This window comes from Capnocytophaga periodontitidis (assembly GCF_016126015.1).
Taxonomy (GTDB): domain Bacteria; phylum Bacteroidota; class Bacteroidia; order Flavobacteriales; family Flavobacteriaceae; genus Capnocytophaga; species Capnocytophaga periodontitidis.
Genome location: NZ_JAEFDB010000008.1, coordinates 1 through 115,343 on the forward strand (window position 1 = coordinate 1; position 115,343 = coordinate 115,343).

Genomic DNA, 115,343 nt, shown 5'->3' on the forward strand with positions numbered 1-115,343 from the left:
TTTTTATTCGTAATTTTGCAACAAAAAAGCGACTCATTTTCGAGTCGCTTTTTTTATTATTTGTATATTGGAATATTAGTAATTCAACTGATAAGTAGTAGTCATATCACTATTATAGCTAATTTCAACACGAATATTATCTACTACTTGCGCTCCATTTTCAGTTTTAAGTTTGAAAGTGTGGCGAGCTACTTTATTTACTGTTAAGTTGATAGTTTTACCATTCTTATCTTTCTCCACTTTTATAGGGATAATAATATCAAACACTTTTTCATCACTTTTATCACTTACCAATTGGTATTTTTTGTTTTTCTCAGTACCATTTTGAATGTTAGTGATAAGAGTTGTTAATTTTGTTAAATAATCAGCGTCAGTAAAATAACCAAGACCTGTATCACTACCAGCTCTTGCATTTCGGGTTTCGTTGATAGTCTTTACAAAACCATCAGTATCAAAAGTATAAGTATAGTTATAAGTATAATTTAAAACAGTGCCATCTTCTGTTAAAACCATTTTTTGTAACAAGTTCTTAGGAGCCACTCCTTGTATCCAACCTATTTGAAAATCGAAATATTGAGCATAACTAGTCACAGCATCCCCTTCAAAGTTGTACAACAAAAACTTATTTTTGTTCAAGTTGTTGTTATAAGAAAGCTGATTTGCAACCGTGGTAACTTTGCCCCTCCAATTTCTCTTTTCACTAATCTTAGTCAGATTGTCATTTGTCCACTCAAAATCACCTCTAGAACCTTTTGTCAATCGTTGGTTACTGTCGTAAGTTCCTAAACCTAACATATTACCAGCAGCGTTGAGTCCCACTTCTCGATTTTCTATACCTCCTGTATCTTCATTAGGAAAAGTTATTTTCACAGAACTATCTCCATAAATAAATGTTTTTACATTATCACTTTTGCCCTCTTCCTTTCTAGTAATCTTTTTGATTCTTCCTTTTTCATCGTATTCATAAGCAAAGTTCAAAGTCTTTGCTACAAATTTTTGACCGTTGAGAGTGGGCTCTAACGAACTTCCAAGAGAAGGGGCAGGAGCACCACCTGTATAGTCTATTTCCACTATGATAGATTTACAAGTAATTGTTTTTACTTTTTTAGTAGGCAAGTAGTCGCTTTGCGTAGTAGGGGTAGTAGTCCCATTACCACCTTTGCCATCACCGCCATTAGGAGTATCATCGTCTTTACTACCACAACCTACAAGCATTGCCATTGCTGCGATACTGAATAAAATTTTTTTCATTGGAATTGATTTTTATAAGAATATGGGGCAAATGTACGAATAATTTTGCTAATTCTCTAATTATTCACTACATTTGCACCAAAATAATGATTCATTATCAATTGTTAATTGTTAATGAGTCATTGTTAATTGTCAATTATTATGATTCGCATTACTAAAAAATTCGACTTCGAAGCAGGACACGCGCTCTTTGGCTATGACGGCAAGTGCAAAAACCTGCACGGGCACAGCTATAAACTCTACGTAACGGTGATAGGCGAACCTATCAACAATCCTAACAACGTGAAAAATGGTATGGTTATCGATTTTGGTGACCTCAAACGTATCGTGCAGGAGCAAATTATCGATGCTTTCGACCACGCAATGGTCTTCAACGAACTCTCTCCTCACAAAGCCTTAGCCGATGAACTGCGCGCCAAAGGGCATCGTATCATTACCGTGCCTTATCAACCTACCAGCGAAAATCTCGTAACCGACTTTGCTCAGCGTATTGCCTACCAACTGCCCGCTGGAGTAGCACTCTTTTCGGTACGCCTTTGCGAAACCGAAAGTTCCTATGCCGAATGGTTTGCATCAGATAATAAATAAAATAAATAAAGACTAAAGCTATGGGGTGGTTTGATTTCTTAAAAGAAATGTTTGTATCTCGTGATAGTGGAGATGAGGCAGCCGCTAAAGCTATCCTGCGCAAGCGTTTTAACAATAATAAGAGCTTAGAAGAAAGTCAATATATCTATGATCATTGGAAACGTTTGTGTATTGATGCTGAGAATTGTGATGTATTAAATGAAAGAGCCACTTTTGACTTACAAAAAATTAAAGATGAACATATAGGCTATCATTTACACGAACAGATGTTAGCCGATGAGAATGTAAATTTGGTAAAGTTGAGTTGTTACGACAAAAGTTTTTCGCCCGCAAAAGCCTACCGTGTAACACTTATTGATTATGATGCAGCTACTGTGAGAGCTAAACTCAACGTACAAGGTTATATAGATGTGTTTATAGACCCAGAAAAACGCGGAAATTACTATGTTGATACCTCTTTTTTGAGTTTAGATCTTTCCATCTTAATAAAAATCTCTGAAATTCGTCAATCAATTAGGAGTTAATATATCAAAACAGACATTAAACTATGGAAAATATTATCATTATTGCAATAGCTTTATTAGTACTCTTTTGGTTTATCAAAAAGAAGAATAAAAAGAGAAAATCAAAAAAAATCTCTATAGAAGAAATTCGCAAATATTGGCGCGAAAAACGCATTCCTGCCGATGACTGTGAGGTGAAAGAGGTACCTGCTTTTTATGATAGCAATGCGATGAACGACATTCCTTTCGATAGCAAATTCGGAAAAGCCATACTAATATATAGAGCAATGGCAACTCAAGCTATACTAGCTGAAGATGAAGCTAAAGAAAATATGATACTCACACGACTGCGTTGTTTCGACAGAAGTACTACCCCTATAGAAGTGTATGAGATTAATTTTGTCAATATAGATCTCGATATATTGCAAGCCAAACTCAACGTGCAAGGCTATGTCAACATCTATTTCAACCCCCAATCTTATCAACTTCATATTGATGCCGAGTTTTTAGAAAAAGACCTCTCCGAACTGATGAATCTAAGATAATGAAAACAGATTTTACATTACCCTTATTACCACCTCCACCAGAAATTGAAACCCGAGAAATTCTCAAACAGCTCACCCTCTCTCATAGGCATTTAGCTGAACTGAAAGGTGTAGTAAAAACAATTCCTAATGAGCAAATCCTCAACAATACTCTTTCCTTACAAGAGGCAAAAAGCAGTAGCGAGATTGAAAATATCGTTACCACTCACGACGACCTCTATAAGGAAAACATTATGATTGACACCAACCCAGCCAGTAAAGAGGTACTAAATTATGCCAAAGGCTTGAAAATGGGTTTTGAGATTGTGCGCAATGAACGATTGTTGCTCAACAAGCATATATTGCTCATTCAAGAACAACTCGAAGCAAATAAAGCAGGCTTCAGAACGCAAGCTGGCACTAAGCTCATCAATAGCCATAACGAGGTAGTGTACACACCACCACAAGATAAAGACGAGATACTCAACTTAATGGCAAATCTCGAAAAGTTTATCAACGACCCTGAGTTTTCAGAGCTTGACCCACTTACTAAAATGGCAATTATCCATTATCAGTTTGAGAGTATTCACCCTTTTTATGACGGCAATGGTCGTACAGGGCGTATCATCAATATTTTGTATTTGATATTACAAGGATTGCTCGACCTGCCCGTGCTTTACCTCAGTCGGTATATCATTCAACATAAAACTGATTATTACAAAGCTTTGCAAGGAGTGAGAACCCAAGGCGATTGGGAAAAGCTTATTTTGTATTTACTCAAAGGAGTAGAAATAACCGCTATTGAAACTATTGAGATGGTACAAAACATCAAAACGCTGATGCAACAAACCAAACAACGCTTGCGCAGTGAGCTACCCAAGATATACAGTCAGGATTTACTGAACAACCTTTTTAAAAACCCCTATACTAAGATAGAGTTTTTGCAAGAAGATTTGCATATAGTTAGGCGTACTGCTCAGCATTATTTAGATACGATTGCTGAAATAGGGCTACTTAGTAAGTTGAAAGTAGGGAAGTCAAACTATTATATCAACGAAAATTTGATAAAAGTACTCCAAAGAGAAAAAGTATAACGTGGCAAAAAAACGCCATTTTTTTCCACGTATGACACAACGTGGCAAAAAAACGCCATTTTTTGCCATATCATATTCTTCATTTATACGAAATAGACTTTTTGTATAAATGATAAATTAAAGAACCAATGTTATCTATAGAATTACCCAAAGATAAAAAGATATACTTCGCCTCCGATAATCACCTCGGAGCGCCCACCGCTGCCGAAAGCAAACCCCGCGAAGCTAAATTTGTGCAATGGCTTGACAACATCAAAGCTGATGCAGGTGCCATATTCCTCCTCGGCGACCTTTTCGACTTTTGGTTTGAGTACAAAACGGTTGTCCCCAAAGGCTTTGTACGTACTTTGGGAAAGCTGGCGGAACTGCGCGACAGTGGTATTCCTATCTATTTTTTCGTAGGCAATCACGATTTGTGGATGGACGATTATTTCCAAACCGAGTTGAACATTCCCGTATATCATCACCCGCTAGAAGTAGAATGTGCAGGCAAACGTTTTTTGATAGGGCACGGCGATGGCTTAGGACCTGGTGATAAAGGCTACAAGCGGATGAAAAAAGTCTTTACCAATCCCTTTTGCAAATGGCTTTTCCGCTGGCTACACCCCGATATAGGCGTGCGATTGGCGCAATACCTCTCGGTGAAAAACAAACTCATCTCAGGGGCTGAAGATGTACATTTCTTGGGAGAAGACAACGAATGGCTTGTACAATATTGCAAGCGCAAACTCGAAACCCAGCATTACGATTATTTTTTGTTTGGTCACCGGCATTTACCAATGACCATCAAAGTAGGGGAGGGGAGTACCTATATCAACACTGGTGACTGGATACACTACTTTACCTATGCCGTTTTTGATCCCCAATCCGGTGAATTGAAAATCAGAGAATTTACAAAAGAATAACACCTATGAAAAAAACCTTTCTCTTTATCCTGCTCTGTACTTTCAGCCTTATAGCTTGTAAAAAAGAGAATAACGAAGAAATAATTTGCGTATATCCTCAGCAAACAACCCCAAAAACCCTTACAGGTACTTTTGTGCAGCTCTTTGGCAAAGGCGATTGGAGTGAAACACAGTGGGATGAGTTCCTCACCGAAATCAAAGATTTAGGAATGAATACCCTTATTGTGCAATATACCGCATTCAAAAATCCTTACAACGATATCACTTGGTTCAATTCGGCAAATGCGTTCACTGCTACCAAAAGCAAACACACCCTTGAACGTGTGTTGGCTTCAGCTCAGCGAAAAGGAATAGAGATACATATAGGTTTGCATTTTGACGATACTTATTGGCATCATCAAACTGATGTAGCGTGGCTACAAACACAAGCCAATTATTGCATTGCCATAGCCGAAGAAATACAAGCACAGTTTGGCACACATTCTGCTTTCAAAGGCTGGTATATTCCGCACGAGCCTGAGCCCAATGTTTATAATACCGATGAGAAAGTACGCCTTTTTAGAGAACAATTTGTAGATCGCATTTCCAGCCGTTTGCACCAATTGAACAACAAACCTGTGTCTATCGCTGCCTTTTGGAATAGCTCACTTTCCACACCTGAGCAACTGCAACACTTTATGGCAGAATTAGCTAAAAGCAACCTGCAAATTATAATGTTGCAAGATGGCGTAGGCGCACAACACGTAACCCTTGAGCGCCTTGCAAGCTATTATGAGGCTGCACAACGCGGACTCTTTGAAGAAAACAAAAACTATAAAGGTGTATTTTGGAGTGATTTAGAAACCTTTGCTTCGCCCAATGGTGAGTATCCTTTTGAGCCTGCCACTTTCGATAGAGTAAAACAACAATTAGAGACAGCCCTTTCTATTAAAAAGGTCAGTAAAGTAGTATCTTTTCAGTATTTTGATGATATGAGCACTAACAGCCCGCACAAAACCAAAGCCGATGCCCTCCGAGAAGCTTACAAAAACTATATCAAACATAAAAACTCACTTTAACCGTAAGTATTAATTAACTTTATATGAAACATTATTTTATTTTTACAGTAATTGCATTAGCAATATCCTTTGCCACAGGGTGTAAGAAAGACGATAACACCCCCGAAACCACAAAAAAAGAGGCTATTCCGCACAAAGCGAATATCGCCTATTACAAAACCGATGTGAACGATGTAAGTGCCTATAAAGAGCTTATTGATCAAACCGTTGCCGAGTACAACACCTTGCTCGCTACTGTCGGAAAATTACCTCAATATCCTAAGGATAAATACAAATATGCTGGGCAAGATTACGCTTGGACAGAAGGAAAGAGAATCTCAAATGAACTCCTCCAAAATTATAACAATAAAAAGAACAATATCGATGTAGCTCTAGCTAAAAAAACTTATGAAGATTTATACCAATACGGAGTGGTATATGCTCACATAGAACTAATGGCGCGCCAAGCTGAGGTATATCGCAAGGAATACCCTACCAATACCGAAATAGAAAAGCTTATCGAGAAAACTTTCGATGGTTTATATACAACCCAAGAGGGAAATGAGCACTTTATAAAATCAACCAATGAAGAAATTGTAGCAAACTACAACAAAATCATCGACATAGTAAACAAATTAAAATCACAACAATAAAATAAAATGAAAATAGCCATAGGGAACGACCACGCAGGAGTCGATTACAAGAACGCTATCACAGCCTTTTTAAAAACCAAAAATATTGAAGTTCTCAACTTCGGAACCGATACTCCCGAAAGTGTTGACTACCCCGATTTTGGTCACGCTGTCGCACGAGCCTTGGAAGAAGGCAAAGCCGACCTCGGTATCGTGATTTGCGGCAGTGGCAACGGCATCGCAATGACTGCCAACAAGCACCCCCACGTGCGTTGCGCTGTATGTTGGACGAAAGAACTTTCAGCCCTTGCCCGTGCCCATAACGATGCCAATGTACTCAGCATCCCCGCCCGTTTCACCGCCATTGAGCAAGCAGTAGAAATTGCCAACACTTTCTTAATCACCCCATTTGAGGGCGGTCGACATGAACGCCGTGTAAAGAAAATTTAAAATCACATCAAATACTTTGGCAAAGTCCTTGGACTTTGCCAAAGTTGATTATTAGTTGATCTCTCAAATAATCAATCACTTTTAGATCACATTATGTAGGGGCGTTTTGCAAACGCCCTTATTTACAATGTCCTCCCACCTCCGAGATTCTCCGAGATTCTCCAAAATTCTCCAATATTCTCCCAAAACTCCTAAATTATCATTTGATTATCTAGACAATCAATCACTTTTAGATCACATTATGTAGGGGGCGTTTTGCAAACGCCTTTATATGCAAACGCCCCTATTTATAAACTCCACTCCCTCTAAAACCTTCTTGAAAAAAAAAATCTATAAATTATTTGGAAGTATAATAAATAAACTATACTTTTGCATCGAATTATTCTAAACAACGTGTTTTCGATGAAAAAGATAATGGCTATAGCATTGATTTCCAGCTTCCCTATGCTATTAAAATCACAAGAAGTTACCGACTATAATAGTATGAAGGAAACAATCAAGCAGGAAATTCTTCAGGAGTTAAAACAAAAAGATTCTCTTGATAAAGAAAAAGAGAAAAAATCACTCCTCAGTTGGGATAAATTTTCTTTTAGCGGCTATGGAGCTGTAAACTATTACAATTATGGTACTTACGACTCCGATTCGCAAATCCGCGACAAGATAGACCCCGAGCGTCTCAATCTGTATATAGGGTATCGCTTCAACGACTGGATAAGTATGCGCTCTGAAGTAGAGTTTGAACACGGTGGCACAGGCGCAACTATGGAATACGACGTCCAAGAAGAAGCCGGAGAATTTGAACAAGAAATTGAAGCTGGGGGTGAGGTAAAACTCGAACAAATGTACCTCGATTTCCATCTCCGCCCCTATCTCGGCGTGCGTGTAGGACGCGTAAAACTACACCTAAACCTCGCCCAAACCCTCGACCGACCCACTGCTTACTTCACCACCCATAAACCTAATATGGAAAACGAAATCCTCCCCTTAGGATGGTATGAAAACGGACTACAATTATACGGCACTTTCCTCAAAAACTTCAAATACGAACTCTCTTTTACTAACGGACTCGACTCTTCTGGCTTCAGCTCCCGTAACTTCGTAAAAGGCGGTCATCAACTCCGTTTTGAAATGGCTAATGCCGATGCTTGGGCTTACTCAGGTAAAATTGATTATCTCTTCGGAAAAAATAAACATACCTTTATAGGCGCTGGATTCTACTATGGTAACTCTAACCCCAATCGTTCCAAAAAAGATATTACTAAAAACGGCTATGTAACCCTCTTCACAGCTCACCTTTCTTACGACGAAGGCCCTTTGCGTTTTAATGCAGCCCTTATTTGGGGAACCGTACAAAACTCCGACCTTATCTCAGCGGCTAACCGTCGCTTGTCAAGCACTTTAGGCGTAAAACGTACCAATGTAGGCAAAGAGGCTATGGGTGTATCTTCCGAAATAGGCTATGATATACTCCACCTTTTCCCCACTCTAAACACTCAACAAAAACTATATCCTTTTGTACGTTATGAGTACTACGATACAATGCGAAAAACACAAGGAAACATCATTAGAAGTCCTAAATGGGAACGCAAAGCATTCACCGCTGGTCTCAACTGGTTTATCACCCCTCAAATAGTAGCTAAAGCTCATTACGAATGGCGTACCTTAGGTGCTGATTTCTACGATATGACCCAAATAACCCCCGTGTATATGGGTAGAAAAATGAAAGAAAACACTTTCTCTGCTGGTATCGCTTTCTCTTTCTAACTCCTAAACAAGTAACTAATATCTAAATAAATAAGCTATATGAAATCCAAAATCTTAACACTCAGTACAATTGCAGCCCTCTTCTTCATTGGCTGTAACAAAGACGATAACAACGACGACGAACAACAAAAACTTGCTGCTCAAGTAGCTGCTGAACAAGCCGTAATCAACGATGTTGTTAATAATGTAATTGTCCCTACTTATCACGAATTAGATGCCAAAACCAATGCAATGGTTACCGCACTTACCTCTTTAGAAAATAATGCTACCGATGCCAATCTCACAGCAGCACGTGAGGCTTGGAAAACAGCCCGTACCCCTTGGGAACAATCCGAAGGCTTCCTATATGGCCCCGTAAAACTCCCTGAAGACCTCGATGAAGCAATGGATACTTGGCCTGTGGACGTTAATGCTATGAACAATATCATCAACGGAACAGCATCTATCACCGCCGATGTAATTAAAAGTAACCCCGAAACACGTGGATTCCACCTTATAGAATATCTCATTTGGGGTGAAAATGGCAATGCAACAGCAGCTTCTCTCTCCGCTCGACAAAAAGAATATCTAAAAGCAGCTGCTGAAGATATGAAAAACAATACGGCTGCTGTACTCAATGGATGGACTAAAGGTCAAAAATATGCCGAAGACTTCTACAACGCATCTAAAGGTACCGGTAAATACAAAACAACTGCAAATGCTGTCTCCGAAATCGCATCAGGCTTATGGCATATAGCCAATGAAGTAGCAGCCGAAAAAATAGCCAACTGTTTCAACGAATCTGGTGACCCTCTATTTGATAAAGAAGAATCTCGTTTTAGCAACAATTCTAAAAAAGACTTCGCCGATAACATCCGCAGTATTCAAAATATCTATTTAGGCAAATACAACGGCAAACAAGGTAAAGGAATTTCCGACCTCATCAAAGCAAAAGACACTGCCCTCGATACCAAACTCAAAAACAAAATACAAGAAGCTATCGACAACCTCGAAGCCATCCCTGGCACTTTCACTCAGGCAATCACCAAAGGAAATGCAGCTGGTAATGCCGCTGTAAAAAAAGCCCAACAAACAGTATTTGAACTACGTGATATTATAGAAAAAGAAGTAAACAAATACTATGCAATCACTAAAGGTTAATCAAAACAACCGCTAATTTTTAAAACGGCAAAGAGAAACTTTTCTCATTGCCGTTTTCCTCATAGTTTAAAAAAACTAATATTCCAATGAAAAAAATAATAACCACACTTACCTTTAGTACACTACTATTGATGAGTTGCTCTAAAAGCGATAGCTCCGATTCCGATGAGTATGAAGGGCTCACCCTATTAGACCTCAACGAACGTATCTATGCAGGAGGAGCTACTACTATATTTAGTGAAAATAGCTTAGCCTATAGTGTAGCAGCCCCTAACCTTACTGAAGCTGAAGACGATAAACACACCATTGGCGACCGCGCTTTCGAAACTACTTTTGTAACCAACCCCGCTCCTGTCTATGGTGGTTTAGGACCTATTTTCAACAGTAACTCTTGCATCAGCTGCCACCCTGGCGATGGTAGAGCCGCATTTCCTACTGATTTAGAACGCTCACGTGGCTTCTTTATGCGCGTAAGTCTTCCCGGTACCGATGCTCACGGAGGCCCCTTACCCGTTCCTGGTTTCGGAACCCAAGTACAGAACCGAGCCCTCACTGGCTTCCAGCCCGAGGGTAAATATGCTGTAAGCTTTACCGATTCTATCGTCACCTTCCGCGACGGATCTAAAGTAACCCTTAAAGTACCTCACTACACCCTCAATGGCGTAAGTGCTACCGTACCTCCTAACATCCTCATCTCTCCGCGCACAAGTATGCCCATCTATGGCTTAGGACTCTTAGAAAATATCCCCGAAGCCGATCTCAAAGCCTTAGAAGATGTAAACGATGCAAACAACGACGGCATCTCCGGAAAAATAAACTACGTGTGGGACGGCGTTCACAAAAAAAGAATGGTAGGACGATTTGGATGGAAAGCCAATACCGCTACCCTTTTAGACGAAGCTGCCGGGTCTTTCTCAGGCGATTTAGGAGTAACAAACCCTTATTATCCCGTCGAAATAGGTAAAGGGCAAGCTCATTCCGATGACGGCAAAAACGACGACCCCGAAATGAGCAAGGAAATGGTTGATGCTACCGAGTTCTACCTCCAAACATTAGCTGTACCTGCTATGCGTAATGCCCATAAAAAATCAGTGCGTTATGGAGCATATATATTTGAGGGCATTGGTTGTGCCAAATGCCATACTGTAAAACAACGCACCCTCAATGCCCCCACTCCAGCCCTTGCTAACCAAACCTTTTACCCCTATACCGATATGCTACTCCACGATATGGGACCCGCTCTCGCCGACAACCGCCCCGACTTCTTAGCCAACGGACGTGAATGGCGCACCCGCCCTCTATGGGGAATAGGCTTACAGGAAATAGCCAGTGGGCACACCAATTTCCTCCACGACGGTCGTGCTAAAAACATCACCGAAGCTATTTTGTGGCATGGAGGTGAAAGTGAAAAATCCAAAAAAATATTCCTAAAACTCACCAAAAAAGAACGTGAAGACCTCTTAGAGTTCCTCAACAGCATTTAGAAAAACAGAATCAATAGAAGCTACCCCAAAACCCTAAAATTCACCTTTGTATCCCTACACTTTGGCAAAGTCCTTAGACTTTGCCAAAGTTGATTATCAGTTGATTCCTCAAATAATCAGTCACTTTTAAAGTATGTTATGTAGGGGCGTTTTGCAAACGCCCTTATTTGCAAACGCCCCCCAAAACTATTTACAAACACCCACAACGCCCCCCAAAAAAACATTTTACCCCCCTCCCCCCTCTGAGATTCTCCGAGATTCTCCAAGATTTTCCGAGATTCTCCAATATTCTCCCAAAACTCCTAAATCATTACAAACAATAATTTGCTTAATACAAAACTATTTAATAACTTTGCCAAAAAATATTTAATGATATGACCCATAAACTATTCCCCGCCGCACTACTACTATTAGTAGCCTGTAATCAAAACCCTAACAACCCTAACACCGAAAAAATGACCTACCCTCAAACTCGTACCGACAACACCGTCGATACCTATTTCGGCACTCAAATCGCCGACCCCTACCGTTGGCTCGAAGACGACCGATCTGCCGAAACCGCCCAGTGGGTAAAAACTCAAAACACCTTCACCTTCGCCTATCTCTCCAAAATCCCCTATAGGCAAACCATTAAACAAAAACTCGAAAAACTTTGGAACTACGAAAAAATAGGCGCACCCTTCACCGAAGGCGACTACACCTATTATTATAAGAACAACGGATTGCAAAACCAATCTGTGCTCTATCGTAAAGATAAAAACGGTAAAGAAGAAGTTTTCTTAGACCCCAATACCTTCTCAAACGATGGAACCACCTCTTTAGGCGAAGTAGCCTTCTCCGAAGATGGCTCTTTAGTAGCCTACCTCATCTCCGAAGGCGGCAGCGACTGGCGCAAAGGCATCGTCCTCAATGCTAAAACCAAAGAAGTAATAGGCGACACCTTAATAGATATCAAGTTCAGCTCTATTGCTTGGAAAGGCAACGAAGGCTTCTTCTACTCCAGTTATGATAAACCCAAAGGAAGTGAACTATCAGCTAAAACCGACCAACATAAACTCTACTACCACCAACTCGGTACACCCCAAAAAAATGATGCCCTCATCTTTGGAGGCACTCCTGCCGAAAAATATCGCTATGTATCAGGAGTAGTCTCTTTAGATGCCCATTACCTAATCATCTCAGCGGCAGTAAATACCTCAGGTAACAAACTCTTCTTAAAAGACCTCAAAAACCCTAAAGCCCCTTTAGTAACCATTACGAACGATTTCAATGCCGATACCCATTTCATTGATAACGACGGATCAACCCTATTCTTTGAAACCAATCTCAATGCCCCTAACGGACGATTAGTGAAAACCGAAGCCGCCAAACCACAACCCGAACATTGGCAAGATGTCGTCCCCGAAACCAAAAACGTATTGAGTATCACCGCAACAGGGCATTATTTCTTCGCACACTATATGGTCGATGCCCTCTCGCAGATAAAACAATATAACTATAAAGGTGAGTTAGTACGCGATGTGAAACTCCCCAGCATAGGTACAGCCGCTGGTTTCCACGCCAAAAAACAAGAAACTCACACCTATTTCTCTTTCACCAATTACGCCTATCCTACCCAAATATACAAAATGGACTTAGCTACAGGCGATACACAGCTCTATTGGAAACCCAATATCGCCTTCGACCCCAATAACTACGAATCCAAGCAAGTATTCTACACCTCTAAAGATGGCACCAAAATACCAATGATGATTACCTATAAAAAAGGAATCAAACACAACGGTAAAAACCCCACCTTATTATATGGTTACGGCGGATTCAACATCAGCCTAATGCCAACCTTCAGCGTCGCCAATGCCGTATGGATGGAACTCGGTGATGTGTATGCAGTACCCAATTTGCGTGGAGGAGGTGAATATGGTAAACAATGGCACAATGCAGGTACCAAAATGCAAAAACAAAACGTCTTCGACGATTTTATAGCCGCCGCCGAGTACCTCGTAAACGAAAAATATACCTCCCCACAATACCTCGCTATCAAAGGAGGATCTAACGGAGGGCTACTCGTTGGCGCTACAATGTTGCAACGCCCCGACTTATTTAAAGTTGCCCTGCCCGCCGTCGGAGTACTCGATATGTTGCGATATCACACCTTCACCGCTGGTGCTGGGTGGGCTTACGACTATGGTACTGCTAACGATAGCAAAGAAATGTTCCAATACCTAAAAGCCTATTCACCACTCCATAATGTAAAAAAAGGTGTCAGTTACCCCGCAACCCTCATCACTACTGGCGACCACGACGATAGAGTAGTTCCCGCACACAGCTTTAAGTTCGCCGCCGAACTCCAAGCTAAACAAACAGGCAACAACCCTATCTTGATAAGAATAGAAACTAATGCAGGGCACGGCGCCGGAACTCCCGTAAGCAAAACTATTGAACAAAACGCCGATTTGCAAGCTTTCACCTTGTGGAATATGGGAGTAAAAAAACTAAATTTAAAAGACTAAAATACACAAAAAAATGAACTTTTCTTTTAATCTTTTTTTACATTTGAAGCCCTTTAATCCTTTAAAATGTAAAGATATTGTTAAATTTTATAGTTTATAGAAATAAATAGTGAATTTTTTTTGCGTGTGTAAAAAATTATGCGTACGTTTGCGCCCTAATTAAATGTGAATTTAAACAATGTTTATGGCAAGAAGAATAATCGTAGTGCTACTTGTGCTTTTAACAATGTCTGCTTGTAAACGCGGAAGTGGCGATGGCAAGGGAGAGCTCGTAGGAGTAAGAGGTAAGAGCTGGAAGCAACCTACCCCTTACGGTATGGCGCTCATCCCGAGTGGTTCTTTCATTATGGGTAGTTCCGATGATGATAAAACTGCGAGTTTAAACGCAACAATCAAAACTGTGAGCGTTGGTTCTTTCTATATGGATGAAACCGAAATCACAAATAGCGAGTACCGCCAGTTTGTCAATTGGGTACGCGATTCTATCATCCGTACACAATTAGCCGATATGGCTGAACAAACAGGCCAAGGACCAGGAAGTGGCGGAATAGGTGAATACGCCTATCTCGACGCCAATACCGAAAAAATGAACGCTTGGCAACAGTACCTCCAAAACACTTACGGTGATGATAAAGCGCGAAAACTAAACAAAAAAGTAGCCCTCATTTGGGACGTAAACAAATTCCCAGACGAGTACTACTCCGAAGTAATGGACAAAATGTATTTGCCCGAAGAAGAAGCTTACAACGGCAAACGCATTATGGACGTCCAAAAATTCGAGTTCAAATACCAATGGCTCGATATGGATAAAGCCGCTCGTAAGAGAGGTAACCGTAAAGACTTCATCAAAGAAGAAATCGTGAAAGTATACCCCGATACAACCGTATGGATTCGCGACTTCAACTATTCTTATAATGAGCCTATGCACAACGACTACTTCTGGCACGAAGCTTATAGCGACTATCCCGTTGTAGGCGTAAGCTGGATCCAAGCTAAGGCTTTCTGCGAATGGCGTACCTTGAACAAAAACTCTTATCAAAAATCCAAAGGTGATTACACCGTTAACTCTTTCCGCCTTCCTATTGAATCCGAGTGGGAATACGCCGCTCGCGGTGGATTATCTGGAGCAACTTACCCTTGGGGAGGCCCCTATACTTACGACGATAAAGCTTGCTTCCTCGCGAACTTTAAACCTATGCGCGGCGACTACGCCTCCGATAACGCTCTCTACACCGTAGAAGCTAAATCTTACGAACCTAACGGATATAACCTATATAATATGGCTGGTAACGTATCCGAATGGACTAACACCTCTTACGACCCTAACTCTTATGAGTATATGTCTTCTATGAACCCTAACGTTCTCGACGATAGCAACCGTCGTAAAGTAATACGAGGCGGCTCTTGGAAAGACGTCGCTTTTATGCTACAAGTAAATACTCGTGATTACGAATATCAAGATTCAGCTCGTAGCTACATCGGTTTCCGTACCGTTCAAGACTTTATGGGTGTTAGCGAAAAACAACAAGCTAAATCCGCAAGAGGTTATAGATAATAATCAAAAAAGTAAAACAAATCAAACTAATTTAACAACATTTATTTAATAATTAAAGTATTATGGCAGGAAGTAAAGTAACAAAAACAATTTTTCAATACGCTTATGGTATTGGTGCCTCAATCGTAATCGTTGGTGCCTTAGCTAAAATTTTGCACGCAGATATCTTAGGTATGAGCGGTAGTTTCCTTTTAGCAGTAGGTATGGGAACTGAAGCTGTAATCTTCTTTATGTCAGCTTTTGAGCCTCAAGAAGAAGATTTAGATTGGTCTTTAGTTTACCCAGAACTTAAAGGTGGCGCTCCCTTGTCTCGTCAAGGAGTTATGGCACAACAAAGCCAAGACGACAAACTCATCAGAGAGTCTTTGTCTGAAAAGTTAGACAATATCTTAGCCGAAGCTAAGATCGATGCAAACTTAATGCGTTCCTTGGGTAGATCTATCGAAAATTTCGCCGAAGCAAGTAAAGAAATCGCTCCTGTAACCAATACTATGGTGGCTACTCACAAATACGGAGAAGAACTTTCTGAAGCTGCTTCTAACTTAGAATCTCTCAACAGCCTTTACAAATTACAATTAGAAAGAACCGAAAGACAAGTGTCTGCACAAGCAGGAATTGCCGAAAATCTTGATTCTTTGAATCAACAGATGCTTTCTTTCAAAGATAACCTAAGATCTTTGAACACAATCTATGGAGGAATGTTATCTGCAATGAGCGGTGCACGATAAGAGTAATTATTTATTAACTTATTAAAAAAATAGCTTATGGCAGGTGGAAAATTAAGCAATAGACAGAAGATGATTAACCTGATGTATCTTGTCTTCCTCGCAATGATCGCACTCAATATGGGAAAACAAGTACTAGATGCTTTCGGGTTAGTAAATCAAAAATTTGAAGTATCAAATAAACGCGATACTCAGGGAATTAGCTCAGCGATGGAACAACTAGCGCTCAAAGCAAGCGAAAGTCCCGCTCAGTTTGCCCAAATCAACGAGCAATCTAAGCAAATCAAATCCATTTCCGACGAATTGTTCAACTATGTACAAGGTCTTAAAGATGGTCTTGAAAAAGAAATCGGGCAAAGTGATAAAAAGGTAAACGAAAAAGATTACCAAGCAATGGATAAATCTGATTATACTGATCACTTATTCTTTGCCGAAGGCGCTACCGAAGGTAAAAAATTCGTAGAAAACATCAAAAACTATCGCGAAGCCCTATTAAAAGTGTTAGGTGATAACCCAGCTTATGCTGATATCGCAAAAAAAGTTAAAGATAACTTTAATACCGATGCAGTAAAAGATAGAGATGGTAACACCGTCAAATGGTTGAACTTCAACTTCGAAGGTTTCCCTTACATCGCTACTTTAGCAAAATTCTCTATGATGCAATCTGATATCTTATCAGTACAACAAGAGTTCGTTTCTAAAGCGTTGGAAGGTCAATTGAAAACTCAAGTATCAATGACTAACTATACTACTTTGCTCGAGCAAGGTAAAGGTGCTTTCTATCAAGGTGAAAAATTCGACGGTGCTATCGTTTTAGGTAGAAAAGATCCTACTACCCGCCCTAACTCCGTAGAACTTTCATTAGACGGTAGAAAATTAGGACCAAGTGATTATACTATCGAAGATGGTCGTGTGAAATTGAATGTAGGTGCAGGTAATGCCGGTGAACACAAAATTACTGGTAACCTCTACTTCGATGAAGATGGCAAACGTATCGCAGTGCCTGTAGCACAATCATTCTCTACCATCCCTAGACCTAACTCAGCAGTTATCTCTGCCGATAAGATGAACGTAGTATACCGCGGTGTTGATAACCCTATCACTATCTCTATGCCTGGTGTGCCTAACAACAAAATTTCTGCTTCAGCTCCTGGTCTTTCAAGATCTGGTAGTGCTTGGGTAATGCGTCCTGGTCAAGGTAAAGAAGTAACCATTTCTGTAAGTGGTGAAATCGACGGTCAACGCTTTAGCTCTTCTAAATTGTTCCGTATCAAAAATATCCCACGTGCCTCTGGTAGTATGGGCGGTATGATAGGAGACGCTAAATTGCCTAAACAAAACGTTGGTGTATTACCTGTAATGGCCGTACTTGAAGACTTCGATTTCGACTTGAAACTCCAAGTAAATGAGTTCAAAGTGTTTATTCCTGGTCAACCAAGTATCATCGTAAAAGGTGGTAAATTTAATGAACAAGCTCGCGCAGCCGTATCAAGAGCTAAACGCGGTGATAAGATACAAGTGTTTGACATCAAAGCTAGTATCGTTGGTAACTCAAGCTTGAAATTACCTCCAGTATCACCTATCATTATTGAAATAACAAACTAACAGAATTTTTATGTTACAATTGAAGAAGATTATAGTACTATTGATCATAGTATTTGCTTTTCAGATCTCCTCTGCTCAGGTAAATATACTTAATGCCAAAGTAGCTAGTGAAATAGGAGTAAAAACTGAAGCTCAAATACAAGCGGATAACGATAAGCCTCTCCCTTATGGGTATGTTGACGACCGCGACATCCTTTGGTCTGTAGAAGTTTGGGAAGTAATCGACCTCAACGAGCGCGCTAACTTTCCTCTCCTTTTCCCTACCGACACCTTGGAAGTAGATGCTTACCGTCGTTCCCTATACGATGTACTATTGAAAAATATCAAAAATGGTAAAATCAAGGATTTGTACGTAGATTCTTATTTTACTCAAACAAAAACCGCTGAGTCTATTCAGGCTTCTCTTTCTAAAATCGATACCTTAGACGAAGGTTACAACTTGCTCAACGCAGGTGAAGCCCTCCCCGATGAGTACATCACTCGTAGAAACTTAGAATCCGCCGATATCGCTCAGTATCATATCAGAGGTATCTGGTATTTCGACAAACGTCAAGGAGAACTCAAATATCGTTTGCTCGCCTTAGCTCCTGTAGCTCCCGATGTAAACTTTATCGATTCCGATGACTCTACAATGTCGGCTTTAGTACCTTTATTCTGGGTATTCTATCCTCAAGTGCGCGACATTTTGCACGAAGCTAAAACTTTCAACCGTAAGAACGACGCTCGCCCAATGTCTTTCGACCACTTGCTCAACGCTCGTATGTTTAGCTCGGTAATCTACCAAGAAGCTAACGTTTACGGCGATAGAAAAATCAAGGATTATATACCCGATAATGCTCTCTTACAACTCTTAGAAGCTGATAAAATCAAAGAAAAGATTCGCGACAGAGAGCAGGATATGTGGACGAACTAATTTTAAATTCACAGTTAGAGTATTTTTACAACAATTTTAGAAAAGCATTGCTCTCCCAAGAGCAGTGCTTTTCTAATTTGCATTCCAAAACAACAAAAAGATGAACATCAAAAATGCACAATTAGAAGTAGATAATTGGATTAAAGAACACGGAGTGAGATATTTCAACGAGCTTACCAATATGGCTCAACTCACTGAAGAAGTAGGTGAAGTAGCCCGTATCATTGCTCGTCGTTATGGAGAACAGTCCGAAAAAGAAAGCGATAAACAAAAAGATTTAGGTGAAGAACTCGCCGATGTAGTGTTTGTAGTACTTTGTTTGGCTAACCAAACCGGCATCGATTTGCAAGACGCTTTTGATAAAAAAATGCTCCGCAAAACCGAGCGTGATCACGATCGCCATCACAACAACGAAAAACTTAAATAAACAAAAACTCAGGGTGTTGAGCCCTGAGTTTTTTTATAGCTATTCGTCGTCTTCTTCTAAAAGTTCATCGTCGTCAAATACTTCTTCCTCTTCTTCAATATCTTCAGCTAAATCCTTTTTGCCTTTGGCAGCAGCGCCTTTTTTGCCCTTTTTAGGTTTAGCAAATGGGTCTCCACCAGCTTTCAACCACTCTCTTACTTTCTTTTCTATTTCCTCTACTAATTCAGGGTTGTCACGCAACAAGCTGAGGGTTGCATCACGACCTTGAGCGAGTTTGCTATCACCATAGCTAAACCAAGCACCGCTTTTGCCTATAATATCGGAAGCAACACCTATTTCTAATAGCTCACTTTCTTTTGAAATACCTTCCCCGAACATAATGTCAAAATAAGCCATTCTAAACGGAGGTGCAACTTTGTTTTTCACTACCTTCACTTTGGTTTTATTACCTATAATATTGCCATCGCCGTCTTTGATAGCAGCACTACCTTGTGCACCGCCATCTTTGCGTATTTCAAGACGTACTGATGAGTAGAATTTCAAAGCGTTACCCCCTGTAGTAGTTTCGGTAGGACCACCGTACATTCCTCCACCTAATTTATCGCGCAATTGGTTGATAAAAATTACTATACATTTAGCTTTGCTAATGCTACCCGTAATTTTCCGGAGTGCTTGCGACATTAGTCGTGCGTGAACCCCCATTTTAGAGTCGCCCATATCGCCATCAATTTCGGCTTTAGGGGTAAGTGCCGCTACCGAGTCGATGATTACAAGGTCTACAGCGTTAGAGCGGATAAGGGCATCGGCTACTTCAAGGGCTTGTTCACCGCTATCGGGTTGAGAAACGAGCAAATCTTCGGTATTTACCCCTACGTTTTTGGCGTATACAGGATCAAAAGCGTGTTCCGCATCGATGAATGCCGCTGTACCGCCAGCTTTTTGTACTTCGGCGATAGCGTGAAGGGTGAGCGTTGTTTTACCTGATGATTCAGGTCCGTAGATTTCTATCACGCGACCTTTAGGGTATCCGCCTACTCCCAAAGCAGCATCTAAGGCGATAGAGCCTGATGAGTAGACCTCTACATCTTCTATAGGGTTGTCGCCCAAAGCGCGCACAATACCCTTGCCATAAGTCTTGTCTAACTTAGCAAGTGTGAGCTTAAGGGCTTCTTTTTTCTGATCTTGAAGCGAAAGTTCTTTATCGTTTTTTGCCATTGATTGGATTTTTTATTGTTTAGATGTTTATAAGTGCAAATGTACAAATATTTTATGAATTAACAAAATTAGGAAGTTTCAGTGTTTTTTTATACATTTGTCCGAAAATGTGTAACATTCTATTTAACGAAATGAAAAAACGCGTATTATACATATTCCTATTGTTGAGTCTGATATGCGAGGCACAAGATTCCAATATGAAGTATTTTAATGAAGAACAGTTCAACGACTGGGAAAAAGCAGGAGATTTCTCTAAAGAAGAAAGACGTCTAAAAAAAGGAGATAAAAAAGTGTACATATTAAAATATAAAGACATTTTAAATATAAACATTTCTTCCATAAATAATGCCTTTACTGAAAGATATGCTTACTCTCCCAAAACTAAAGTTTGCATTACTTACATAAAAGAATTTAAAAGTACTATGTTAGTTTTAAAAAAATATGACGAACAAGGCAACTTAATTAAAGAAGAAAACTATGAGAAGATGTATAAAATATCTATCGAAAAACTTATTGAAATAGCTAAAGAAAAATTATCTATAGATATAAACCCACCACAGTATCGAATATTTGTAAGCAGATATGATTATGACGAAAATAGAATCCCCGTTTACATTATAACGATTCCTAGTTTCTATGCTTGGTTTAGTAGAACCATAAGTATAGATGCCAACACAGGAGAGATTCTATTTGATAAAGAAATAGGAGGTGGCAATGTATGTATAACAGAGGGTAACGATGAAGATCATTATATCAATGAGTATTACCCTCTAAAAAAGAAAAAGAGGAATTATAAACTAAAAAACACTAAAAAGAAATGAAAATCATATTTTTGTCATTCTTTATGTTTGTCGGTTTTTTGCAAGCACAAACTGTTGTAGAGAATTTTACGCAAAAAACGCCTTTAGTAGTTTTACCTGATATTTTAGTGAAAAGAGATACCATATTTTATTCTAATAACAATCTTAATAAAAATGAAAAGACTCTTTTTGAGCAGTTTTTTAGGGAATTCAAGGATAATATCAATATAAAATATTTTTATGATGAATTAAAAGAAGAAGTCTTATGTCGTTTTGTTTTACAAAAAGACAATACAACCTCCCGTATTTCATTTATTAAAGATTCTTCTGACAAAAGAATTCATTATGAGATTATTAGAATTATCTCAAGAATGAAATTGCATAACCTATATGATAAAAGAACTGAAATTTATTTGAGGATTGTTCTAAATTTGGAAGAAAAATCTAATGAACACACACCCTCTTTTAGAATAATTGAATAACGCTTGATTTTCAGTAAATTGTAAATCACTTTTATATCTAAAACGTATGAAAAAACTCCTATTCTTACTCTGTTTGTTTCCGCTCCTTATGCAAGCGCAAGAAAAGGAAGAGGCTATAATGGTCTTGCCTGATTTGCTCGTGAAAGGAGAAGTTATCAACGAACAACAAACAAACACCTTAATTATAAGCAACTATCTTAATGGCTCTTTACTTTCTAAAGGAAGTAAAACACCTGCTGTTTTTTGTAAAGACCTCAATGAGTATAAAAAAAGTTTTGAATGGATTTTATATGATATTACACACTTAAAGGGACACGTACAAGGTTGTTTTTTTGTAGAATTTGTCATTTCTAAAAAAGGGAAAATAACGATTAGTTATATAGAGGGATTTGATAAATATACAATAAAAGAAAGTATAGAATTTATTTTTGATACGCTGTTGGAAAATATTTCTCCTGCACGTAATGAAAAAGGAGAGCCCATAGAAACAAAAGGTTTTTTATTAATACGTTTTGATGTGCAAACTTACTTACCTGAAGATTTTGAAGAGATAGTAATCTTGCCTTAAATTTAATATTATAAACATTGTAGAACAAATATTATTATGAAAAAACTCCTATTTATACTCTGTTTGTTTCCGCTCCTTATGCAAGCACAAGATAAGGAAGAGGCTATAATGGTATTGCCCGATTTACTCGTGAAAGGAGAAGTTGTTAACGGACAACAAACAAACACCTTAATTGTAACGAACTATCTCAATGGCTCTTTACTTTCTAAAGGAAGCCCAACACCTGCTGTTTTCTGTAAAGATAGTGATGAGTACAAACACTATTTTAAAGACCTTTTATATTGTGTAGTTCATTTAAAAGGACACGTACAAGGTTGTTTTTTTGTAGATTTTGTAATCAAAAAAAGGAAAATAGCTATTAGTTATATACAAGGATTTGATGAAGATGTTATAAAAGAAGAAATAGCCTCTATTTTTAAAAAAATTAAAATCATTTCACCTGCGCGTAAAGAAAAAGGGAAGGCTATAAAAACAAAAGGATTTTTGTTAATACGTTACGATGTACAAACTTCATCACCTGAAGATTTATTCTATCAAAAAGGAATCTGAAAAATTGCACTTGATAGAGGAATGGGCGATAGAAGTTATGGAAAAGAATGTTTCAAGTTTACAGAGAATTTTTTACGAATGATATTTCCTGCTACCGCGCAGGATACCGCGCAAGTCAAAGAATTGATTGAAATACTATCCAAAGAGATGGATAGACAAGAAATACAAGATATGTTAGGACTTTCTCATAGGGAAAACTTTCGATTAAAATATTTAAAACCTGCATTGGAACAAGGATTTATAGAAATGACTATTCCCGAGAGACCTAGTAGTAAGTTACAAAAATACCGACTAACCATCTTGGGTAAACAATTAAAAGATAAACAATAAAATATGATTTGTAGTCATTCTAAAAGTAGGAGGGTTGATTTGATCCCTATTGGAGTAAATTTATGCTTTCAAATAGCGATAATTCTTACTTTTTTATTTATGGATAATTATTCTAATAGCCCTTTTTACAGATAATTTGCATTGGTTTGATTTTCTAAAATCTTTATTATGAATATGAATCAAGAGTTGAAAAACAATAATCCCTGATTAACAGAATTTTATCGCTTTTGCATCGCATTTCCCCCTTTGGAGGAAGTCCGCGAGGGCTCACAGCTCGCTTTGTGGGAGATTAAAAATATTTTACATTACTTACGTTGAACTCACATTAATTTATAATATAAAACGTGTTTAAACTTTTTTGAGGAACTTACAAGCTTCAGTAACAAAAATTGCATAAAACAATGAAAAAAAGAATATTGATTATTCTATTTCTATATATCTCATTCTCTTTAAAGGCACAAGACTCTATACATTTAATAGATGTATTGCTTAATTTTTGCTCAGAAGCAACCAAAGAAGAGCCTGAAGGAGAAAAAATACTTTATATTTTTCAAAGTATACCTTCTGAAAAGATAAATTTTCTTCCTATAGAAAAGAAGAATAACTTAGCAGGATTCGCCAAAGAAAAAATAGTTTATGCTAATTTAAAAGGGGATGAATATGATGGTGAAGCATCACTAACTTTTTATAAAAAAGGAGATAAAAAAGTATATACATTAGATTTATCTATCCATAGTAGGTATAGTGTAATAAAAGGGAAAGTCTGTTATGATAAGACTAAATACCTTATTTCCTTTCCTGAATTAACAGAAAAATTAGGAAATATTTTCTATGATTCTGTTTTTCAAGCTAAAGACACCAAAAAGAGTAACTATATTTATCAGAATCCGCAAACACATAAAAAAATGGTGTTTTCCATTCAATCTTATAATCCTCCCGAAGCAACGTACAATATTATATATCGTATTGAAATAAAAGACATTTCTTTCTTTGATGAAGTCTTTTTGAAAAAAGATAAGTTTTATCTCAAAAATTGATATTTAAAAATTGCACTTACTACTGGAACTTACAGTAATTGATAAGGAATGAGCGACACGCTCTTATTATAGTAGGCACGAGCTACAAGCTCGCGCCAGCAGGGGGTTTATCTTCCTCAGTAGCCATAGCTTTACCCTCAATAGTTACAAAATCTTGACTTGTAACATTGAGTTTACTTTTTGCAGTACCTTGATTGCAAATGAGTTCTGCGGTATTAGTGATGATTTGTGGCATAATGATTAAGTTTTAAATTAACTTAGAAATAACCTTTCCCACCAAGGGCGTGTTTTTACATATAGTTCCCACTCTTTTTTAGTGAAAGCCCTATCGTTATAAAGGCGGTAAGTGCCAGCAGGGTAATAGCCGCCTTGTTTATAAGGCACGCCTAACTCTTTAGGAGGGGTAGTTTCTTCTATGAAGAGGGAAGTTGAATTTTCTTGCTGTTCTTTGCTGTTTTTTAATGGAGGCAATTCAAATCCTCCAGCAGCATTATTATATCTTTCATACTCTTTCCGAACATATTTTCCACTTGTACAATCAAAAATATATTCATAATAAACATCAATAATATCATGTAAAACTTTCTTAACAACAGTTACTATCCATATATGTTTTATTTTATCAAATTCAAAATATAGCTTGTCAGCCTCTCTATTTTTTCCTGTCTCTAAATTAATAGAAGAGTCGTTGTTTAATATACCTAATATTTTTTCAAAACTCCATTTACCAAATTTTCTCTCTTCATCTATTTGTTCCAATTTTCCATTTTCATCATAATAACACCATGTTCCAATCATAGTATTTCCTCCCATCCCAGCATATTTTCCATACTTTCGTAGTTTCCCATTAGGGTAGTAATAATACATATACCTATAATAAGCTGGTTTTTTTGGGATTACTATGTAGTATATGTTTTCTCCTCCAAAGTTTACCCCTTTAAATAAATTACCATCTTTTGCTTTATAGAAATGAGGATTTCCGATTTCCTTATCATATCCCTCATAGTTTCTATTGTGTAATTCAAAATCAAAATATTCAAACATAACTCTATCTTTTAAACATTCAGCTTTATTGTTATTATTAATTGTTTTGCATTGTAAAATCTGAAGGTCTTGGTACTCTTCCTCACTTATTGATATGCTATTTTTTCTTTTACGTTTATTCTTTTTACTATTTTTCAAAGGAGGAAGTGTAGGCATTTCCTTAGCATTTTCATTATAACGTTCGTACTCTTTACGAGTGTACTTTCCTGTTTTGCAGTTAAATATATATTCGTAATAAGTATCTATCAATATATCTATTCTTTCTTTAAAAACGATAACAGCTACCTCTCTGTTATTATTTTTAAATTCAATATATAATTTATCCCAATCCCTATTTTTACCTGTGTAGAGATCAATAACGCCATCTTTATGCAATACCTCTAAAATAGCATTAAATGTCCATTTACCTAATTTTGCTTCTTCATTCACTTGAGTTTCTTTGCCATTCTCATCAAAGTAATGCCAAACACCTATTTTTACTACCTGCATACCTGCATATTTACCATAGGCTTTAAGATTACCATTTTCATAGTAATCATAAAAATAATGGTAATAGGCTGGTAGGGGAGGAATTACATCATAAAAGATATAGCCTTTTCCTCCATAAAAAGGGCGGAAAGAAGATCCATCTTTTAATTTGTAATAATCTCCATATTTAGGATCTTTCTCGAAATCTTTGTACCTTGTATTCCATAGGTTAAAATCAAATTTTTCGAACATAATTGTATCTTTTAAAGAATTTTTGTTTTCTTGTGCCATCATATGATTTATTGTTAATACTACAATGTATAATAATATTTTCCTCATAAGAGATTTATTTTAATAAATAATGTTTTCGTATAGTTTCCCACTGCCATTTCCATAGTTGAAAACGATTTATAGGACTTCGTGCGTTGCCTGATACAGGATCTTTTACTAAATGAGAATAGTCCATTATATTGAAGCTGTTTAAACTTATTTCTATAATAAAGTAAAAGTTCCCGAAAATTAGTAATTTTGTGTTTGAAAAAAAAAGAACACCAAAATTCAGGAACTTTGTGCAAAGATACAATAAATAATTGGATTATTCCCTTTTTAAGTGTAGGAAAAGGAGGATTTAAAAGTAATTTTGATTTGGCTACAATTGGATGGTAGTCATACACGTTGTCGGCAAAAAGGAGAGTCTGCAGGTTATCAAGCAAGAAAAAAAGCCATAACCACAAATAGCATTTTTTTTGTGATAATAAAGGGCAAATGATAGCAATGGGGAGTCCTAAAGCTGGAAATCACAATGACTTATATGAAATAGAAGAAGTACTAAAAGAAATCTTAGCTTTATTAGAAGAAGCAGGAATAGAATACAAAGGTTTGTTTCTCAATGCTGATGCAGGATTTGACAGCAAATCTGTGAGAGATTTTTTAGAAAGCAAAGAAATTATAGCAAACATTAAACCTAATCCTCGAAATGGAGAGCAACCAGATGTTTATTTTGATGAAGAATTGTACAAAAATAGGTTTAAAATTGAACAAGCAAATGGTTGGCTTGACGGATATAAAGGTTTGATAATGAAATACGAATATCTTGATGTAACTTGGATTGGAATGCTCCTATTAGGGTTTATCTCCAAGTTCCTCAAAAAAGTTTAAACACGTTTATAAAAAAGATACTATGAGTATTACCCTAAGTTTAGAAAAAAGGAAACAAATCCTCATTCAAAACCTACATTTTCAAAAAGGAGAATATACAATAAATTTGAAAGATTGTAATTTTCAGAGTGATTACTATATAAAAAAATTTCCTTGTGATTGTTTAAATTATAGAAGAGAAGAAGAATAAAAAGTATTGATTTTTTGCTTTTTAGTTCTATATTTGCAGAAAAACCTATTCTTATGAAAAGAACATTATTATTTTTACTCATAGCCATATTCCTAACCTCTTGTTCTATGTTCACACCCAAAGACGACAATATGAAATGGACTGCTCAATACAACTTTATGGATTTGTACAAACAAAAAGTATATGAAGGTTATTTTAATGCAGGGGCAGCTATTGAGATAAATGGCATTGCAGTAATCAACAGCCACACTATTTTATTGGGAGCAGAAAAAGATTTGCGAGCTTTTGATCCTGAAATTTTAGAAAAACAAGCGGTACTTTTTATCTCTACCGACAAAGGTAAAACCTATAAGGAAATCCCCTTAGAAGGAAGCTACTTTGATAGTTTTTACAAAACTGAGGACTACTGCATTATAAAGACTTCGGGAGAGCATCGTTTTATTTATCTATTTAACAATAAAACACTTAAAGTGGAAAAAATAGATGGGTATAATAGAAAATCAAATATATGGTATGGTATTTTTGACGGCAGATATATTATGTATGACAACAAAGAAAATAAATATGTAATGGATATATCAAACCGAAGCAAAATGTATGAAATACCCAAAGCAATTAAAAATATACCTACTTATCCTATCAATCAGAATGGAGATTTGATTTATATGAAAAACAATGATTTGTATATTTACAATGTCATCTCTCAACAAGAAAAGTTATATAAGAAACTCAAAAATAAATACGACTATTTCTCTTCTATGGTATTTGAAGAAGATGATACTCCACTAACATTACAGCAAGTAAAGAATGAAGATGATGAGGAAAAGTATGAGAAAAGGATTTATAATTTAGATGAAGAGTTGTTGTATGTTATCAATAAGGATAATAGGCGAAAACATTACAGATACAACAATTTTATTTGCGACTATTCAGCCTTAGGTACCTCTCCCGAAATTCGTTTTTCTTATGATTATGGCAAAACTTGGAAAATACATAATGTAAAAGGCTTTTCTATCTTACAAAGTACTTTTGGCTTTTATAAAGATGAATTTTTGGTGACCGAAGGCATATTCTTTCGAGGAAATTCACCAGAAAGTGGTGGGCGCATAATGGTAGGGGAATTTCAGAAATAAAAATAGTGCGAGCCGCACGGGCTTTTGCCCGTGCGGCTCGCACCTGTAGTAAATAATTACATTCTGTTTTTCTGGTCACCATCGGCTTGTTGACCCTTGTATTTGCTTTGAGTAGCATTGAAATTGTACTCTAACCCAATGCGAAATGAACGTGTATTGCTATCAAAATGCTTATTATTAGTAACATAAGGATTTTGAAATCTGTCATAAGTTCCCATTTGGTTAAAAATATCCATTACACCTCCATACACTTCCAATGATTTGTTGAGGAAAGAATGTGAAAACATCAAAATTACCATTCCTTGAGGTTTATAACCATAAGCAGTATCCTTACTTCCTTTACTGCGATATACCATCATTAAAAAGAGATTGGCATTGTCGCTTAGGCTAAATTGGTTCATCAACTCAGCTCCAAAGACGGGTTGGTTGTTCTCAAAAACGCCATTAGCAAACTGTTTGCCGTACATCAAATCGAGTTTTGGTACCCAACGCCCTATTTGGTAATAAGCCGAAAGTCCTAACTTCAATCTTTGGTAATCACCAAAATTGTGAATGTAGCGCTCTACTACATTAGGCAGGGTACGCGACAATTGGTAATCTTCAAAAAAGCCATTGTGTACCAATGAATAATCTACTGATAGAGAAACGATTTGATAAGTAAGCAAGAGTGAAAAATCATCACTTAGGCGTGGTTGCAAATCGGTATTACCGCGATTGTAGAGAAAAGGAGTTTCATACGTAAAACGGTCGGAAAGTTCATAAAAGGCAGGGCGAGTGATTTTTTTGGCATAGCTAAACGACCATTCGGTTTTATGCCAAGGGAATGCTACCGAAATATTAGGGAGCAAGTGCTTGTAACTACGGCTTTTAGTATCGTTCTTCACATCGTTTTCAAAATAACCAAAATCGGTATATTCATAGCGCGCCCCTATCTTCCATTTGGTTTTATGCCAAGGGAACGAATAACTCGCAAAAGCAGCCGATTGTGTTTCCTTGTTGTCAATATCGGTAGGAGTACTGATATTGTCTTTATAATTGTCGTAGCGCGATAGGGTGCTGGCTTCCACACCATAACCTAACAAGCCTTTACCTACTCGTTGCGTGAGATTGGTTTTCATCGTCCACAAGTGTGATTGCGCATCCGAATGGGTGTTGATATTGCGCTGAGAAGGTGTGGTGAGGTTGCGCTCTACAATATCAGAACGATAATTAGAGGAAGCACCCGCATAGAATACATCGGTTTGCAACTTGAGTTTATCGGAAAGTTTGCCATCGTAATACACATTGGCATTGAGGCGTGTATCCTTGTTGAGGCGGTCGAAAGTGTTCAATCCTTGTTGGGTAAGGGTTCCATTGCGGTAAGTAGCTGTGTTTTGCTCGGTAACATTACGCCCCGATAGCGGACTTGTAGTCATCCACACACTTGCCCCCAATGAATGTTTATCGTTGATTTCGTGAGAGAAACCTGTTTTAGCATAGAAACGACGAGTGTTATCTTTCACTATTTCATCGGTGTGCACTTGCCAATTGTTGGCTTGGGTATGCACATTCAACTCTTGATTGTTTTCGCGTTTGAAGTTGTGATAGACATCTGTGTGTGTTGAGAAGAAAACATCGGTATTGCCTGAACGGTAGTTTAGGTGAGCATCCACAAAGCCTTCTTGTCCTTTTTTAAACCGACTTTCCACGCTCACACCACCGCTGAGACCGTCGCCTTGTTTCTTTTTGAGAAAAATGTGAATCACCGCCCCCACACTGTTGTCGTATTCAGCACCTGGTTGCGTTTCCAAGCTAATGCGGTCTATTTCCTTGGGAGAAAGGCGGTACACATCGTTCATATCGCGCACCCGCTTGTTGTTGATATAGAACAAAGGTTTTCCTTTGCCAAATACTTCTACGCCATAAGAGGTATACGACATTGATACCCCAGGTAAGAAATAGAGCAAAAGGTCTACTTTAGGGATGTTTTTCAATGAAGAAGCCGCTACATCGGCAGTAATTACGGTACCTTGTTGTTTCATCACAGGGCGATGCGCCGAAACCACTACTTCACCGAGTTCATTTACTGATTTTTGTAAGGAAATGCTGCCTAAATCGTTAGACGAAGGGATAAAAACTTTTTCTTTGTACTCCAAATGGGTAATTTTGAGTACTGAAGGCTTACCTTGGGCGTTGTCGGGCAGTTCAAAATGACCTTTGTCATCGCTAATAGCTCCTTTTACCATTGTAGAATCGGGGAGGGTAAGTTGGATAACGTTAGCACCAAAAATAGGTTCTCCTTTTTCGTTTAGTAAAGTACCTTTATAGGTGTTTTGTGCGTGAGTAATAGCAAGAGGAAGAAGTGCCATTACTAAAAATAGTAATCGTTTCATACTTTGAGTTTGATAAATGATTGTTAATTACGCCGCAAATATAAATATAGTTTTTTATAAACACAAGAGAAATTAAAACTTTTTAAAATAAAAACCTTTTAATCATTTATTCTTCGTCCTTCGTAATTTGTCATTCATCATTCGTCACTCGTCATTTGTCATTATTATATATTTCGTCATTCGTACTTCGTAATTCGTAATTATTTTATATCTTTGCGACTTGATTCTGATTAACACATTACCCTTTTATGAATTTAACTCCTGCATTAGAGAAACAATACACTAAAGAACAGAGAACAGCCCTTGAGGCTCAGCGTTTGGCTCAAGAAATCGCTTTTGGACCTGTTGTTTTTCAAATCTCCCAACTAATGGTAAAATTTGGCGTTTTGGAAGCGTTATGCAACGCCCCTAACGGTCTTACAATGGCTGAAGTTGCCGCTCAAACAAAGCTCAGCGACTACGCAGTGAAAATACTTTTGGAGGCATCACTCTCTATAGGTACCGTAATTGTGAGTAACGACGACCGATTTTCTATCACCAAAGCAGGTTGGTTTTTGTTACGCGACAAAACAACACGCGTGAATATGGAGTTTATACAAGAGGTGTGCTACGAAGGCTTATTCCACCTCGAAGAGGCTCTTACCGAGGGCAAACCTTCAGGATTAAAAGTATTTGGCTCTTGGCCTACTATCTACGAGGGACTTTCACAACTGCCTCCTAAAGCCCAAGAAAAATGGTTCGCCTTCGATCATTATTATTCTGATTATTCGTTTGACGATGCTTTGAACATCGTTTTCAAGCAACCCGTGAAAACCTTGCTCGATGTGGGCGGCAATACCGGTAGATTTGCCTTGAGAACAGTGGAGTACAACCCCAATGTGCAGGTAACCATTATGGACTTGCCTCAACAATTAGGGTTGATGAAAGCCAATACCGCTGGCAAAGCAGGTGCTGAACGCATTGCCGGACACCCTGCAAACCTCTTAGACGCATCGGTGCCTTTCCCTAAAGGATTTGATGCAATATGGATGAGTCAGTTTTTAGATTGTTTTTCTGAAGATGAAGTAACGAGCATTCTCAGTCGTGCTGCAGCTGCAATGGATGAGCATACCTCGCTTTACATACTCGAAGCCTACTGGGATAGACAACAACACGAAACAGGGGCATATTGCCTCACCCAAATAAGTGTTTACTTTACCGCAATGGCAAATGGCAACAGCAAGATGTACTACTCAGGTGATATGATACGCTGTGTGGAACGCGCCGGATTGGAAGTAAGTGCTATCTATGATAACTTAGGCAGCGGCAATAGCCACACGCTTTTTCAAGTGAAGAAAAAAAGTGAATAGTGAATGAAGAGACTTTGTCAAAGTCCTTGGACTTTGATAAAGTGTTATAACTTGTAACCTATTTTACCTGAATTAAACGTTCTAACGCCATTCCGCGTGAGCCTTTGATAAGGAGTAGGCAATTGTTGAACGATAGGGTAGGGAAGACCTCTTTGAAAGCCTCGAAAGTTTCGTATTGCGGATAAGGGCTTTGGGTTTTAGCAAAGTTACTCCCTACCAAATATACGCCTTCCCACTCATAATTTTTAAGTTTATCTACTATACGCTGATGTTCTTCTGCAGCGTAGTTTCCTAATTCAAACATATCCCCTAAAATGAGTACTTTCTTCTTCTCGTCACTCATTGTAAGCAAATTGTCGATAGCAGCGGCCATACTGCTGGGGTTGGCATTGTAAGCATCGAGCAATACGGTATTGCTGCCCCATTGCACCAACTGACTGCGGTTATTCTGCGGGATATAGGCTTCAATACCTCTTTTTATAGCCTCGTTAGAGAGTTTGAAAAATTTGCCGAAAGCTACTGCAGCGGCTATATTGGTGAAATTGTAGCTGCCTACTAAATGTGAAGTTGCTATGGTAGGAGCATCGGTAAACCCTTCTATTACAACCTTTTCCCCTTCTTCGGTAGTTTGTGTGGAGGCATCTTCAAATTGTATGGTTACGGGTTGAGTGCCCAAACACTGTACGGCTACATTCACCCCTTTACCTACCCCGAAACTATACTCGTTGTGATAATCGGCTAAGAGGGCTTCGGTAATAGGATTATCGGCATTAGCGATGATAGTTTTTTGGTGAGCTTTGAGGTAGTCGTAGAGTTCGCCTTTGGTTTGTATAACGCCCTCGAAAGAGCCAAATCCCTCCAAATGCGCTTTGCCAATGCTAGTGATATAGCCATAATCGGGTTGGGCGATATTACAGAGGAAAGCGATTTCGCCAGGGTGATTGGCGCCCATTTCTACAATAGCGATATCGGTTTCGGGTTTGATAGAAAGCAGAGTGAGTGGCACCCCTATATTGTTGTTGAGGTTGCCTTGAGTGGCTACTACGTTCAGCTGCTGTGATAAAACAGATTTGATGAGTTCTTTGGTAGTGGTTTTGCCGTTGCTACCGGTGATGCCTATCACGAGAGTTTTGAGGGTGTTACGATGATAGGTAGCGAGTTCTTGTAGGGTAGTGAGTACATCGCTAACCAAGATCATTTTATCAGAAGTTTGATAAGCAACCTCATCGATTACGGCATATTGAGCTCCCTTTTCGAGGGCTTCGGCGGCAAAGGTATTTCCGTTGAAAGAAGCCCCTTTTAGTGCGAAATAAATACTACCTTCAGCAATATTGCGGGTATCGGTAGAAACGCCTGTAGAGGCGAGGAATTTTTGGTAAAGATTTTTCATCAATGAATAATTGACAATTAATAATTAACAGTTGTGATGCAAAAGTACAAAAGTTTTTTGTTAGTGTGAGCTGTGCAGGCAGAAAATTTTAGCAAAGTGTAGTAACACCAATATGACTTTGTAGATATTATAAAGAAAGGTATAATAGAAAAAGTGCTGCAAACATTACTATTTGCAGCACTTTTCTATATTAGTTTTAAAAATTTATCCTTTAGGAGTACGGTGATTAGTTTTAGATTTAGAACCTACACGACTCATAGCATTACGGAATCCGATGTAATCGGTAGCGATGTATTGAGGGAGGAATCGGCGTTGAGCTGGGTCGATCCAGTAAGCGCGGTCTCTCCAAGAACCTCCTTTGAATACGCGAACTTCGTCGTCGATGAGAGAAGTACGGTCGTTAGAGGTGTCGTAATCTTTACCATTGAGTTCACTTCCTGGTTTTTTAGGGCGAGGGGCGTTGTACATAGAGTTAGTATACTCAGCACCTGGAGCCATTAAGCCACCTTGGTTGCGGAAGTTACGAGTTGAAGATTTTTCACCGTCGTTGTAACTGCGGTTATCGGCGTGTGTGAAGTTGTAACGCAAGTAAGTTTCGTTAGAGTCGATTGGCACAGTAGCCAAGTTACCAGGGAGGTTACGAGCGATGATTTTTCTGTTAGGAAAGGTATCGTATTTTACTGATTCAGGAGTTACTACGATTTGTTTGCCATCTTCACCTATAGCGTGTTTCATATACACGTTACCACGGTAGTAGTTGAAGTCGGATTTTTCATCATCGACGATAGGACGATATACGTCGGCTACCCATTCGGCAACGTTACCAGCCATATCATACAAACCGAAGTCGTTAGGTGGGTAAGTTTTTACAGCTACGGTGATATCACCTTTATCGTCTGACCAACCAGCTAATCCGCCGTAGTCACCTTTACCTTGTTTGAAGTTAGCCAAGAGTTCACCACGAGTGCTACGTTTAGTAGAGCGGGTGTATTGGCTATCCCAAGGGTATTTTTTTCTACCTTGTAAAGAGTTGTACTCACGGATACCGTTGAGTGATTTAGCGGCGTACTCCCATTCTACTTCGGTAGGGAGGCGGTATTCGGGCAATAGCACACCACTGGTTTGTTTAGCGTAGCTTGGTTCACCATCTTTATTGGTGTTTTTACCGCCCATTTCGCCGGCTATTTTACCGCCATAAGTTTGAGTAGGGGCATTGAGATAGGTATCGGTACTGAAAGTACTTTGCGCATCAACTTGGTAACGAGCATCACGGGCGAGGTAACCATCGCGTTCGAGGATAGCCTCATTCACGCGGTCGGTACGCCAAGAGCTGAATTGTACTGCTTGAACCCAGTTTACACCTACTACGGGATACTCGGCATAAGCAGGGTGGCGCAAGTAGTTGTTTACCATAGCTTCGTTAGCGCTCAAGGGGCCTCTCCATACCAAAGTATCGGGGAGCGCACCTATATATATATTTCGGTATTGCTCTTGATCGGGAGGGAACACACGTTTGAGCCAATCGAGGTACTCCATATACATTTTGTTGGTTACCTCAGTTTCATCCATATAGAAGGATTGTACGTGTTGTTGAGTTGGAGTGTTATTCCAATCGTGCATCACGTTATCTTGCACTTGCCCCATAGTAAAAGTACCACCTTCGATAAGCACAAGCCCAGGACCGGTTTCTTGATCTTTGAAATCGGTGTTGTATTGGAATCCGCCTTCTTTAGCATTGATTCTCCATCCTGTTGCACTTGATACATTTCTATCAGACTTTTTGCCTCCACAGCTGGTGAGCAATAAGCCTGTAAGAGCTATGCAAATAGGGATTCTTAATAAACTTCTTTTCATAGTAAAAACACTTGTTAGCATAAAAATTCGGGCGCAAGATACTACTTTTTTTGAATATAGTATGCTTGTTTTAGTATTTTAACGCTATATTAATATTAAAATATTTTATACATTTTAGTATACTGTTGATTTATAATTAGTTGTATATCTTTTCCACTTTGGTAGATTTTACTCATTCACAAGGCATTTCGTCTGTTTTTTAACAATTCTTTAAGTATTTTATTAGAGCAAATTGGCTTTATCTGCTAAAAAAATCAACAGTAGAGAGAGTAAAAAGGATATAACAGGAGCAATCATCCACATTGTGAAAAATCGCTTTACTTGGGTTTTGCGAAATATATTTTTGTGTCCCATTTTGGCGACGCCTATACCTAAAATAGCTGCTACATTTACTTGTACTAAGGAGGTTGGTATACCTTTTACCACTGAGGCGAGCAGGAGTAGGCTACCTGAGATGAAGGCGATGATTACAGCTTCGAACTTGCCAAAGAGGATAATTTCCTTACCGGTATTTTTGAGTATTTTATGCCCAAATAGGGAAGCACCAATACCGAAACAGGGGGCTACTACTAAGGTGGCGAGCATTAGGATGACGATATGATCGCTTTCGCGGATGTGTAGCTCGTTGATGGTCATCGTATAGAGGGGGCCGGCGGCATTGGCAACGTTGTTAGAGCCTATGGCAAACGATACATAGAGAGCCATTATTACTAACACGATGTCCCATATATGGCGTTTGTTCTCATTTTGAGCGCGCTGAATGGTGAGTCCGCGACGGCGCATAGGTTGGTATATATATTTCCCAGCGAAGAAGCTGAGGAAATAGGATATGATGGGCAGTATAAACCAAGCGGGGATGATTTCGACAAAGAGGTTATGGGTGTCTAACCTACCGAAATACAAAGCAGGGGCGGCTAAAGCGAGCACGGCTGCTTGGCTGGTGGATTGGGGGATGCCTGATATATTAGAGATGAGCATTGTTACAGCTATGGAAAATAGGGCAATAGAGACGACGGTGAAGTCCATAAACTCTGAAGGTAGGATGCCGCTGCCCATAGTGCCAGCTGTTTTTTTACCTGCTATAAAAGCACCTACAAACACCATTATCCCAAAAAGCCCTGGAATGATAGACTTCCTAATCACATTAGCGCCATAGCTGGCTGAGAAAGCAGGAGCAGTGCCACTACCTCCCATAGTAATTGCTACAGCCATTGCAGTGAGGAAGGGGATGAGTAACTGGTTGTATATAGGGGTCATTTTGCTTTTATATTGTATATTCGAGGCAAAAGTACAAAATAATTATCAATTAACAATTAAGAATTATCAATTAACGGTTAATAAAAAGAAAAAAGCCCGATATTGCTATCGGACTTTTCCATTAACCAACCAAAACTTTAAATTATGAAAACTATTATTTGAAGTTTTACAATGAGCTACCACCCTCATTGCGTTGGCAAAGGTACGGCGTTTTTTTGAAATACCAAAATAATTTGATGGTTTAACAAAAGTTTAACAGTGGTAGTGATTGTTATGTATTGATAATTAATGAGTTGTGATTTTTTGAAAAAATCTTGAGGGGAGAGAAACTAGGAGTGTCTCGGAGAATCTCGGAGAAACTAGGAGTGTCTCGGAGGGGGATTGTTATAGAAAAAGCTGCCTAAGGTTTTAGATTTTTTAATTTTTCTATTTCGGTGAGTTCTTGTGGGGAGAGTTTGCGAAATACTGAAGAGATGATTATTTTACCGCCTGTTTTAGCTTCTCCTTCTACTTTGATAGTAAGTTTGTTGCCATTGATTGCAAACTCTGCTGAGTAATCTTGTTGGATAGCGGGGTTTGTAGCGGTAACGATATTACCACGTACTCTGTAGGGACGTTTTTCGATACTGGTGTCCTTGTTATAAACACAGTTACCATTGCTATCTTCTTTAAAAAATATCTCTTCGGTTTCGGTAGCTGAATAGATAATCACATTTTTTTCACATTCAGTGAGTTTTTGAAGTTCATTACCTTCAGTGATAGATTCTAATTTCCAACCGCCTATGAGTTGGTTAGGGGCATCGTTGTCGTCTTTGCTTTTGCAAGCGATAAGGCTTGTAATAGCTACTAAAGTTATTAAAAAATTTTTCATATTGAATGAGTGTTTATTTGATTTTGGGGCAAAGATACAAAATAATTTTCACCTGACGGTGATAAGGGAGGAGTGTCTCGGAGGGAGAGGAGAATCTCGGAGAAACTAGGAGAATCTCGGAGGGGGAGTGTTTCGGAGAAACTGGAAGAGGGATTGTTATAGAAAAAGCTGCCTAAGGGTTTAGACAGCTTTTTGTAATTATTACTTGTGTGGTTTAGTTTTAGAATTTGTAACCTACACCAATTTGGAATACGCGGTTTTTGAATTTCATAGGAACCCAATTTTTACCATCTTTTGAGTAATCTTTAGTAGATAACTCTGTGAGTCCTAAATTGAAGGTAGCATCGAAGAAGAGTCCTGAATCTAAGTTGTATTCAGCACCAAAGCCTAACCCTAAATCAAAGTTTTTATCAGGGGTAAGGGAGTAATTAAGTTTGCTAATAAAATTAGAGTTATTAGCAGGCTCTGCTTCAAATTCTACTTTTGATAGGAAGCCTAAGTTTACTCCTACTTTAGGGCGGAACCCATTGATATCGTATTTAAACCAAAGAGGGACATTAAGCTGCTGTATAGCCAATTTACTACTACTGTTTAAATCTACTTTTCCAGAAAGGGGACCAGCGCTAACTTCAAGTGATTTTAGATTGGCTCCTTGGAAAGCATAGTCTATACCAGCTTCTACCCATAGTTTTTCGTTGAAGCCATATTCAATAAAAGCTCCAAAGTGAAAACCAGGTCTGTAAGCAGTATTAAATTTAGCGGTTCCTGTACCAATTATTGAATATTCAGGTTCGGAAACGCTTGACAATAAGAAGCCTGCTTTAGCTCCTACTTTGAATTCTTGGGCGTTGGCGGTGGTGATTGCCGCTACAGCCATTGCTGCAATGATAAAAATTTTTTTCATTTGTTTTTATATTTATTTGGTTATTACTATTTGATCGTTAGTTGTATATTGTTTATTTTAATGTGAGTTCGGCGTAAGTAATTATTTAACAATCAGTAAAATATTTTTAATCTCCCACAAAGCCAGCGAGTTAGCGCAGCTGGGTATGTGAAACACGAATTTTCACGAAATAGGGAGTGCATAAAAGTCTTTATTTTTTATTATCTCACGAATTTTCACCTGACGGTGATGTTGTGATGAGGGGGGAGTGTCTCGGAAAAAATAGGAGAATCTCGGAGAAACTGGGAGGATCTCGGAGAAACTGGGGGAATCTCGGATAATCTCAGATAGAGGGATTGTTATAGAAAAAGCTGTCTAAATCCTTAGGCAGCTTTTTGTAATTATTACTTGTGTGGTTTAGTTTTAGAATTTGTAACCTACACCAATTTGGAATACGCGGTTTTTGAATTTATTACCTTCACTATATGTCCCGTCATCATTTTTTTCTTTAGTGGACAGTTTGGTAAGACCTAAATTGAAGGTAGCATCAAAGAAGAGTCCCATAGGCAAGTTGTACTCAGCACCAAATCCTAAACCAAAGTCGAATTTTTTATCAGGGGTTAAAGATTCATTAATTGTATTTTCAACGGCTGGAGCTCCTTCAATTTCCGAATTTGCTTTAACTTTTGAAAGGAATCCTAAGTTTACTCCTACTTTAGGACGGAAGCCACTGATATCATACTTCACCCAAAGAGGGATGTTAAACTGCTGGGTTTTAACCCATCCATTTTTAATATTATCTTTCTTGGAAGTAATAAGACTTCCGTCACTAACATTTATTACAGTACCCTCAATTGATTTTAGATTGGCTCCTTGGAAAGCATAGTCTACTCCAGCTTCTACCCATATTTTTTCGTTGAAGCCGTATTCAATAAAAGCTCCAAAGTGAAAACCAGGTCGGAAAGCGGTGTTTAGTTTGGAAGTAGATGTTTTTCCTGCTTCTGTAAATGAATAATCATCTACAGAAAAATTGGACAATAAGAAGCCTGCTTTAGCTCCTACTTTGAATTCTTGGGCGTTGGCGGTGGTGATTCCCGCTACAGCCATTGCTGCAATGATAAAAAGTTTTTTCATTTGTTTTTATATTTATTTGGTTATTACTATTTGATGGTTAGTTGTGCGTTGTTTATTTCGGGGGCAAGATTACGACAAATATTTGAGATATGCAAAAGTTTTTTGAGGTAAGAGATAAGAGGTAAGAGGTAAGAGGGTGGGGATTAGAGAATTAGCAAATTAGCAAATTAGAGAATTAGCAAATAGGGATTAGAGAATTGGGGAATTGAAAAAGCCGTTCAGACCCCTCTGAACGGCTTTTTCGTTTTTAGTTAGTGAAAGAAATAATAATAATTTTACTTGTCGATAGAGCCTACAACGCGCTTCATAAAGGTGTTGAGGGCTTCTTTTTGTGGAGTACCTTGTTTGATGAGTTCATCTACTTCGATAGCTCCGTAGAAATTGGAGAGCAATTCGCCAATTACGTCTAACTCCTCATCTTTGAGTTGTTCGCATTCTATGAGATTTTCGAGAGTTTCGATGGTCTCATTCACGTAATCTTGGTCGTTGTTCTCGATAAACTGAACGATATGTTTAATTACCGGTAATCTCATCTATAAATTCTTTTAGGAGTTCGGCTTTGTTAGTTTGCAATTGTTTTTCCAAATTACCGTTTTTGAAAGCGGCAAATGTAGGCAAGTTATCCACTTTGGCGAGTTTGCGTGACTCGGGGAAAGCTTCAGCATCTACATATACAAAAGTAGCATTGGGGGTTTCGGCTGCATACTTTTTGAATTTGGGTTTTATGATTTTGCAGTTACCGCACCATCCTGCGCCGAATTGTACGAATACGAGGGGATTAGCGGCTATGATTTCTTGCAAATTATCTTGGGTAAGTTCTGTCATAGTGATGAAAAAATAGTGTTGAGTTTTTTAGTCAATGCATATTTACAATGATCAAGTTTTTCAGTTTTTTAGTGAGAAGCTAAATAGCTTGCTACGCCTTTACGGTCGGCATTCATAGCGTCTTTACCTTCTTCCCAGTTGGCTGGGCAAACTTCGCCGTGTTGTTGTACGTGAGTGTAAGCATCTACAAGGCGCAAGTACTCTTTTACGTTACGACCTAAAGGCATATCGTTGATACTTTCGTGGAATACTTTACCTGTTTCGTCGATAAGGTAAGTAGCGCGGAAAGTTACATCGTCACCTTCGAGGAGGTAAGCATCGGCAGTTTCGTCGTAAATTTCGCGAGAGTCGAGGATACCTAAGATGCGAGCGAGGTTACGGTTGCTATCGGCAAGGATAGGGTAAGTAACGCCTTCAATACCACCGTTGTTTTTAGGGGTGTTGAGCCACGCGAAGTGTACTTCGGCAGTGTCGCAAGAGGCACCTATTACTTTTACGTTGCGTTTTTCGAACTCGGCTAAGGCTTCTTGGAAAGCGTGGAGTTCGGTAGGGCATACGAAAGTAAAATCTTTAGGATACCAGAAAAGAAGTACTTTCTTTTTACTGTTTACGGCTTCAGAAAGCACGTTGATTTTGAATGTATCGCCGAGGTCGCTCATAGCGTTTACCTCGATATTGGGGAATTGTTTTCCTACAAATGACATATTATCTTGTTTTTTTATGTTCTGTTTTACGGGTGCAAAAGTAGGATGTTTTTGAAGATTGTAAATAGTTTTCTAATTGAAAGATTTTATGAAGAGATAGGGATTAGTTATAGGTGTCAGGTGTCAGGTGTCAGGTTTCAGGTGTTGAAGGTCTTTTTAATAGATAATTGATGGCGGTGGCGGCGGCGTGTAAGCCAAAAGCGGCGGGCATAAAACTAATGGTGCCATAGAATGACTTTTTGTAGTCGAGGCCTTCGGTGCGCTGCATAGTGTCTTTGGAAACGATTTCGGAAGAGAATACGGCTTTGATACCCGAATGGATACGCTCGTTTTTCAAGCGTTTGCGTATAAATTTAGCCAATGGGCAGTTATAGGTTTTCATCAGGTCGGCTACTTTTATTTGGGAAACATCGGTGGCGCCTCCTGCTCCCATACAGCTTACTAAACGCACGCGTTGGCGTTTGGCAGAGAGAATGAGGTTGAGCTTTGGGGTGATGCTATCGATACAATCGATTACATAATCGAACTGAGGGGTTACGATTTCGGTAGCGCGTTCGGGGGTGAGGAATTCGTGTATTACGGTAAGGTTGAGTTGGGGGTTGATGTCTAAAAGGCGGGCAGCCATTACATCGGTTTTGTTTTTGCCCACGGTAGAGTGAAGGGCTGGTAGCTGCCTATTGATATTAGATAGAGAGACGCAATCGCCATCGACAATTGTGAGGGATCCTACGCCTGCGCGGGCTATAAATTCGGCGGCAAAAGAGCCAACGCCTCCTAAGCCTACAATGAGTATATGTGCTTTTTGCAAGGTGTTGAGGCCTTGCTGTTTGATTAATAGTTCAGTACGTTCTAACCAGTGATTGTTCATATTTTAAAAAAGCCTCTTCGGTATGGAAGAGGCTTGTACTCAATTTTATAGTATCAATTTTTCTACGGTGCAAAGGTAGGAATAATATTGTGAAGTTCAAAAATATTTTGCTACTTAACGTGAGTTCGACGTAAGTAATTATTAAATAATCAGCAAAATGTTTTAAATCTCCCACGAATTTCACGAATTTTCACGAATTTGGGAGTGTATAAAAGTCTTTATTTTTTATTATCTCACGAATTTTCACCTGACGGTGAATTATTTTGTGAATATATTATGTTACAAAGCTGTAAATCAATGTTCTGTTATATCGAACTGACGTTACTTAATAAAACTGTCCGAAAAGTTTTTTGTTTGGATGTTTATAATAGGAGTTTGCAAATAGCGTTTGTGATGAGCATTTACAATGGGCGTTTGCAGCACATACCCAGCTATCGCTGGCTTTCCTACATAGCATACCCTAAAAGCGATTGATTATCGGAGTAGTCAACTTTGCCAAAGTTGCGAGTCATACGGGCAGGAAACTTTGGCAAAGTATAGCGATGTAAAATCAAATTTTAGACTTTTCGGATAGCCTTATGGTTTTTACTTAGAAGAATAGGGCAACACCGATACCAACACCGAAGTTTCCTATACGCTGTTCGTATTTGTTGTCTTTTTTCTGAGTAAGGCGATAATAATCGTACCCTAAATAACCAGTAATGGCGGCTCCTTCGTTTACGAAGTAGGCGATACCACCTTTAGCACCTAAAGTTAAACCTCTGTATTTTTGACTATCGTCTTTTCCTTCAGATTGACTTGCAAAACCTACTTTTGCTCCTACAAAAGGGGCTAATTTTCCGCCAATAGGGAAGAAATAAGTAGCATTAGGAGCAATTATAAAAGTATTCTTTTTAGTTTCGTTATTTCTTACTTTTGCTGTAGTATTTTCATAACTCAATCCTAAACCCACAGCCAAGTTATTGATAACGAAATAGTTGATGTTAGGAGTGAATTTAAAAGTGTTTTCTGTTCTATCGTCACCTGCTCTACCATCGTATCGAGGGGTGGTTTTCACAGAATTGAAAGAAAGTCCTAAATCAGAACCTACCATCCAGTTTCCTTTTTCAGTTTGTGCGTAGGTAGCGGCTGAAAAAGCGACAGCTACCATCAATAAAAATTTTTTCATATAATTCAATTTTAATTGTTTATAAAGGCAAAGATATGAAATAATTACGAAATACGAGTTACGAATGACGAAAAAGTTGGTTTTTTGCCTTTTACTAATGGCAAAAAACTACCATATCTAATCCGTTTTTAAGACAAAAATCGATATTTTCTTTTAAGCCTATAAATTCACTATTTAAAATAGTAGCGGTATAGCAAACCATCATCGGCAAAAGCGTATAACACATTTTGAGTATAGTAAAGTTTTTTGATATCGCTTTCGGCTTCAAACTCTTTTTGCCAAGTATTGCCTCCATCAGTGGTTTTGTAGATAACCTTGCCTAATGATTGCCAGCCCGTATTTTCATTTTGAAAAGCTAAGGATCGTACACCAATAGGAATTTCAAAAGGTAATTTTTGCCAAGAATATCCCCCATCAGTAGACTTGTATATTTTGTTAACTGATCCAGATATTAAACAATAGCCTATTTGATTAGTAGGGAAATTCACATCGACAGCCCTTCCACTTCCATCGGATTCATTTTCAAATACATATTCTGTCCATTGTTCATTATTACCATTACAGAATAGTATTTTAGGTTTGTAATTTCCGTTTTTGATATCCAATCCACCAATCCATATATGGTTTACATCTCTTTTAAAAGCAAGAAATTGATAATCAACAAGATGACGGGTTGTATTAACTTCTCTTATAGGATAAAAATCTTTCCCATTAGTTGATTTATAGACATCTCCATGTATTGAGACCACAATGATATTTTTCATTTCATCATCACAAATTACTCTATTGAAAGTAATATTTTCTTTGTAAAAAATTTCTTTTCCACTATTAATAAAAGGGTTAGGAGTTTTTGTTCCTCCAATAGGTACTTTGTATACAACACTAAAATACACATTCAGACCTTCGTGAGAGGGGGTAATATAAAAATCAGAAATATAACTCCATACACCTGTATTTGCCCATTTTTCCCAAGTGATACCATTATCTTTGCTAAAAACCACAATATTTCCAGAGGATTTATCCCGTACTTGTGTACTATATATGTAATCTCCTATGATTTGGGTTTTTACATTATATAAATCTTCAGCATTGGCTACATCCCATTGAGTTTTTACCCATTGTCCTACGACTTTATCAATGATACCTATTTTTTGTTCATAGTCATTGGTTACTTTGTTGTCTACCACAGTTTTTTCGCCAAAGTAGAATTTCAACTCTGGCAAATAGGTACTACTGCGGGGTAATACAAGGGTGAGTTTCTTGCCATCGGCTGAAACTGAGGTGATAGTAGCTTCAGTATTTCCAAAAGTTACTTTACATTGTTCTTTTTTAGGAAAATTTTCGCCTAAAATATCTACGCTATCACCTGCATAGCCGTAGTTTTTGCTATACGAAGTGATAACAATTGCTTTTTGTTCTACGGGTGGGGTAACATTTCCGTTTCCATTGTTAGGGTTAGAATCGTCTTTACTACAAGAGGTGAGTAGTAAGAGCACTAAGCCTACTGCTTTTAAAACTTGTTTCATATACATTTTATTTTTAGCATTTTACATTGCAAAAGTAATATTATTTTTCGTAAACACAACAAAGGCTGTCGCAAATTTTAGTTTGCGACAGCCTTTTGTCAATTATCAATTGTTAATTGTCAATTGAATATTGAGTTCTTTCAGTTGTGCCTCATCGATAGGCGAAGGGGCATCAATCATCACATCGCGACCGCTGTTGTTTTTAGGAAAAGCGATAAAGTCGCGTATCGTTTCTTGTCCGCCGAGGAGTGCTACTAATCGGTCGAAGCCAAAAGCCAAGCCACCGTGAGGTGGAGCGCCGTATTTGAAAGCGTTCATCAAGAAGCCAAATTGTGCTTGTGCTTGCTCGGGGGTAAAGCCCAATAGCTGGAACATCTTGGCTTGTAACTCTTGGTTGAAGATACGTATAGAACCACCGCCTACTTCATTACCGTTGAGCACGAGGTCATAAGCATTGGCACGTACAGCACCTGGGTTGCTGTCGAGTAACGGAATATCCTCAGGTTTAGGTGAGGTGAAAGGGTGGTGCATCGCAAAGAAGCGTTCTTCCTCTTCGCTCCACTCCAAAAGAGGGAAATCTACGACCCATAGAGGAGCATATTCATCAGGTTTGCGCAAGCCGATACGCTCGGCGAGTTCCATACGGAGGGCGCTGAGTTGCCCACGTACTTTGTTAGCCTTGCCTGAAAGGATGCAGATAAGGTCGCCTGCTTGGGCGCCAGTGCGCTCTGCCCACGCCTTGAGGTCGTCCTCGTTATAGAATTTATCTACGGATGATTTGAAACTGCCGTCTTCATTGCATTTTACATATACCATTCCGGAAGCGCCTACTTGTGGGCGTTTTACCCATTCCACCAAAGCGTCAATCTCTTTGCGGGTGTAGCTGTTGGCACCAGGTACCGCAATACCAACTACTAATTCGGCTTCGTTGAATACCTTGAAATCGCGGTGTTGTGCGAGGTCGTTGAGTTCGCCGAACTTCATACCAAAACGGATATCGGGTTTGTCGTTGCCGTAAGTTTTCATCGCCTCGGCATAAGTCATACGAGGGAAAGCCCCGAACTCTAAGCCTTTGAGTTCTTTGAGGAGGTGTTTTGCCAATCCTTCAAAGGTTTGGATAACGTCCTCTTGCTCTACAAACGACATTTCGCAGTCTATTTGGGTAAACTCCGGCTGACGGTCGGCGCGGAGGTCTTCATCGCGGAAACACTTTACTATTTGAAAGTACTTGTCTAATCCGCCTACCATTAGCAGTTGCTTAAAGGTCTGTGGTGATTGTGGTAAGGCATAGAACTCACCTGGGTTCATACGGCTGGGCACCACAAAGTCACGAGCCCCTTCGGGTGTTGATTTGATAAGTACAGGGGTTTCTACCTCTATAAAGCCTTGTTCGGATAGGTAGTTGCGCACCATTATCCCCACTTTGTGGCGGAAAATAAGGTTATCGCGTACGGGGGTACGGCGTATATCGAGATAGCGGTACTTCATACGGAGGTCTTCACCGCCATCGGTATTATCTTCAATAGTAAAAGGAGGAAGTTCGGAATGGTTGAGCAGGGTGAGTGCTGTAACGAGGATTTCCACTTCTCCCGTAGGGATATTTGTATTGGCAGCCTCACGTTTGATCACAGTACCTTGAATTTGAATCACGTCCTCGCGTGAGAGGGTTTTCGCCTGCTCAAAGACTGTTTTATCAGTGCGTTCTTCATCGAATATAAGCTGGGTAATACCATAGCGGTCGCGTAGGTCTACCCAAATCATAAATCCCTTGTTGCGGATGCGTTGCACCCATCCGCTAAGGGTTACTTGTTGTTTTTCGTGCGAGAGGCGTAGCTCTCCACAAGTATGCGTTCTGTACATTTATTTGTTGTTAGTTATAAGTTTTGAGTTTTTAATAATAGCTGATTTCGTAGATAGTAGAGGCGTCTTGTTTGGTAAACACTATTTCTTTTCTATCTAAATACTTTCTCTTGCCACTTTCTTCTTTATAAGAAAAGGTATAAACTCTCTCTTGTTCGTATTTTACATCAATAGGTTTGCCTTTAGAATCTTTGGTAATATGCTCTTTATGAGTGATACTAAACTTATAAGTACCATTGGCATTAGTAAACTCTTTGTAAGTCATATTTTTGATAGTCCCTGCCTTTATTTTAGCAATTAGAGCTTCTAATTTTTCTATGTCTTTATCTGAGGTTGAACCAGAAGAGATACTTAGTCCGTCATCATCACCAGAACGATTTTCTATTATACGACTTACATAGCCGTCTTTATCATAGGTATAAGTAAATTTTATAAGTGTGGCATACGATACATTTTCCTTTTTGTACGTATAAGATTGAGAGATAGACTCCAAAATATTTTTAGTAGGGACACCTACCGGAAGTGCATTTAGCAAATAAAAATAGGTGGTATAGACATCTATTTCATCTCTTTCTTCGTTGTTGAAGATAAAAAAGCGATTCTTATTTTCGTTAGGATAATAAGAAAATTTCATTCCTTGAATTTCTTCTTGTCCTGAAGAAGTAGAAGTATAAGTTTCAGCAGTTAAATTGCCATCTTTCCAAATAAATTTACTATTGTCAATTTTAGACAACTGACCTTTTTCATCATAACTAAAATAATTATGTCCGCCAGTCACTTTTAAGTAACCTTTCTCATCTAAAGGAAATTCAAAATTTTGTTTTTCACTATTTGCTATAATTTTTCCTTGAGGATAACTAAATTCATAGGTTACTTGTTCACCTCCTTTATCAGAAGTGTATTTTGAAATGCGCCCCTGAGCATCATATTCATAAGCAAAGACTCCATTTTTTAAAGTATAAATAAATTTAGGTTCCCCATTTAGAAAATAGATTGGGTCATCATTAGAATTCTTTTTTCTATCTAAATAGGTAATCTTTACCTCTTTAATTCTCTTTACCTCAGTAGTTTTAGGAGGTTCAGGGTTATTAGGTATTGGGGTATTAGGGTTATCAGGTGTTGGATTGTCGTCGCTCTTTCCACAAGAAACTAAAGTAAGGACGGCAGTTGCTACTAAAAATAAGGCTTTTTTCATTGTTGATAAATTTAAATAATTCATTTATTTTTATATTCTATTGAGATTTAACTTCTCGGGGTTATTTCTGTTATCCCAGAAGGATAGGATTTCAATCACTTGTGTTTGTTCTATAATTTGGTAAAAAATTGAAAAATTACGAAGTACAATTACTCTTCTTACATCCTTTCTATTATCTACTATTGTTCCTATTCTTGGATTATACTCAAGCATTTCACAAATTTTAGCTATTTCAGCTTCTAATTTTAGAATATAACTTTCTGATTGAGTCTTTTCTAACCAATACAGCGAAATATCATACAATTGAATTTTAGCTTTTGGCAACCAAATAATCGTTAGATCTTCCATTTTTCCAATTCTCTATGAGTTCTCGTAATCCTTTCATTACTTCATTATGAGGAATAAAGACACCTTTTTTTGCCTCTTCTAAGCCTTCATCTATAGAGCGTAGTTCAGCTTCTGAAACCTTTGCATAAGGTTCGGTGTATTCATTAGTAACAATCTCAAAATCTAAATTTTCAAGAGCAGCTTTAACCTTTTCCAATGAGAGATGTTTAGGTGGTTTAATAATAAGTGTACTCATAATTTTAGTATTTTTAAATTCAATTATTTTTGATATACTTCAAGTTCTTTAGTAAGAATTTATAGACAAAGGTTTTTTCTCTTAGGCTTCTTTCTCTATGAGTTCTCGTAATCCTTTCATTACTTTTTTATGAGGAATAAAGATACCTTTTTTGCCTCTTCTAAACCTTCATAGTTCAGCTTCTGAAACCTCTACGTAAGATTCAGATTTGTCAGAGAAATTGGGGATAAAGGTGTTCATTCATCTAATTGAGCAAAAACTCATCCTCCTCATTGCTTTCAATACCTAAGGCTTCATATATGTATTTGAAGGTGGAGAGCAATTTAGGTTTGCCTTCGATGAGGGCTACATCGTGTTCAAAGTGGGCTGAAGGTTTGCCGTCGGCGGTGAGGATTGTCCAACCGTCTTTAAGTTGGCGTATGCTCTTGGTACCCATATTAATCATAGGCTCTATAGCCACGACCATTCCATCTTTAAACTTTTTACCACTACCGCGTCTGCCGTAGTTAGGCATTTCGGGGTCTTCGTGCATTTTGCGACCTACGCCGTGTCCTACGAGTTCGCGCACTACTCCATAGCCGTGTGCCTCACAGTGTTGCTGTATGGCATTTCCAACGTCACCTACACGGTTGCCTGCACGAAACTGACGGATACCTATGTACAGCGATTCTTTGGTTACGCGCAACAGTTCTTTTACTTCGGGGGCTACTTCGCCTACTTCAAAAGTATAAGCGTGGTCGCCATAGTAACCGTTTTTCAGAGCCCCACAATCTATTGAGATGATATCGCCTTCTTGTAGCGGACGGTCGTTAGGAATGCCGTGTACTACTTGCGCATTAGGACTCATACATAGGGTATTAGGAAAGCCATACAATCCCAAAAATCCTGGGATAGCCCCTTGACTACGGATGTACTCTTCGGCGATTTTATCTAAATATAGGGTGGTTACCCCTGGTTTTACTTCTTTTGCCATTATCCCCAAAGTGCGTGATACTACTTGGGCTGCCTGGTGTAGTAGTTCTATTTCTTCGGCTGTTCTAATGTGAATCATTTGTAATTACGAATTACGAAAGACGAATTACGAAAGTTTTGTCATTCGTAACTCGTCATTCGTAATTAGATTTCTATTTTTTGAATTGTTTTAATAAATTGGTAGTGGAGCTGTCGTGAGCAGAGAGTTCGGAAGTGGCAAGGTCTTTAAGGATTTTGCTTGCCAACTGTTTGCCGAGCTCTACGCCCCATTGGTCGTAACTGTAAATGTTCCAAATCACACCTTCTACAAATATCTTGTGCTCATACATTGCGATAAGGCTACCCAAACTTTCAGGGGTGAGTTTATCAATGAGGATAGAGGTTGTAGGGCGGTTACCCGTAAACACTTTGAAAGGCACTAAGGCTTCGTTTACCTTGTCACCCATTTCTTTACGCACTTCGGCTTCGGTTTTACCTTTTAAAAGAGCTTCGGTTTGTGCAAAGAAGTTAGCCATTAGCTTGTTATGGTGGTCGGTATTGCCGTGCAATGAGTGTTTAAAGCCAATGAAATCAGTAGGTATCAATTTAGTACCTTGGTGGATGAGCTGGAAGAACGCGTGTTGAGAGTTCGTTCCTGGTTCACCCCAGATGATTACCCCAGTTTGGTAAGGGATAGCGTTGCCATCACGATCGGTTTGTTTACCGTTACTTTCCATTATACCTTGTTGTAGGTAAGCTGCCAAGCGTTGCAAATACTGAGTATAAGGAATGATCGCTTGACTTTCGGATCCGTAGAAGTTGTTGTACCACACGCTGAGCAATGCCAAGACTACTGGAATGTTCTTCTCAAAAGGAGCTGTGCGGAAATGCTCGTCCATAGCGTGTGCTCCTTTGAGCAACTTATCAAAATTGTCGTAACCTACCGATAGAGCAATGCTGAGACCTACGGCACTCCACAATGAGAAGCGTCCGCCTACCCAGTCCCACATAGGGAATACATTATCAGGGTCTATACCGAATTTATCGATTTCTTGCAAGTTAGTAGATACTGCTACAAAGTGTTTAGCAATATCTTTTTCTGAGCCTGATTTGAGAAACCATTCTTTTACAGTAAGCGCATTCGAAAGGGTTTCGAGTGTTGTAAAAGTTTTAGAAACAATCACTATCAAGGTAGTTTCGGGGTTGAGGTGCTTGATAGTTTCGAGCACGTGGTCGCCATCTACATTGCTGATGAAGTGTACGTTGAGGTGATTCTTATAGAATTTAAGCGCCTCAGTTACCATTGCCGGACCGAGGTCAGAGCCACCGATACCGATATTCACCACATCGGTAAAGGCTTTACCGGTATAACCTTTGCGTTTGCCACTGATGACCTCTTCGCTGAACTGTTTGATTTTGTGTTTTACAGCTACTACTTCGGGCATTACGTTCTTGCCATCTACGTTTATCACACTGTTTTCGGGCGCGCGAAGGGCAGTGTGCAATACGGCGCGTTTTTCGGTGTTGTTGATAAGGTCGCCACCGAAGTACTTTTCGATAGCATCTTTAAGGTGACATTCGTCAGCGAGTTGCACGAGGAGTTTCATTGTTTCCTCATCAATGCGGTTTTTAGAATAATCTACGTAAAAGTCGTGCCATTTGATAGTGAATTTCTCCCCGCGAGCAGGGTCTTTCTCAAATAGAGAAAGTGTATGGTGGTCTTTTACTTCAGTAAAATGTTTTTGCAATGCTTTCCAAGCATTGGTTTGTGTTGGATTACTATTTTTTAACATTTTTAAATATAATTATATTAGTTGTTAGTTATCAAAGTTAGTTGTTAATTTACTCTTCAAGGTCAGCTAAATCAAGAAACATTAAGCGGGTATTGTCCTCTTTATCATTATCTGAAAGAAATTCAAAACCCATTCTTTGGTAAAAAGGTATTGCTTGTCTGTAGGCATCAACAGTAATGAGACGACAAGCGTGTCTGTCATTCAATTCAACACAATCATCAATGATAGTGTTCATAATCACTCTACCAATCCCTTTGCCTTTAAAAGACTTATCAATAGCTAAACGTCCTATCTTAAGAGCTGGTATAGTTTTTAAATGTCGTTTAGGATAAGGCATAAGTTCTCTTAAAAACTTTCTAAACTGACTTTTGCTAGTGAACATATCTTCCCTTAGTTGCAGACTATCATTTAGTAAACTATAATAAGCTAGAGTATGTTCACTATTTTCAACAACAAAAGTGGTAGCAAGTTTTTCTTTTCGATAAGGAATTGCTTCTTCAAAAAGGAACTCATTCAAATCGTCATCTTCACAATCAAAAGGTTTAATAGAATGGTTTTCTCTAAGCACAAGTACTGATACATCTTGTAAACTCTCTAACAGTGTCATTTTTCTTTCTTTTTAAACAAAGTTCTAAACATTTCAGCGTCTTTACGGATAGTTTCGCGACTAATTCCCAGTCTTTTAAAATTATCTTTAAAACCTGCTAATTTCTTGTAGAACTCTATTACATCTTGCCCTTCTAATACGGGAGTTGGTTTTATTTCTCTTGCCATAGTTTTTGGTTTTTGGATTGTGTTTCAGAGTGCAAAGGTATAAAATAATCGCAGAACACGAAAAATAACTTGTCTTAATGATACACTCTATCTATTGCTTCTTTTAGTCTTTTTATTAATCGCAAATTAGGACTTTTAACAGCTTGAGTGTATAATTGGGTATCGCTAATCTTTGGTAGAACATATTTTTTTGAATACCCCTGAAAATTAAAAATCTCTCGAGGAGTAAGCCTACGAATGCCAAAATCATCTCGTACAAAAGTATTTTTTATAACACTCATTTGTAATGATATACTAGCATTAGGCAACAGGGCATATACTTTTGATGATTTTATTTGGTAAAGAGTATCTTTACACTTCATTTCTCTCATCAATTCTATTGAAAAAGCCGAACTGAGCTCTACATAATAGCAATCCCATTGTTTACCTTTTTCCAAAAAATCATTAATAGTACGACTTGTTGGCATTCTTTCTGGAAACTGAAACACTTCCTGCTGTTTTATACTCATTTTGTCTAAGACAACAATAAAAACTGATTCTTTATCCATCGGTATATCAGCATACTCCTTAGGGCTCATTAGTTGATAATAAGTGTGATAATCTTTACCTTCAAGAAAAGAAAGAAACTTCTTTAATGTTTTTCCCTTTGTATCGGTCAAAAGCCCTTTCTTACCTTCTAACAACATTACTTTAGGACGTGATGCTAATAACTCAATCTCTTTTTGAAACGCTTCTATACTCAAGATTTTGTATGTAGGTATTTTCTCCTCTTCTAATAAGTCAAAATATCTAAATTCAGTAGGTTTCATAATAGCTAAGCCACTTAATTTCCTAATTTATCCAATTGTTCTTTTAGAGGTTTGATAAACTCTAAATACTTTGCTTTTAGCTTGGCCTCTATAGGCACCGAGTCAGGTAGTTTTTCTTTCAAGGGGTCTACTTGCACGCCATTTTTCCAGAAGCGATAACATACGTGAGGGCCTGTTGCTAAACCGGTACTTCCTACCAGCCCAATCACTTCACCTTGAGCTACGTGTTTCCCTTTACGGGCTAAGATTTTTGACATATGTAAGTACTGTGTTGTATACATATTGTTGTGGCGCACTTTCACATAGTTACCATTGCCTGAACTATAGCCTGCTTCTATCACGGTACCTGCAGCAGTTACGCGTATAGGGGTACCCGCAGGAGCGGCATAATCAGTGCCGAAGTGCCCTTTCATACGGTGAAGCACAGGGTGAAAACGCATTCCAAATTTAGAAGTAATACGGAAGATATCCAAAGGTGATTTTAAGAACATACGTTTCATCATATTGCCGTTCTCGTCGTAATAGCCATTTGTACCTTTGATAGAATCGGTGGTAAAATTGAAAGCGTAATACGCCTTACCTCCCCATTCAAAATAAGCGGCTTTTACTTTTTCAACACCTGCATAGATGGTGTCGTCCACATAGCGTTCGTCGTAAATAATTTTGAATTTATCGCCTTTTTGCAAGCGGAAGAAGTCGATAGTATAATCGAATATTTGGCCTAATTGATAGGTAGCATTTTGGCTAATTCCAGCATTTTGTGCATCGACAGTAAGGTTGTTTTCAATTTCACCTTTTATAGCTTTTTCTTTTATAGAAACTTTTCGTTCAGCGTTATAAGCGTGGATAGAATCGGTGAGTCGCACTACGATATAATTTACAATATCGGGTTGATAGACGAAGCTATGAGGTGTATCGGGGTGTTTTTTGTCGAATAAAAAAGCATAAGGATGCCCTACGCGGAAATCCTTAGGTTTGATAAATTCCTTAGTTACCTCGGTAATATGATGGATTTCGTTTGCACCGATATGCTGTTCTTCAAGGAGTTTGCCAAAAGTATCGCCTTGTTTGAGGGTGTCTTTCACAATGTTGTAGTCGTTGAGGTTGAAGCCAAACTCATACACGGGAGGTTTAGGGGCTTCGGTAGTGGAAGAGGCAGTAGTTTTTTCGGTTTTAGAGGTGCGGTCACAAGCCGTAAAAAGTGATAGAGAGCTGAGTAGTGAAAGGTAATATATTTTTTTCATTCTAATTGTTTTAGTAAAAAGATTGCAAATAATGCGCCAAAGGTAAGAATAATTTGTCAATTAGCAAATTTGTCGATTAGCAATTTTGCTTCTAAAAATATTTTGTCAATTCATTAAAAGTTTGTAATTTTGCTCGTCTAAAAATATATTTTGAATTATATAAACCTTTTATGACTCTTACTTTAGCCTCTTTAAAAATAGGACAAACAGCTGTTATTGTGGGATTTGCCCCTGAATGCCGACAAGAAGTGCGACAACGCTTACTCGACTTAGGCTTTGTGCGCGGCTCAAAAATTAAGATAGAAAATGTGAGTCCGCTTGCCGACCCGATTGCTTATACTATTCATCATACCCAAATTGCTTTACGCAAGAGTGATGCACTTTGTGTGCTGATTCAGGTAACAGATAACAAGCAACAGGAAACAAGGGATAGAGGATAGGGGTTGTTCAAAAAAATAATTAATAATCAAGCTAATCAACTTTGCTAAAATCTGAAACTTTGGCAAAGTGTAGTAATAGAGATAAATAAAAAAGAATAAATCAAACGAGCTATTTAACGGCTTGTTGTGTTATGACTATGAAAAATACTTGCGATACTTGTGCTCTTAATCCTTCAGCTTCCTTAAAACCTTTAGGGGAGGAGGCGGGTGCTTACCACTATACTATCGCCCTTGCAGGAAATCCTAACACCGGCAAGAGTACCGTTTTTAATGCGCTTACAGGGTTGCGTCAGCACACAGGTAACTGGCCTGGCAAAACCGTTACCCGTGCTGAGGGGAGTTTTTCCTTTCACGACCAGCGTTACCGCATTATCGACCTGCCAGGCACTTATTCGCTGCTCTCTACCTCAGAAGACGAGGAAGTAGCGCGCGATTTTATCCTCTTTGGCAAACCCGATGTAACGGTGATCGTAGTAGATGCAAGTCGATTAGAGCGCAATCTCAGCTTGGCATTACAAATACTTGAAATTACAGATAAAGCGGTACTGTGTCTCAACTTGATGGATGAGGCACGCCGCCATCATATCACGATAGATACCCGTACACTCTCTCGCGATTTGGGTATTCCTGTGGTGGCGACTTCAGCACGTACTAAAGAAGGGATTGCCGATTTGCTTTTTGCTATTGAAGATGTAGTAAGCGGTAAATTTCAAACCAAAAAACAGACTTATATAGATCTTCCTAAAGAAAATGCTGAAGCTATTGCTGAACTGCAATCGGCACTTTCTGAACTCAACCCCGATTTGCCAAATACTCGTTGGCTTGCTATGCGACTCATTGAAGGTGATGAAAGTGTACAAAAAGGCGTGGAAGAAGGGACTTTTTCAGCTGAAAATAATCCCGAAAAACAAGCACGAGTGCTGCGTATAGCCGATGAGTATCACAAGATTTTAGGCGATACCTACCGCAATGATTTGGTAGAGGCAATTTACGCTGAAGCTACGAAGCTGATTAACGCTTCGGTGAGTACTGATTTTTCGGCGCGTTCTTTCCGTATCGATCGTGCGATTGATAGGGTAGTTACCCATAAAATTTGGGGTTTCCCTATTATGTTTCTGCTGTTGGCAGGCGTGTTGTGGATTACTATCATCGGAGCTAATTATCCTTCACAATGGCTTTCGGATGTGTTTGTAGGGTGGCTTTATCCGCTTTTGAAAAATGGAGCTAATGCCTTGCACTTTCCTTGGTGGCTCAGCGGTTTCCTCATCGATGGGGTGTATTTAGCCACCACGTGGGTGATTTCGGTGATGTTGCCTCCAATGGCGATATTCTTCCCTTTGTTTACTCTTCTTGAAGATTTTGGTTATTTACCACGTGTGGCTTTCAATCTCGACAAGCTCTTCCGCACCGCGGGCGCTCACGGCAAACAAGCCCTCACAATGAGTATGGGCTTTGGCTGTAATGCTGCAGGGGTAGTAGCGACACGTATTATCAACAGTCCGCGTGAGAAACTGATAGCCATTATCACCAATAACTTCTCGCTTTGCAATGGGCGTTGGCCTACCCAAATACTTATTGCGACCTTGTTCATTGGAGCATTAGTTCCCAAACAGTGGAGCGGTACAGTTGCGATGCTCGCAGTGATAGGCATAGCAGTGTTGGGCATAGTATTTTCATTCCTCACCTCGTGGCTGTTGAGCAAGACCCTCCTCAAAGGAGAATCATCATTTTTTGTATTGGAATTGCCGCCATATCGTCCGCCGCGTTTTTTTCAAACACTCTACACCTCACTTATTGATAGAACCATTATCGTACTTTGGCGTGCTATTGTGTTTGCTGCCCCTGCAGGAGCAGTGATATGGCTGATATGCAACTTGCAAATAGCCCAGCAACCCATTGCGCTTTGGCTTATACAAGGCTTAGACCCTATAGGTGTGTTTATAGGTTTAAACGGAGTGATTTTGCTCGCCTATATCGTTGCTATTCCTGCCAATGAAATTGTAATCCCTACGGTGCTAATGCTCACCACTATGGTATTAGGGCAAACAGCAGTAGGCGAGGGGGCTGGTGTACTTATGGAAGCCTCCACCTCACAAGTAGGCGTATTGCTATACGCTGGTGGATGGACACTCCTCACGGCTGTAAATTTAATGCTTTTCAGCTTGTTACACAACCCTTGTAGTACGACTATCTACACTATTTACAAAGAAACCCACAGCAAGAAATGGACACTTATTGCTACCCTGTTGCCTGTGCTCTATGGGATAGTGGTGTGTTTTCTCGTCGCACGAATTTTTGGTTAAAACACACATTAGAAAGATGAAACAAGTTACCCTATTTTTAGTATTGTTAGCATTCAGTTTAGTAGGGAATGCCCAGCCTTTTCAGATTCAAAAAATGAAAGATTTTAGCAAAATAAGTTTTAAAGATTGGCAACCCGATACTTCTGTATTTTGTGGAGGGTCGAGTACTTATTTGCAAAAAGGAGATGATAAAGTGCAAATACTTACAGACGAACGAATAAAACAGATAATGTTCAGCAGTGTTGTACACCCTTATAGGTATGTGTATCAGTATGATGTTCATAGTAATAAACTTATAAAAAGCACTACATTTTTTTATGATATGCTTGTAGGGAAGACCTATCATTACGGCGCAAATGGGAAGATTACTAAAGAAGAAGATTGGGATGCCCCTTATAAAATATCTATTGATGAGCTAAAAACTATTTGCAAACAGAAATTCCATCTCGATTTGATGGATGTCTCCTTGAAGTTAGACGTTCGTAGAGCAAATCATCAAAAACCTGTTTATGTTATTTGTATTCCAGCACCTTATAGAAGAGGACCAGAAGGGAAATACATCACTTTGAGTGCTGATAATGGAACAGTCCTTTTTGAGAAAGAAATTCATTCTAAAGCAGAATTTAAAGCGTGTTTAAATGAAATTTACGGTATTTCAGAAGAATAAAAGGTTAATAGTTAATGAACAATTAGCTCGGCAAAGTGTTACCATCATCGGATTTAAAACATCCACCTCTCTCGCGGACTTCCTTCAAAGAGAGAGATGCGATGTAAAAGCAACAACATTCTGTTAATCAAGGATTATTATTTTTCAACTCTTGACCCATATTGTAATAAAAGATTTATAGCTTCACAAGTGTTGTAGAACAAAAACATATTTTTAAATAGCAATTATCCAGCCTAATATAAAAAATAATACCCATATAATATGTAACACCCAAACAATGATTGCCCTATCAGTATCTCTTATCTTCTTTTGCCAAAGGTATAATAACAAAGAACAAATCACTACATACACCCCAAGCAATATGTAATACACTTGATATTGCCACAAAGGTGGTTTGTATATTTCATAATCCATTCGTTGCATCAAATCTTCTGTGTCAAACCAATTTCCAGTCATCCAAGAAAACTGAAATATCGCAACAATATTGTAAATCCAAAATAAAAATACAATTTTATATAGTTTCATTATTTAGAACTTTTTCTTCATTAGACCTTACAAAAAAACATCTCGGTAACATCCTTTTTAGCCCAATATATGCATTTTTTACCATCTATTTAGTTCTCTTACTTAATTGTTCCAATCGGAATTCTTTAAAATTCTTGTAGAAAACAAAGTCTTCAGGAAGTAGTTCGTCAGCAATATGCCATTCGATAGTATCTTTTTGTCTGAAAATATAGAAACATTCATAAGGAAAATCACGAATGAATTTGAAATTTAAAAAAGGATATACTTTAGCATTATTGAGATATGCTTTAGGTATTGATGAAAAAAGACTATCTGTATTGAAAGGGATATCTATTATTGTAGAATCTTTAAGAACTCCCTTGTTGTAAATCTGTTCATGGATTAGAAATCTGTTTTTAGTAACTTCAACTATTTCTAGTTCATCTTTGTCGATATTTATAGGGATCTCAGGTTCTACATAAAAATATTTAATTTTCAGAATTTCATTTTCATTGGATTTTTGTGCTTTCTCTATGGTATTTTTGTCGCTTTTCTGTTCTTTGGTAGAGCAAAAAAAGAGTGAAAAAGCCATTAGTAACAAGTAAAATTTCATCTGTTTAGAAATTTAAAAGGTAATACGCTGACAAAGGTAATGATTTTTTAGTGGAAATCAAAAAGTTTTTTCTAATAAGAAGAGATTATTCAATTAACAATTGACAATTAAGAATTAACAAAAGTGGTGTGAAGGGATTGGCAGATAGGTATGTGAAACACAAAATTTTACGAATTTTCACCTGACGGTGAATTATTAGAATTACTGTACCCATAAAAAAGGGTTTATACAAAATTCCAAAAGTTCTTTGGCACTAACATATTCATTAAATGTTAGGAAAATAACAATCATTATCATAGGAAAATAATAATACCATAGAAATATTACTATAGGAAAAACATAGTAACTATAGCTACTAATATTGCATTTTTTTAATATATACTTGATTATTTTGAAAATAATAAAATGCAAACAAAAAACCCAAATAAGTAAAAAAGATAGTTTTACTAAGTAGTGAATAGAGAATTTATTTGTAAATTTTACAATATCAGGTTTAATAGAGAATAGATATGATAAAAATTCAGTGCTGAAAAAGCTACTACTTTCTAAATAAGCAAAAAATATTTTTATTACTAAAAGAGTGAGTACTATTATGTACAAAAAGTCACTCATTATTTTTTTAGGGAGATAAAACATATATTTCATTATAACACACTATCTACAATTTCTTTTTTCTTCAAACTAATCTATTATATTATCCATAAATACTTTTACTTTTTTAATTTCTAAAGAGAATGCACTTCTGTGCTCTCATTGGCTATTGTCTATGAATTAGTCTCTATAAAAACCTACTTTTAAGTTTTCTTTCTCTATGAGTTCCTTTAAAATATTACTTACAACAAAATTAGACTTATATTTAGCATCTCTAACTATTAAAAGATTGGGGGCGATATCTTCTTTTATAATGATAGGATCATCTATGATTGTGCCTCCTCTTGCCAATTCTCTATGACCTGATTTTTCATAGTCTATTATAGGCATTATTGTATTAATTCTCACAGCGTAGAATAGATAAGAATCATTCTTTACCAGCACTTTACAAGGTACGAAATCTATTTCACCGTTTAAATGAGGTTGAATTACTTCTTTGAATCTTGCGCTAAAAACAGGAATCCCTCCCATTATCACATCTTCCAAATAATCTACTTCGAGGAGGATTTCTTTGGTTAGCCCTTCTTGAGCTATTGCTGTTAGTTCTAAATTTTCAACAGGTTCTCGTTGGTCAGAGAAAAATATTTTTCTAACCCTATCATAAGAACCTTGTATCTCAATATATGAGTCACTATTTGAAATTAAAAAATACCACATAATTTATTCTAATCTTTGTGTTTTATAATAAATAGTATTATTCCTCTACTTTGGGATTATCTTTTAACCATTCTTGAATGTTCTTTGCTTCATTGAGTAAAAGGGCTCTATCTACATCGGAATTGTCGTTAGGAATACACTCAACGTTGATATAGACTTGCTCTCTCGGCTGATTGATTGAGAAAATGCCCTCCTGATCCATTTTTTGCATCGCTTGTACCATTGCCGAGACTCTTAGTTCAAACTCTCGCTCTATTTCATCTTCGTCTTCCATATCAAAAATACTAGGATAAGTATCTAACAAACTTTGAACAGGCTTGAAATATTCTTCACCAAAAGCGTAATAAGGCGAATCGGCAAAGTTCCATTTGTATAACCAAATTTCTTCTTTGGGGTGTTTAGGTATCTCTCTGTCCAAGGCTTCATAAGACCAAGCCGATAGAATAGGTGCATAGCCCTCAGCAGGAGCAAGTAATACACAATTGTAATAATGTTCCTTGTTCTTAAACAATTCCAAGAATGCTTCTTTAGCACACTTATAGATAAGCTGACTTAATGCTTCTGTTCGCGCTTCTTCTGTCATTTTAATTTGATGCTATTTTTTGAAAATATTGAGGGTTTATTACCTAATTATGGCAAAGTGGTATGTTCTAAAATGGTTATGAACTCGCTGAATGTATCGCATACAAAGTAGGTATTACAATCGCTATTGGAAGCCTCAAAAAAGTGAGAATGGTCATAGAAATGAATACCTTTGGAGAAATCACCCACATCTTCGGTTACTAAAAGGAGCATTCCTCCTCCTGGATCAGTCCCAATGACAAGGCTTTTTTCGGGAAAATCGTCACTGAACTCTTCATAGGTTTCTATACATTCTTTTATATCGTAGAAAAGTTCAAACATAATGTATTCCTCTATATCCTTTACATAGAAATAGGCTTCATCAATGGTAGCACCGTCATTTTGGACTAAAAAATTAAAATAATCATTGGGCAAGGTAAAGCCTAAAAACTCCTGAAAAGCAAGGGCTTTTGCTTCACTCCCTTTGTTAATTGCTTCTATTTTCATACTTGTAAAACATTTGTTTTATAAATTGGTAAAGCGTTGAATTTTAACAATTGTACTTAATGCATTCCCCGTTTTTCTTCAAGGAATGACCTTAAAACAAGAATGGTAGACTGTTCTATCCATTTTAAGAAATTTTCAAAAACAACATAGATATAATTAGAGGGTATCTTAACATCTATATAAGCCTCTGTGTTTTCATCTTTAATTAAAAGCCAATCATACCCTTTTTCTTCAATTAGAAATAAATAAAAACCTTGAAAACACTCATCATTACAAGAACCTATATCATTAGACAACTCACTGCTTTCATTCCATAAAAAATCCATAAAATAGTCTGTAATATCTTTTGCTGAATAGGAACTTATTTCTTTAGATAATTTGCGATTCCCTTTTTTATCCAACACTTTTTCTATCATTCTTTTTGCAGAAGATAATAAGGTGGTTACAGTGTTATCACCTATCATTTTACCTTTACCCCATAAGCAGTAATTAATAAAAATATACTCTTGCATTTGTCTTAGTTCTGCTTCTATACAAAAAACATCTTTTTTACCTAATATTATACTATTCTTCATTTATTTTCTTACATATTTTTCTTGTTTTCCTCCTCTACTGCTCGTGCCATACACTCTTTTGTGTATTATGGATTGGTAAATGAACCTTAACAGCGTATTTAATTCATTACCTAAACCATTTTTCAAATCGACCGACCATAAACTCCTTTAAAACTAAATTCTTTGGCAAATGGGATATATAATCAATATCATTATAAGGATATGGCAAAACAAAGCAAAAGCCATAATCCTGATTGACGAATAAAGAATCAAACATTATTACTTGTTTATCTGTTTTACTAATAACTTCTTGTACTGTAATGCCTAAATAAAGAATATCTTTGTACTTGCCATAATAGGTGTTAGTGCAAGAAATATTGAGAATCTCTCCTTTTTCAGAGGTATTGATTTTTATATTCTTGTCGATAATATAGCGATGTATTTCATTGCTTTTTCCTTTGCTGAATATAACTTTATCCACTTCTACCTCTTGCAAATACAAATGGGGAAGGTATGAGTTTATATTCTTGCCTATATGAAATCCTGCAACAGATGTCCCTGATTTTATTTCATCATTGTAATTCATATTTTTAATGTTTCATTCTTTATGATCTATGATTTAAAATAAAGTATCAAATTCATTTACAACGCTATGAATTGCGACATAATTCTTTTAATTTTATTGTAAAACTGTTTAGTACAGCTGTTAGGATATTTTTATCCTCTATAAAATCCTTTTTCTTCTAATATTTCTCTCTCACAATAGTCTATAGAAATAAATGTAGTAATGACATTAAAAGTTAAATCATATAACATAGGAGGAAATTTACATTCATAAATTACTTCTCCATTAAATTTGCGATAATATAATTCGTTATCTTTGTAGGTTGGGCATTCTATAAGACTATTATAGGACAATAAAAAGTCAAACAAATAATAAAGACCTGAAATAAAACTATCAAAGGTTGATGGCTCTTTTCTTGTTGAATAATAAACTTCTTGTTTTATGGAACACCAATCAAAGTTAAAATGAAATGGCAAAAATACCATTTTATTAAATCCTTGCAAATTAGAATTTAGATATATTGCTTTATAATTAGCTAAATTACTTCTTAACACCCAATCTTCTAATAATAAGGTGTTTTTCTGTAATATAGAAAGATAAGAAGTATTGAAATCACTATCTATTTGCAATAATTCATCTCTTATTTTCTCATAAAAATAATTCCATTTTTTCATAATGTACTATAGGGAGGTAAAAACTCTTCTTTTTTATTCATATTGTTATAAGCTGTAGGAAAATCTTCTATCAAATAAATCTCAGGTTTATAGAATGAACTCAAAACAATATCTTTTGTCTCTTCTGTGAATAGCAACCCTTGTTCATAAGCTATCCTATCGTAATAGAACACGCCTTTTTTCTGCTCTTTTATAGTTATATTGGGGTATAGATATTCAAAACGATTACCCGCTATACGTTTTTTCCCTTCTTCTTCTACGACAAAAGAAGAATTATCCACCTCTAAAAGGAAAAGAACAAAGTAGGACTTATCCGAGCAAGATACTCCTTTCGAGTGTTGCACCAAACAAGGAGATACTACATAACGATTTTCCCCCCAATACGCTGATAAAAAAGATAAAAACTCTTCTGAGACAACCATTATTCTATTTCTATAGAAAACCCAGTCAAACCTAACATTTCCTTTGTTTTTATAGGTAAGAAGCATCTGAGAAGGGATGTTTTTCATATATTTCCAATCAGAATTAGTAGGATTTTCTAAATCTGATAACTCAGCATTGTAAAAGAACTGGGCACCCTGCTCTCCAGCGTGTTGTAGTCATAAACCATATAAATAATTTTTTTTTCATCTTTTTTTTATAAATAAGTTGTTAATTGTTATAATATCCCCTCCTCTACTTGTTCTAAGATATAACTCCACCAAGTGTTTTGATCCAAACAAGGAGTGTCTATTTTTAAAAAATGTCTTTTTATAGTTTTTAGCTTTTCCAAGCGTAATGTATCGCTATATTCTTCCTGAAAATCAAATTTTTTAGTAAAAAACAGCAAGCAATCTATGAGTTGGTTTAAGGACGAATTTATAAAAAGAGTACTCTCTGATAGGTAATAAACAGAATGGTTGCTATGGCTAACCCCTATTTTATCCTCGTAATCAACTCCTATAATATAAAAATCACCTTCTGTATAAACGGGAAGTTTAAAAGAAAGCCCTATAAAGCTAAGGTCTAAAAAGTTTTTTATTATTTTCTCTATCTCTAATATATCCATTTCTATTTAGATAAATTGGTGTTTGTTGAATGTTCCTTATTTCTAAAAATATTCCTATCTTCTAAAGAAAAAAGGCGGGGTGTTTGCTTCAAACGGATAGGATATATTCCATAAATTAACTACTCCTCTACTTTGGGATTTTAACGAGTAAAAGGATTTTTGCCACTGATAATTACATTATCTTCGCTCGTCAAACAAATCATAGCATCTAAATTTACATCTGTTATATAAACATCTAAACTACTGGGTAATTGAGGGATAATTAACTTTATATTATTCCACCCAGATATTTTGTATATATCATCTCCTTTTTCTGTAAAGATAAAAAAATCACCTTCTAATGGCAACTCTAAAATAGCCCTTATAGCTTCTACCCCATAATATACTTTTCCTAAATCTTTAAGACATTCAAAATATCGTAAAAATCGTCCGCTATTCAATTGGGTATTATCCACATACTTGCTCAGTATTTTAGTTTTGTATTCTTTACTTACTATACCAAAGTCATTAGCTGGTATTTTAGACTCAATAAGGGAGTCTTTTAGTAGTTTATCATCTATTTTCATAATGAATAATCAGAGTATTTTTTAGATTTTGTTGTTTTCTTCCCAAAACTCTACTAGCTTTTCATACAAACAATGGATTAAAAGCATTTCATCTTCTTTAGTTAAAGTCTTTGTGAAATCTTTTTTAAAAAGGTAATATTTAATTTGTTGAGAAAAGGCAAAGTTAGTCGGTAATTTGTATTTAGAAGCTAACCACTCGCTAAACCCCTCTAACAATATATTATCTTTAGCTAAATCATAGCCAATAATAAGAGATACATAGTTATTATAAGTACTATCGGGTACAAACATACCGATGCAGTCCTTTATATGTTTAAACAATTCTATTTCTTTCATATAACACACTATCTACAATTTTTAAAAAGAATATCGGCTATAAAACGCCTACAAAGTCAGCGAGGGCTCACAGCTGGGTATGTGAAACGCGAATCTGTACTTTTAACGATTGATGGTTAATAATTTTAAAAATGTTGCTCTTGGGATTTCTTCAGCGCCTAAACTTTCTAAATATTCACTGTGAATTTGGCAATCTACTAAGGCGATATGAGGGTGGGCTTGCAGGAAGGTGATAAAACCGTACTGTGAGGCGTTAGGCTGCTTGCTAAACATACTTTCTCCACAGAAAATTTTGCCGATTTGAAGTCCGTATAAGCCGCCTACAAGGGTTTCGCCTTGCCACACCTCTACCGAGTGTGCAATTCCTTGCTGATGGAGGATTGTATAGGATTCTATGAGTTCGGGGTGAATCCAAGTGCCGTGTTGGTCTTTGCGGGGCACTGTAGCGCATTGCTGCATTACTTCGGTAAAACAACGGTTGTAGGTAACGCGATAAGGAGCTTTGCGGAGGAGTTTGCGCATATTTTTGCCAATATGCAGTTTTTCGGGGAAAAGCACAAAGCGAGGGTCGGGACACCACCATAGTACAGGTTCCCCCTCATTATACCAAGGAAAAATGCCTTGAGAATAGGCTTCTATGAGTCGGGTAGGGGAGAGAGAACCTCCAAAAGCCACAATTCCTTCCTCCGAAGCGGTATCGGGGGAAGGAAAAGGCGTTTCATCGTTTATTAAGTATATCATTCTTAGAATGGTAGATCGTCTTCGGGTTCAGCAGTTGGAGCACTTTGTGCTGGAGGAGTGCCAAAAGCTTGTTGTGGAGAAGGTTGGAATGATTGTTGAGCAACTTGAGGTGGGTACTGAGGAGGCACTTGTTGTTGGTACTGAGGGGCTGCTTGCTGATATTGAGGAGGTGCCTGTTGGTATTGTGGTTGTGCATAGCCTTGCGGAGGGTAAGCAGGTTGCCCATAGCCTTGTGGATAAGTTTGCCCTTGCGGAGGATAGTTTTGTGCCATTTCGGCATTTTCGATACGCCATCCTTGTAAGTTTACAATGTATTTGGTCTCTCCTTGAGGGTTTACCCACTCACGACCGCGAATATTGAAACTGATGCGCACTATTTGTCCTTCTTGAAAGTTATCGAGTAGCGCACATTTTTCCTGTACAAAGTCAAATGGGATGTACTGAGGGTATTGTTCCTCGGTCATAATTATAACATCGCGGCGTTGGAAGCCATTTTGCCCTACGGTTTGTGTAGGTGTAATTTTGATGATTCGTCCTTGGATATCCATATTGGTATTTTTATTTATTGGTTATTCGTAAATAATGATTTGTAAGGGCAAAGGTAGTACAAATTTAGATATTAGCAAATAGTTTTGTAAAAAAATATAAATGAATCTAACTCATAATCAACTATTGTTTATTACCTGCTTACTATAGCTGTAAGAAATAATACATATTTTATACGCTCTTTATCACTATTCTAAATAATATTTATACCTTTGCACCAAATTTTAAACTAATTCATTTTACAAATACATTTTTGTATGAGAAATTATATCCAACATTCAGTAAAAGTGATGATAGCTCTAGCGTTCATCGCTTTGGGCAGTGCTTGCAAGAAAAGCGATAGCCCAGAACCTCCCAAACCAGAAAATGGCAAAGTAGCTATTGAAAACCCTGCTTTGGTAACTGCCTTAAAAGAACAAGGCTTTACTTTTGAAGGCAATACCCTTGTAGTAAACGACAAAGTGCGCACCACTACTTCACTTAACCTCAGTGGCAAACAGCTTACCGATGTAAAAGGCTTAGAGGCTTTCCCAGCCCTTAGTGAGGTAAACCTCAGCAACAACAAGTTTGCGGAAGAATTTGACTTTGCGGCATTGCCTGCAACGGTAAAGAGCGTAAACCTCAGTGGTAATGAGCTGTACGACTTTAAAAACCTCGCCACTACCGACTATAGCGACAATGCCCAAGAGCCTTATAAGCTCATTCGCAGTTTTGATAAACTGGTATTACCTGCAACCGCTAAGTACAATCTGGATGTATTGCCTGCCTACGTAAAACTCGCTCCTAAGAGTGATGTACAGATGCTCAACGCACAGGGTACAGCTGAGAAATATACTACCTTGCGCGAGGTACCTGACCCTGTGTTGTTGCAATATTTGAAAGCTAATTTTGCAAGTGTGTTTAGTGGTGATAAGATTGATATTAGCAAGAGTATAAAAGTAGATGAAAGAGCCAATGCTGTAAAAATATTAAAAGGTGAAGAAGGTTATAATGAGCCTGAATTTGCTAACCTTAAAAACTTAGAAGGCATTATTTTTATTACAAATAATCCTTTATTTCGCGGAGATGTAGAAATACGAACCTTACCTGATGAAAATTTTGTAGTCGATAATTTAAAGATATCACCCAAAACAGGAAGTGTTGTCCTCTATGGGGTTAGTACACCTAACCTAAACTTAACCAGAGCAGAAGATCTTTTTGCTTTTTGGGCTGTTCATAATAAAGGTATTACTAATGTCAATTTATCAGCCTCTAAAAAAATTATGCAACGAGGAGAAACAAGTCATTTGGGTTTTGTAGGTGATTTTATTATAATTGCAGATTGCCCTAATTTAAAAACTTTTACCTTGCCTGATGTTTCTAAAAGTACCGTTTCTCCTATTTCAATATTTGCAATCTCTCTTTTAGAATTACCTAAGCTTACTTCTACTATTGATTTAAGTAAAATACAAGTTTTTTCTTCTCTTCAATTAGCTAAAATACCAGCAACTACTAAAATTATATATCCTGCTGATATTAAATATTTTACAATAGGAGGAAATAAAGAAAAAGAAGGTCAGTTTGGAAAATTAATTTTAACTATTACAAAAGATATATACGACAAAGAGGAAACAAAAGCTTTTATCCAAAAATATCTTCCTAATAATAGAATTACAACTTCATACAATTTTGTAGATAATTTATTAGAGGATTCAGAAATTTATGACTATACTGACACCAATAATGAAAGTGGCCGACCTTCCATCCACAACCGAAGTTTTTTAAATAAAACTAACAATAAAGCACTAACTCTTAACGAAATCGTAAAACTTAGATTCGGAAACTCTAAGCATAAAAAGTAATTATCTAAATTTAATAACTATGTCAAATTTATTTAAATCGATAGCTTTTGTAGCTATCTTAGGAATGGCATTAGTAGGATGCCAAAAAGAAGAGGCGAACATTGCTGATCATCCAGCTAATGAAGGGAACTCACAAAACGCTAATGAGACGACAGTTGTTAGCGAACATCCCTCTGTTAATTCTAACTTCACTGTAGATAGTGTAGTGGGAAATTACAAAGGTGAAATTAACCAAGTAAAGATGAACGGAGAAAATAAAGACTCTGTTTCTGATAGAACGGTAAATATCACCAAAAACGGCAATAACAAGTTTAACCTAAGTGTTGATGCTTTTAAAGTAGGAAGAATGCCTGCTAAACTAACTATCAACGTTAAGGGTATCACATTAAATAGTGACGGTACTTTTTCAGGAAGCTTTTCTAATGGAGTAAACTTACTGTTGACTGATTACCCTGCCAATATTAGAGGTAAATTCTTTAAGAAAGATAATGCGACAAAAGTAGAATTTACTTTGGAAAGTAGCGGAACCTATCTTTTATTTGTAAATTTTGATGCTTCTGTACACTTTGACACTTACTAAAAAGTAGTAACTTTAAGGGGCTGTCCTAAAAGTTTTTCTTGAGGGGGCGTTTGCAGCACATACCCAGCTATCGCTGGCTTTCCTACATAACACACTCTAAAAGTGATTGATTATCAGGCTTATAGACTTTGTCAAAGTTTTTGGGACTTTGACGTACGACAAAGTTTATGATGCATGGAGAAAGAGACGACAAGAATGGTACACTGTTTTTTACCCCTACTAAAGAGATTTTTGATCGCCCAGAAACCAAAACTTTTGTTGAAATGTATATTCCTGACAAAAAAATAGAAACTTCAGTATTTACAGACGCTCCTTCTTTAGAAGTATATGATTATCTTCCATTATATGATAATGAAGATGAAGAAGATACAGGTAGAGCTTCACGTATTCAATCTAAGAAAAATAAAGCAGATGATTTGTTCTTAAATCTCATAAAAAGAGAAATAAATAAGCAAAAAAAGTTGCACAATAAATAATTATTTGTACCTTTGTGCCACAAAACTTATTTACAATGAGTTTAAATAAAGGATTAGTAACTTTTAAACATTATCTATATGAAATATTCATTTTTAAAAATGATTGCTTTTACAGCAATCGCAGTTGTGGCATTCGTAGGATGCCAAAAAGAAGAGTTGCTACTTCTATACTTGTGATTGAAAAAGCTAAGAAGATGCTATCATTTTCTATTTAAACTGTAATAAACAAAATATACTTTAAACTAACAATATTAAATATTTTCATACTATGAAAAACTTTATCCAACATTCAATAAAAATAGCACTTTCAGTAGTGCTCATCGCTTTAGGCAGTGCCTGCAAGAAAAGCGATAGCCCAGAACCTCCAAAACCAGAAAATGGCAAAATAACTATTGAAAACGCTGCTTTGGTAACTGCCTTAAAAGAACAAGGCTTCACTTTTGAAGGCAATACTCTTGTAGTAAACGACAAGGTGCGCACCACTACTTCACTTAACCTCAGTGGTAAGCAGCTCTCCGATGTAAAAGGCTTAGAGGCGTTCCCTGCACTTAGTGAGGTAAACCTCAGCAACAACAAGTTTGCACAAACGTTTGATTTTGGCACATTGCCTGCAACGGTAAAGAGTGTAAATCTCAGTGGTAATGAGCTGTATGACTTTAAAAACCTTGCTACTACCGACTATAGCGACAATGCCCAAGAGCCTTATAAGCTGATTCGCAGTTTTGATAAGCTGGTATTGCCTGCAACCGCTAAATACAATATGGACGTATTGCCTGCCTACGTAAAACTTGCTCCTAAGAGTGATGTACAGATGCTCAACGCACAGGGTACAGCTGAGAAATATACTACCTTGCGCGAGGTGCCTGATGCAACCTTACTTCTTTATATGAAAAAACACTATTCAAGCGTGATGAATGGTGATAAAATAGACCTTTCAAAAAGATTAAGTTCTGAAGAGGCTAATAATGCGTTTATGATTTCACAAGCTCCACAATATAATCCTAATATAATTGATACTTCTGAGATTGATAATATTGAAGGAGTTGAGTATATTATTAACAACCCTCTACTTAGTGCATTAGTTCACATTCAGTTAAGCACAGATAAAAAGCAAACTATTCCGTATATAAAGTTAGGACAAAAAGTAACAGCATTTGGAACTGTTTGGGTAGACACCCCTAATATAGATTTCTCAAAAGCTGAGAGTTTAACTGCTATTCAAATAATGAATAATGCAACTGTAAAAAAAATAGATTTATCTGCTTCAAAAACAATGATGCAAAAAGGAGTTGCTAATCACAATAATTTTTCAGGTACTGCTATTCGTTTTGCAAACTGTTCACAATTAGAAGAGGTAATCTTGCCTGATGTAAGCAAGGCACCTTCTCCTATTTCTGCCTATAATATTGCCTTTTTAAATCTACCCGCCTTAAAATCAACTATTGATTTTAGTAAGTTACAAGTGGCACAAGATATATATTTTGGAGGCATCTCTGCCAAAATAGTTTATCCTACATATAAATTTCAATATTACTTAACTAATGGAGAAAGAGACGACAAGAATGGTACACTGTTTTTTACCCCTACTAAAGAGATTTTTGATCGCCCAGAAACCAAAACTTTTGTTGAAATGTATATTCCTGACAAAAAAATAGAAACTTCAGTATTTACAGACGCTCCTTCTTTAGAAGTATATGATTATCTTCCATTATATGATAATGAAGATGAAGAAGATACAGGTAGAGCTTCACGTATTCAATCTAAGAAAAATAAAGCAGATGATTTGTTCTTAAATCTCATAAAAAGAGAAATAAATAAGCAAAAAAAGTTGCACAATAAATAATTATTTGTACCTTTGTGCCACAAAACTTATTTACAATGAGTTTAAATAATGAATTAGTAACTTTTAAACATTATCTATATGAAATATTCATTTTTAAGAATGATTGCTTTTACAGCAATCGCAGGTGTGGCATTCGTAGGATGCCAAAAAGAGGAACTCAACTCTGCTGAGGCAGGATTAGTTGCCAATAGTCAAGCAGCTGTTCAGCAAAATGCTGAAAGGCAAAGAACTACTATAACAGTAAACGATGTAGTAGGAGAGTATAAAGGAACTCTTGATAAGGTTGTAATGAGGGGTAAAGACAAAGGTAAAGTACTAAACCAAATTTTTACTGTAAGTAAATATAACAACAGTAAGTTTAATTTGCATTTACCAGCTTTTAAAGTAGGGGAGATGCCCGGTACTATCGAAATAAAAGCCAATGGTATTAAACTTAATAGTGATGGTACTTTTAAAGCCTCTAATATCTCAAATGGAGTACTCTTAACAGTTCCCGTTATTGGGTTAAATCGTTACCCTATTACTTCTATGGAAGGTTCTTTTACTCCAACTAATGATGGTCGCTATAAATTACAGGTAGGTATTCATAGTGAAGGAAAAATATTCTTCTATATTACTATCTTTACTGCTTATGTACATTTTGAGGGAGACCAACAATTAGGAAACTAATCCTCTACCTCTTACTCTTAAAAGTCAGAAAGTAACAACTACAATTGTTGCTCTCTGGCTTTTACTCTTAACTTCAACTGTAATTAATTTCCTTACTATGAAAAAAATACTTTTATTATTTATAGGGCTTGCTCTTTTGGCTTGCAAAAAAGAAGAACAAAACAAGCCTATTGAAAATACCGACCCTAAACTGCAAACAGCTATCAGCGTACTAAAAGGCGATATGGTATTAGGGCAACACGTGAAATTGGCTGGTACGGACAGATCATTATTGCCTTCGGGCGTACCTACCAAATTTACTTTTACTTGGGACGAGCCCAGCAAACGCCTCAAAATGCATCTTGAGAAAATACAACCGGGCACTATGCCTTTTGCCGTAACAATGCACGCCTCCTTGGAGGCAATGGAACTCAGCTATTGGGACAAGCAGGAATACGAGGGCAATTGGATAAAATTCTACGACAAAGCTGCCGTAACTACCCCTTATATACCTGACAATTACCAAGGTCCCACTATCACTAAAGAAGGGAGTACCATTGTTACGGGCTTCTTCAATGTAGATACACACGAGGTGTATTTCTTAATCCAATACAATATGATGAACGTAGTGGGTACGATATTTAAACAAAAAATTGACCGCTCTCGCTTAGCTCACTTTCAGGAAGAACTCGATGCCTACGAAGAGGCGTTGGCAGAAAAAAAATTAGACACAGGGGGTGAAAGATTTCGCGGTGATAACAACCAGCAAGCTATTACGCTTTTGGGTGCTACTCAAACTATTACGGCTAAGCTCACCTACGAGGGTAAAACTACAGAGGTAGCCTTGCCTATCACCTTTGTGTGGGACGGTAAAGAGCCTAACAATGTAACAGGGCGTATGCAACTATCGCTTGCCAAAACGGCAGTGAGTGGGGTGAACTTGCAATTGGCATTCAGTGGCAAAGCGCGTTTTATAGATGTGCTTACCAAAAGTGAAGAAGCTATCTACGGGCAAGGCAATACCGATAAAACCAAACTCAAAGCAGTGGAAGTAACCACTACCCTTTGGAACGCTACGGGTACACAAACGCTTAAAACTTCTGCTAAAGGCGAAGTGCGAATGATTGTGAATGTAGAGAAAAAAATAACCTCCTTCTCTTACCTTAACAAAGAATTAGGACTTACCATTTATGCCAAAGAAGTAGCTATAAGACCTTAAGTTAATGAGAATCACCATATCCATTTTACTATTTCTATTAGGAGGAATCCTCTCAGCCCAACAAGTGCGTATGCGGGTGCTCGACAAGAGTACCCGCTTGCCTATAGCTGCTGCTGTGGTGAGTTATACCGAGCCTGCTTATAGTGATAAACTACAGCACAGCATTGCCGATGACAATGGCATTGCCCTCCTGAAAAGGCGCAAGGGGGGTGTACTGCATTACACGGTGCAGTCGCTGGGCTACACACTGCTAAAAGGTACGCTAAACGCAGAAAACGAGCTCACGGTATACCTCAGTGAGGAAACTACCCAATTGGCGGGCACTACTCTCACAGGTAGAACGACGGGTGCTACCGTGCGCCCCACCAAAGAAACACCTACGGTGGTGCAGGTCATCACTGGGCAGGAGTTAGTGAAAGCGGGGTATAGCAATATCCAGCAGGCGCTGATGCAGGAAACCCCTGGGATGAATATCCAAAAGGTAGGTTTTGGCAACGAGATAAGTATGCAGGGCTTGGATGCGCGCCATATCCTCTTCTTGATGGATGGCGAGCGTATGACGGGTGAAATGGCGGGCAACCTCGATTACGAGCGCTTCAACCTGCACGCTGTAGAGCGCATTGAGGTGATGAAAGGGGCGTCGTCTACCCTCTACGGTTCGAGGGCAGCAGGAGCAGTCATCAACATTATCACCAAGAAAACAGATAAGCCTTTTGCTATTACGGTAGGTTCGCGACACGCCGAGATGAACGAACGCAATTACCACAACCCTGAGCGGCGAGATTTTCTCTATATGTTTGAAAAGAATGCCGATAAGCCCAACCTGCAATCGTGGGTATCGGCAGGGGCTAAGATAGGGAAGTTTACTACCCAAACGGATGTGTGGTTCAGCAGTCAGGATGCGTATTACCTTTACCAAAAAGAACCCGATCGCAAGGTGTATACCAAAGAAGCCAATCCGTTTCTCAGTAAAGATACTGTAGTGCAAGCCACCTTTTTGCGTCCGCCAATGGGTATTGAGGGGGTTGAGCACCTATCGGCTTCACAAAAACTGTATTACGACAGCAAAAACTTAAGCGTACAGCTATATGGCACGGGCTTTTTGATGAACTCGTATGATATGGTGCAAGACCTCTATTTCTCGCAAACCAAAGACTTCACCGGAGGGCTAAAACTCTCCTACCGCCTCAAAAACTATTTCGCACTACACGGCACTTTCCATACCGACTTTTACGAGCGCTACAAACGTCACGAACGCCGTGATGTAGATAAAAAGGTGTATGATTCTAAGATTATGCAACCGCGTCTCACGCTCACCTCGCAATACTTCAAAAAGCACGACCTCATTTTGGGGATTGACTATTTTCAAGACGACCTCACCAGCGACCGCTTTGCAGCCAATCGTATGCTCACACGAGGGTTGAAGGAATGGGAGTTCTTCTTTCAGGACACCTATACCATAAGCCCTAAGTGGCAAGTGGAAGCCGGATTGCGCACCAATTACAGTCTGCAATTTGGTACGATGGCACTGCCGAAAGTAGCCATAAAATTCTCGCCTACCGAAGCCCTTTCGTACCGCTTGAATTACGCCAAAGGTTATCGTTCGCCTTCTATTAAAGAGTTGTTTTTTAATTGGGATCACTTGGGAATGTTTCAAATTATAGGCAATGAGATGTTACAACCCGAGAAAAACCATTACTTTTCGGTAGGAGCTGAATATGCGGTGCCTAAATTCTTTATTTCGGGGAATGCCTTTATCAATCAGTTTCAGGATAAGATAGAGGGGGTGTGGAAAATCTACGAGTTTCAGTATAACTTTGAGTATATGAACCTCAGCCAGCAACGGCTCTTAGGCTTTGACCTGCTCACCCGCTGGAAGATAGTGCCCCCCCTTACGCTCAACGCTTCCTATTCGTATGTAGATGTAAGTAAAACAGAAGGCTTGCGCATCAACACTACCTCGCCTCACGCCGCTACCGCAGGGCTTGAATACAAATGGTATCGCGACAACTACGACCTATCGGCAAACCTGACGATGAGTATGATGGGTAAGAAAACCTTTGATGTGCAAGATCGCATCACGGTGCAGGAAGAAGTACCTTTATACGGTGGTGGTACGCAACGGCGCCCTGTGAGCAAAGAGGCGTATTTTCGTTGTGAATTGCCTGCTTACGCACTCTTCAACTTAAATGTACAACAGCGCTTTTTGAAACATTACAAGCTGAACGTCGGGGCAAATAATATTTTCGATTATAAACCTTCAACCTTGGGCTCTGGCGTAACGATGTTCAACATTCCTGCTACTGCAGGGCGTAGGTTTTTTGTGCAGGTAGAGATCGATTTTTAAATTAGCAAATATGAAAAGAATCTTATATAGTATACTGATAGCTTTGTTGAGTACGGCTTGTGTGAAATATGAGGCTCTGCCTTTTACAGGCAAAGTGCTACCGCGTCGTTCGGGGTACATCAATAATGTCACCAACGATTGGATATACTATAACCTCCGTACAGGTGAGATATTCAATGCCTACCAAGTGAATGCCGATATTATAGAAGGCAATCAGAAAAATAGATTAGACTGGGATTTAGCATTCTGTGGTAATAAACTTCGCACCAATAGCGGCACCAGTGGCAACGGACACGGAGGAGCTGCCGATATGGGCTTTCAGGGGTATGACCGCTGGACGAGTGTTTCGCAACTGCCTCACGACCTGCAATGGGTAGTAGATACCGACAACGTATCTATCACTATGTCACAACGCGAGTGGATAAGCTATACCGTAGCCCATAATATCACAGGTATCCCTTGGTTTGACCCCAATAAAGGCCCCCAACAAACCAAAACCAATGCTAATCCGTTACTCAATAAGGCGTTGGTGTTCTCAGGACCGCCCCCCTCTTATACTCCCTCGTTTCACACTTATATCATCCGCACTGCCGATGGGTTGCGCTATTTTAAGTTACAAATAGTGAGTTGGTATGACGAGAGTATTGAAATAGGCGACACAGGGGGGCGTATTAGTTTTTATTGCGATGAGTTGAAGTAAATCAAAAAAAGTAGTATATTTGCCTTGTTATTTATCACATACTGAAAACTATGAGAATATTTATTACCTTTTTGTGTTGGGGCTTTTTTACTTTGGCACAAGCAATATGGAGCCCCTATAGAATCAACGTATGTAATACCTATCAAATATTCTTTTGTTGATGAATAATCACTAAAAATATTCTTTCATTGTATAAATATCTAAGAAGCCTTTGCGACCGTTTTTTTCTATTTGGTAGAAAGCTTCGGTAATGGGTACTAAAACATCGTATTGAGGGGTGGTGAATTGAGGGTAAATGCCTACTTTGCCATTTTGGTAGAAAAGAATCCGTTCGTTTTTATCTTGTTCTATCTTGTTGAAAGCAATAGGGAGGAGCTGTTTGCCTTTGAGCTGATGAGATTTGTGATATTCGTACTCAAAAAGACCAAAGAGGTTGCCTTGTTGCACTCGTAAAGCTTCAAAAGGGAATTTTTCTTCTATGGAAAATCCTGAAAATTCTGTTGTACCATCTGCAAAAGCAATTTTTTCAGTTGGCTTGCGATCTATAAGGTAATGCTTTTCCTTGATAATATTGGGATTATTAGAGTCTACTCTTCCTATATAAGGCTTAGGAGTTTGCTTAATGCGGTATTCTAACCAACGTTCTATAAAACTAGTTCCACATTCTTCTATTTCTCTTTCAGGTTTATCGAGTTCTTCGCCACAACAATCATAGTAATGAGCTCCATTGTCATCGAGTACTTCCAAAGCATTCAGGTGTAGATATACCTTTTTTAGGTTTGGAAAGAGCATTTGTTGCAGATACATGTTGTAAATCTCTAAAGAACTTCCCTTTTTTGCTAAGATAAAATGCCCATTGAACTGAATATCATCATAAGCAGAGGGTAGTACCCGTTCTCCATAGTCATCTATCAAAATATATTGTTTATCCTCTTTTTGTATATCGAACATAGTTTCTATATAGCGCCCTTCAGAAAAACAAGGTTTTGAAGTAGGTTCCTTCTGTTTTTTTAAATGAAATGACATTGGTTTCCTTATACTTACAGCGGTACTTATATCATATAACAGATTTTTATTATCTGTAGGAATCAACAGATAGCTAAGAGCATTACCTCTCGCTAAAGCATAAGCCTTCTTGCCATTGCTAAAATCTAACTCAATAGGCGTTTGGTATGATATCAACATATCGCTGAGTGTACTGATTCTCACCAAATGAGGATTGATAAACTCAAGACGAATTGTATACCCGTCTTTTTCAGAAGTATAAACATTTCCTGTAAAGTTACTGAGTTTAGTAGTGCGCAAGTCCTTTGTATTGAAAAAAGTAGCTTTTTGTTGTAATATTTTACTATCTATAGAGCTATGAGAAGCGATAAGCCATTGCTTATTTTTAGGTCGCAAAAAAGCTCCTAACAGAGAGCCATCAGTTTTTTGATGACAGAAAAATAGACGTCCATTGGGTTCAAAACCAATACTATTTATACTATCGGACGGGATTACTATCTGCGCTTGAGCAGTTGAAAATAAAGTCAAGAAGAAAAATAAGACCCTCATAACAATTAACGATTAACAAGTAACAAGTAACAATTGGCAAAGAATGTGCCAGCAAAATTACTTTTTCAGTTCTTCAATAGTTTCGGTATTGAAAAGGGCGTGTCCTCTTTCTTCAAAGGTTGCAACAATGCTGCGTATTTTCTTTTTTAACGCTAAGGGAAGTTTGTAATAAGAACGATCTATTTGGGTATGTCGCCCATCGTCTAAGCTAGAATTTTGATGACGAATGGCAGTCTTCTTTCCTAAGTAGTAAATAATGAATTTTACTCGGTTTTCTCTGTTTGGCTCTTCGGACTCAGATTGCGTATCATATAGTACAATAGGGTCTATATAGCCATCGTTGTTGAGGTCGGTGAGACTTATATAGCGCGTGTAGAACCATATCGCTTTTTCAGTATCATCAATAGCATCGGTAATTGTCCAAAGTACTTGAGGCGGTGTTCCTTCTTTTAGAAGCACATTGAATGCTTTTATAGAGGTTGCTTTATCGGGGTTGCTATTATTTTCAGAAATGATAAGATACTGCTTGCCTAATTTATCTTGAAAAGCATACACTTTCCTGATAGGGAATGTTACCCCTATTTCTTTAAGCGTTTCCTGGGGGAAAAGCACTTGTACTTGTTTATCTGTAAGGAGTGTAGCTCCTGAAGGGTCGGGTTGTGCTTGTAGTGATAAGAAGCCAAAAAGCAAGAATAGATAAAGATTTTTCATAAAACTAAATGAATTTAAAAAAGCTGCCCATTATCTTGAGCAGCTTTTTGTTATTTATAACTCGTTATTCGTCATTCGTAACTCGTCATTCGTAACTCGTCATTAAACTACGCCTTGGTCGAGCATTGCGTGCGCTACTTTCATAAAGCCTGCAATGTTAGCACCTTTCACGTAGTTGATATAACCCTCTTCTTGACCGTATTTGAGGCAAGCGTTGTGGATAGATTCCATAATTTGGTGCAATTTAGCATCAACTTCTTCGCTTCTCCACGCGAGGTGTGCGGCATTTTGAGTCATTTCAAGACCAGAAGTTGCTACCCCTCCGGCGTTCACTGCTTTACCAGGAGCGAAAGGCATTTTAGCATCTTGGAAAGCTTTGATAGCCTCAGGAGTACAACCCATATTCGATACTTCGGCTACGAGTTTTACACCATTTTTGATAAGCATTTGAGCGTCATCACCGTCTAATTCGTTTTGGAATGCACAAGGCAAAGCAATATCACAAGGGATGGTCCACGCTTTTTTGCCTGCAGTAAACTTACTTTCTTTAGCAAATTTTTCGGCAAAAGGAGCTACGATGTTGCGGTTAGAAGCGCGGAGTTCGAGCATATAGTTAATCATTTCGTGAGTCATACCATTAGGTACTTCCACACAACCATCGGGGCCTGAAAGTCCGATAACTTTTGCGCCCAACTGAGTTGCTTTTTGTGAAGCTCCCCACGCTACGTTACCAAATCCTGATACTACTACGCGTTGTCCTTTGATATCTCTGCCGAGTTTTTTAAGCATATGGTCTACAAAGTAGAGCGCGCCATAACCTGTAGCTTCAGGACGAATGAGTGAACCTCCCCAGTTGATACCTTTACCAGTGAGCACCCCAGTATTGTATTCGTGGGCTAATTTTTTGTACATACCGTACATATAACCTATTTCGCGTCCGCCTACACCCACGTCGCCAGCAGGCACGTCGGTATCAGGGCCTATGTATTTCCAAAGTTCAAGCATAAAGGCTTGGCAGAAACGCATAATTTCGGCATCAGATTTACCGGTAGGGTCGAAATCAGACCCCCCTTTAGCACCTCCCATAGGTAGGGTAGTAAGGGCGTTTTTGAAAGTTTGTTCAAAACCGAGGAATTTAAGCATTGAAGGGTTTACAGCTTTGTGGAAGCGGATACCACCTTTATAAGGGCCTATGGCAGCATTGAACTGCACGCGGTAACCGAGGTTGCTTTGCACTTCACCTTTATCGTCAACCCAATCGACACGGAAGGTATGAATGCGGTCGGGCTCAACAATGCGTTCAATAATTTTAGCTTTGGCAAATTCGGGGTGCTGGTTGTACACCTCTTGTACTGATTCAAGCACTTCGTGTACAGCTTGTAAGTACTCTTTTTCACCAGGGTGTTTCGCCTCTAAAGAGGTCATAATTTTTTTTACGTCCATAATATATTAATTAGTTATGAATTATGTGTTAATGAATTGTTTTGGTTACGCAAATATATTAATGAGCGACAAAAGTACTTAATATTATTGAAATGTGCAAAGAAAACGAAAGAAATTTTTCTTAAAAAGAAAATATAAAGATTTTAACTTATCTAAAGCTCGAAAATTTATAGCTCTTTTTAGTCTTGTTTTTGTACTAAGCCACTAACAAATTGTTGATATTTTTATTTTTTCTTTCGCAGAATTTGCATTTTAAATAAAAAGCACTATTTTTGCCCCCGAAAAGAAATCTAAAAAAACTTATGTCTTTATTTCTTAGCATACTTCCGATTGCGCTCCTAATCTATTTGATGGTAAAGAAAAATGCGCTTCCTTCGTATATTGCACTTCCACTGATTGCGGGATTGGTGTATATACTTCACCTTACTTATTTTAATGGCTCGTTTGTAGCCCTAAATGCCAATTTTATCAAGGCAATTATCTCGGTAGCTACCCCTATTACAGTAATTTTTGGGGCAGTGCTCTTCAACCGAATGATGGAGATGACAGGGGCAATGAACGTATTGCGCCGCTGGCTGGGCAATATCAGCCCTAATCCTGTTGCTCAACTGATGATTATAGGCTGGGCATTTGCCTTTATGATTGAAGGCGCCAGTGGTTTTGGTACGCCAGCAGCTATTGCCGCTCCTCTATTAGTAGGCTTAGGTTTCAAACCCTTGCAGGTGGCCATTCTCGCCCTAATTATGAACTCGGTACCTGTATCGTTTGGAGCAGTAGGTACGCCTACGTGGTTTGGTTTTGGTACGCTCATTGGCAATGGAGCTATTTCCGACGATCAGCTTTCGGATATTGGTAAAATTACGGCTATCATACACCTATTTGCAGCTTTCGTAATTCCGATAATGGCGCTGAAAGTGATTGTTTCGTGGCGACAAATACGCGAGAATATTGTTTTTATTCTCATCAGTATCCTTGCTTGTACCTTGCCTTATGTGGCCATTGCGTGGTTTAACTACGAGTTTCCTTCGTTGGTAGGGGGGGCTATTGGTCTTTTCATTTCGGTAGGGGTTGCCAGCAAAGGTATTGGTTTATCAAAAACTGATAACAGTGAAATACAGCACGAAAAAGTGAAGACTCCAGAGTTGTTGAAAGCCCTCTTCCCGACGGCTTCACTGATAGTAATTTTAGCACTCACTCGCATCAAACAACTCCCGCTAAAATCTATTTTGAACGATACTACCGAGTGGTTTACTATTAAATTAGGATATTTAGGAGATTTTCAAGTAACTAAAGGATTGATTTTCTCGTTGAAGAATATTTTTGCTACGAGCGAGAGTGAGAGTTACAAGCTGCTTTATGTGCCAGCGCTCATTCCGTTTGTGGTGACGGTGTTGATTTCAATTCCGTTGTTCTCACTGAAATGGAAGCAAACTAAATCGCTTTTTTCAGCCAGTTTTGTACAGATACAAAAGCCTTTTTTAGCATTGGTGGGGGCACTTATTATGGTGAATGTAATGCTGATGGGAGGAGAAAACTCAATGGTGCAAATTATAGGTCGTGGTTTAGCCGATGCTACGGGTAGTTATTGGACGATGTTTGCTTCATATTTAGGTGCTGTTGGGGCGTTTTTCTCGGGCTCGAATACCGTGTCAAACCTCACTTTTGGGGCAGTACAATATTCGGTGGCTAATACCACAGGGCTTTCAATCCCTTTGATTCTCGCCTTGCAATCGGTAGGGGGTGCGATGGGTAATATGGTGTGTATCAACAATATTATTGCGGTATGTTCGGTATTAGGTATCGACAGAGCTGAGGGTAAAATTTTAAAAGTTACAGCGGTACCTATGTTTGTATACGGAATTATAGCGGCTGTAGTAGCGCTTTTAGTAATACCGCTCATTTTTAGCTAACGGATTAATAATTAATAAACAACAGCAAAAGGCTGCATAGAACATTTATTCTGTGCAGCCTTTTCCAATTAATTAATTTAACCCATTTTAAACATTTCACTTCTTAGCAAAAGTAAGCAGAACAGTTCCTTTATCGTCCTTTAGTAATAACTGTTCGTTTTTCACTTCATATTTAGCTACTTTTTTCATTGCAGAGCCAAAGGCATCGGCAACTTCCATTTTGTCGGGGCAAAGCATTAGTGTAGAAGCTAAATCACTAAACACTAATTCGTTATCGGATACTTTTACGATGCCTCCCATAAAGGTATTACAGCTGTCGGAGCCATTTACCTTCATTTCTTTCACATTGAGTTTTAGGGTAGGTTGTGCTTCGGCTGTTACGGCAGTAGTTCCCATAGTAACTAATTGCCATTCACCTTGCAAACTATTAGAATTAACGCGTGCAGTATTACAACTGCCTAACCCTATTGCTACAGATAATAGCATTAAAAACTTGATTTTTTTCATTGTATGATTACTTTAAAATTATTTCTCGGTAAAATAGATATCAAGCCCCATTGTACCATCGTCATCCTGACTATAAAACGCCATTAGTTCCTCTTCGCGGTAGTAAAATTTGTAATCTTGATAAGGATAGGGTTTATTAGATGCCGAAAAGATAATTTGGTTGTTGCGTTTATTGATGCGCCAAGCCACCTCTACTTTGTAGATGAGACGTGGTTGCTTAGTAATCGTTAGTTTTTCTTCTTTGATGATAGCTTTATCTTTCAAAAAGGTTACAAAGATATATTGTTTTGTATTGATACTATCACCAGCGGCTCTTTTAGTAATTTCACCCTCAAAGTGCCTATCGATGAGGTCGGTGCGTTCTTGTGCATATAGGTTTAGCACGCCCAAAAACAAGAGGATAACGAGAATTCTATTCATAACATTTACTTTTTTAAAGGTTTATATATTGAGTTGTTATGCTTCAAATGAGGTTGTTTTCTCGGTTTGGGTTGTAGTAGAACACTGCTGGTTGAATGGTTTTATTTGATATATTTTTTGAGTGTTTTGAGCAACTCGTTAGTTCTGAGGTTGTCGCCTTGGGCTAATAGGTTGCCTTCGGGGTCGATGAGAAAAGGAGCAGGGATGCTACTAACGCCATAGCTATTAGCGGCTTTATTTTCGCTGTCCCATACGTTGTACCATACCATTCCTTCCATTTTGATAGTGTCGAGCCAAGAGTCTTTATCTTTAGGTCTATCAATGGATACAGATAGGATAACAAAGTTTTTTCCTTTGAGCTCTTTATAGGCTTGTTTGAGGTATCTGTTTTCTTTTTTGCAAGGCATACACCACGATGCCCAAAAGTCGATGAGTACGTATTTACCGCGTAAGGAAGACAACTTCAATTCTTCACCATTGGCTTGTGGTAAGGTGATTTCGGGTACGGGTTTGTGGCGTTGCAATGTTTGAGCAAAGGTTGGTGCAGTTGCTAAAAGGAAAAGCGCTATGGCTGTAAATAATAAATTTTTTCTCATTTGTGATTTTGTTTTTTAGTATTCAGATTTTACTCATACAAAAATCTGACCATTTTTTAATGATTTGTTTTTGAGGTTATTTAATTAGAAATATCCTCCTTTTTTGCGGTCTTCCATCGCTGCTTCGGTTACTTTGTCGTCTATACGGGTTTCGCCGCGTTCTGAGATGCGCGAAGCAGTAATTTCGTTTACCACTTCTTCAAGGGTTGCCGCATTGCTTTCTACGGCGGCGGTGCAGGTCATATCGCCTACAGTGCGATAGCGCACACGCTTGTTGAGAATGGTATCATTTTCATCTATTTGAATGAAAGGTGATACAGCGATGAGGCGACCTTCGTGTTCGATTACTTCGCGGTTGTGAGCGAAATAGATAGAAGGGAGTTCAATTTTCTCTTGTTGGATATAGCTCCACACATCGAGTTCTGTCCAGTTTGAGATGGGGAACACGCGTACATTTTCACCTTTTTGGATTCTACCGTTATAGATGTTCCAGAGTTCAGGGCGTTGTAGTTTTGGGTCCCACTGACCGAACTCATCTCTTACTGAGAAGAAACGTTCCTTGGCGCGAGCTTTTTCTTCGTCGCGGCGTGCGCCCCCGATGCAGGCATCGAAATGGAATTCTTCAATAGTATCTAATAAGGTGTGTGTTTGCAGCCAGTTACGAGAGGCGAATTTGCCTTTGGGTTCAGTAAGACCTTTAGCTTTGATAGTATCTTCTACTTGTCGTACAATGAGTTCAGCACCAATGCGTTTGGCAAGGGCATCGCGATAAGTGAGCGCTTCGGGGAAGTTGTGACCTGTATCGATATGAACCAACGGGAAAGGTATTTTCATAGGAGCAAAGGCTTTCATAGCCAAGTGCACCAAGGTAATAGAGTCTTTTCCACCGCTAAAAAGTAGAGCAGGGCGTTCAAATTGAGCTGCTACTTCGCGCATTATATAAATACTTTCAGCTTCTAATTGTTTTAAATGTTCTTTATTCACGATTGTTACTTGTTATCTATTTTACTACATCGAAATCAAATTCTAAGGGGTAGATTCCTTGTACATCGATTTCGCGACCTTGAGCGTCTTTAGCGGGAGCCATTTTGGGGAATTTTTGGAAAAGGCGTTTACCTTCGGCTGCTAAAATAGGTTCTCCTTCTACTTTTTGAACAGAAAAATTACCTTTTTTGTCAATTAGGTAATATACTTTCACATTTCCTTTGATTTTTTTGTTGAGGGCTTCTTGAGGATAATTTAAATTATTGACTATCCAGTCGTTCAAACATTCGTCAAAATTAGCTTCTTTGGTGGTATAAATGCTTTGATAATGCAAGCAGTGAGGTTTTTGTTTTACCACTGAAGTGTTATTAATGTCAACAGCTTTACTGTCTTGAGCTTGTATAGTAGCGAAACTGGCTACTAATAAGATGCTTGTTACTAAGGTTTTAATTGCTTTCATTGTTTTAGATATTTTAAAATTTTCAAAAGTATTTATACATTAATTTTGCTTGATGTAATTGAGAATTGCAAAAAGCTACTTTGTTCTGTAAGTTTATTATAATGTTTTACTGTTTCTATAAGTTTTGAATTCTATAGTATGATCATACTTTGGAGTTCTTTTTTACAGTTGAAAACATAATCTCTTTACTTACAAATTTTACAAAGGTACAACTTTTTTTTTAACTAACAAGTTTCCAACCATTTTTCTATTACTTTAGGGAAGTGCTCGTATTCTAAAAGGTGTATTTTTTCTGCTAAAGTATCAGCGGTATCGGTAGGTAATACTTGGGTTTTTGCTTGAAAGAGGATGTTACCTTCGTCGTAATGTTCGTTTACATAGTGAATGGTGATACCGCTTTCTGTTTCGCCATTAGCTACTACGGCTTGGTGTACGCGAGCGCCATACATTCCTTTGCCGCCGTACTTAGGCAGGAGTGAGGGGTGGATGTTGAGAATGCGGTTAGGATAGGCAGTTATAAGATTTTCAGGTACTTTCCATAGGAAGCCTGCCAGCACAATAAGGTCGGGTTGTTGTGTTTTGAGAACATCGAGTACTACATTTGTTTTGTAGAAAGCTTGTCGGTTGAACACAAGAGAAGGGATATCTAAGCGTTTAGCGCGTTCCAGCACGCCAGCTTGTAGGTTGTTGCAGAGGATTAAACTCACTTGAGCGCTACCTTTTTCGCTGAAATAAGTAGCGATACGTTCGGCATTTGAGCCAGAACCAGAGGCAAAAACAACGATTTTTTTCATAGTTGAATAGGCAAATTAGCAAATTGTGAAAGGGTAAATTTCACGGCATTTTCTATTTCGGTATAGGAAACTTTTTCTTTTCCTATATAAATAAAGGCTAAAGCGTAGGGTTGTTCAGTTAGAGGTAAAAGGTGTTTTTGTAGTCGATAAGCCTCTCGCAATCGGCGTTTGAGTAAATTTCTATCTACAGCGTGTTTAAAAGTGCGTTTAGGCACACTTATCAGTAACTGATAAGGTACCTTAAGAGCAGTGATAGGGGTATACAACAAACGTATGGGGTAGGCTGTAAGTGCCTCACCCTGAGCGAAAAGTTGCTGTATATACTCACGTTTGCAGAGTTTTTCGGCTTTTGGAAAAGTATACATAGGGCAAAAATACGAATAATTTGTCAATTAGCAAATTTAGTCACTTAGCAAAATACATATTATCAACAGATGTAACCAAAAATCTATTTCTTAAAAAACGTTAAATTTTCATTTTAATTTCATCTAAATGAATGTTTTCATCTAAGTGCTTTATTTTTAGTTTATCGCTTTATTTACTTAAAAATAAATAACTTACACTTTAATAGTCACGTATAAGAAAATCTTCATTTTTTTAAGAGAATATTTGCGGTATTTTCATTGAATCTTTAAAAACGTTGAGAATACTGTAATTTTTTAACAATAATGCTAAGTAATCTTTAAAAAACAGTTTTTTGGGAAAGATTTTGCACTCTTTAAAACGGCCGCCAAAAAAAATGCTATATAAATTTGCATTTATAATTTTTTTTCTGAAACTTTGCAAAAATAATTGACTTAATATAATAGCGATGAAAGAAAAATTGATGTACGCACTGTTATGCGCTGTGCTGTTCGTCGGCTATGCTTTTGCCCAAGAACACACCGTAACAGGGGTAGTAAAAGATGATGCGGGCACTCCGCTACCCGGTGCCTCTGTAGTAGTAAAAGGAACCTCTCACGGGGTCGCTACCGATTTTGATGGTAAATACTCCATCAAAGTACCTAATAATAAGGCTGTATTGGTCTTTTCGTCATTAGGTATGAAGCCTGTCGAACGTCCTGTAGGTAATAACAAGGCAATCAATGTAACACTTGAAGTGGAGGCGCAACAGCTTACCGGTGTAGTGCTTACAGGTTACCAAGAGTTCGACCGTTCTAAGTTTACAGGTAACGCCCAAACCCTTAAAGCCGACAATATTAAAATGGACGGCGTGGTGGATGTAGGTCGTATGATTGAAGGTCGTGCCGCAGGGGTAAACGTACAGAACATTTCAGGAACTTTTGGTACTTCTCCTAAAATTACCATTCGTGGGGGATCATCTATCTTTGGTGATACTAAACCGCTATGGGTAGTAGACGGTGCTGTACAAGAAGAGGTAGTACCGCTAACCTTCGAACAGCTCGCCTCTGGTGATGCTTCTACTTTGGTAAGTTCAGCTATCTCTGGTATCAATGCGAACGACATTGAGAGTATCGAAATTCTTAAAGATGCTTCAGCCCTTTCTCTTTACGGTGCGCGTGCCCTCAACGGTGCCGTGATTATCACTACTAAAAGCGGTAGAAAAAACGTAAAAACTCAGCTAAACTACCAATTGGAAGAGTCAGTGCGTATGATTCCTAATTACAATCAGTACGACATTATGAACTCTCAAGAGTCTATGGGAGTCTACCGTGAATTGGAGGAAAAAGGCTATTTTTCACTTTCTTCATATACACAAGCGCGTTATGGAGGGGCTTATAATATAATGTATCGCGCTATCGATACTTATAATCCTGCCACAGGTACTTTCTTGCTTGAAAATACCGAAGCTGCACGCCTTGCATTCTTGCGCAAATACGAATACGCCAATACCGATTGGTTTAAAACACTTTTCCGTCCTTCACTTACACAAAACCACACCGTGAGTCTTTCAGGTGGGGGTGAAAATGCGACTGTATATGGTTCAGTAGGTTTCTTTGTAGACCCAGGATGGACAATCGCCGACCGTGTGCATCGTGTAACAGGAAACCTCAAAACTACCTATACCCTTTCGCCCAGCGTAAAAATAGGGGTACTCACTCAAGGGTCTATACGTACCCAAAAAGCTCCTGGTACTTATAACCGTTCTGCCAACACTGTAAGCGGTGGTTATGATCGCGATTTTGATATCAACCCTTTCAGTTATGCGCTCAACACCTCACGTGCATTGCGCCCTTATGGTGATGATGGCAAATACGAGTACTACAGCTACAACTATGCTCCTATGAACATCCTCAACGAGCTCGCTAACAACTATATGGATTTGAACGTGCTCGAGTATAAAATTCAAGGGGATTTAGAGGTTAAATTAGCTAAAGGACTTAAATACAACTTCCTCGGTTCTATACGTCACGTAAAGAGTTCAAACGAACACTCTATGAGAGAAAACTCTAACGTGGTAGGAGCTTATCGCGCCAATCGCACTACTGTGATAGCCAAAGCCAATCCTTTCTTGTTTAAAGACCCAGAAAATCCTGATATGATTCCTCAAGTAGCATTGCCTAACGGAGGTATCTATAAACTTACCGAAAACAACTTACAAAGTTACTATTTCCGCAATGCTTTGGAGTACAAACGTTTATTTGACAAAAAACACGACCTAAAAGCATTCTTAGGGCAAGAATATCGTCATACTGACCGCGATAACTCTTTCTTCAACGGTTATGGTTACCAATTTGAGCGCGGAGGCACTGCCTTTACCGATTATCGTGTGATTCAAAAAGCAATTCAGGATAACTCTCCTTATTTTGGTAAATCATTCACTAAAGAGCGTGGTATAGCTTTCTTCTTACAAGGAACTTATACTTACGACAACCGCTATGTGTTTGCTGGTACAGCCAATTACGAAGGTTCTAACCAATTGGGTAGAAGCCGCAGTTCACGCTGGTTGCCTACTTGGAACGTGAGTGGTCGTTGGAATGCTTCTAACGAGGAATTTTTGAAAGACAATACCAAGATTTCTAACCTTGCTTTCCGTTTGAGCTATGGGCTTATCGCTGGTTTAGGTTCTGCCAGCAACGCTTTAGCTATCTTTAAAAACGAAGTAGCTAACCGTTACAATCTCAGTGATAGAGAAAACACTATATTTATAGAAGCACTTCAAAACTCTGAACTTACTTGGGAAAAAGTATACGAAGCCAACGTAGGTATGGAACTCGGCTTGTTTAAAAACCGCGTTAACTTGTCGTTAGACCTTTACCAAAAGAACTCTAAAGACTTGATTGACTATGTACGTACCTCAGGTGTTGGAGGGCAACTTGTAAAATTGGCAAACAACGCCTCAATGGTGACCAAAGGTATAGAGCTCGCTTTGGATACTAAAAATGTAAAAACTGATAATTTCAGCTGGAATACAGGTATCAACTTTGCGTATTTCAACCAAGAAATTACAAGCCTTACCTATCGCCCTAATGTGTACAACTTAGTGCGTGAAGTAGGAGGAAACGTAGTAGGCGGAGCACGTAATACCTTGTACTCTTACGACTTTATAGGATTGAACAGCAAAGGGTTGCCATTATTCAACTTGCTCAATGGTAGCACTAATTTTGAGGATATTAATTTCCAACAAATTGATAATATCTTGAGTTACCTCAAAAAAGAAGGCCCTGTAGAACCTAATATCACAGGAGGGCTTTCTAATACCTTCCGTTACAAAAATTGGGAACTCAGCTGCTTGATTACAGTAGCCGCAGGTAACAAAATACGCAAACCCGATCAATATAGTGTAGATTACAACGACCTTAGCGTTTTTCCTAAAGAGATGAGAAACCGCTGGATCAACCCAGGTGATGAAAGGGTAACTAATATTCCTGCTATTGCCGATAAAAGAACAGTTAATGAAGTAGGTAGAGCTACCCTCCGTCGTGTGTACAACGCCTATAACTATTCAACTGAACGTGTAGTTGATGGTTCGTTCGTTCGTATGAAAAGTATTGGGCTCTCTTATGCTTTCCCTAAAGACGTATTAGACGCTCTACACGTGAACAACCTTACCTTGCGCTTGCAAGCTACTAATCCGTTCTTAATTTATGCCGATAAGAACCTCAATGGCCAAGACCCTGAGTTCTTCCGCACTGGTGGGGTAGCTTACCCTGTAAATACCCAATATACCTTTACTATCAATCTTGGAATCTAAAAAAATACGTAAGCAATGAAAAAGAATATATATACACCCATAATAGCCCTCTTTTTAGGTTTATCGTTTACCGCTTGCAATAAATTTCTGGACGAACTACCCGATGCACGTACAGAACTCGATACACCCGAAAAAATACATGAGCTCTTAGCAAGAGCCTATCCTGACGCACTGTATGCTGATTTCTCCGAAACAATGAGCGATAATGCAGGTGATAAAGTAAACCTTGCTCAGTCGTCTATATTCAATACACAAATGTATTCTTGGCAAACTAACAACGAGTATAGCACTTGGGATACACCACCTCACTATTTCTATGCCGCTTATGGGGCAATTGCCAATGCTAACTACGCCTTAGAAGCTGTAGAAAACCTTGGTGGCGGTAGTGAACTTAACTACCTCAAAGGAGAAGCCTTGGTAGCTCGTGCTTATGCACACTTTATGTTAGGACTTTTTTGGTGTAAGCCTTTTAATCCAGCTACCGCTGCTACCGATTTAGGCTTGCCTTATGCCACTAAAGCCGAAAGAAAAGTGTTTGAAATCTATCGTCGTATATCAGTAAAAGATTATTACGATGCGATTGAAAAAGACTTGACTGAAGGTTTACCTCTTATTGATAACAGCAAGTATAGCAAACCTAAATTCCACTTTACCAAAGAAGCGGCTCACGCTTTTGCTTCACGCTTCTACTTGGTAAAAGGCGATTGGGATAAGGTAATTTCACACGCCAATGAAGCTCTTGGTGCTAATCCAGAAAACAAACTACGCGATGTAAAAGGACAACGTTCACGTACTTATGCACAACAAGGCTTGCTCTATGCTAGTTCCGATGAGCCCGCTAATGCTTTGATTATAGGCGCTTCCTCTCTTTATGAAAGAAACTTTGCCTATAACAAATATGGCTTGACCTTACAAAAATCTGAAGAAGTATTAGGTGATAACAAGCATCCGCTAAACGGTTTCGGCGCTACTTGGGCTTATTCTATTTACGGAAACGACGATTACCGCAATTTCCCTAAATACCAGGAGTATTTTAAATATACCAATGTATCAGCAGGTAATGGGTACGCTTATGATATGGCAGTGCTTATCTCTTACGACGAGGTATTCCTCAACCGTTTGGAAGCTTACTTGATGAAAGGTGAAAAAGCTAAGTTCCTTACTGATTTGGTAGTTTTCTTAAGAAAGAAAACAAGGCAAAATATCCCAGATTCTTTTGTGTTGAGTGAAGCAGATATGAATACCATTTATCAAAACAAAGGTACTGAGTTCGATCCTGCCTATACGCTTTCTACTCAACAACGCGAATGGTTACAAGCTGTAGCCGATGTGAGAAGAGCTGCTTTTGTGTTTGAAGGCTTGCGCTGGATAGACAACAAACGCCTCGGGATGAAAGTTGTACACGTGAAAGGTGGTCAAACTATGGAACTCCCTAAAGATGACCCACGTCGTGAGTTGCAAATCCCTGAAGACGCTATTTCTAACGGTATTACTGCAAACCCAAGATAACTTAACAACAAACGTTCAAATTAGTAAGATATGAAAAAGTTATATATCGCCGCAGTGTTAGCGCTGTCGTTAGCTGCCTGCAACAATAAAGAAACCCTTAGTTCTGAGAGTGTATTAAAACCCAGAACAACGGCTAAAACGCCATTAGATACCTATATCTACAACAATTTCCAGAAACCGTACAACATTATAGTTACCTATAACTATATCGATGCCGATTTTGAAATGGGTAAATATTTTTACCCTCCTACCGAAGCCAAAGTGCAACCGATGCTCGAAATCGTAAAAAAAGTATGGATTGATGCCTATTCGGAGGTAGCAGGGCCTAACTTCATAAAAGAAGTAGCACCGCGCCAAATCTCTCTTATCGGGGGGTACAACGTAAACCCCAGTGGTACTATTACCCTTGGGTTTGCCGATAGCGGTATGAAAATCACCCTTTTCAATGTCGATCAGCTCGATGTGACCAAACACGCCGCTACTCGCCAATATTTCCATACCATTCAGCACGAGTATTGCCACATTATCAACCAGAAGAAACCTTATTCATCTGAATATGGCAAGATTACCCCTTCTGGTTATACCGCCAACTGGTATAACGTGCGAGAAGCCGAAGCGAATGCCGCTGGTTTTATCACCCCATATTCTATGTTGAATGACATTGAAGACTTTGCCGAGATGACCTCTGGAATGCTCAGTATGAGTAAAACAGCTTGGGATGCTAAAATAAACGCCATCAGTAGTGCCACAGGAAAAGAGGCTATCCGCAAAAAAGAAGCTTTTGTAGTAGCTTATTTCAAAAGCGAATGGAACATCGATATCTACCAGCTACAAGCTAAAGTAGAACAACAAATGCTATCAGTATTACAATAACGCTAATCTCATTAATGAAAAAAATCATTTATATAACTATTGCAGTTTTAGGAATCTTTGCTTGCCAGAAAAACGAACCTGATGACCTTTTTGATGGTAAAACGCCTTCTGAGCGTTTTGAGCAAAGCCAAAATGAATTGCGCACCCAGCTTACCACCCCACAGCAGGGGTGGAAGTTCACCTATTTCACCGATAATAAAAAGTTTGGAGGGTTTACTTTCCTAATGAAATTCACCCCCGAAGGTTTTGTGAATATGGCATCCGATATAAGCGCTACCGCCTCCCCCACAACAAGTAAATACGAAATTAAATGGGGACAAGGTACTTTGCTTTCTTTCACCACTAAAAACTATATCCACGAACTTTCCGATGCTATGCAGGGTGAACAAGGAAAAGGATTAGAAGGTGAATTTGAATTTATTTATCTCGGAAAAGAAGGTAACAAACTCAAATTCAAAACTCAACGTCAAGCTACTGAACAAATTGTGTATTTTGAGCCCGCTACTGCCCAAGATTGGAATGTTATCCAAGACCTCAGCGGAAGTGTAGATGCTTTAGAAGGCGATATCCTTAGACACTTTTTTAGAGTAACCAAAGATGGCGTAACCAAAGATTATAGCATATCACTATCTAACAGATACCTAACGCTAAATCTCTCGTCCGACCCTTCTCAAACACTAAAAACAGCAATTGTCCCTACTCAAGCAGGCTTTACTTTCGACCCTCCTTTGGTGATTGAAGGCAAAACATTCACCCAAATTACTTGGGATAACAACGCTTCTCCAGCACGTTATATCACTACAGTAGATGGAGTAACTGCCGAAATACGCTTTGAGTTGAGACCCTCTCAAGAACATATCTCTAATGATTATCAGTCAGTACCTGCAACTGTAAACCGATTCTTATTCTTGTCGGAAACCTTGCTAAGTACTCCTTTTACTACCGAAGGTTTTAGAGATAATGTGATGAAAATAGAAAGCAGCAAGTGGTTCCCTTCACTACTGATTTCTTTTAAAAACAGTACCAAATGTGAAGTAGAAGTGCGCTATCAATTTCCTAATCAACAGTTTCAATCTCGACTCATCTTTGTTCATAACTACGAAATTAAAGATAAACGCATTTATATCAAAGATAGAACAAGTATCGACGGCACTAATTTAGATTTGTGGCAAGCTACTGAAAATGAAGCTATTTTAAGGAAAGCCTTAACAGCCCTCAACAGTATAGCCTACTTAGGAAGTGAAGGCCTCTATATAAAGAAGGTGCCTAATAAATTCCGTTATACCGATGATGTGTATGTAATACAAAGCCATCGTTTGCCTAATATCTATTTCCCAGCTTATGGATATTTTCAAAGAGATTAAACTAAAAAAGAACTTGCAATGAAAAAAATACTTATTTTACTCGTTACCATTCTTGCTGTAGCTTGTAGCAAAGATGATAATAAAATCAATAATAATAGTAACAACAATAGTGGGGGAGGAGGAAACACTTCCACTCCTACTGTTCAATACGACAATCTCAGTGTAGCAACTCAAACCCTTACTTTCATTACTTTAAGCAGTACCCAAACGCTCACTATTACAGCAGGTTCTGGCAGCTATAGCGCTACAGTAGCAGCTCCTATAGTGAGCGTAAAGGTAGTGAGTAACACTTTAGAGATTACCAGCGTGGCTACAGGTACCACTACTATCACAGTAGTCGATACCAAAAGCCAACAAAAAGCTGAAATTCCAGTAGTTGTAAAAACACTTTATACAGTAGATGCCAATGGCACTATCACCCATTCCGATCGCCATAACTTCGCCGATGATACCGATTTGGTACTCTCTGGAGTAAAAGCAGTAGGCGAAGGCGTGTTTAAAGGTTTTGGTGAGTTCAAAAGCATCACTACCAATGGAGTAGAAAATTTTGGAAAATTAGCTTTTGCCTATTGTCAACAAGTAGAACAAATAACCCTCAACGGGGTAAAAAACATTGGCTTAGGTGCTTTTCAGTTCAATGCTTCTCTACAAACCCTTACCATCACAGGGGTAGAGAATGAAGAGTTGAAAGTTAGCCAAGAAGCTTTTGCCTCTTGTGCCGAACTCAAAACAGTAGCATTGCCCGCACAAACTAAAGAAATAGGAAAGAATGCTTTCTTCCAATGCCGCCAAATAGCAGTAGTGAAATGTGCAGCAGTTGAACCTCCTAAAGTGTTTAGAGGCACTTTTCCTAACCTGATATCTGGTACTCAAAGAGTGTTGTTTGTACCTAAAGGAAGCAAAGAAAAGTACGAAGCTGTAGATAATTGGAAAAGCAAATTCAGTCGTATTGAAGAAACTGATTTTTAAAACCCTTTAAAACTACATTTACAATGAAAAGACTCCTCTTATTACCCATCATCGCTTTGGCACTTTTTGCTTGCCAAAAGAACGAACCCGATAACATCTTCGGTAAAACACCTGCTGAGCGATTCAACGAAAAAGAAAGCGAACTTCGCAGTGCTCTTACTTCCGCCCCTCAAGGATGGAAACTTACCTACTTTACCAAAGAAGGTACCTTTGGAGGCTACCATTTCTTGATGAAATTTACCCCCGAAGGATTTGTAACTATGGCATCCGATTTTAGTAGTAATACTGTTTCTGCAACTACCTCTAAATACGAATTACAACAAGGACAAGGAGTGAAACTCACCTTCACAACCAAAAACTATATCCACGAACTTTCCGATGCGATGCAAGGAAAACGAGGAGCAGGTTATGCAGGTGAATATCAGTTTCTATACTATGGTAAAGAAGGCGATAAACTCAAATTTAGAACGCAACGTGAATCTACCGAGCAATTTGTGTACTTTGAGCCTGCTACTGCTCAAGATTGGACAGATATCAGCACTCTTTCAAGCAACCTCAATACCTTAGTAGAGAATATCTCTAATTATTATATGAAAGTTACTGCCAATGGTAACACTACCGATTATGGGATAGTTATACAAAATGGCCGTATAGGGGTAGCGCCGCTTTCTAATACTAATAATCTCTCTCAAGCCTCAACTGTGGCTACCAAAGAAGGTGTAGCATTCAAACCCGCCCTTACTATCCAAGGTAAGAAGTTTACTGAATTTACACGTGATAACAATACCACACCTCCTACCTATAAAGCTACTGTTGATGGGGTAACTGTAGAGGTATACTATGCAGCCTACCCTCCTGATGCTTATGTGAGTGATGACTATCAAGCTATTGGCACAACAGTTAATGAGTTATTATTCTTTGCTGATCCCTTAGCTGATTATGCTTCAGATTTATTTGTTGAGAACATTTTGAAGATAGATAACGCTAAATCATTTAGTAGAGTTTATTTTGAATTTGATAAATCTACTATGAAATGTACAGTTTCACTGTTGTATAAATTTCCTAGTAAAACAAATCTTTCTTTATTAGTTTATACTTATGATTACGCTTTAAGAAATAAAAGATTGTTTTTAACAAATCCTCAACTTTCTACAACAAAAACAACAGACGCTTCTCTTTGGAATAATCCCCAAAATGCTGCTGTTTTAAATGCTGCTGTTAGAGCAATCAATTATATCGTAACAGCCTCTTCTGAAGGTTTTTATGTAGATAAAAGTACGGCTAAAGTAAAATATACAAATACAATATATATATTAAGGAGTCGTAGTGTAGCTGATTTCTCATTCCCAGCTTATGCAAATTAGATAATTTAACAACATTGTCAAAGCCTTTAAGGCTTTGACAATGTTTAATAATTCTTACTATGAAAAAAATAACCCTACTTCTGCTCGCTTTGAGTCTCTCGTTTTGCTCTAAAAAAGACGATGATACTAAAAACGCTAACTCAACTACCGTTACCCCCGAAGCTACACTTTTAAATGTCCCTGCTCAACAAGGCAACTACTCAGTGAACGTAACTGCCGATGGTGCTTATACCGAGCAAACCGATGCCGCGTGGATCAAACTCTCCCCCGACACCGATTATAAAACACTAAAATTTGAAGTCCTCACCAACGAAGGTGATGACCGCCACGGTACCATCAACCTAATGGTGCAAAACTCAGTGAAAGCCAAAATAGATGTCTATCAAAAAGCGCGCTTGTTCGTAACCCCCGAAACAACAGCCGTTGAAGTAGGCGCACAAGCTGCTGAACACACCATCAACATCACCGATAAAAATGTGAATGAATATACGCTCAAAGCGTCTCACGATTGGATTACTTTTCCTATCCAGCCCAATAAAAACAAAATTGTTTTCCAAGTAAAAGAAAACACCACAGGAGCTGATAGAACAGCTACAATTACCGTGTTAGTAGGCGATAAAACCGCTGGCGAAATTGCGGTAACCCAAAGAGTAAATATATCGTATATCTTGCCTTTTATAGAGTTTGGCAAAGTAATCGACGATATTAAAAACTTTGAAAAAACGCGTAAAAGCACCCTCAAAAGTGAAAAAGATTTAGGCTCTGGCAGCCAATTAGTATATACCGTAACCGATAAACTTTTCAGCGAAATACAGTACGTAGTCAACTTGCGTGGCTTGCAAAAAGCAGGACTCTTTGCCAAAGAAAACCCTCTTACTGAGGCTCAGAAAAAGAACTTTGAGGACTTTCTCGTGCAAGAAGGGTTTGAGAAAATCACTATCAAAGGCTATAAAACCACTTTGGATATGACCCTCACCGATAAAGACGCCTTTGTACATCGCGAAAAACAAGTGTTAGTACAATTTATGGCTGATGCCAAAGCAAACCACTACGCGTTTTCTTACTATCCTGTACAGCAAAAAAACTTTACTACCTTTGCTCAACTTCCTGCTCTGCTTAAAAAAGGAGCTACTAAAGACGAAATAGCCTCTTATGAGCAAGCTAACGGAGGTATTTACGATGCTGCTAATTCGCCTCAATCCAATGAAAAACGCGATGCTTATACGTATAATGTGAACAAAAACAATGTACTCAGCCGCACTTATTTCGTAGGTAAGAGCACTAATACACTTGTAGGGTTATACCAAACCACTTTCCGTTTCAACACAGCTTCTTTAGCTTTCTTTGCAGGCTTAGATGGTGAATATTACCCTACTAAAGAATTTTTAGCCCTCTTGAAAAACGAAGGCTATGTGTACAGCGGAATCTCTAAAGGCTATTATATCTTCAAAAAAGGAAAAGATATAATCTCAGCTAAAGTGCTTATAGAAAACCAAGAAACCGTATTAGATTTTAGAGTTTACTATGTAAAATAACGTTCTATCCCTTAAAAGCCTAACCACAAATGAAAAAGTTATTATTATCTCTGCTATTAGGCGCTACTGTTAGTGCTTTTAGCCAAGAAAAAGAAACCGCTAAAGACAGTATTCCGTATGTGAAATGGTCTTGTGAATTTGATGCTGGCTTAGGGCTTGCCGAAATGGTGAGTAATGATTTCCAAATGAGAGGTGATGTAATGCGCATACAAATGCGAGTGTTCTACTCTCCTGAAAAAAACCTCCGCTTTGAAATGGGTTTTGGAGTCAGTGAGTTTTCACAAGGCGGCTTTCAGCAAAGTGAAAGTAACTATGCAATGCTCAATGTCTCTACCCTTGATGTGCCTGTGCGCTTAGCCATAACTACCCCTGTGAGCCCTAATATTGGTATTGTTACGGGTGCCGGACTCCATGTCAGCGCTCCTTTGTGGCGACAGTTCAAAACTCAGGATGTGAACAACAAAGATTGGATAGGAGGTACCGTTAACCTCGGGTATCACATTTTTGCCGGAGTAGATTTATACGCTTCCGACCACAGTAAATTAGCAATTTTTGGAGAAATAGGAGGCTCTTTCTGGAACAAAGGCAACTACATCACCCGTTACCACGCAATTATCAATTTTAGTTATATTTATACGCTTTAACCCCCTAAAAACACAATGAAAAAAATCACCCTCCTTTTGCTCGCTATGAGCCTTACGTTCTGCACCAAGAACGACAACGATGCAGTAGATAACCCTATCGACCCAGTGGAAAACCCCGCCCTGATGAAAGAGCTCACCGCATCTCCCGACGGCTGGAAACTCACCTATATTTCCTCCGATGATTCTTTCGGAGGCTACCACTTTTTGATGAAGTTCGACGTTCGAGGCAAAGTAACAATGCTCTCCGACCTCAGTGCTACAGCTACCCCTACTACCAGTAACTACACCACCCAAGAAGAAGGAAAAGGCTTAGTACTTAGCTTTATCGGCAATAACCAAATCCACCTATTAGCCAATGCTCTACAAGGGGCTATAGGCAATGCCCATATAGGTAAAGTCTATCAGTTTCTATATACAGGTAAAGAAGGTAATAATCTCAAATTCCAAAACTTGCTCCTCAGTGGTATGCAGTTAGTGTTCGAACCTGCCACCGCTGCCGATTGGTCACGTACCCCTGCGTTGTACAAAAATATCACTCCTTTAACCACCGCTGCCGCTCATTATTACCTAAAAGTAAGCACTGCTACAGGTACGCCCACTACCTATCCTATCGAGTTTACCAATAGAGTGTTATCACTGAAAAATACCCAAAGCAAAGTCGCTGTTTTGGCAACTGAAAAAGGTGTTGCTTTCCATCGCGCTTTTACCTTAGGCGGACAGTCTTTCACCGAGTTAGAACGCGTTGCAGGTAGTGTGCCCCCCGTGTATAAAGCAACCGTGAATGGCGTTACTGCCGAGCTTTTCTACTCCTCAGTACCACCTAATTTCTTTGATGGCGACGATTATAAAGATATCAATACCACTATCGAAGCTTTTGCTCTTATGAGCCAGTATTTCAAAAATAATGAGTATATGACCGAGGCTTTCTATGAAGATGTATTGAAAGTAGATGCCTCTACCGACCTCTATATGCTCAGAGTAATGTTCGACGGTGCCACCGATTGCCATATCCAAATAGGACATATTTTCCCTGAAAAAGGCTTCTCTGTACTCCAAATCAGCTGTAAGTACGAACTCAAAAACAAACGTTTGTACTTTAAAAATAGTGATAAAAACCTGAGCACTTCTGCTCCTGATGTTTGGGGTGACGAGAAAAACAAAGCAATCTTAGAACAAGCACAACGCGCCTTAGGAAGTGTCTATGCTCTTGGAGCACAAGGGTTGTACATCAAAAAACTGAACATCAAAGTTAAACCCCAAGAGGATAACCCCGTATATCTATTGCAAAGCTACGAATTTCCGTTGTACGCTTTCCCTATCTGGGGAGTCCCACTGTAGGGGCGATTTGTCAATCGCCCCTCCTGACCCCTGACCCCTAATAATGAGAAACTTAAGAAAGAAATAATAATAATGAAAAAGTCCTTAAAAAACACCATTCTCCTCGCGCTCGCTATGAGCCTCTCATTCTGCTCTAAGAATGATGATGACAACACTGGTAACGACTCCGTTACTCCAGTACAAAACCCTGCCTTGATGAAAGAGCTCACCGCATCTCCCGAAGGCTGGAAACTTACGTATGTCTCTCCTGATGATTCTTTTGGAGGCTATAATTTCCTGATGAAGTTCGACAATCAAGGCAAGGTAACAATGCTCTCCGATCTCAGTGCTACGGCTACCCCTACTACCAGCGGCTACAGTACCCAAGAAGAGGGGAGAGGCTTAGTTCTCAGCTTTATCGGCAATAACCAAATCCACCGTTTAGCCGATGCTCTACAAGGAGCTGCAAGTATTGCTCACACAGGTAAAGTCTATCAGTTCCTATATACAGGCAAGGAAGGTAATAACCTCAAATTCCAAAACTTGCTTCTGGGAAACAACGCTTCTGTAGTGTTTCAACCCGCTACTGCTGCCGATTGGTCGCGCACTCCTGCGTTGTACAAAAACATTGCCCCTTTGAGCAACAACGCCTCTCACTATTACCTGAAAGTAAGCCCTACTACAGGTAGCCCTACTACCTATCCTATCGAGTTTACCAATAGAGTGTTATCACTGAAGAATACCCCAAGCAAAATTGCTACTTCAGCAACCGAAAATGGTATTGCTTTCCATCGCGCTTTTACCTTAGGCGGACAACCTTTCAACGAATTGAAACGCGTTGAAAACAGTAACCCTCCTACCTATCGCACTACCGTGAATGGAGTTACCGCCGAACTTTTCTACTCATTACTCTCTCCTGATGATTACAACAGTGATGATTACCAGCATATCAATACCCAAATTGAAGCACTTGCGATTAACACTCAAGTAATGAAAAAATATGAGTATCTAACCGAGGCTTTCTATCAAGATGTATTGCGCGTAGATGCCACTACCGACCTCTATATGGTGATGATGACCTTCTCAGGAACTGTTTGCCAAATAGAAATAGGGCATAATTTTGAAGAAAATAATCTTTCTTTTATAACTGTAAACGCTAAATACGAACTCAAAAACAAACGCTTGTATTTCACCGAAACTGACGGAACTTTAACAGTTGATAACGAAGATTTTTGGAATGACCCTAAGAACGAGGCGGTGGTAGAACAAGCCAAACGAGCCTTAAACCGCATCTATGAACTTGGTAATCAAGGTTATTATGTGAAAAAATTGGATCTCTCTATCCGACCCTTTGCTACAAACCCCATCTATTTTTTCCAAAGCTATGAACATCCTCAATATGCTTTCCTTGCTTGGGGACAATAAACAGTGATTTTTGCATCAATACACTTTGTCAAAGTTTCTTACCCGTGCGGCTCGCACCTTTGGCAAAGTCTATTTCCTAACCCCTAACCCCCTAAAAAAACAATGAAAAAAATCACCTTCCTCCTGCTCGCTATGAGCCTTTCGTTCTGCGCTAAGAACGACAACCCCACTGCTGGAGATGACCCTATCACTCCAGTGCAAAACTCTGCCTTAATGAAAGAGCTTACTACAGCTCAAAATGGCTGGAAACTTTCCTATACTAATGGAAACAGCATAGGCGTTTATCAATTCCTCCTCAAGTTTACCTCTGAGGGCAAAGTATCTATGCTTTCCGACCTCAGTGCGACCGCTACCTCCACCACCACGCGCTACACCACTCAGGAAACCAAAGAAGGCAGTGTATTGAGCTTTGTAGGCCAAAATTATCTACATCAGCTCGCCGATGTACTCCAAGGCGACCCCGCTAAAGATTTTTCAGGTAAGGTATACCAATTCCTATATCTCGGTAAAGAAGGTGATAAACTCAAATTCAAAAACCTTCTCAGCAATCAGCCGTCGCAACTCTATTTTGAACCTGCCACTGCCACCGATGAAGCGCAATTCCCTAATCTTGCGCGCAATATAGTGCCACTCACTGAACATACATCTCACTACCTTTTGAAAGTATCAACAGCCACCGCTTCGCCTACTCTTTACCCTATTGCTTTCACCAATAGAGTCTTAACCCTTCAAGACACCACTGTAAAAGCACCCGTAAAAGCCACCGAAAACGGCATCGCTTTGGTACCTCCTCTAACGATAGAAGGTAAGAGTTTCAGTGATTTAACGCGTAGTGGCAGTACCGAAACTCCCACTTATAGCGCGACGGTAGAGGGGGTAACTGTCGAATTGTACTATTCACTCATCAGCCCAGAGGTCTTCAATTCCGATGATTATTTAGCCATCGTCAACGACGAAGTGAGCGCTTTTGTATATCTCGAGTCTTCTTTTAAAAAATCTTCTTATACAAGTGCCCTCTTTCACGACAACTTTTTAGCAATTGATAGTGAAAAAGCGTTCAACTCTATCACTATCCGGTTCAAGGCAGGAAACAAAGTAGATCTTATCATTGGCTATAAATTCCCCGATAAATCGAGTACCGAATCAATTACCGTCAATGCCACCTATGAGTTCAAAGATAAAAAACTCTATATGACCTTTCAAAGTTTCAAGCATCCACTGGCTTCGAGCTCTTGGTTAAAACCCGAAAACCGCGCCCTTTTAGACCTTGCCTTTGAGCGTTTAGAAAACTTGATAGCCCTCAGCAACGAAGGTTTGTACATCAAAAATACAGGAGAAAAACAGAATGATCGCTTTATCTATTTCTTTCAAAGTCATAGTAAGCCCTCTTTCTATTTTCCTGCTTATGCACTCAAAAAACTATAATACTTTATGAAAAAGAATGTTCATTGGAGTAATACAGTAAGAATCATCACAGTATTAGTAAGTGTATTAGTCATCGTTGCTTTAGTGACGATGGGCAGGAATTATCTTTTAAATCCCAACTACGGCTTGTTGTTAGGTATCATCGCTATTACCATTACCTTAGCTGTATTTATACTCAGCGCTCCTATGAGTATAGTGTTAGAACCCGATAAGCTTACTTTGAAAAAACTTTTCGGTAGTAACAGCTTAAAATACAGCCAAATCCTCTCCGTAGAAAAACACAAGCCGTCGTTTTGGGATATGAGAATTTTCGGTTCAGCAGGCTTTTTTGGCTATATAGGTATTTTCTGTAACAAACGTATCGGAAAGTACACTTCATTTATAGGTGATACTCATCAGTGTTTTTTGGTAACCACCAAAAGCGGTAGAAAATACGCCCTCAGTTGTGAATCGCCCGATGAGGTAATAACACAACTTACCGCTAAATTGTAATACACCTAAAAAAACAGCAAATTTGCTAATTAATAAATTTGTCAATTACAAAAAGTTTCGTATCTTTGCGGGTGAAATCAATAAACAAAAACATTCACCTTAAAAACGCAATTATTATGAGACAAAGAGTACCCGTTTCACAAATTATGAGTAAGGAGTTAGTAACCCTCTCTCCCGATCAATCACTCTATGAAGCCGAACGTTTGTTCAAAAAACACCGTATACGCCACATCCCTGTGGTCGAAGGCGATAAACTTATAGGCATTGTAAGCTATTCCGACCTCCTTCGTATCAGCTTTGCCGATATGACCGACGGCGATGAAGAAGTAACCTCCGTTGTCTACGATATGTATACCATCCCGCAGATTATGGCTAAAACACCCCTTACAGTAACTGCCGACACCTCCATCAAAGAAGTAGCCGAAATCCTCGCCGCCCAAAGCTTCCACTCTATCCCCGTGGTAGATAACGGCAAACTTGTCGGCCTCGTAACCACTACCGACCTTATCAAATACCTATTAGAACAATATTAAATTTAGGTAAGAGGTAAGAGATAAGAAAAGCAAATTCTTACCTCTTACCTCTTACCTTTTACCTGAATATGAATGAATTAACATTAGAACTTACCGAAGTTAGCCCCCAAGTGTTTTGTGGGGAAGACGAAAGTAATATCAAGTACATCAAAACCCTATTTCCTAAACTGAAAATCGTTGCACGCGGTAGCAAACTCATCGTTTTTGGCGAAGAACTACAGCTCAAAGATTTCCAAACACAAATCGAAAAACTCATCGCCTATTGCGCAAAATACAACCGCTTAGACGAGCGCACTATCGATAGTATTCTTTCTGCATCTACCCCCGAAACTGCCGAAAAAGTACGTGAAGAGGATATCATTGTACACGGAGTCAGTGGTAAAATCATCCGCCCGCAAACCCAAAATCAAGTAAAATTGGTAGAAATGATGCGTAATAACGATATGGTTTTTGCCGTTGGGCCTGCCGGTACCGGTAAAACTTATGTAGGGGTAGCCTTAGCTGTAAAAGCCCTCAAAGAAAAACAAGTACGCCGCATCATCCTCACCCGTCCAGCAGTCGAAGCAGGCGAAAACCTCGGTTTCCTCCCTGGTGACCTCAAAGAAAAGCTCGACCCCTATATGCAACCTCTTTATGATGCCTTGCGCGATATGATTCCCCACGAAAAACTCAACGCCTTTATTGAGGCTGGTATCATCGAGATTGCCCCCCTTGCCTTTATGCGCGGACGCACCTTAGATAATGCTTTTGTAATCCTCGACGAAGCTCAGAACACCACCCACGCTCAGATGAAGATGTTCCTCACCCGTATGGGGCGCAATGCCAAGTTTATGATAACTGGCGACCCTGGTCAAATCGACCTCCCCCGCAAAGTCTCTTCCGGACTCAAAGAAGCAATGCTCATCCTCCAAAATGTACAGGGCATTGCCTTCCTCCACTTAGACGATAAAGATGTTGTGCGCCACCCATTAGTACGCAGCATCATCGAAGCCTACAAAACCATTGAAAACAACGAATAGTCATAACACGACAAACAATTATATTTTACCCATAACCCCCAAGACTCTCTGAGAGTTCCAAGTCCTCAGAGAGTTTCCCACCGCTCCCATTGTTCCCACCTCAGTCATTTGCTTATTTATAACATTCTTCATTTTACTTCCTTATTACTCAAAAGCTTCTTATTTATTCCAACCTTTTCAAAAAATCTTCGTTTATATGGGAGAAAGCAATAAAAAGCTTTCTAAAAAAATAAACTGATAATCAGTGTAATAAAAAAATAATTAACACAAAACAACAAATTAAAAGTACCTTGCATTGCATAATACCTTTATTTATCATATCTTTGCACCGTAAAATTAATTTAGTAACCAAAAACCATATAAACAGATGAAAAAGATTATCCTATCACTGCTATTAGTTGTAACTACCTGCAGCTTTGCACAGTCTTCTTTTAAAGGTACATTAGTTAGCCCCGACCAAAAACCTATAAGTGCCGCTAATGTTATCCTGATGTCCCTACCCGACTCTACCCTCGTAAAAGGGGCAATAAGCAATCAGCGAGGTGTTTTTGAACTACCCAATGCCGCTGAGGGTAAAAAAATACTTCTCAAAATTACCCATTTGGAATATCAAACGGAGGTATTCACCCCCTCGGGGAGTAACTTGGGCACCATTGTTTTGACCCCTGCTACCAATCAGTTAGGAGAAGTCGTGCTAACAGCTCATCGCCCTATCTTAGAACAGAAGGGTACGCGCATCAGTACTAATGTGGCGCAATCGACCTTGCAGAACCTCCCCAAAGCCGAATTGCTTATCAACTTCTTGCCTGGGGTGAGCACTTCCTACACCGGTGGAGGTTATGAGGTGTTTGGCAAAGGAAATCCTATCTTCTACATCGATAACCGCAGGGTGCGGAATTTAGATGAGGTGAATCAGTTATCTCCCAAAGATATTGAGAGCATAGAGCTGGAAACCCAACCTGGTGCAGAACACGACAATACGGTGGGTGCGGTAATCTATATCAAACTGAAAAAGAAACAAGGAGATGGACTGAGTGGGTCGGTTGAAAATGAAAATTATGTGTTAAAAAAAGGAGCCTTAACAACTACTTGGCTTAGTCTCAACTATCGCAAAGGCAAAACCGACTGGTTTACTACCATAGGCAACTTCAACAATTTCAACAAGAAAAATGCCGACCTCTATCAGGATTTGCAAGTACATACCCAAAGTAATGATTGGCGCGTAACGAGCGACGAAACTAACGAAAGTAATGCCAAAGGAATAAATGCTAAAATAGGGGTAGCTCACGAGATTTCCGACAAACATTCCATAGGCGCAAGTGTAAGAGGGAGTGTAGAACCTTGGGTAGGACACAGGTTTAGCACCCAAGAGACCGCTACCTTCAAAAATAACCTCCTTACTGCCAAAGGGCTCAATGAATACGACCGCTTTAGCCAAAACAAAGACCTGAGCGTTAATGCTTATTACGAAGGTAAACTCACCGATAAACTGAAACTGCAAACCGATGTAGATTATATCGGTCAGCGTTCCGATAACACTTCCGATGTTGTGGAGCGCAACCTCCTCACCACTACCTCTCGTAACGTGCACACCCATTCCGATGCTGCTTCCGATTGGTGGGGACTCAAAACTACTTTCTTGCAAACCCTTGGTAAGGGTGCTATAAACTATGGCGTAGAGGTGAGCGACCTGCATCGTACTGAGGACTATACTGATAATGTACTTTCCGCTTCGGATATTAAGAATACCGAAATGCGTTCGGCTGGTTTTGTGAGTTTCTCTTACCCTATTAAAAAAGTGAATTTGAAACTCGGTACGCGTTACGAGTACGCCGACTTTGGTTATTACGAAAACGGACAAAAAAGCCCCGTAAAAAGCAAGACCTACCGCGATTGGTTACCCAATATTTCTATCGCATTCCCTTGGGATAAAACTCAACTGACTTTTAGTTATGCACGCAAAATCAAACGCCCAGCTTTTTATGAGCTCAGCGACTACAACACTTATAGTTCTCCTTTCTTGTACAATCACGGAAACCCATATATTGTGCCTCAGCTTACTGATGAATGGAATGCCTTAGCTACTTATGGTCCTATTTCGGCTTCGGTAAGTTATTCGAATATTCACAAAGGTATCTATTCCGATTACCAACTCTCAAGCATCAACCCCGATGCCGTTGAGAAAAGCCTTCGCAATTACGATGATTTTAGCGAACTGAAATGTGTGCTCAATGCACAAACCCAAATAGGTAAATGGATGCCTAAGCTCACCCTTACTTATAAAAAACCTTTTGCTAACAATGTGTTTTACACCAATGAAGGTAGGTTTATGGTAGAAATGATGAACCAAATTACTCCTACTGAAAACTGGTTGCTTTTAGCATTGTTTACCTATGCGAGCAAAGGTTCAAACCGAGAAGCCTACGCCTATAAGGATATAAGTGGAGTGGTTGTGGGGGTTGCCCGTATGTTCTTTCACCAATCGCTTACGGTGTATACCGTAATTTCCGACCCTTATAACGGTCTCAATGAGCACACACGTGTACAAAATCCTTACATTAGCAATAGTACTGCTCAGAATTACAGCAATTTTGGATTTAAGATAGGACTGAGTTACAATTTCAACACCACCCAAAGCAAGTATAAAGGACAAGGTGCGGGAGAAGAAGAGAAAAACCGCTTGTAATGAAAATCAGTATGTTATATTATTACGAGATACCTCAAAAGTCTCAGGAACGTTACAATACCAGCTCCGAGTATTGGTTGCATTTGCATCGCTACACTTTGCCAAAGTTCTAATAGCCTCTCGTGCTACGAGCTTTGGCAAAGTTTGTTAATCTGATAATCAAATTGTCTTTAAGTTGTGTTATGTAGGGGCGTTTTGCAAACGCCCTACATAACATCAGTTCGATATAACAGAATATTGATTTACAGATTTGTATCATAATATATTCACTAAATAATTCACCGTCAGGTGAAAATTTGTGAGATAATATAAAGTAAAGAGTTTTGTGTAGTTCTAATTTCGTGAAAATTCGTGAAATTCGTGGGAGATTTAAAACATTTTGCTGATTGTTAATTACTTACGTCGAACTCACTTTACATAAATAAACCTTTTCCGGCGCCCTCTTACAAAAAAACTCTTTAAACAGCCCCACAGTTTCCACCACTCCCAAATTAGCTAATTCTCTAATTTGCTAATTTGCTAATTCCCACACTCCCATTCTTTGCCCGTGAGGCTCTCACCTCCCCAATTTGCTAATTCTCTAATCTGCTAATTTCCAAATTCTTACCTCTTACCTCTTACCTCTTACCTCTCAAAAATTTTGCAGTTTCAAATATTTGTCGTACTTTTGCGCCCTAAAAATAAAAGTGTCGTTTGATGACACTATAAGGAATGTTTAATTTTTAATAAAAATCACAAAGAGTGGACACATTAAGCTACAAAACCATCTCTGCCAATAAAGCCACTGTAAATAAAAAGTGGGTCTTGGTAGATGCTGACGGACAGACTTTGGGTCGCCTTGCTTCTAAAGTAGCAAAACTACTTCGCGGTAAGTACAAACCCGATTTTACCCCTCACGTTGATTGTGGCGATAACGTAATCGTTATCAATGCCGAAAAAATCAACCTCACAGGGAACAAATGGGAAGATAAAACCTATCTTCGCCACACTGGTTATCCAGGAGGACAACGCTTCACAGGAGTAAAACAACTCCTCGAAAAACACCCTGAACGTATCATCGAAAAAGCTGTAAAAGGTATGTTACCAAAAACAAGATTGGGTGCAGCAGTTTTACGTAATTTAAAAGTGTATGCAGGTAGCGAGCACAAACAAGAAGCTCAACAACCTGTTACCATTAACTTAAACGATTTGAAATAATGGAAGTAATTCACACCATCGGTAGACGAAAAACCGCCGTAGCGCGTATCTACCTTAAAGCAGGTAACGGTACTATCACCGTAAACAAACGCGAACTCAACAATTATTTCACTACCCCTACATTGCAATACAAAGTAAAACAAGCCCTCAGCCTTGTAGGTGCTGAAGATGCTTACGATGTAAAAGTAAATGTATACGGAGGTGGTATCACCGGTCAAGCCGAAGCCGTTCGTTTGGCTATCGCTCGCGCACTTTGCGAACTCAACGCCGAAAACCGCGCAGTATTAAAACCCGAAGGGCTCCTCACTCGTGACCCTCGTATGGTTGAACGTAAAAAATTCGGTCAGAAAAAAGCCCGTAAGAGATTCCAATTCTCTAAACGTTAATATCAATTTGCTCCTTAGTTTAGCATCCAAATGGCTCAGGCGGTTATCTAAAATTTACAAAACCTCTCCAAGCTATTGCTAATAGTAGGAACGTAAACTATTTAAAAAGAAATGGCAAATAACATAGAAATTAAAGATTTATTAGATGCAGGCGTACATTTCGGCCACCTTACCCGCAAATGGAATCCTAATATGGCTCCCTACATCTATATGGAACGCAACGGTATCCACGTAATCAACTTATACAAAACCGCTGCTAAAATCGAAGAGGCTACCGAAGCCCTCAAAAAAATCGTAGCCTCTGGCAAAAAAGTGCTTTTCGTGGCTACTAAAAAACAAGCTAAAGACGTTGTTGCCGAAAAAGCAACTTCAGTAAAAATGCCTTACATCACCGAGCGTTGGCCTGGTGGTATGCTTACTAACTTCGTAACCATCCGTAAGGCTGTAAAGAAAATGTCGTCTATCGACAAAATGAAAAAAGACGGTACTTTCGATACCCTTTCAAAACGTGAAAAACTACACGTAGAACGTATGCGCGAAAAACTCGAGAAAAACTTAGGGTCTATCGCCGATATGTCTCGCCTCCCTGGTGCTCTATTTGTAGTCGATACTCTTCGTGAACACATCGCTGTAAAAGAAGCGCAAAAATTAAACATTCCTATTTTCGCAATGGTAGATACAAACTCCGACCCTCGTGAGGTGGATTTTGCTATCCCTGCTAACGACGACGCTTCTAAAGCTATCGAAAAAGTTCTTTCTTACATCACCGAAGCTGTAAACGAAGGTCTTTCTAGCAGAACTGCCGACGCTAACAAAGAAGCTGATGCAGCCGAATAAATCAAATAAGCTTTGACAAAGTCCCTAACTTTGTCAAAGCCTTAAAATTATTTTTTAACTTACTTTCACCGGCTTCTCCCTCCCCTCGGGGGAGGGCTGGGGAGAGGATAAACATTAATAAAAATGGCAAATATTACCGCCGCAGACGTAAATAAACTCCGCCAAGCTACCGGCGCAGGTATGATGGACTGTAAAGCTGCCCTCATCGAAGCCGAAGGCGATTTCGATAAAGCAATCGAAGTATTGCGCAAAAAAGGTCAAAAAGTAGCCGCTAAACGTGCCGACCGCGATTCTAAAGAAGGCGCTGCTATCGCTCAAGTAAATGCTAACCACACGGTAGGTGCTATCATCTCTCTCAACTGTGAGACTGACTTTGTAGCCAAAAACGCCGATTTCGTAGCCCTCGCTAAAGATTTAGCTGATCTCGCTCTTACTGTAAATAGCAAAGACGAACTTCTTGCCCTTAACTACAAAGGCATTACTGTAGCCGAAAAACTCCTCGAACAAACAGGTGTGATCGGTGAGAAAATAGAACTCGGTGCTTTCGAAAAAGTAGAAGCGCCTTTCGTAGGTTCTTACATCCACCACGGCAACAAAATCGCTGCTATCGTAGGCTTATCAGCTGCTATCGCCGATGCTGCCGAAGTAGGTAAAAATTTGGCGATGCAAATCGCTGCTATGGGTGCTGAAACCCTTTCTTACAAAGATTTCTCTCCTGAGTACATCGCTAAAGAAACCGAAGCACGCATCGCTATCATCGAAAAAGAAAATGAAGAGTTACACCGCTTGGGCAAACCGCTCAAACACGTACCTCAATACGTTTCACAAGCACAACTCACTCCTGAAGTATTAGCTAAAGCTGAAGCTGATGCTAAAGCCGAATTGAAAGCTGAAGGTAAACCAGAACAAATTTGGGATAAAATCCTTCCTGGTAAGATACAACGCTTCATCTCCGATAACACTACCCTCGACCAAGAGAAAGCTCTTCTCGACCAAGTGTACATCTATGACGAAAGCAAAAAAGTATCCGATTTTGTAAAATCTAAAAATGTAGAGATTACAGCTTTCAAACGCGTAGCCTTGTAATTTATATATTTAAATGATATATGTTAAAAACTCCTCTTACTATTGAGTAGGGGGAGTTTTTCTCTAACTAACGTTAGTTCGATATAACAGAATATTGATTTACAGTTTTATATCGTAATATATTCACAAAATAATTCACCGTCAGGTGAAAATTCGTGAGATAATATAAAGTAAAGAGTTTTATACAATCCCATTTTCGTGAAAATTCGTGAAATTCGTGGGAGATTAAAAATATTTTGCTGATTGTTAAATAATTACTTACGCTGAACTCACCTTAACTACCAATCGTTAGTCGTACTACGCCCCCTTTCAAAACATTACCAAATTAAAATGAAACATATTATCTATTTATTCCTCTACCTCAGTTTCACCACTGCTCAAGCACAATGGAATATTGCCCTTCCTAATGGCGAAACCCTTAATCTCCAATGGCAAGAGCGCGAAAACTCTCAGCAAAATAAAGGTATTCACACCTTTGTAGGCTACAGCCAAAATCAGTTTGTCGCTACTTTGGTAGTACACCCTAATAAAGAGGCTTCTGGTAGCTTGCAATGGGAAGGGACTACCTACCAACTTACAGGCTCACAGCAAGGTAAGCTATCAGCAAAAGAGCGACTCCGCCATAACCCCAATGCAAAATGTGGTACCGATACTCACCAGCACACCTCTCTTTTTCCTTCTCCTCAAAACACCCCTACTGCACGCCCTATCACCACTACTACATCTATAATGCCTAACGACCCCGAGGGGATTCTCTATCTCTATCGCTTGGCCGTATTGGTTGATTACTACGATTTTGCCCATACTTTCGGCAGTGATATCACACAAGTAAAAAACTTCCTGCTCAACCTTGAAACCTTTCTCAACGAGGTATATGTACGCGATATAGGAGTGAAATTCAGCATCGTAGACGATAACCGACTCATTATTCAAGAAGCTACTAAGCAGTTGTACAATCAAAAATCACGACGAGATATCATTGAAAATTCAACTGAAAAGATGAATGAACTCATTGGCGATAAACAGTATGACATAGGAATTGTGATTGCTCCAGGCACCGATGCAACCTTGTCAGGACTCGCTTTCTTTTCTGGAGGATTCCGCCTTGTAAGAAAAGGAGGGGCTTCGGCAATAGCCGAAAATGCAACCATCGCTCACGAAATCGGACATTTATTTGGTGCCGATCACACTTTTAAAAACGTCTACTCAGGTAACTCTCTCTATACAGAACCTCGCTACGGTCAATCGCTGATGGGCTATAGCAACAATTTCCCCGATGGGGCTTTCTTTTCACTCCCTACCGCTTATCAAATACGCAATGGGATTGTCAATAGGTCTTATTTCAAAGATTCTCAGCGCACTCAGTTAGTAAACCGCAAAGGGAATGATGTGAGTAATTTCAATTACGTTTATGGTATCAAAACCGAAAGCTCTTTCCCTACAATTGATCGCACAAAACTACAAGAAACCTATACCATTCCTAAAGATACTTATTTCCAATTCCGTATCAAGGCGACAAGCCCTAACAATCTCCCTATTTATTACACAGCACAACTCACCAGTAGGGCAGGAGTAAACGATCCTAAGTTCCTCACTCGTAAGGGGAAAATAGGCGGAAATCCTATCACTTTCCAAACACAATACAGCGATTTAGGAGGCTTTATAGAGTATACACGTCCCAATGCAAAAGGCGAACACCTCTTTTGGGTGGCAACCTCTAATCCTGCGCCCCAACACTTTGTGAATTACGATATGGTAGCCGTAAAGGTAAACATCGCCGACGGTAAAACTTTCGCTATCACTAACGGAATGAACGACGAGTACCAAGGGGGTGATAAAATAACACTTCATTGGCAAGTAGACCCTAACTTCTTCGACCCCAATAGCAAAGTGCGCATCCTCCTTTCCGATGATTTAGGTAAGACTTTTAAATATACTTTGGTAGAAAGCACCGAAAACGATGGTACTTGCGAAATTATGCTTCCCAATATCGAGATAGGTACAGTAGAATGGGGTAAACAACCAAAAATCCAACTTCCTGCGGGGGTTATCAAAGTGGAAGTGATAGACCATATCGCTTTTGCTATCACCAATGTAGCGCCTTATAAAATCTTTAACGGAAAATCAGTGCCCAATGGAGGCTTTAAAATTAAAAGGAAAACAGGAACGCCCTCTCCTTTAACTTTTGTAGAGAATAGCAAACCCAAAAATGTAACCGTTCAATGTGCTAATGAGATACCTGCACCTGTCAACCCTACAACCGAAGGAGGTTGTGGAGCAGCAACCATTACCCATACAGATAAAAAGCTCGCTGGAACTTGTGCCAATAGCTTTACCATTCAGCGCACATTCAAGGCTTACGATGGCTGTGAAACCATTACTTATCAACAAACAATCGTAGTGAATGATACCCAAAAACCTACTTTTGTAGGGAGTTTACCTCAAGATACAACGATTGATGAAGGAACTGAAATACTTCTTGGAGCTACTCTTACCGCTACCGATAATTGTAAAGGTACATTTCAAGTCGTTCCTACCAAAGAAAACCTTGCCAATAAAATAATATATACTTGGGTAGCCAAAGACGATTGTGCTAATGAGTCAGTACACAAGCAAACCATTACACTAAGACCCATAGCAAAAAAACCACAGCAAGAGCCAGAGAAAAACATTGTTATCTACAATGGCGTTTCTACCGAGAATACGAATAATTATTTTACCGTAGAAGGAGCAGATGATAATAGCCCTATTCATCTCCTTATTTTCGATGAAACAGGCTTAAAAGTATATGAAAATGAACATTATGGCAAAAATGGCGATTATTTTAGAGGTTATGCCAATGTCAAAGGTTTTATAGGCAATAACAAAGCCCTTCATGGCACTTATTTCTATATCGTTCGTTACAGCAAACACGGAAAAGAAGAACAGCAAAAAGGCTTTTTATATGTAAGATAATACTATCACCGTCAGGCGAAAATGGTGTCCCTACACTTTTCCAAGATTCTCGGATTTTTTCCAAGTTTCTCTGAGCTTCTCCGAGCTTTTCCAAGATTCTCCGAGACTCTCCCCCTCATCACAACATCACTTTTTCAACCCCAATTTTTGTGCAAATTCCTATTTCACATACCCAGCTGTGCAATTTTGTGAAATTCGTGGGTGATTTAAAATATTTTACTGATTTTCAAATAATTAACTACAATAAACTCACGATAAAATAATTTTATGATTTATTTTTGGTTATTTACTTTTATTGTTGTACCTTTGTCTCCTAATACAAGAAATCAACCTTATTATGTTTAAGAAATTTTATTTGTTCATACTTTTGCTAATGTCAGCTTCGGCATTTGCACAATGGCGAGTAGAAGGAACGGTAGTAGATGAATTGAGCAAAAAGCCTTTAGAAGGCGTGAAAGTACACGTCAATGCTTCTGCTTGGCAAGCAACTACCAATGGAAAAGGAAAATACGCCCTCTCTCTTCCCGAAGGCGAATACCTTATCATCTATTCACTTAATGGTTATACCCGTCAAGAGCAATTGGTCTCTGTAGGAGGGGAAAAAATCACTCAGCAACTGCCTGAAGTGAGCCTAACAGCCGATTTAGTTCAAGAATCCGAACAAATGGCTGTAATCAACGAATCTGAACTCGAAGACGATGAGAGCGGCGCCGATGCTATGTCAGGTCTCTTGCAAAGCTCTCAAGATGTGTTTATGCGACGTGCAGCTTTCGATTTTAGTTCTGCTTTCTTCAAACCTCGTGGTTACGATTCCAAAGATGTAACTGTACTCATCAATGGTATCCCTATGAACCGATTTGAAAATGGTCGCGCCCAATGGAATAATTGGGGAGGTCTCAACGACATCACTCGCAACCAAGAGTACAGCAATGGACTCTCAAAATCCGACTATACTTTCGGCGGTCTAATGGGCTCTAACTACATCAACATTCGCCCCTCACTCAACCGCGCTGGGCTTCGCATTACTTCTTCAGCAAGCAACCGCAGTTATACCGGTCGATTGATGGCTACCTACAACTCAGGTGTACTCCGCAATGACTTGTCGTTTATGGTATCCGCCTCCCGACGCTTCGCCCCTCAAGGCACTTGGGTCGATGGAACGCTCTACAACGCTTATGCTTTCTCTGGCGGCATTGAATACCAACTCAACGATCATCACAGCTTCAACCTCATCGGACTCTTCTCTCCCGTAAAACGCGGCAAAAGCTCTCCTCTCACTCGCGAAGCTCTCGATTTGTTCGGCTACCAATACAACCCTTATTGGGGCAGACAAATGGGCGACAAACGCAACTCTCGCAACCGCATTATCTCCGAACCTATCTTCGTTCTTTCATATAACTATTTGAAAAACAATACGCGTTTGAATATCGACTTAGGCTATCAGTTCGGCGAAATTGGCAATACCCGCATCGCTTATGCGAACGCCCAAAACCCCGAACCTAACTACTATAAAAATATGCCAAGCTATTACCTGAACCAAAATGCAGGCCCCGACTTTGCAGCCGCCGAAGAACAAAAAAACTATATCTTGGCTAACTCTCAACTCAATTGGGAAAACTTGTACTATGCTAACTATAACAATGCCGATAAACACAGTACTTTTATAGTGAGCAACGACATCAACCGCGAACGCACCCTTTCTGCCAACGTGAATTTTGCAATGCCTATTCACGACTTCATCAAATGGACGTCAGGACTCGTATATCGCAATATCTCTTCCGATAACTTTGCCGAAATCGACGACTTGCTCGGTGGTCAGTACTTTGTGAACTACGATTACTTCGAGAACAAACCTTACGATGCCAATGAGGCAGATATGAAAAAACAAAAAGGCGATAAATGGAATTACTTCTATAGCCTAAAAAGCAATGTAGCCGAGGCTTTCTCTCAATTAGAATTTACCTTCAAAAAAGCCGAACTCTTCATCGCTGGTCGTTATCACTACACCGATGTACAACGCGAGGGTAAATACAACTACCCCCTTTACAGCGATTCGTATGGCAAAGGCGCCTTGCAAGTGCAAAACGGGGTAAGTACCAAAGCTGGAATTACTTATGCCCTCACTGGTCGTCACCTCTTGCAACTCAATGTAGGCTATTTCAACACCCCACAATCCTTGCGCAATATTTATCCTAATGTGCGCAACTCCAATCGAATATTGCCTAATCTCAAAAACGAAATGGCTTACACCGCCGATGCAAGCTATATATTGCGCTCTTCTTTCTTGAAAGGTCGCCTCACAGGCTTCTTTACCGAGATTGAAAACACTGCCGAAACTAACTTCTTCTATACCGAAACCGCCCTTACCGATGAAATCGACAAAGATTTCGTGGCACAAACCATCGATGGCATCAAAAAACGCCACTTCGGATTAGAATTGGGTGCCGAAGCGCAATTGCACCCTACTGTAAAACTTACAGCAGTGGCTGCTATAGGGCAATACACCTATATCAATAATCCATCGCTCTACATTTCAGCAGGTGATGTAAATAAAGCTATCGACGAGGTTAAAATGAAAAATTACCACGTGCCAAGTGGGCCACAACAAGCCTATTCATTAGGATTGGAATACCGAAATCCTAAATATTGGTGGGTAGGCGCAACAGCCAATTTCTTAGCTCAAAACTACGTATCGCTATCTGCCCTCAACCGCACCTCTCAGTTCTTTATCGACCCAGCTACCAAAGCACCCTACTCTAATATCGACCTCGATAAAGCTCGTCAACTCCTCAAACAAGAGCGCTTAGACGATGTCTTCTTAGTAAACCTCGTCGCTGGTAAATCTTGGCGCGTAAAGAAAACCTATATCAACCTAATGGCAAGTGTGAACAACCTCTTCGATACCAAATTCCTTTCAGGAGGTTTTGAACAATCACGTACGGCTAACTATGGCAGAATGCTACAAGATAACGCCCAAGGAGTCCCTTCTTTCGGTAACCGATATTTCGTAGGTTACGGACGTACCTATATGCTCAATTTAGCCGTAAGTCTCTAAATAGTAAATCAGAATTGGTTTGCAAATTTTGTGTCGCTACACTTTGCCAAAGTTTTAAT

Annotated in this window: 109 protein-coding genes and 1 pseudogene; 59 read left to right on the forward strand and 51 right to left on the reverse strand. The window is 38.8% G+C overall.

The annotated features are described in order from the left end of the window. Positions 1–75 precede the first annotated feature (75 nt). Positions 76–1,251: a DUF4595 domain-containing protein gene (locus tag I7X29_RS10775; RefSeq protein WP_198474624.1), complete on the reverse strand. Its 1,176-nt coding sequence runs from the start codon at positions 1,249–1,251 to the stop codon at positions 76–78. A gap of 141 nt (positions 1,252–1,392) precedes the next feature. Between I7X29_RS10775 and I7X29_RS10780 the strand changes: the two genes are divergently transcribed. From I7X29_RS10780 to I7X29_RS10860, 17 genes are all read left to right on the forward strand, one after another. Next, on the forward strand, positions 1,393–1,839 hold the full coding sequence (locus I7X29_RS10780) for a 6-pyruvoyl trahydropterin synthase family protein (protein ID WP_009414239.1): 447 nt from the start codon (positions 1,393–1,395) through the stop codon (positions 1,837–1,839). A 20-nt stretch (positions 1,840–1,859) separates the two neighbouring features. Continuing rightward, a complete protein-coding gene (locus I7X29_RS10785) occupies positions 1,860–2,363 on the forward strand; it encodes a hypothetical protein (protein ID WP_198474626.1) in 504 nt (167 codons plus the stop codon). Positions 2,364–2,386: 23 nt separating this feature from the next. Then, entirely contained in the window at positions 2,387–2,887 is a 501-nt protein-coding gene (locus I7X29_RS10790; protein ID WP_198474628.1) for a hypothetical protein, read from the forward strand. Beyond that, complete coding sequence (locus tag I7X29_RS10795) at positions 2,887–3,960, forward strand: Fic family protein (protein ID WP_198474631.1); 1,074 nt, start codon at positions 2,887–2,889, stop codon at positions 3,958–3,960. The genes I7X29_RS10790 and I7X29_RS10795 overlap by 1 nt, the downstream gene beginning before the upstream one ends. A gap of 128 nt (positions 3,961–4,088) precedes the next feature. After that, positions 4,089–4,865, forward strand: coding sequence for a UDP-2,3-diacylglucosamine diphosphatase (locus I7X29_RS10800; RefSeq protein WP_198474633.1), 777 nt, complete (start codon positions 4,089–4,091; stop codon positions 4,863–4,865). A gap of 5 nt (positions 4,866–4,870) precedes the next feature. Continuing rightward, entirely contained in the window at positions 4,871–5,923 is a 1,053-nt protein-coding gene (locus I7X29_RS10805) for a DUF4434 domain-containing protein (protein WP_198474635.1), read from the forward strand. Between the two features lie 23 nt (positions 5,924–5,946). Beyond that, complete coding sequence (locus I7X29_RS10810) at positions 5,947–6,555, forward strand: GAG-binding domain-containing protein (RefSeq protein ID WP_198474637.1); 609 nt, start codon at positions 5,947–5,949, stop codon at positions 6,553–6,555. Between the two features lie 6 nt (positions 6,556–6,561). After that, positions 6,562–6,984: a ribose 5-phosphate isomerase B gene (gene rpiB, locus I7X29_RS10815; protein ID WP_198474638.1), complete on the forward strand. Its 423-nt coding sequence runs from the start codon at positions 6,562–6,564 to the stop codon at positions 6,982–6,984. A 402-nt stretch (positions 6,985–7,386) separates the two neighbouring features. Beyond that, positions 7,387–8,748, forward strand: a complete 1,362-nt coding sequence (locus I7X29_RS10820) for an autotransporter outer membrane beta-barrel domain-containing protein (RefSeq protein WP_198474640.1) — start codon at positions 7,387–7,389, stop codon at positions 8,746–8,748. Positions 8,749–8,787: 39 nt separating this feature from the next. Further along, positions 8,788–9,888 (forward strand): imelysin family protein, encoded by a 1,101-nt coding sequence (locus tag I7X29_RS10825; RefSeq protein ID WP_088593339.1) that lies wholly within the window; start codon positions 8,788–8,790, stop codon positions 9,886–9,888. A gap of 86 nt (positions 9,889–9,974) precedes the next feature. Beyond that, on the forward strand, positions 9,975–11,372 hold the full coding sequence (locus I7X29_RS10830; protein ID WP_088593340.1) for a di-heme oxidoreductase family protein: 1,398 nt from the start codon (positions 9,975–9,977) through the stop codon (positions 11,370–11,372). A gap of 374 nt (positions 11,373–11,746) precedes the next feature. Then, entirely contained in the window at positions 11,747–13,882 is a 2,136-nt protein-coding gene (locus I7X29_RS10835) for a prolyl oligopeptidase family serine peptidase (protein ID WP_198474642.1), read from the forward strand. Positions 13,883–14,060: 178 nt separating this feature from the next. Continuing rightward, positions 14,061–15,437: a T9SS ring complex lipoprotein PorK/GldK gene (porK, locus tag I7X29_RS10840; RefSeq protein WP_009414251.1), complete on the forward strand. Its 1,377-nt coding sequence runs from the start codon at positions 14,061–14,063 to the stop codon at positions 15,435–15,437. A 62-nt stretch (positions 15,438–15,499) separates the two neighbouring features. Next, positions 15,500–16,165, forward strand: a complete 666-nt coding sequence (gene porL, locus I7X29_RS10845; RefSeq protein ID WP_009414252.1) for a type IX secretion system motor protein PorL/GldL — start codon at positions 15,500–15,502, stop codon at positions 16,163–16,165. 36 nt (positions 16,166–16,201) lie between these two features. After that, positions 16,202–17,767, forward strand: a complete 1,566-nt coding sequence (gene porM / locus I7X29_RS10850) for a type IX secretion system motor protein PorM/GldM (RefSeq protein ID WP_198474644.1) — start codon at positions 16,202–16,204, stop codon at positions 17,765–17,767. Between the two features lie 10 nt (positions 17,768–17,777). Beyond that, positions 17,778–18,680: a type IX secretion system ring subunit PorN/GldN gene (gene porN / locus I7X29_RS10855; RefSeq protein ID WP_198474646.1), complete on the forward strand. Its 903-nt coding sequence runs from the start codon at positions 17,778–17,780 to the stop codon at positions 18,678–18,680. A 100-nt stretch (positions 18,681–18,780) separates the two neighbouring features. Next, positions 18,781–19,107 (forward strand): nucleotide pyrophosphohydrolase, encoded by a 327-nt coding sequence (locus tag I7X29_RS10860; protein WP_034555969.1) that lies wholly within the window; start codon positions 18,781–18,783, stop codon positions 19,105–19,107. Positions 19,108–19,146: 39 nt separating this feature from the next. Here the strand turns inward: I7X29_RS10860 and recA are convergent, their stop codons facing one another. After that, a complete protein-coding gene (gene recA, locus I7X29_RS10865) occupies positions 19,147–20,322 on the reverse strand; it encodes a recombinase RecA (RefSeq protein WP_198466898.1) in 1,176 nt (391 codons plus the stop codon). A gap of 197 nt (positions 20,323–20,519) precedes the next feature. Between recA and I7X29_RS10870 the strand changes: the two genes are divergently transcribed. From I7X29_RS10870 to I7X29_RS10895, 6 genes are all read left to right on the forward strand, one after another. Beyond that, positions 20,520–21,143 carry a hypothetical protein gene (locus tag I7X29_RS10870; RefSeq protein WP_198474648.1) on the forward strand — a complete coding sequence of 208 codons (624 nt, stop codon included), beginning with the start codon at positions 20,520–20,522 and terminating at the stop codon, positions 21,141–21,143. Next, positions 21,140–21,604: a hypothetical protein gene (locus I7X29_RS10875; RefSeq protein WP_198474650.1), complete on the forward strand. Its 465-nt coding sequence runs from the start codon at positions 21,140–21,142 to the stop codon at positions 21,602–21,604. Before I7X29_RS10870 ends, I7X29_RS10875 begins: the two co-directional genes overlap by 4 nt. 46 nt (positions 21,605–21,650) lie before the next feature. Beyond that, positions 21,651–22,172 (forward strand): hypothetical protein, encoded by a 522-nt coding sequence (locus tag I7X29_RS10880; protein ID WP_198474652.1) that lies wholly within the window; start codon positions 21,651–21,653, stop codon positions 22,170–22,172. Positions 22,173–22,208: 36 nt separating this feature from the next. Beyond that, the gene (locus tag I7X29_RS10885; protein WP_198474654.1) at positions 22,209–22,721 is read left to right on the forward strand and encodes a hypothetical protein; all 513 of its coding nucleotides are present in this window, start codon (positions 22,209–22,211) and stop codon (positions 22,719–22,721) included. A 21-nt stretch (positions 22,722–22,742) separates the two neighbouring features. Continuing rightward, entirely contained in the window at positions 22,743–23,051 is a 309-nt protein-coding gene (locus tag I7X29_RS10890; protein ID WP_225883728.1) for a Fic family protein, read from the forward strand. 401 nt (positions 23,052–23,452) lie between these two features. Next, a complete protein-coding gene (locus I7X29_RS10895) occupies positions 23,453–24,088 on the forward strand; it encodes a hypothetical protein (RefSeq protein WP_198474656.1) in 636 nt (211 codons plus the stop codon). Positions 24,089–24,194: 106 nt separating this feature from the next. Here the strand turns inward: I7X29_RS10895 and I7X29_RS10900 are convergent. Both I7X29_RS10900 and I7X29_RS15450 read right to left on the reverse strand, forming a co-directional pair. Beyond that, positions 24,195–24,323: pseudogene (locus I7X29_RS10900) on the reverse strand (DUF4280 domain-containing protein); the annotation flags it as partial. 17 nt (positions 24,324–24,340) lie between these two features. Next, positions 24,341–25,894 carry a hypothetical protein gene (locus I7X29_RS15450; RefSeq protein ID WP_225883729.1) on the reverse strand — a complete coding sequence of 518 codons (1,554 nt, stop codon included), beginning with the start codon at positions 25,892–25,894 and terminating at the stop codon, positions 24,341–24,343. A gap of 471 nt (positions 25,895–26,365) precedes the next feature. Here I7X29_RS15450 and I7X29_RS10910 point away from each other — a divergent pair, with 471 nt between their 5' ends. Together I7X29_RS10910 and I7X29_RS10915 are read left to right on the forward strand one after the other, a co-directional pair. Continuing rightward, a complete protein-coding gene (locus I7X29_RS10910; protein WP_225883730.1) occupies positions 26,366–26,758 on the forward strand; it encodes a transposase in 393 nt (130 codons plus the stop codon). A 243-nt stretch (positions 26,759–27,001) separates the two neighbouring features. After that, positions 27,002–28,081: a hypothetical protein gene (locus tag I7X29_RS10915; RefSeq protein ID WP_198474660.1), complete on the forward strand. Its 1,080-nt coding sequence runs from the start codon at positions 27,002–27,004 to the stop codon at positions 28,079–28,081. Between the two features lie 56 nt (positions 28,082–28,137). On the opposite strand, the gene I7X29_RS10920 is transcribed toward I7X29_RS10915, so the two are convergent. Continuing rightward, complete coding sequence (locus I7X29_RS10920) at positions 28,138–30,453, reverse strand: outer membrane beta-barrel family protein (protein ID WP_198474662.1); 2,316 nt, start codon at positions 30,451–30,453, stop codon at positions 28,138–28,140. Between the two features lie 248 nt (positions 30,454–30,701). On the opposite strand from I7X29_RS10920, the gene I7X29_RS10925 reads away from it, so the two are divergent. Next, positions 30,702–31,802, forward strand: coding sequence for a methyltransferase (locus I7X29_RS10925; RefSeq protein ID WP_198474664.1), 1,101 nt, complete (start codon positions 30,702–30,704; stop codon positions 31,800–31,802). A 58-nt stretch (positions 31,803–31,860) separates the two neighbouring features. Here I7X29_RS10925 and I7X29_RS10930 read toward each other — a convergent pair whose 3' ends face one another. The 22 genes from I7X29_RS10930 to I7X29_RS11035 form a co-directional block, all read right to left on the reverse strand. After that, positions 31,861–33,192, reverse strand: a complete 1,332-nt coding sequence (locus I7X29_RS10930; protein ID WP_394368708.1) for a UDP-N-acetylmuramoyl-tripeptide--D-alanyl-D-alanine ligase — start codon at positions 33,190–33,192, stop codon at positions 31,861–31,863. Positions 33,193–33,396: 204 nt separating this feature from the next. After that, positions 33,397–35,046 carry a gliding motility lipoprotein GldJ gene (gldJ, locus tag I7X29_RS10935; protein WP_449507463.1) on the reverse strand — a complete coding sequence of 550 codons (1,650 nt, stop codon included), beginning with the start codon at positions 35,044–35,046 and terminating at the stop codon, positions 33,397–33,399. A 222-nt stretch (positions 35,047–35,268) separates the two neighbouring features. Further along, the gene (locus I7X29_RS10940; RefSeq protein ID WP_009414267.1) at positions 35,269–36,303 is read right to left on the reverse strand and encodes an inorganic phosphate transporter; all 1,035 of its coding nucleotides are present in this window, start codon (positions 36,301–36,303) and stop codon (positions 35,269–35,271) included. Between the two features lie 400 nt (positions 36,304–36,703). Then, a complete protein-coding gene (locus tag I7X29_RS10945) occupies positions 36,704–37,174 on the reverse strand; it encodes a lipocalin-like domain-containing protein (protein WP_198474670.1) in 471 nt (156 codons plus the stop codon). Between the two features lie 220 nt (positions 37,175–37,394). Further along, the gene (locus tag I7X29_RS10950) at positions 37,395–38,078 is read right to left on the reverse strand and encodes a porin family protein (RefSeq protein WP_198474672.1); all 684 of its coding nucleotides are present in this window, start codon (positions 38,076–38,078) and stop codon (positions 37,395–37,397) included. A 402-nt stretch (positions 38,079–38,480) separates the two neighbouring features. Continuing rightward, a complete protein-coding gene (locus I7X29_RS10955) occupies positions 38,481–39,191 on the reverse strand; it encodes a porin family protein (RefSeq protein WP_198474674.1) in 711 nt (236 codons plus the stop codon). A 275-nt stretch (positions 39,192–39,466) separates the two neighbouring features. Continuing rightward, a complete protein-coding gene (locus tag I7X29_RS10960; RefSeq protein WP_088593360.1) occupies positions 39,467–39,724 on the reverse strand; it encodes a DUF6952 family protein in 258 nt (85 codons plus the stop codon). Then, a complete protein-coding gene (locus tag I7X29_RS10965; RefSeq protein WP_002681786.1) occupies positions 39,705–40,016 on the reverse strand; it encodes a thioredoxin family protein in 312 nt (103 codons plus the stop codon). The genes I7X29_RS10960 and I7X29_RS10965 overlap by 20 nt, the downstream gene beginning before the upstream one ends. A 68-nt stretch (positions 40,017–40,084) precedes the next feature. Beyond that, the gene (locus I7X29_RS10970) at positions 40,085–40,720 is read right to left on the reverse strand and encodes a peroxiredoxin (protein ID WP_198474676.1); all 636 of its coding nucleotides are present in this window, start codon (positions 40,718–40,720) and stop codon (positions 40,085–40,087) included. 130 nt (positions 40,721–40,850) lie between these two features. Beyond that, positions 40,851–41,588 (reverse strand): tRNA threonylcarbamoyladenosine dehydratase, encoded by a 738-nt coding sequence (locus I7X29_RS10975; protein WP_198474678.1) that lies wholly within the window; start codon positions 41,586–41,588, stop codon positions 40,851–40,853. 589 nt (positions 41,589–42,177) lie between these two features. Beyond that, on the reverse strand, positions 42,178–42,756 hold the full coding sequence (locus tag I7X29_RS10980) for an outer membrane beta-barrel protein (protein ID WP_198474680.1): 579 nt from the start codon (positions 42,754–42,756) through the stop codon (positions 42,178–42,180). 170 nt (positions 42,757–42,926) lie between these two features. Beyond that, entirely contained in the window at positions 42,927–44,282 is a 1,356-nt protein-coding gene (locus tag I7X29_RS10985; protein ID WP_225879531.1) for a WD40/YVTN/BNR-like repeat-containing protein, read from the reverse strand. A gap of 105 nt (positions 44,283–44,387) precedes the next feature. Then, positions 44,388–46,142: an aspartate--tRNA ligase gene (gene aspS / locus I7X29_RS10990; protein WP_198474681.1), complete on the reverse strand. Its 1,755-nt coding sequence runs from the start codon at positions 46,140–46,142 to the stop codon at positions 44,388–44,390. A gap of 31 nt (positions 46,143–46,173) precedes the next feature. Further along, on the reverse strand, positions 46,174–47,337 hold the full coding sequence (locus tag I7X29_RS10995; protein ID WP_198474683.1) for a sugar-binding protein: 1,164 nt from the start codon (positions 47,335–47,337) through the stop codon (positions 46,174–46,176). A 30-nt stretch (positions 47,338–47,367) separates the two neighbouring features. Continuing rightward, positions 47,368–47,685 carry a type II toxin-antitoxin system RelE/ParE family toxin gene (locus I7X29_RS11000; RefSeq protein ID WP_198474685.1) on the reverse strand — a complete coding sequence of 106 codons (318 nt, stop codon included), beginning with the start codon at positions 47,683–47,685 and terminating at the stop codon, positions 47,368–47,370. Continuing rightward, entirely contained in the window at positions 47,648–47,920 is a 273-nt protein-coding gene (locus tag I7X29_RS11005) for a hypothetical protein (protein WP_198474688.1), read from the reverse strand. The genes I7X29_RS11000 and I7X29_RS11005 overlap by 38 nt, the downstream gene beginning before the upstream one ends. 244 nt (positions 47,921–48,164) lie before the next feature. Then, a complete protein-coding gene (map, locus tag I7X29_RS11010; RefSeq protein ID WP_198474690.1) occupies positions 48,165–48,971 on the reverse strand; it encodes a type I methionyl aminopeptidase in 807 nt (268 codons plus the stop codon). 73 nt (positions 48,972–49,044) lie between these two features. After that, positions 49,045–50,664 (reverse strand): glucose-6-phosphate isomerase, encoded by a 1,620-nt coding sequence (pgi, locus tag I7X29_RS11015; RefSeq protein WP_198474692.1) that lies wholly within the window; start codon positions 50,662–50,664, stop codon positions 49,045–49,047. Between the two features lie 49 nt (positions 50,665–50,713). After that, on the reverse strand, positions 50,714–51,271 hold the full coding sequence (locus I7X29_RS11020) for a GNAT family N-acetyltransferase (protein WP_198474694.1): 558 nt from the start codon (positions 51,269–51,271) through the stop codon (positions 50,714–50,716). Further along, positions 51,268–51,438 carry a hypothetical protein gene (locus tag I7X29_RS11025; RefSeq protein WP_198474697.1) on the reverse strand — a complete coding sequence of 57 codons (171 nt, stop codon included), beginning with the start codon at positions 51,436–51,438 and terminating at the stop codon, positions 51,268–51,270. Before I7X29_RS11025 ends, I7X29_RS11020 begins: the two co-directional genes overlap by 4 nt. Positions 51,439–51,512: 74 nt before the next feature. Beyond that, complete coding sequence (locus tag I7X29_RS11030; RefSeq protein WP_198474699.1) at positions 51,513–52,247, reverse strand: DNA cytosine methyltransferase; 735 nt, start codon at positions 52,245–52,247, stop codon at positions 51,513–51,515. Positions 52,248–52,261: 14 nt separating this feature from the next. Beyond that, a complete protein-coding gene (locus tag I7X29_RS11035) occupies positions 52,262–53,491 on the reverse strand; it encodes a M23 family metallopeptidase (protein ID WP_198474701.1) in 1,230 nt (409 codons plus the stop codon). Between the two features lie 170 nt (positions 53,492–53,661). Here I7X29_RS11035 and I7X29_RS11040 point away from each other — a divergent pair, with 170 nt between their 5' ends. The 3 genes from I7X29_RS11040 to I7X29_RS11050 all read left to right on the forward strand — a co-directional run bounded on the left by I7X29_RS11040 (position 53,662) and on the right by I7X29_RS11050 (position 56,901). Next, positions 53,662–53,931: a FeoA family protein gene (locus I7X29_RS11040; RefSeq protein ID WP_198474703.1), complete on the forward strand. Its 270-nt coding sequence runs from the start codon at positions 53,662–53,664 to the stop codon at positions 53,929–53,931. A 137-nt stretch (positions 53,932–54,068) separates the two neighbouring features. Next, entirely contained in the window at positions 54,069–56,234 is a 2,166-nt protein-coding gene (gene feoB, locus I7X29_RS11045) for a ferrous iron transport protein B (protein WP_198474705.1), read from the forward strand. 16 nt (positions 56,235–56,250) lie between these two features. Beyond that, positions 56,251–56,901: a hypothetical protein gene (locus I7X29_RS11050; RefSeq protein ID WP_198474707.1), complete on the forward strand. Its 651-nt coding sequence runs from the start codon at positions 56,251–56,253 to the stop codon at positions 56,899–56,901. Positions 56,902–57,114: 213 nt separating this feature from the next. On the opposite strand, the gene I7X29_RS11055 is transcribed toward I7X29_RS11050, so the two are convergent. From I7X29_RS11055 to I7X29_RS11120, 14 genes are all read right to left on the reverse strand, one after another. Further along, the gene (locus I7X29_RS11055) at positions 57,115–57,357 is read right to left on the reverse strand and encodes a hypothetical protein (protein ID WP_225883731.1); all 243 of its coding nucleotides are present in this window, start codon (positions 57,355–57,357) and stop codon (positions 57,115–57,117) included. Positions 57,358–57,511: 154 nt separating this feature from the next. Next, positions 57,512–58,018, reverse strand: coding sequence for a hypothetical protein (locus I7X29_RS11060; RefSeq protein WP_198474711.1), 507 nt, complete (start codon positions 58,016–58,018; stop codon positions 57,512–57,514). A gap of 771 nt (positions 58,019–58,789) precedes the next feature. Then, positions 58,790–59,326, reverse strand: coding sequence for an imm11 family protein (locus tag I7X29_RS11065; protein WP_198474713.1), 537 nt, complete (start codon positions 59,324–59,326; stop codon positions 58,790–58,792). Between the two features lie 37 nt (positions 59,327–59,363). Further along, on the reverse strand, positions 59,364–59,909 hold the full coding sequence (locus I7X29_RS11070; RefSeq protein ID WP_198474715.1) for a DUF4303 domain-containing protein: 546 nt from the start codon (positions 59,907–59,909) through the stop codon (positions 59,364–59,366). Positions 59,910–59,956: 47 nt separating this feature from the next. Continuing rightward, on the reverse strand, positions 59,957–60,394 hold the full coding sequence (locus tag I7X29_RS11075; RefSeq protein WP_198474717.1) for an SMI1/KNR4 family protein: 438 nt from the start codon (positions 60,392–60,394) through the stop codon (positions 59,957–59,959). Between the two features lie 56 nt (positions 60,395–60,450). Beyond that, the gene (locus I7X29_RS11080) at positions 60,451–60,969 is read right to left on the reverse strand and encodes an Imm42 family immunity protein (RefSeq protein WP_198474719.1); all 519 of its coding nucleotides are present in this window, start codon (positions 60,967–60,969) and stop codon (positions 60,451–60,453) included. 106 nt (positions 60,970–61,075) lie between these two features. After that, the gene (locus I7X29_RS11085; RefSeq protein WP_198474721.1) at positions 61,076–61,534 is read right to left on the reverse strand and encodes a hypothetical protein; all 459 of its coding nucleotides are present in this window, start codon (positions 61,532–61,534) and stop codon (positions 61,076–61,078) included. Positions 61,535–61,665: 131 nt separating this feature from the next. Next, the gene (locus tag I7X29_RS11090; RefSeq protein ID WP_198474723.1) at positions 61,666–62,187 is read right to left on the reverse strand and encodes a hypothetical protein; all 522 of its coding nucleotides are present in this window, start codon (positions 62,185–62,187) and stop codon (positions 61,666–61,668) included. Then, complete coding sequence (locus tag I7X29_RS11095) at positions 62,184–62,696, reverse strand: Imm43 family immunity protein (protein ID WP_198474725.1); 513 nt, start codon at positions 62,694–62,696, stop codon at positions 62,184–62,186. Before I7X29_RS11095 ends, I7X29_RS11090 begins: the two co-directional genes overlap by 4 nt. A gap of 149 nt (positions 62,697–62,845) precedes the next feature. After that, on the reverse strand, positions 62,846–63,235 hold the full coding sequence (locus I7X29_RS11100) for an immunity protein (protein WP_198474727.1): 390 nt from the start codon (positions 63,233–63,235) through the stop codon (positions 62,846–62,848). Between the two features lie 140 nt (positions 63,236–63,375). Next, on the reverse strand, positions 63,376–63,801 hold the full coding sequence (locus tag I7X29_RS11105) for a hypothetical protein (protein WP_088593386.1): 426 nt from the start codon (positions 63,799–63,801) through the stop codon (positions 63,376–63,378). A gap of 21 nt (positions 63,802–63,822) precedes the next feature. Beyond that, positions 63,823–64,137 (reverse strand): hypothetical protein, encoded by a 315-nt coding sequence (locus I7X29_RS11110; RefSeq protein ID WP_198474729.1) that lies wholly within the window; start codon positions 64,135–64,137, stop codon positions 63,823–63,825. Positions 64,138–64,239: 102 nt separating this feature from the next. Continuing rightward, the gene (aat, locus tag I7X29_RS11115) at positions 64,240–64,878 is read right to left on the reverse strand and encodes a leucyl/phenylalanyl-tRNA--protein transferase (RefSeq protein WP_198474731.1); all 639 of its coding nucleotides are present in this window, start codon (positions 64,876–64,878) and stop codon (positions 64,240–64,242) included. Between the two features lie 2 nt (positions 64,879–64,880). Further along, positions 64,881–65,426 (reverse strand): DUF3127 domain-containing protein, encoded by a 546-nt coding sequence (locus tag I7X29_RS11120; protein WP_198474733.1) that lies wholly within the window; start codon positions 65,424–65,426, stop codon positions 64,881–64,883. A gap of 255 nt (positions 65,427–65,681) precedes the next feature. Here I7X29_RS11120 and I7X29_RS11125 point away from each other — a divergent pair, with 255 nt between their 5' ends. The 8 genes from I7X29_RS11125 (at position 65,682) to I7X29_RS11160 (ending at position 75,078) form a co-directional block, all read left to right on the forward strand. Continuing rightward, the gene (locus I7X29_RS11125) at positions 65,682–67,265 is read left to right on the forward strand and encodes a leucine-rich repeat domain-containing protein (RefSeq protein WP_198474735.1); all 1,584 of its coding nucleotides are present in this window, start codon (positions 65,682–65,684) and stop codon (positions 67,263–67,265) included. Positions 67,266–67,284: 19 nt separating this feature from the next. Beyond that, entirely contained in the window at positions 67,285–67,845 is a 561-nt protein-coding gene (locus tag I7X29_RS11130; protein WP_009413987.1) for a calycin-like domain-containing protein, read from the forward strand. 167 nt (positions 67,846–68,012) lie between these two features. After that, positions 68,013–68,321, forward strand: coding sequence for a hypothetical protein (locus I7X29_RS11135; RefSeq protein ID WP_198474737.1), 309 nt, complete (start codon positions 68,013–68,015; stop codon positions 68,319–68,321). 268 nt (positions 68,322–68,589) lie between these two features. Continuing rightward, a complete protein-coding gene (locus tag I7X29_RS11140; RefSeq protein ID WP_198474739.1) occupies positions 68,590–70,164 on the forward strand; it encodes a leucine-rich repeat domain-containing protein in 1,575 nt (524 codons plus the stop codon). Positions 70,165–70,242: 78 nt separating this feature from the next. Beyond that, positions 70,243–70,833 carry a calycin-like domain-containing protein gene (locus I7X29_RS11145; protein WP_198474741.1) on the forward strand — a complete coding sequence of 197 codons (591 nt, stop codon included), beginning with the start codon at positions 70,243–70,245 and terminating at the stop codon, positions 70,831–70,833. A 97-nt stretch (positions 70,834–70,930) separates the two neighbouring features. Continuing rightward, entirely contained in the window at positions 70,931–72,031 is a 1,101-nt protein-coding gene (locus I7X29_RS11150) for a DUF4903 family protein (protein ID WP_198474743.1), read from the forward strand. Positions 72,032–72,035: 4 nt separating this feature from the next. Further along, the gene (locus tag I7X29_RS11155; protein WP_198474745.1) at positions 72,036–74,378 is read left to right on the forward strand and encodes a TonB-dependent receptor plug domain-containing protein; all 2,343 of its coding nucleotides are present in this window, start codon (positions 72,036–72,038) and stop codon (positions 74,376–74,378) included. A gap of 10 nt (positions 74,379–74,388) precedes the next feature. Next, on the forward strand, positions 74,389–75,078 hold the full coding sequence (locus I7X29_RS11160; protein WP_111972199.1) for an HmuY family protein: 690 nt from the start codon (positions 74,389–74,391) through the stop codon (positions 75,076–75,078). Between the two features lie 171 nt (positions 75,079–75,249). Here the strand turns inward: I7X29_RS11160 and I7X29_RS11165 are convergent, their stop codons facing one another. The 3 genes from I7X29_RS11165 to gdhA all read right to left on the reverse strand — a co-directional run bounded on the left by I7X29_RS11165 (position 75,250) and on the right by gdhA (position 78,786). Beyond that, complete coding sequence (locus I7X29_RS11165) at positions 75,250–76,632, reverse strand: hypothetical protein (RefSeq protein WP_198474747.1); 1,383 nt, start codon at positions 76,630–76,632, stop codon at positions 75,250–75,252. Positions 76,633–76,689: 57 nt separating this feature from the next. Then, a complete protein-coding gene (locus I7X29_RS11170; protein WP_198474749.1) occupies positions 76,690–77,343 on the reverse strand; it encodes a M949_RS01915 family surface polysaccharide biosynthesis protein in 654 nt (217 codons plus the stop codon). A gap of 102 nt (positions 77,344–77,445) precedes the next feature. Beyond that, the gene (gdhA, locus tag I7X29_RS11175; RefSeq protein ID WP_198474751.1) at positions 77,446–78,786 is read right to left on the reverse strand and encodes an NADP-specific glutamate dehydrogenase; all 1,341 of its coding nucleotides are present in this window, start codon (positions 78,784–78,786) and stop codon (positions 77,446–77,448) included. A 302-nt stretch (positions 78,787–79,088) separates the two neighbouring features. On the opposite strand from gdhA, the gene I7X29_RS11180 reads away from it, so the two are divergent. Then, positions 79,089–80,696 carry an L-lactate permease gene (locus I7X29_RS11180; protein WP_198474753.1) on the forward strand — a complete coding sequence of 536 codons (1,608 nt, stop codon included), beginning with the start codon at positions 79,089–79,091 and terminating at the stop codon, positions 80,694–80,696. Between the two features lie 96 nt (positions 80,697–80,792). On the opposite strand, the gene I7X29_RS11185 is transcribed toward I7X29_RS11180, so the two are convergent. From I7X29_RS11185 to rnpA, 7 genes are all read right to left on the reverse strand, one after another. Beyond that, on the reverse strand, positions 80,793–81,203 hold the full coding sequence (locus I7X29_RS11185; protein ID WP_009413975.1) for an META domain-containing protein: 411 nt from the start codon (positions 81,201–81,203) through the stop codon (positions 80,793–80,795). Between the two features lie 18 nt (positions 81,204–81,221). Beyond that, the gene (locus I7X29_RS11190) at positions 81,222–81,623 is read right to left on the reverse strand and encodes a hypothetical protein (protein WP_009413974.1); all 402 of its coding nucleotides are present in this window, start codon (positions 81,621–81,623) and stop codon (positions 81,222–81,224) included. A 101-nt stretch (positions 81,624–81,724) separates the two neighbouring features. Beyond that, positions 81,725–82,219, reverse strand: coding sequence for a TlpA family protein disulfide reductase (locus tag I7X29_RS11195; RefSeq protein ID WP_198474756.1), 495 nt, complete (start codon positions 82,217–82,219; stop codon positions 81,725–81,727). Positions 82,220–82,303: 84 nt separating this feature from the next. Then, positions 82,304–83,203 (reverse strand): sulfate adenylyltransferase subunit CysD, encoded by a 900-nt coding sequence (gene cysD, locus I7X29_RS11200; RefSeq protein ID WP_198474758.1) that lies wholly within the window; start codon positions 83,201–83,203, stop codon positions 82,304–82,306. Positions 83,204–83,219: 16 nt separating this feature from the next. Continuing rightward, positions 83,220–83,663: an energy transducer TonB gene (locus tag I7X29_RS11205; RefSeq protein ID WP_088593405.1), complete on the reverse strand. Its 444-nt coding sequence runs from the start codon at positions 83,661–83,663 to the stop codon at positions 83,220–83,222. Positions 83,664–83,887: 224 nt separating this feature from the next. Beyond that, positions 83,888–84,457 (reverse strand): phosphoribosylglycinamide formyltransferase, encoded by a 570-nt coding sequence (purN, locus tag I7X29_RS11210; protein WP_198474760.1) that lies wholly within the window; start codon positions 84,455–84,457, stop codon positions 83,888–83,890. Then, a complete protein-coding gene (gene rnpA / locus I7X29_RS11215) occupies positions 84,454–84,822 on the reverse strand; it encodes a ribonuclease P protein component (protein WP_198474762.1) in 369 nt (122 codons plus the stop codon). Before rnpA ends, purN begins: the two co-directional genes overlap by 4 nt. Before the next feature lie 446 nt (positions 84,823–85,268). On the opposite strand from rnpA, the gene I7X29_RS11220 reads away from it, so the two are divergent. From I7X29_RS11220 to I7X29_RS11320, 21 genes are all read left to right on the forward strand, one after another. After that, positions 85,269–88,613, forward strand: a complete 3,345-nt coding sequence (locus tag I7X29_RS11220; RefSeq protein WP_198474764.1) for a SusC/RagA family TonB-linked outer membrane protein — start codon at positions 85,269–85,271, stop codon at positions 88,611–88,613. Positions 88,614–88,628: 15 nt separating this feature from the next. Further along, positions 88,629–90,122: a RagB/SusD family nutrient uptake outer membrane protein gene (locus tag I7X29_RS11225; RefSeq protein WP_198474766.1), complete on the forward strand. Its 1,494-nt coding sequence runs from the start codon at positions 88,629–88,631 to the stop codon at positions 90,120–90,122. Positions 90,123–90,152: 30 nt separating this feature from the next. Next, positions 90,153–90,995 (forward strand): zinc-binding metallopeptidase, encoded by an 843-nt coding sequence (locus tag I7X29_RS11230; protein WP_198467458.1) that lies wholly within the window; start codon positions 90,153–90,155, stop codon positions 90,993–90,995. Positions 90,996–91,009: 14 nt separating this feature from the next. Beyond that, entirely contained in the window at positions 91,010–92,359 is a 1,350-nt protein-coding gene (locus I7X29_RS11235) for a DUF4302 domain-containing protein (protein WP_198474768.1), read from the forward strand. Positions 92,360–92,377: 18 nt separating this feature from the next. Next, positions 92,378–93,328: a leucine-rich repeat protein gene (locus I7X29_RS11240; RefSeq protein ID WP_198474770.1), complete on the forward strand. Its 951-nt coding sequence runs from the start codon at positions 92,378–92,380 to the stop codon at positions 93,326–93,328. A 23-nt stretch (positions 93,329–93,351) separates the two neighbouring features. Beyond that, positions 93,352–94,692 carry a DUF4302 domain-containing protein gene (locus tag I7X29_RS11245; protein WP_198474772.1) on the forward strand — a complete coding sequence of 447 codons (1,341 nt, stop codon included), beginning with the start codon at positions 93,352–93,354 and terminating at the stop codon, positions 94,690–94,692. A 59-nt stretch (positions 94,693–94,751) separates the two neighbouring features. Then, positions 94,752–96,227, forward strand: a complete 1,476-nt coding sequence (locus I7X29_RS11250) for a BACON domain-containing protein (protein ID WP_198474774.1) — start codon at positions 94,752–94,754, stop codon at positions 96,225–96,227. A gap of 29 nt (positions 96,228–96,256) precedes the next feature. Next, positions 96,257–96,871 (forward strand): hypothetical protein, encoded by a 615-nt coding sequence (locus I7X29_RS11255; protein ID WP_198474776.1) that lies wholly within the window; start codon positions 96,257–96,259, stop codon positions 96,869–96,871. A gap of 15 nt (positions 96,872–96,886) precedes the next feature. Then, on the forward strand, positions 96,887–98,209 hold the full coding sequence (locus I7X29_RS11260; protein WP_198474778.1) for a DUF4302 domain-containing protein: 1,323 nt from the start codon (positions 96,887–96,889) through the stop codon (positions 98,207–98,209). A gap of 72 nt (positions 98,210–98,281) precedes the next feature. Further along, positions 98,282–99,613 carry a DUF4302 domain-containing protein gene (locus I7X29_RS11265; RefSeq protein WP_198474780.1) on the forward strand — a complete coding sequence of 444 codons (1,332 nt, stop codon included), beginning with the start codon at positions 98,282–98,284 and terminating at the stop codon, positions 99,611–99,613. A 102-nt stretch (positions 99,614–99,715) separates the two neighbouring features. Then, the gene (locus I7X29_RS11270; protein ID WP_198474782.1) at positions 99,716–101,038 is read left to right on the forward strand and encodes a DUF4302 domain-containing protein; all 1,323 of its coding nucleotides are present in this window, start codon (positions 99,716–99,718) and stop codon (positions 101,036–101,038) included. A 6-nt stretch (positions 101,039–101,044) separates the two neighbouring features. After that, a complete protein-coding gene (locus I7X29_RS11275; protein WP_198474784.1) occupies positions 101,045–101,530 on the forward strand; it encodes a PH domain-containing protein in 486 nt (161 codons plus the stop codon). A 116-nt stretch (positions 101,531–101,646) separates the two neighbouring features. Then, entirely contained in the window at positions 101,647–102,063 is a 417-nt protein-coding gene (locus I7X29_RS11280; RefSeq protein WP_034555884.1) for a CBS domain-containing protein, read from the forward strand. A gap of 68 nt (positions 102,064–102,131) precedes the next feature. Continuing rightward, positions 102,132–103,082, forward strand: coding sequence for a PhoH family protein (locus I7X29_RS11285; RefSeq protein WP_009413952.1), 951 nt, complete (start codon positions 102,132–102,134; stop codon positions 103,080–103,082). A gap of 367 nt (positions 103,083–103,449) precedes the next feature. Continuing rightward, positions 103,450–105,768, forward strand: coding sequence for an outer membrane beta-barrel protein (locus tag I7X29_RS11290; protein WP_198474786.1), 2,319 nt, complete (start codon positions 103,450–103,452; stop codon positions 105,766–105,768). A 741-nt stretch (positions 105,769–106,509) separates the two neighbouring features. After that, entirely contained in the window at positions 106,510–106,965 is a 456-nt protein-coding gene (gene rplM, locus I7X29_RS11295) for a 50S ribosomal protein L13 (RefSeq protein WP_009413950.1), read from the forward strand. Further along, positions 106,965–107,351 carry a 30S ribosomal protein S9 gene (gene rpsI, locus I7X29_RS11300; protein WP_002681865.1) on the forward strand — a complete coding sequence of 129 codons (387 nt, stop codon included), beginning with the start codon at positions 106,965–106,967 and terminating at the stop codon, positions 107,349–107,351. The genes rplM and rpsI overlap by 1 nt, the downstream gene beginning before the upstream one ends. A 111-nt stretch (positions 107,352–107,462) precedes the next feature. Further along, positions 107,463–108,188 carry a 30S ribosomal protein S2 gene (rpsB, locus tag I7X29_RS11305; protein ID WP_198474788.1) on the forward strand — a complete coding sequence of 242 codons (726 nt, stop codon included), beginning with the start codon at positions 107,463–107,465 and terminating at the stop codon, positions 108,186–108,188. A 123-nt stretch (positions 108,189–108,311) separates the two neighbouring features. Then, entirely contained in the window at positions 108,312–109,274 is a 963-nt protein-coding gene (gene tsf / locus I7X29_RS11310; protein WP_009413948.1) for a translation elongation factor Ts, read from the forward strand. Positions 109,275–109,604: 330 nt separating this feature from the next. Then, positions 109,605–112,229: a reprolysin-like metallopeptidase gene (locus I7X29_RS11315; protein WP_198474790.1), complete on the forward strand. Its 2,625-nt coding sequence runs from the start codon at positions 109,605–109,607 to the stop codon at positions 112,227–112,229. Between the two features lie 337 nt (positions 112,230–112,566). After that, the gene (locus I7X29_RS11320) at positions 112,567–115,284 is read left to right on the forward strand and encodes a TonB-dependent receptor (RefSeq protein ID WP_198474792.1); all 2,718 of its coding nucleotides are present in this window, start codon (positions 112,567–112,569) and stop codon (positions 115,282–115,284) included. The last annotated feature ends 59 nt before the right edge of the window (positions 115,285–115,343 follow it).

Bases quoted from the DNA above. Each gene is read 5' to 3' on its own strand.
- I7X29_RS11020 (WP_198474694.1), bottom strand. From the start codon at position 51,271: ATGACACTGTTAGAGAGTTTACAAGATGTATCAGTACTTGTGCTTAGA.
- I7X29_RS15450 (WP_225883729.1), bottom strand. From the start codon at position 25,894: ATGATGGCACAAGAAAACAAAAATTCTTTAAAAGATACAATTATGTTC.
- I7X29_RS11185 (WP_009413975.1), bottom strand. From the start codon at position 81,203: ATGAAAAAAATCAAGTTTTTAATGCTATTATCTGTAGCAATAGGGTTA.
- I7X29_RS10955 (WP_198474674.1), bottom strand. From the start codon at position 39,191: ATGAAAAAACTTTTTATCATTGCAGCAATGGCTGTAGCGGGAATCACC.
- I7X29_RS10985 (WP_225879531.1), bottom strand. From the start codon at position 44,282: ATGAAACAAGTTTTAAAAGCAGTAGGCTTAGTGCTCTTACTACTCACC.
- recA (WP_198466898.1), bottom strand. From the start codon at position 20,322: ATGGCAAAAAACGATAAAGAACTTTCGCTTCAAGATCAGAAAAAAGAA.
- I7X29_RS11170 (WP_198474749.1), bottom strand. From the start codon at position 77,343: ATGAAAAATCTTTATCTATTCTTGCTTTTTGGCTTCTTATCACTACAA.
- I7X29_RS11180 (WP_198474753.1), top strand. From the start codon at position 79,089: ATGTCTTTATTTCTTAGCATACTTCCGATTGCGCTCCTAATCTATTTG.
- I7X29_RS11230 (WP_198467458.1), top strand. From the start codon at position 90,153: ATGAAAAAGTTATATATCGCCGCAGTGTTAGCGCTGTCGTTAGCTGCC.
- I7X29_RS10970 (WP_198474676.1), bottom strand. From the start codon at position 40,720: ATGTCATTTGTAGGAAAACAATTCCCCAATATCGAGGTAAACGCTATG.
- I7X29_RS10810 (WP_198474637.1), top strand. From the start codon at position 5,947: ATGAAACATTATTTTATTTTTACAGTAATTGCATTAGCAATATCCTTT.
- I7X29_RS11245 (WP_198474772.1), top strand. From the start codon at position 93,352: ATGAAAAGACTCCTCTTATTACCCATCATCGCTTTGGCACTTTTTGCT.
- rpsB (WP_198474788.1), top strand. From the start codon at position 107,463: ATGGCAAATAACATAGAAATTAAAGATTTATTAGATGCAGGCGTACAT.
- I7X29_RS11095 (WP_198474725.1), bottom strand. From the start codon at position 62,696: ATGAAAAACATCCCTTCTCAGATGCTTCTTACCTATAAAAACAAAGGA.
- I7X29_RS10910 (WP_225883730.1), top strand. From the start codon at position 26,366: ATGATAGCAATGGGGAGTCCTAAAGCTGGAAATCACAATGACTTATAT.
- I7X29_RS10885 (WP_198474654.1), top strand. From the start codon at position 22,209: ATGAAAAAACTCCTATTTATACTCTGTTTGTTTCCGCTCCTTATGCAA.
- I7X29_RS11255 (WP_198474776.1), top strand. From the start codon at position 96,257: ATGAAAAAGTTATTATTATCTCTGCTATTAGGCGCTACTGTTAGTGCT.
- rpsI (WP_002681865.1), top strand. From the start codon at position 106,965: ATGGAAGTAATTCACACCATCGGTAGACGAAAAACCGCCGTAGCGCGT.
- I7X29_RS11140 (WP_198474739.1), top strand. From the start codon at position 68,590: ATGAAAAACTTTATCCAACATTCAATAAAAATAGCACTTTCAGTAGTG.
- I7X29_RS11120 (WP_198474733.1), bottom strand. From the start codon at position 65,426: ATGGATATCCAAGGACGAATCATCAAAATTACACCTACACAAACCGTA.
- I7X29_RS11080 (WP_198474719.1), bottom strand. From the start codon at position 60,969: ATGAAGAATAGTATAATATTAGGTAAAAAAGATGTTTTTTGTATAGAA.
- I7X29_RS10830 (WP_088593340.1), top strand. From the start codon at position 9,975: ATGAAAAAAATAATAACCACACTTACCTTTAGTACACTACTATTGATG.
- I7X29_RS10980 (WP_198474680.1), bottom strand. From the start codon at position 42,756: ATGAAAAAATTTTTATTGATGGTAGCTGTCGCTTTTTCAGCCGCTACC.
- I7X29_RS11035 (WP_198474701.1), bottom strand. From the start codon at position 53,491: ATGAAAAAAATATATTACCTTTCACTACTCAGCTCTCTATCACTTTTT.
- I7X29_RS11135 (WP_198474737.1), top strand. From the start codon at position 68,013: ATGATGCATGGAGAAAGAGACGACAAGAATGGTACACTGTTTTTTACC.
- I7X29_RS10780 (WP_009414239.1), top strand. From the start codon at position 1,393: ATGATTCGCATTACTAAAAAATTCGACTTCGAAGCAGGACACGCGCTC.
- I7X29_RS10775 (WP_198474624.1), bottom strand. From the start codon at position 1,251: ATGAAAAAAATTTTATTCAGTATCGCAGCAATGGCAATGCTTGTAGGT.
- I7X29_RS11145 (WP_198474741.1), top strand. From the start codon at position 70,243: ATGAAATATTCATTTTTAAGAATGATTGCTTTTACAGCAATCGCAGGT.
- I7X29_RS11240 (WP_198474770.1), top strand. From the start codon at position 92,378: ATGAAAAAAATACTTATTTTACTCGTTACCATTCTTGCTGTAGCTTGT.
- I7X29_RS10890 (WP_225883728.1), top strand. From the start codon at position 22,743: ATGGGCGATAGAAGTTATGGAAAAGAATGTTTCAAGTTTACAGAGAAT.
- I7X29_RS10870 (WP_198474648.1), top strand. From the start codon at position 20,520: ATGAAGTATTTTAATGAAGAACAGTTCAACGACTGGGAAAAAGCAGGA.
- I7X29_RS11060 (WP_198474711.1), bottom strand. From the start codon at position 58,018: ATGAAATTTTACTTGTTACTAATGGCTTTTTCACTCTTTTTTTGCTCT.
- I7X29_RS11050 (WP_198474707.1), top strand. From the start codon at position 56,251: ATGAAACAAGTTACCCTATTTTTAGTATTGTTAGCATTCAGTTTAGTA.
- I7X29_RS10790 (WP_198474628.1), top strand. From the start codon at position 2,387: ATGGAAAATATTATCATTATTGCAATAGCTTTATTAGTACTCTTTTGG.
- I7X29_RS11190 (WP_009413974.1), bottom strand. From the start codon at position 81,623: ATGAATAGAATTCTCGTTATCCTCTTGTTTTTGGGCGTGCTAAACCTA.
- I7X29_RS10960 (WP_088593360.1), bottom strand. From the start codon at position 39,724: ATGAGATTACCGGTAATTAAACATATCGTTCAGTTTATCGAGAACAAC.
- I7X29_RS11160 (WP_111972199.1), top strand. From the start codon at position 74,389: ATGAAAAGAATCTTATATAGTATACTGATAGCTTTGTTGAGTACGGCT.
- I7X29_RS11250 (WP_198474774.1), top strand. From the start codon at position 94,752: ATGAAAAAAATAACCCTACTTCTGCTCGCTTTGAGTCTCTCGTTTTGC.
- porL (WP_009414252.1), top strand. From the start codon at position 15,500: ATGGCAGGAAGTAAAGTAACAAAAACAATTTTTCAATACGCTTATGGT.
- I7X29_RS11225 (WP_198474766.1), top strand. From the start codon at position 88,629: ATGAAAAAGAATATATATACACCCATAATAGCCCTCTTTTTAGGTTTA.
- feoB (WP_198474705.1), top strand. From the start codon at position 54,069: ATGAAAAATACTTGCGATACTTGTGCTCTTAATCCTTCAGCTTCCTTA.
- map (WP_198474690.1), bottom strand. From the start codon at position 48,971: ATGATTCACATTAGAACAGCCGAAGAAATAGAACTACTACACCAGGCA.
- I7X29_RS10995 (WP_198474683.1), bottom strand. From the start codon at position 47,337: ATGAAAAAAGCCTTATTTTTAGTAGCAACTGCCGTCCTTACTTTAGTT.
- I7X29_RS11220 (WP_198474764.1), top strand. From the start codon at position 85,269: ATGAAAGAAAAATTGATGTACGCACTGTTATGCGCTGTGCTGTTCGTC.
- I7X29_RS11005 (WP_198474688.1), bottom strand. From the start codon at position 47,920: ATGAGTACACTTATTATTAAACCACCTAAACATCTCTCATTGGAAAAG.
- I7X29_RS11070 (WP_198474715.1), bottom strand. From the start codon at position 59,909: ATGACAGAAGAAGCGCGAACAGAAGCATTAAGTCAGCTTATCTATAAG.
- gdhA (WP_198474751.1), bottom strand. From the start codon at position 78,786: ATGGACGTAAAAAAAATTATGACCTCTTTAGAGGCGAAACACCCTGGT.
- I7X29_RS11235 (WP_198474768.1), top strand. From the start codon at position 91,010: ATGAAAAAAATCATTTATATAACTATTGCAGTTTTAGGAATCTTTGCT.
- I7X29_RS11275 (WP_198474784.1), top strand. From the start codon at position 101,045: ATGAAAAAGAATGTTCATTGGAGTAATACAGTAAGAATCATCACAGTA.
- I7X29_RS11065 (WP_198474713.1), bottom strand. From the start codon at position 59,326: ATGTGGTATTTTTTAATTTCAAATAGTGACTCATATATTGAGATACAA.
- I7X29_RS10915 (WP_198474660.1), top strand. From the start codon at position 27,002: ATGAAAAGAACATTATTATTTTTACTCATAGCCATATTCCTAACCTCT.
- I7X29_RS10785 (WP_198474626.1), top strand. From the start codon at position 1,860: ATGGGGTGGTTTGATTTCTTAAAAGAAATGTTTGTATCTCGTGATAGT.
- pgi (WP_198474692.1), bottom strand. From the start codon at position 50,664: ATGTTAAAAAATAGTAATCCAACACAAACCAATGCTTGGAAAGCATTG.
- I7X29_RS10835 (WP_198474642.1), top strand. From the start codon at position 11,747: ATGACCCATAAACTATTCCCCGCCGCACTACTACTATTAGTAGCCTGT.
- I7X29_RS10945 (WP_198474670.1), bottom strand. From the start codon at position 37,174: ATGAAAAATTTTTTAATAACTTTAGTAGCTATTACAAGCCTTATCGCT.
- I7X29_RS11195 (WP_198474756.1), bottom strand. From the start codon at position 82,219: ATGAGAAAAAATTTATTATTTACAGCCATAGCGCTTTTCCTTTTAGCA.
- I7X29_RS11105 (WP_088593386.1), bottom strand. From the start codon at position 63,801: ATGAAAATAGATGATAAACTACTAAAAGACTCCCTTATTGAGTCTAAA.
- I7X29_RS10875 (WP_198474650.1), top strand. From the start codon at position 21,140: ATGAAAATCATATTTTTGTCATTCTTTATGTTTGTCGGTTTTTTGCAA.
- purN (WP_198474760.1), bottom strand. From the start codon at position 84,457: ATGAAAAAAATCGTTGTTTTTGCCTCTGGTTCTGGCTCAAATGCCGAA.
- rnpA (WP_198474762.1), bottom strand. From the start codon at position 84,822: ATGTATACTTTTCCAAAAGCCGAAAAACTCTGCAAACGTGAGTATATA.
- I7X29_RS10805 (WP_198474635.1), top strand. From the start codon at position 4,871: ATGAAAAAAACCTTTCTCTTTATCCTGCTCTGTACTTTCAGCCTTATA.
- I7X29_RS10950 (WP_198474672.1), bottom strand. From the start codon at position 38,078: ATGAAAAAAATTTTTATCATTGCAGCAATGGCTGTAGCGGCAATCACC.
- I7X29_RS11075 (WP_198474717.1), bottom strand. From the start codon at position 60,394: ATGAAAATAGAAGCAATTAACAAAGGGAGTGAAGCAAAAGCCCTTGCT.
- I7X29_RS10920 (WP_198474662.1), bottom strand. From the start codon at position 30,453: ATGAAACGATTACTATTTTTAGTAATGGCACTTCTTCCTCTTGCTATT.
- I7X29_RS11040 (WP_198474703.1), top strand. From the start codon at position 53,662: ATGACTCTTACTTTAGCCTCTTTAAAAATAGGACAAACAGCTGTTATT.
- I7X29_RS10930 (WP_394368708.1), bottom strand. From the start codon at position 33,192: ATGAAAAATCTTTACCAAAAATTCCTCGCCTCTACAGGCGTTTCTACC.
- gldJ (WP_449507463.1), bottom strand. From the start codon at position 35,046: ATGAAAAGAAGTTTATTAAGAATCCCTATTTGCATAGCTCTTACAGGC.
- I7X29_RS11265 (WP_198474780.1), top strand. From the start codon at position 98,282: ATGAAAAAGTCCTTAAAAAACACCATTCTCCTCGCGCTCGCTATGAGC.
- I7X29_RS10880 (WP_198474652.1), top strand. From the start codon at position 21,651: ATGAAAAAACTCCTATTCTTACTCTGTTTGTTTCCGCTCCTTATGCAA.
- porN (WP_198474646.1), top strand. From the start codon at position 17,778: ATGTTACAATTGAAGAAGATTATAGTACTATTGATCATAGTATTTGCT.
- I7X29_RS11320 (WP_198474792.1), top strand. From the start codon at position 112,567: ATGTTTAAGAAATTTTATTTGTTCATACTTTTGCTAATGTCAGCTTCG.
- aspS (WP_198474681.1), bottom strand. From the start codon at position 46,142: ATGTACAGAACGCATACTTGTGGAGAGCTACGCCTCTCGCACGAAAAA.
- I7X29_RS11315 (WP_198474790.1), top strand. From the start codon at position 109,605: ATGAAACATATTATCTATTTATTCCTCTACCTCAGTTTCACCACTGCT.
- porK (WP_009414251.1), top strand. From the start codon at position 14,061: ATGTTTATGGCAAGAAGAATAATCGTAGTGCTACTTGTGCTTTTAACA.
- I7X29_RS11155 (WP_198474745.1), top strand. From the start codon at position 72,036: ATGAGAATCACCATATCCATTTTACTATTTCTATTAGGAGGAATCCTC.
- I7X29_RS11110 (WP_198474729.1), bottom strand. From the start codon at position 64,137: ATGAAAGAAATAGAATTGTTTAAACATATAAAGGACTGCATCGGTATG.
- I7X29_RS11270 (WP_198474782.1), top strand. From the start codon at position 99,716: ATGAAAAAAATCACCTTCCTCCTGCTCGCTATGAGCCTTTCGTTCTGC.
- I7X29_RS10825 (WP_088593339.1), top strand. From the start codon at position 8,788: ATGAAATCCAAAATCTTAACACTCAGTACAATTGCAGCCCTCTTCTTC.
- I7X29_RS11025 (WP_198474697.1), bottom strand. From the start codon at position 51,438: ATGGCAAGAGAAATAAAACCAACTCCCGTATTAGAAGGGCAAGATGTA.
- I7X29_RS11125 (WP_198474735.1), top strand. From the start codon at position 65,682: ATGAGAAATTATATCCAACATTCAGTAAAAGTGATGATAGCTCTAGCG.
- I7X29_RS11260 (WP_198474778.1), top strand. From the start codon at position 96,887: ATGAAAAAAATCACCCTCCTTTTGCTCGCTATGAGCCTTACGTTCTGC.
- I7X29_RS10795 (WP_198474631.1), top strand. From the start codon at position 2,887: ATGAAAACAGATTTTACATTACCCTTATTACCACCTCCACCAGAAATT.
- I7X29_RS11085 (WP_198474721.1), bottom strand. From the start codon at position 61,534: ATGAATTACAATGATGAAATAAAATCAGGGACATCTGTTGCAGGATTT.
- I7X29_RS10800 (WP_198474633.1), top strand. From the start codon at position 4,089: ATGTTATCTATAGAATTACCCAAAGATAAAAAGATATACTTCGCCTCC.
- I7X29_RS11090 (WP_198474723.1), bottom strand. From the start codon at position 62,187: ATGAAAAAATGGAATTATTTTTATGAGAAAATAAGAGATGAATTATTG.
- I7X29_RS11280 (WP_034555884.1), top strand. From the start codon at position 101,647: ATGAGACAAAGAGTACCCGTTTCACAAATTATGAGTAAGGAGTTAGTA.
- rpiB (WP_198474638.1), top strand. From the start codon at position 6,562: ATGAAAATAGCCATAGGGAACGACCACGCAGGAGTCGATTACAAGAAC.
- tsf (WP_009413948.1), top strand. From the start codon at position 108,312: ATGGCAAATATTACCGCCGCAGACGTAAATAAACTCCGCCAAGCTACC.
- I7X29_RS10895 (WP_198474656.1), top strand. From the start codon at position 23,453: ATGAAAAAAAGAATATTGATTATTCTATTTCTATATATCTCATTCTCT.
- I7X29_RS11100 (WP_198474727.1), bottom strand. From the start codon at position 63,235: ATGGATATATTAGAGATAGAGAAAATAATAAAAAACTTTTTAGACCTT.
- I7X29_RS11055 (WP_225883731.1), bottom strand. From the start codon at position 57,357: ATGACTGGAAATTGGTTTGACACAGAAGATTTGATGCAACGAATGGAT.
- I7X29_RS10940 (WP_009414267.1), bottom strand. From the start codon at position 36,303: ATGACCCCTATATACAACCAGTTACTCATCCCCTTCCTCACTGCAATG.
- I7X29_RS10860 (WP_034555969.1), top strand. From the start codon at position 18,781: ATGAACATCAAAAATGCACAATTAGAAGTAGATAATTGGATTAAAGAA.
- I7X29_RS11130 (WP_009413987.1), top strand. From the start codon at position 67,285: ATGTCAAATTTATTTAAATCGATAGCTTTTGTAGCTATCTTAGGAATG.
- I7X29_RS11030 (WP_198474699.1), bottom strand. From the start codon at position 52,247: ATGAAACCTACTGAATTTAGATATTTTGACTTATTAGAAGAGGAGAAA.
- I7X29_RS11165 (WP_198474747.1), bottom strand. From the start codon at position 76,632: ATGAGGGTCTTATTTTTCTTCTTGACTTTATTTTCAACTGCTCAAGCG.
- porM (WP_198474644.1), top strand. From the start codon at position 16,202: ATGGCAGGTGGAAAATTAAGCAATAGACAGAAGATGATTAACCTGATG.
- I7X29_RS11290 (WP_198474786.1), top strand. From the start codon at position 103,450: ATGAAAAAGATTATCCTATCACTGCTATTAGTTGTAACTACCTGCAGC.
- I7X29_RS11285 (WP_009413952.1), top strand. From the start codon at position 102,132: ATGAATGAATTAACATTAGAACTTACCGAAGTTAGCCCCCAAGTGTTT.
- I7X29_RS10975 (WP_198474678.1), bottom strand. From the start codon at position 41,588: ATGAACAATCACTGGTTAGAACGTACTGAACTATTAATCAAACAGCAA.
- aat (WP_198474731.1), bottom strand. From the start codon at position 64,878: ATGATATACTTAATAAACGATGAAACGCCTTTTCCTTCCCCCGATACC.
- I7X29_RS11150 (WP_198474743.1), top strand. From the start codon at position 70,931: ATGAAAAAAATACTTTTATTATTTATAGGGCTTGCTCTTTTGGCTTGC.
- I7X29_RS11205 (WP_088593405.1), bottom strand. From the start codon at position 83,663: ATGAAAGCAATTAAAACCTTAGTAACAAGCATCTTATTAGTAGCCAGT.
- I7X29_RS11000 (WP_198474685.1), bottom strand. From the start codon at position 47,685: ATGGAAGATCTAACGATTATTTGGTTGCCAAAAGCTAAAATTCAATTG.
- I7X29_RS10925 (WP_198474664.1), top strand. From the start codon at position 30,702: ATGAATTTAACTCCTGCATTAGAGAAACAATACACTAAAGAACAGAGA.
- I7X29_RS10820 (WP_198474640.1), top strand. From the start codon at position 7,387: ATGAAAAAGATAATGGCTATAGCATTGATTTCCAGCTTCCCTATGCTA.
- I7X29_RS10965 (WP_002681786.1), bottom strand. From the start codon at position 40,016: ATGACAGAACTTACCCAAGATAATTTGCAAGAAATCATAGCCGCTAAT.